This is a genomic window from Bradyrhizobium paxllaeri, assembly GCF_001693515.2.
Taxonomy (GTDB): domain Bacteria; phylum Pseudomonadota; class Alphaproteobacteria; order Rhizobiales; family Xanthobacteraceae; genus Bradyrhizobium; species Bradyrhizobium paxllaeri.
The window spans coordinates 8238986-8354328 of the sequence record NZ_CP042968.1 but is presented as its reverse complement, the minus strand read 5'-3'; the positions used below and the strand labels follow the sequence as shown (position 1 = coordinate 8354328).

Annotated in this window: 84 protein-coding genes, 2 tRNA genes, 1 pseudogene and 1 riboswitch (2 of these 88 running past the window's edge); of the genes and pseudogenes, 41 read left to right on the top strand and 46 right to left on the bottom strand. The window is 60.7% G+C overall.

Annotation, left to right across the window (positions count from 1 at the left end; genetic code table 11):
* Together LMTR21_RS39755 and LMTR21_RS39750 are read right to left on the bottom strand one after the other, a co-directional pair.
* A protein-coding gene (locus tag LMTR21_RS39755) for a DNA translocase FtsK (RefSeq protein WP_065754101.1) crosses the window boundary here: on the bottom strand, positions 1–1256 show its 5' portion. It extends 1192 nt beyond the left edge of the window; 1256 of the gene's 2448 nt are visible here — the first part of the coding sequence; it begins with the start codon at positions 1254–1256; the stop codon falls past the left edge of the window.
* A 12-nt stretch (positions 1257–1268) separates the two neighbouring features.
* Positions 1269–2495: an aminotransferase class I/II-fold pyridoxal phosphate-dependent enzyme gene (locus tag LMTR21_RS39750; RefSeq protein ID WP_065754100.1), complete on the bottom strand. Its 1227-nt coding sequence runs from the start codon at positions 2493–2495 to the stop codon at positions 1269–1271.
* Positions 2496–2668: 173 nt separating this feature from the next.
* Here LMTR21_RS39750 and LMTR21_RS39745 point away from each other — a divergent pair, with 173 nt between their 5' ends.
* A complete protein-coding gene (locus LMTR21_RS39745) occupies positions 2669–2905 on the top strand; it encodes an AbrB/MazE/SpoVT family DNA-binding domain-containing protein (protein WP_057844908.1) in 237 nt (78 codons plus the stop codon).
* Entirely contained in the window at positions 2902–3312 is a 411-nt protein-coding gene (locus LMTR21_RS39740; RefSeq protein ID WP_065754099.1) for a type II toxin-antitoxin system VapC family toxin, read from the top strand. The genes LMTR21_RS39745 and LMTR21_RS39740 overlap by 4 nt, the downstream gene beginning before the upstream one ends.
* A 10-nt stretch (positions 3313–3322) precedes the next feature.
* On the opposite strand, the gene LMTR21_RS39735 is transcribed toward LMTR21_RS39740, so the two are convergent.
* The 5 genes from LMTR21_RS39735 to LMTR21_RS39715 all read right to left on the bottom strand — a co-directional run bounded on the left by LMTR21_RS39735 (position 3323) and on the right by LMTR21_RS39715 (position 7794).
* Positions 3323–3727, bottom strand: coding sequence for a GFA family protein (locus LMTR21_RS39735; RefSeq protein WP_065754098.1), 405 nt, complete (start codon positions 3725–3727; stop codon positions 3323–3325).
* Between the two features lie 215 nt (positions 3728–3942).
* On the bottom strand, positions 3943–5385 hold the full coding sequence (locus LMTR21_RS39730) for an ammonium transporter (protein WP_065754097.1): 1443 nt from the start codon (positions 5383–5385) through the stop codon (positions 3943–3945).
* A 37-nt stretch (positions 5386–5422) separates the two neighbouring features.
* The gene (locus LMTR21_RS39725; RefSeq protein ID WP_008142813.1) at positions 5423–5761 is read right to left on the bottom strand and encodes a P-II family nitrogen regulator; all 339 of its coding nucleotides are present in this window, start codon (positions 5759–5761) and stop codon (positions 5423–5425) included.
* 307 nt (positions 5762–6068) lie between these two features.
* Entirely contained in the window at positions 6069–7376 is a 1308-nt protein-coding gene (locus LMTR21_RS39720) for an ammonium transporter (RefSeq protein WP_065754096.1), read from the bottom strand.
* Between the two features lie 79 nt (positions 7377–7455).
* Entirely contained in the window at positions 7456–7794 is a 339-nt protein-coding gene (locus LMTR21_RS39715; RefSeq protein ID WP_028348351.1) for a P-II family nitrogen regulator, read from the bottom strand.
* A 247-nt stretch (positions 7795–8041) separates the two neighbouring features.
* On the opposite strand from LMTR21_RS39715, the gene LMTR21_RS39710 reads away from it, so the two are divergent.
* On the top strand, positions 8042–8932 hold the full coding sequence (locus tag LMTR21_RS39710) for a DUF4339 domain-containing protein (protein WP_065754095.1): 891 nt from the start codon (positions 8042–8044) through the stop codon (positions 8930–8932).
* A 3-nt stretch (positions 8933–8935) separates the two neighbouring features.
* On the opposite strand, the gene tesB is transcribed toward LMTR21_RS39710, so the two are convergent.
* Positions 8936–9796: an acyl-CoA thioesterase II gene (gene tesB / locus LMTR21_RS39705; RefSeq protein WP_148636055.1), complete on the bottom strand. Its 861-nt coding sequence runs from the start codon at positions 9794–9796 to the stop codon at positions 8936–8938.
* A gap of 151 nt (positions 9797–9947) precedes the next feature.
* Between tesB and LMTR21_RS39700 the strand changes: the two genes are divergently transcribed.
* Positions 9948–11165 carry a ubiquinone biosynthesis hydroxylase gene (locus tag LMTR21_RS39700; protein WP_065754093.1) on the top strand — a complete coding sequence of 406 codons (1218 nt, stop codon included), beginning with the start codon at positions 9948–9950 and terminating at the stop codon, positions 11163–11165.
* A 107-nt stretch (positions 11166–11272) separates the two neighbouring features.
* Here the strand turns inward: LMTR21_RS39700 and LMTR21_RS39695 are convergent, their stop codons facing one another.
* Together LMTR21_RS39695 and LMTR21_RS39690 are read right to left on the bottom strand one after the other, a co-directional pair.
* Positions 11273–11470, bottom strand: coding sequence for a Trm112 family protein (locus tag LMTR21_RS39695; RefSeq protein WP_065754092.1), 198 nt, complete (start codon positions 11468–11470; stop codon positions 11273–11275).
* Positions 11471–11518: 48 nt separating this feature from the next.
* Positions 11519–12055 (bottom strand): TetR/AcrR family transcriptional regulator, encoded by a 537-nt coding sequence (locus LMTR21_RS39690; protein WP_065754108.1) that lies wholly within the window; start codon positions 12053–12055, stop codon positions 11519–11521.
* 81 nt (positions 12056–12136) lie between these two features.
* On the opposite strand from LMTR21_RS39690, the gene LMTR21_RS39685 reads away from it, so the two are divergent.
* Positions 12137–12487, top strand: a complete 351-nt coding sequence (locus tag LMTR21_RS39685) for a hypothetical protein (RefSeq protein ID WP_065754091.1) — start codon at positions 12137–12139, stop codon at positions 12485–12487.
* On the opposite strand, the gene LMTR21_RS41410 is transcribed toward LMTR21_RS39685, so the two are convergent.
* On the bottom strand, positions 12484–12894 hold the full coding sequence (locus LMTR21_RS41410; RefSeq protein WP_246174996.1) for a hypothetical protein: 411 nt from the start codon (positions 12892–12894) through the stop codon (positions 12484–12486). The two genes, LMTR21_RS39685 and LMTR21_RS41410, sit on opposite strands and share 4 nt — an antisense overlap.
* A 9-nt stretch (positions 12895–12903) precedes the next feature.
* Here LMTR21_RS41410 and LMTR21_RS39680 point away from each other — a divergent pair, with 9 nt between their 5' ends.
* Positions 12904–15222, top strand: a complete 2319-nt coding sequence (locus LMTR21_RS39680; protein WP_246174995.1) for a bifunctional diguanylate cyclase/phosphodiesterase — start codon at positions 12904–12906, stop codon at positions 15220–15222.
* Positions 15223–15310: 88 nt separating this feature from the next.
* Here LMTR21_RS39680 and LMTR21_RS39675 read toward each other — a convergent pair whose 3' ends face one another.
* Together LMTR21_RS39675 and trxA are read right to left on the bottom strand one after the other, a co-directional pair.
* Positions 15311–15985, bottom strand: coding sequence for an LON peptidase substrate-binding domain-containing protein (locus LMTR21_RS39675; RefSeq protein ID WP_065754089.1), 675 nt, complete (start codon positions 15983–15985; stop codon positions 15311–15313).
* 73 nt (positions 15986–16058) lie between these two features.
* Positions 16059–16982 (bottom strand): thioredoxin, encoded by a 924-nt coding sequence (gene trxA, locus LMTR21_RS39670; protein ID WP_065754107.1) that lies wholly within the window; start codon positions 16980–16982, stop codon positions 16059–16061.
* A gap of 500 nt (positions 16983–17482) precedes the next feature.
* Between trxA and LMTR21_RS39665 the strand changes: the two genes are divergently transcribed.
* Positions 17483–17557: transfer RNA gene (locus LMTR21_RS39665), tRNA-Gly, on the top strand.
* A 169-nt stretch (positions 17558–17726) separates the two neighbouring features.
* Here the strand turns inward: LMTR21_RS39665 and LMTR21_RS39660 are convergent.
* Positions 17727–18146 (bottom strand): very short patch repair endonuclease, encoded by a 420-nt coding sequence (locus LMTR21_RS39660; RefSeq protein WP_347339187.1) that lies wholly within the window; start codon positions 18144–18146, stop codon positions 17727–17729.
* A 109-nt stretch (positions 18147–18255) separates the two neighbouring features.
* Between LMTR21_RS39660 and LMTR21_RS39655 the strand changes: the two genes are divergently transcribed.
* The 7 genes from LMTR21_RS39655 to LMTR21_RS39625 all read left to right on the top strand — a co-directional run bounded on the left by LMTR21_RS39655 (position 18256) and on the right by LMTR21_RS39625 (position 31545).
* Entirely contained in the window at positions 18256–19899 is a 1644-nt protein-coding gene (locus LMTR21_RS39655; RefSeq protein ID WP_065754088.1) for a DNA cytosine methyltransferase, read from the top strand.
* A gap of 667 nt (positions 19900–20566) precedes the next feature.
* Positions 20567–22048 carry an ATP-binding protein gene (locus LMTR21_RS39650; protein ID WP_065754087.1) on the top strand — a complete coding sequence of 494 codons (1482 nt, stop codon included), beginning with the start codon at positions 20567–20569 and terminating at the stop codon, positions 22046–22048.
* Entirely contained in the window at positions 22035–24737 is a 2703-nt protein-coding gene (locus LMTR21_RS39645) for a Z1 domain-containing protein (RefSeq protein WP_084030708.1), read from the top strand. Before LMTR21_RS39650 ends, LMTR21_RS39645 begins: the two co-directional genes overlap by 14 nt.
* Positions 24730–25719 carry a PD-(D/E)XK motif protein gene (locus LMTR21_RS39640; RefSeq protein ID WP_065754086.1) on the top strand — a complete coding sequence of 330 codons (990 nt, stop codon included), beginning with the start codon at positions 24730–24732 and terminating at the stop codon, positions 25717–25719. Before LMTR21_RS39645 ends, LMTR21_RS39640 begins: the two co-directional genes overlap by 8 nt.
* Positions 25703–28018 carry an AIPR family protein gene (locus tag LMTR21_RS39635; protein WP_065754085.1) on the top strand — a complete coding sequence of 772 codons (2316 nt, stop codon included), beginning with the start codon at positions 25703–25705 and terminating at the stop codon, positions 28016–28018. The genes LMTR21_RS39640 and LMTR21_RS39635 overlap by 17 nt, the downstream gene beginning before the upstream one ends.
* 1041 nt (positions 28019–29059) lie before the next feature.
* Complete coding sequence (locus LMTR21_RS39630) at positions 29060–29317, top strand: helix-turn-helix transcriptional regulator (RefSeq protein WP_065754084.1); 258 nt, start codon at positions 29060–29062, stop codon at positions 29315–29317.
* Entirely contained in the window at positions 29314–31545 is a 2232-nt protein-coding gene (locus LMTR21_RS39625; protein ID WP_065754083.1) for a VapE domain-containing protein, read from the top strand. Before LMTR21_RS39630 ends, LMTR21_RS39625 begins: the two co-directional genes overlap by 4 nt.
* Positions 31546–32527: 982 nt before the next feature.
* Here the strand turns inward: LMTR21_RS39625 and LMTR21_RS39620 are convergent.
* From LMTR21_RS39620 to LMTR21_RS39605, 4 genes are all read right to left on the bottom strand, one after another.
* Positions 32528–34354 carry a membrane dipeptidase gene (locus LMTR21_RS39620; protein WP_084030706.1) on the bottom strand — a complete coding sequence of 609 codons (1827 nt, stop codon included), beginning with the start codon at positions 34352–34354 and terminating at the stop codon, positions 32528–32530.
* A 1127-nt stretch (positions 34355–35481) separates the two neighbouring features.
* Entirely contained in the window at positions 35482–39516 is a 4035-nt protein-coding gene (locus tag LMTR21_RS39615) for a Tc toxin subunit A-related protein (protein ID WP_065754078.1), read from the bottom strand.
* A 302-nt stretch (positions 39517–39818) separates the two neighbouring features.
* Positions 39819–40106: a DUF7710 domain-containing protein gene (locus LMTR21_RS42145; protein ID WP_065754077.1), complete on the bottom strand. Its 288-nt coding sequence runs from the start codon at positions 40104–40106 to the stop codon at positions 39819–39821.
* Between the two features lie 4 nt (positions 40107–40110).
* Entirely contained in the window at positions 40111–47463 is a 7353-nt protein-coding gene (locus LMTR21_RS39605; protein WP_084030705.1) for a SpvB/TcaC N-terminal domain-containing protein, read from the bottom strand.
* 2146 nt (positions 47464–49609) lie between these two features.
* On the opposite strand from LMTR21_RS39605, the gene LMTR21_RS39595 reads away from it, so the two are divergent.
* On the top strand, positions 49610–50344 hold the full coding sequence (locus LMTR21_RS39595; protein WP_065754075.1) for a DUF1353 domain-containing protein: 735 nt from the start codon (positions 49610–49612) through the stop codon (positions 50342–50344).
* 427 nt (positions 50345–50771) lie between these two features.
* Here the strand turns inward: LMTR21_RS39595 and LMTR21_RS39590 are convergent.
* The 3 genes and pseudogenes from LMTR21_RS39590 to LMTR21_RS39580 form a co-directional block, all read right to left on the bottom strand.
* A pseudogene (locus LMTR21_RS39590) lies at positions 50772–51715 on the bottom strand (IS630 family transposase).
* Positions 51716–51859: 144 nt separating this feature from the next.
* Positions 51860–54052 carry a tetratricopeptide repeat protein gene (locus tag LMTR21_RS39585; protein WP_065754074.1) on the bottom strand — a complete coding sequence of 731 codons (2193 nt, stop codon included), beginning with the start codon at positions 54050–54052 and terminating at the stop codon, positions 51860–51862.
* A gap of 1 nt (position 54053) precedes the next feature.
* Positions 54054–55208: a hypothetical protein gene (locus LMTR21_RS39580; RefSeq protein ID WP_141688384.1), complete on the bottom strand. Its 1155-nt coding sequence runs from the start codon at positions 55206–55208 to the stop codon at positions 54054–54056.
* 828 nt (positions 55209–56036) lie between these two features.
* Between LMTR21_RS39580 and LMTR21_RS39575 the strand changes: the two genes are divergently transcribed.
* From LMTR21_RS39575 to LMTR21_RS39530, 9 genes are all read left to right on the top strand, one after another.
* Positions 56037–56501 (top strand): hypothetical protein, encoded by a 465-nt coding sequence (locus LMTR21_RS39575; RefSeq protein ID WP_065754071.1) that lies wholly within the window; start codon positions 56037–56039, stop codon positions 56499–56501.
* 128 nt (positions 56502–56629) lie between these two features.
* Positions 56630–57409 carry a M57 family metalloprotease gene (locus tag LMTR21_RS39570; RefSeq protein WP_084030703.1) on the top strand — a complete coding sequence of 260 codons (780 nt, stop codon included), beginning with the start codon at positions 56630–56632 and terminating at the stop codon, positions 57407–57409.
* 10 nt (positions 57410–57419) lie between these two features.
* Positions 57420–58565 carry a S1 family peptidase gene (locus LMTR21_RS39565; protein WP_187399288.1) on the top strand — a complete coding sequence of 382 codons (1146 nt, stop codon included), beginning with the start codon at positions 57420–57422 and terminating at the stop codon, positions 58563–58565.
* Positions 58566–58906: 341 nt separating this feature from the next.
* The gene (locus tag LMTR21_RS39560) at positions 58907–59746 is read left to right on the top strand and encodes a hypothetical protein (protein WP_141688383.1); all 840 of its coding nucleotides are present in this window, start codon (positions 58907–58909) and stop codon (positions 59744–59746) included.
* 32 nt (positions 59747–59778) lie between these two features.
* Positions 59779–60102 carry a hypothetical protein gene (locus tag LMTR21_RS39555; RefSeq protein ID WP_141688382.1) on the top strand — a complete coding sequence of 108 codons (324 nt, stop codon included), beginning with the start codon at positions 59779–59781 and terminating at the stop codon, positions 60100–60102.
* Between the two features lie 272 nt (positions 60103–60374).
* On the top strand, positions 60375–60776 hold the full coding sequence (gene tnpA, locus LMTR21_RS42140; protein WP_148635932.1) for an IS66-like element accessory protein TnpA: 402 nt from the start codon (positions 60375–60377) through the stop codon (positions 60774–60776).
* Between the two features lie 23 nt (positions 60777–60799).
* Positions 60800–61120, top strand: coding sequence for an IS66 family insertion sequence element accessory protein TnpB (gene tnpB / locus LMTR21_RS39540; RefSeq protein WP_430642467.1), 321 nt, complete (start codon positions 60800–60802; stop codon positions 61118–61120).
* Between the two features lie 47 nt (positions 61121–61167).
* The gene (gene tnpC / locus LMTR21_RS39535; protein ID WP_148635933.1) at positions 61168–62832 is read left to right on the top strand and encodes an IS66 family transposase; all 1665 of its coding nucleotides are present in this window, start codon (positions 61168–61170) and stop codon (positions 62830–62832) included.
* A gap of 735 nt (positions 62833–63567) precedes the next feature.
* Positions 63568–64464, top strand: a complete 897-nt coding sequence (locus tag LMTR21_RS39530) for a 3'-5' exonuclease (protein ID WP_065756378.1) — start codon at positions 63568–63570, stop codon at positions 64462–64464.
* Between the two features lie 49 nt (positions 64465–64513).
* Here the strand turns inward: LMTR21_RS39530 and LMTR21_RS39525 are convergent, their stop codons facing one another.
* The 4 genes from LMTR21_RS39525 to LMTR21_RS39510 all read right to left on the bottom strand — a co-directional run bounded on the left by LMTR21_RS39525 (position 64514) and on the right by LMTR21_RS39510 (position 73484).
* Positions 64514–68200 carry an RNA-directed DNA polymerase gene (locus LMTR21_RS39525; protein ID WP_141688639.1) on the bottom strand — a complete coding sequence of 1229 codons (3687 nt, stop codon included), beginning with the start codon at positions 68198–68200 and terminating at the stop codon, positions 64514–64516.
* A gap of 385 nt (positions 68201–68585) precedes the next feature.
* Positions 68586–69326: a hypothetical protein gene (locus tag LMTR21_RS39520; RefSeq protein WP_141688638.1), complete on the bottom strand. Its 741-nt coding sequence runs from the start codon at positions 69324–69326 to the stop codon at positions 68586–68588.
* Positions 69323–70591, bottom strand: a complete 1269-nt coding sequence (locus tag LMTR21_RS39515; protein WP_065756376.1) for a tyrosine-type recombinase/integrase — start codon at positions 70589–70591, stop codon at positions 69323–69325. Before LMTR21_RS39515 ends, LMTR21_RS39520 begins: the two co-directional genes overlap by 4 nt.
* 277 nt (positions 70592–70868) lie before the next feature.
* Complete coding sequence (locus LMTR21_RS39510; protein WP_065756375.1) at positions 70869–73484, bottom strand: T6SS phospholipase effector Tle1-like catalytic domain-containing protein; 2616 nt, start codon at positions 73482–73484, stop codon at positions 70869–70871.
* A gap of 443 nt (positions 73485–73927) precedes the next feature.
* Between LMTR21_RS39510 and LMTR21_RS39505 the strand changes: the two genes are divergently transcribed.
* Together LMTR21_RS39505 and LMTR21_RS39500 are read left to right on the top strand one after the other, a co-directional pair.
* Positions 73928–75187, top strand: coding sequence for a PQQ-dependent sugar dehydrogenase (locus LMTR21_RS39505; RefSeq protein ID WP_065756374.1), 1260 nt, complete (start codon positions 73928–73930; stop codon positions 75185–75187).
* An 84-nt stretch (positions 75188–75271) separates the two neighbouring features.
* Positions 75272–75850: a c-type cytochrome gene (locus LMTR21_RS39500; RefSeq protein WP_065756373.1), complete on the top strand. Its 579-nt coding sequence runs from the start codon at positions 75272–75274 to the stop codon at positions 75848–75850.
* A gap of 46 nt (positions 75851–75896) precedes the next feature.
* Here the strand turns inward: LMTR21_RS39500 and panE are convergent, their stop codons facing one another.
* From panE to LMTR21_RS39485, 3 genes are all read right to left on the bottom strand, one after another.
* A complete protein-coding gene (panE, locus tag LMTR21_RS39495; protein WP_065756372.1) occupies positions 75897–76817 on the bottom strand; it encodes a 2-dehydropantoate 2-reductase in 921 nt (306 codons plus the stop codon).
* A gap of 160 nt (positions 76818–76977) precedes the next feature.
* Entirely contained in the window at positions 76978–77583 is a 606-nt protein-coding gene (locus LMTR21_RS39490; protein ID WP_065756371.1) for a 2-hydroxychromene-2-carboxylate isomerase, read from the bottom strand.
* Between the two features lie 146 nt (positions 77584–77729).
* Entirely contained in the window at positions 77730–78335 is a 606-nt protein-coding gene (locus LMTR21_RS39485; protein ID WP_065756370.1) for a DUF2239 family protein, read from the bottom strand.
* A gap of 153 nt (positions 78336–78488) precedes the next feature.
* On the opposite strand from LMTR21_RS39485, the gene LMTR21_RS39480 reads away from it, so the two are divergent.
* Positions 78489–79154: a glutathione S-transferase family protein gene (locus tag LMTR21_RS39480; protein WP_065756369.1), complete on the top strand. Its 666-nt coding sequence runs from the start codon at positions 78489–78491 to the stop codon at positions 79152–79154.
* 96 nt (positions 79155–79250) lie between these two features.
* Here the strand turns inward: LMTR21_RS39480 and LMTR21_RS39475 are convergent, their stop codons facing one another.
* The 3 genes from LMTR21_RS39475 to ggt are packed head-to-tail and all read right to left on the bottom strand — an operon-like array spanning position 79251 to position 83326.
* Complete coding sequence (locus LMTR21_RS39475; RefSeq protein ID WP_065756368.1) at positions 79251–80639, bottom strand: serine hydrolase domain-containing protein; 1389 nt, start codon at positions 80637–80639, stop codon at positions 79251–79253.
* Positions 80640–80653: 14 nt separating this feature from the next.
* Positions 80654–81550: an SDR family oxidoreductase gene (locus LMTR21_RS39470; RefSeq protein WP_065756367.1), complete on the bottom strand. Its 897-nt coding sequence runs from the start codon at positions 81548–81550 to the stop codon at positions 80654–80656.
* A gap of 33 nt (positions 81551–81583) precedes the next feature.
* Positions 81584–83326 (bottom strand): gamma-glutamyltransferase, encoded by a 1743-nt coding sequence (gene ggt / locus LMTR21_RS39465; RefSeq protein WP_065756366.1) that lies wholly within the window; start codon positions 83324–83326, stop codon positions 81584–81586.
* Between the two features lie 130 nt (positions 83327–83456).
* Here ggt and LMTR21_RS39460 point away from each other — a divergent pair, with 130 nt between their 5' ends.
* Positions 83457–84842: an MFS transporter gene (locus LMTR21_RS39460; RefSeq protein WP_065756365.1), complete on the top strand. Its 1386-nt coding sequence runs from the start codon at positions 83457–83459 to the stop codon at positions 84840–84842.
* Positions 84843–84942: 100 nt separating this feature from the next.
* Positions 84943–86103 carry an IS110 family RNA-guided transposase gene (locus LMTR21_RS39455; RefSeq protein WP_148636028.1) on the top strand — a complete coding sequence of 387 codons (1161 nt, stop codon included), beginning with the start codon at positions 84943–84945 and terminating at the stop codon, positions 86101–86103.
* Between the two features lie 449 nt (positions 86104–86552).
* On the opposite strand, the gene purH is transcribed toward LMTR21_RS39455, so the two are convergent.
* The 3 genes from purH to LMTR21_RS39440 form a co-directional block, all read right to left on the bottom strand.
* Positions 86553–88145 (bottom strand): bifunctional phosphoribosylaminoimidazolecarboxamide formyltransferase/IMP cyclohydrolase, encoded by a 1593-nt coding sequence (purH, locus tag LMTR21_RS39450; protein WP_065753932.1) that lies wholly within the window; start codon positions 88143–88145, stop codon positions 86553–86555.
* Positions 88146–88168: 23 nt separating this feature from the next.
* Positions 88169–88249: riboswitch (ZMP/ZTP riboswitch) on the bottom strand.
* A 62-nt stretch (positions 88250–88311) separates the two neighbouring features.
* Entirely contained in the window at positions 88312–90027 is a 1716-nt protein-coding gene (locus LMTR21_RS39445) for a heparinase II/III family protein (RefSeq protein ID WP_065753931.1), read from the bottom strand.
* 162 nt (positions 90028–90189) lie between these two features.
* Positions 90190–91539: an RsmB/NOP family class I SAM-dependent RNA methyltransferase gene (locus LMTR21_RS39440; RefSeq protein ID WP_065753938.1), complete on the bottom strand. Its 1350-nt coding sequence runs from the start codon at positions 91537–91539 to the stop codon at positions 90190–90192.
* 158 nt (positions 91540–91697) lie between these two features.
* Here LMTR21_RS39440 and LMTR21_RS39435 point away from each other — a divergent pair, with 158 nt between their 5' ends.
* Positions 91698–91907: a DUF1674 domain-containing protein gene (locus LMTR21_RS39435; protein WP_065753930.1), complete on the top strand. Its 210-nt coding sequence runs from the start codon at positions 91698–91700 to the stop codon at positions 91905–91907.
* A 48-nt stretch (positions 91908–91955) separates the two neighbouring features.
* Complete coding sequence (locus tag LMTR21_RS39430) at positions 91956–92543, top strand: thermonuclease family protein (protein WP_187399287.1); 588 nt, start codon at positions 91956–91958, stop codon at positions 92541–92543.
* 53 nt (positions 92544–92596) lie between these two features.
* On the opposite strand, the gene LMTR21_RS39425 is transcribed toward LMTR21_RS39430, so the two are convergent.
* Together LMTR21_RS39425 and acs are read right to left on the bottom strand one after the other, a co-directional pair.
* A complete protein-coding gene (locus tag LMTR21_RS39425; RefSeq protein ID WP_065753928.1) occupies positions 92597–93109 on the bottom strand; it encodes a L,D-transpeptidase in 513 nt (170 codons plus the stop codon).
* Positions 93110–93583: 474 nt separating this feature from the next.
* The gene (gene acs / locus LMTR21_RS39420; protein ID WP_065753927.1) at positions 93584–95536 is read right to left on the bottom strand and encodes an acetate--CoA ligase; all 1953 of its coding nucleotides are present in this window, start codon (positions 95534–95536) and stop codon (positions 93584–93586) included.
* A 373-nt stretch (positions 95537–95909) separates the two neighbouring features.
* Here acs and LMTR21_RS39415 point away from each other — a divergent pair, with 373 nt between their 5' ends.
* Positions 95910–97064 (top strand): DNA topoisomerase IB, encoded by a 1155-nt coding sequence (locus LMTR21_RS39415; RefSeq protein ID WP_065753926.1) that lies wholly within the window; start codon positions 95910–95912, stop codon positions 97062–97064.
* A gap of 127 nt (positions 97065–97191) precedes the next feature.
* Here LMTR21_RS39415 and LMTR21_RS39410 read toward each other — a convergent pair whose 3' ends face one another.
* From LMTR21_RS39410 to tsaD, 3 genes are read right to left on the bottom strand one after another with little or no spacing between them, the layout of a single operon-like run.
* Positions 97192–97605: an EVE domain-containing protein gene (locus LMTR21_RS39410; RefSeq protein ID WP_057862294.1), complete on the bottom strand. Its 414-nt coding sequence runs from the start codon at positions 97603–97605 to the stop codon at positions 97192–97194.
* A 2-nt stretch (positions 97606–97607) separates the two neighbouring features.
* A complete protein-coding gene (locus tag LMTR21_RS39405; protein WP_065753925.1) occupies positions 97608–98588 on the bottom strand; it encodes an NAD(P)H-dependent glycerol-3-phosphate dehydrogenase in 981 nt (326 codons plus the stop codon).
* Position 98589: 1 nt separating this feature from the next.
* Positions 98590–99663, bottom strand: a complete 1074-nt coding sequence (gene tsaD / locus LMTR21_RS39400) for a tRNA (adenosine(37)-N6)-threonylcarbamoyltransferase complex transferase subunit TsaD (protein WP_065753937.1) — start codon at positions 99661–99663, stop codon at positions 98590–98592.
* Between the two features lie 132 nt (positions 99664–99795).
* On the opposite strand from tsaD, the gene LMTR21_RS39395 reads away from it, so the two are divergent.
* From LMTR21_RS39395 to LMTR21_RS39370, 6 genes are all read left to right on the top strand, one after another.
* The gene (locus LMTR21_RS39395; RefSeq protein ID WP_065753924.1) at positions 99796–100545 is read left to right on the top strand and encodes a uroporphyrinogen-III synthase; all 750 of its coding nucleotides are present in this window, start codon (positions 99796–99798) and stop codon (positions 100543–100545) included.
* 131 nt (positions 100546–100676) lie between these two features.
* Positions 100677–101897: a hypothetical protein gene (locus LMTR21_RS39390; RefSeq protein ID WP_065753923.1), complete on the top strand. Its 1221-nt coding sequence runs from the start codon at positions 100677–100679 to the stop codon at positions 101895–101897.
* A gap of 8 nt (positions 101898–101905) precedes the next feature.
* Entirely contained in the window at positions 101906–103699 is a 1794-nt protein-coding gene (locus LMTR21_RS39385) for a heme biosynthesis protein HemY (RefSeq protein ID WP_065753922.1), read from the top strand.
* A 155-nt stretch (positions 103700–103854) separates the two neighbouring features.
* Positions 103855–103930: transfer RNA gene (locus LMTR21_RS39380), tRNA-Thr, on the top strand.
* A 152-nt stretch (positions 103931–104082) separates the two neighbouring features.
* Positions 104083–105603 (top strand): hypothetical protein, encoded by a 1521-nt coding sequence (locus LMTR21_RS39375; RefSeq protein ID WP_065753921.1) that lies wholly within the window; start codon positions 104083–104085, stop codon positions 105601–105603.
* 118 nt (positions 105604–105721) lie between these two features.
* Positions 105722–106171 carry a superantigen-like protein SSL4 gene (locus tag LMTR21_RS39370; protein ID WP_065753920.1) on the top strand — a complete coding sequence of 150 codons (450 nt, stop codon included), beginning with the start codon at positions 105722–105724 and terminating at the stop codon, positions 106169–106171.
* A 134-nt stretch (positions 106172–106305) separates the two neighbouring features.
* Here the strand turns inward: LMTR21_RS39370 and LMTR21_RS39365 are convergent, their stop codons facing one another.
* Positions 106306–107346, bottom strand: a complete 1041-nt coding sequence (locus LMTR21_RS39365) for a polysaccharide deacetylase family protein (protein ID WP_065753919.1) — start codon at positions 107344–107346, stop codon at positions 106306–106308.
* Positions 107347–107555: 209 nt separating this feature from the next.
* Here LMTR21_RS39365 and LMTR21_RS39360 point away from each other — a divergent pair, with 209 nt between their 5' ends.
* Together LMTR21_RS39360 and LMTR21_RS39355 are read left to right on the top strand one after the other, a co-directional pair.
* Positions 107556–107834 carry a hypothetical protein gene (locus tag LMTR21_RS39360; protein ID WP_065753918.1) on the top strand — a complete coding sequence of 93 codons (279 nt, stop codon included), beginning with the start codon at positions 107556–107558 and terminating at the stop codon, positions 107832–107834.
* 232 nt (positions 107835–108066) lie between these two features.
* Positions 108067–108294: a hypothetical protein gene (locus LMTR21_RS39355; protein ID WP_065753917.1), complete on the top strand. Its 228-nt coding sequence runs from the start codon at positions 108067–108069 to the stop codon at positions 108292–108294.
* A 24-nt stretch (positions 108295–108318) separates the two neighbouring features.
* Here LMTR21_RS39355 and LMTR21_RS40495 read toward each other — a convergent pair whose 3' ends face one another.
* From LMTR21_RS40495 to LMTR21_RS39330, 6 genes are all read right to left on the bottom strand, one after another.
* Entirely contained in the window at positions 108319–108492 is a 174-nt protein-coding gene (locus tag LMTR21_RS40495) for a hypothetical protein (protein WP_187399286.1), read from the bottom strand.
* On the bottom strand, positions 108489–109880 hold the full coding sequence (locus LMTR21_RS39350) for an amidase (RefSeq protein WP_065753916.1): 1392 nt from the start codon (positions 109878–109880) through the stop codon (positions 108489–108491). Before LMTR21_RS39350 ends, LMTR21_RS40495 begins: the two co-directional genes overlap by 4 nt.
* Before the next feature lie 31 nt (positions 109881–109911).
* Complete coding sequence (locus tag LMTR21_RS39345; protein ID WP_065753915.1) at positions 109912–111261, bottom strand: TRAP transporter large permease; 1350 nt, start codon at positions 111259–111261, stop codon at positions 109912–109914.
* Positions 111258–111863 carry a TRAP transporter small permease subunit gene (locus LMTR21_RS39340; protein WP_065753914.1) on the bottom strand — a complete coding sequence of 202 codons (606 nt, stop codon included), beginning with the start codon at positions 111861–111863 and terminating at the stop codon, positions 111258–111260. Before LMTR21_RS39340 ends, LMTR21_RS39345 begins: the two co-directional genes overlap by 4 nt.
* 116 nt (positions 111864–111979) lie before the next feature.
* Positions 111980–113101 (bottom strand): TRAP transporter substrate-binding protein, encoded by a 1122-nt coding sequence (locus LMTR21_RS39335; RefSeq protein WP_065753913.1) that lies wholly within the window; start codon positions 113099–113101, stop codon positions 111980–111982.
* A 333-nt stretch (positions 113102–113434) separates the two neighbouring features.
* Positions 113435–115114 (bottom strand): MFS transporter, encoded by a 1680-nt coding sequence (locus tag LMTR21_RS39330; RefSeq protein ID WP_065753912.1) that lies wholly within the window; start codon positions 115112–115114, stop codon positions 113435–113437.
* Between the two features lie 151 nt (positions 115115–115265).
* Here LMTR21_RS39330 and LMTR21_RS39325 point away from each other — a divergent pair, with 151 nt between their 5' ends.
* Positions 115266–115343: the 5' end (the start) of a hydrolase gene (locus LMTR21_RS39325; protein WP_065753911.1), read on the top strand. The gene runs 1308 nt beyond the window's last position; the window shows 78 of its 1386 coding nt (coding positions 1–78); it begins with the start codon at positions 115266–115268; its stop codon lies off the right edge, out of view.

The following is a 115343-nucleotide window of genomic DNA, read 5'->3' as shown; positions in this document are numbered from 1 at the left end:
TGCACGTTCGGCAGTTCGATGCCGATGGCGTTGCGGCCGGCGACCACGGCGACGCGGGCCGAGAGCGCGCTCATCGAGCGGGCGATATCGTCGGCGAGGCCGATGACGCGCGAGGACTTGATGCCGGGCGCCGGTTCGAGTTCGTAGAGCGTCACGACCGGGCCGGGGTTGGCCTTGACGATTTCGCCGCGAACGCCGAAATCGCCGAGCACGCCTTCCAGCGCGCGCGAATTGGCTTCCAGCTCGGCCTTGCTGAGCGGTTGCCGGTCCGACGCCTTGGGCGCCGTCAGCATCGAGACCGATGGCAGTTCGAACTTGTCGGATTTGCGCGCCGAGGCACGCGGCGCGGGTTTCTTGCGCGGGGCACGGGCGGCGGGAGCTTCTTCCTCCTCCTCGTCGTCTTCCTCTTCTTCCTCGTCGTCGAATTCCTCTTCCCGCGGGGCAAGTGTCGGCGCGGCGCGGCCGCTGAGGCTTGGTTCCTGACGTTCGAACGAGGCCCTGCGAGGCGGCGGCGAACTCGACACCAGTGATCGGTAGGCCGCGCTCATCAGCCAACCGAGCCGAGCCTTCAGGCTCATCAGCGCATGATACACCCATCCGAGCGAGACCGAACTGCGATCCCCTTCTTCCTCGAAGGGGGTGTCATCGTCCTCGATCGGCGTCAGCTCTTCATCGCGCGGTCGCGAGCCCCAGCCGCTGGCAAACAGAAAGGCTGTGCACATCGCCGCAAACAGGATGATGCCGAGCACGAGACGATAGGTGAAGCCGACCGGACCGAATACCACCGCGGGCGCGCGCACCAGCGCGTCGCCGACGACGCCGCCAAGACCGGTCGGCAGCGCCCAGCCTCCGCCGTGCGGCCAGCAGCTTGCAAAGCCGGCCGCGATCACCGTGCAGAGGATCCAGCACCCAAGTCGCAGCGCTTCGCGGTCGAAGGTGCGATGGGTCAGCATGCGCCAACCCCAAACCGCGACCGTGAGAATCAGCATGATCGCGCCGAGACCGAGAATCTGCATCAGGAGATCGGCGCCGATCGCGCCGGGATAGCCGAGGACATTGCGGATCGGGCGCGACGTCGCGTGGCTCAGGCTCGGGTCCTGCACCGACCACGTCATCAACGCGGCCGCGGCGACGCCGGACAGCGCGATCAGGCACAGGCCTGCGAGCTCGCGCAGGCGCCGCGCCAGCGCCTCGCGGATCGAGACCGGCAGATGGCCGACCAGGGGAATAACACGTTCGATCGCTGGCATGCTCATGGGGCCCTGCGATTAATCCAGAATTTCGACCAGCCGGTGCAGTGCCTCGGCGGTTGATTCACTATCGGAGACCAGTGCGAGGCGGATGTAGCCCGCGCCGGGATTGAAGCCGTCGTTTTGCAGCCGCGACAGATAACTTCCGGGTATCACGCGAACCCCTGCATCTCGGTAAAGCTTCACCGCCGTCGCCTCATCGCCGCCGCGATCGGAGACGTCGAGCCAGACGCAAAAGCCGCCGGCGGGCCGCGCATAGCCGTAGCGGCTGCCGAGAATCTGGTCGGCGAGATCGAACTTGATGCGGTAGAGCCTGCGGTTCTCTTCGACATGGGTTTCATCGCTATAGGCGGCGACTGCGACGTGCTGCAGCGGCACCGGTACCTGGGGGGCGGCGACATTGCGCAATTCGTGAAAGGCCGCAAGAAATTTCCGGTCGCCGGCGGCAAAGCCGACGCGCATGCCCGGCAGGTTCGAGCGTTTCGACAGCGACTGGAACGCAACGACGTTGGTGAAATCGGGCCCGGCGCATTCCAGCGCGCTGCCCGGCGCCTGCCTGGTGTAGATTTCCGAATAGCACTCGTCGCTCAGGATCATGAAGCCGTATCGGTCGGCGAGGTTTTTCAGCCGCGTGAAGTAGTTGCGCGAGGCGACCGCGCCTTGCGGATTGGCGGGCGAGGCGATGAACATCGCAACGGTCCGGGCCAGCGTCGCGTCATCGAGCGAATCGAGATCCGGCAAAAAGCCGTTGGCGAGCGTGGTCGGCAGGTAGATCAGTTCGCAACCGGCAGCGCGGGCACCCGCGCCATAGGCCGGATAAAACGGGTTGGGCATCAGGATCGCCGGCCTGCCCTTGCGCGGGCCGACATAGCGGGCGGCGGTGATGGCTGCGAAGAACAGCCCCTCGCGGCTGCCGCTCAGCACCAGGATTTCGCTCTCGGGATCGATCGGGCGGGGGAGCTGGAACCGGGTCGAAAGCCAGTTGGCGGCGGCGTGCCGGAACGGCTCGATGCCCTTGGCAAGCGGATAGCGGCCGAATTCGGCGATGTGTTTGGCCAGCACCGGCCCGACGAAATCGGGCACCGGGTGCTGCGGCTCGCCTAAGGACAGCGTGATCAATGGCTTGGCCGGCTGATAGGGCGCCAGCAGCTCGGTCGTGCGCAAGAACGGTGAGCGCTCGGCCTGACCGGCAGGGGTTGCACTGCCGGCGCCCTGCGCCACGCCGGAAGAGGCGGTCATTGCCATGTCTGAAACGCCAGTACTCTCAAAAGCGGTCAAAGGGCTGAAGCGAGCCCCGGAAACCCATCAAACCACCATAGATACGGCGAGGTTAAGACGCGATTAACCATCGGTCGTACTGGACAATTTGCGCGGTATTACCATATTTTATACTGGTATTACTTGTTGGAGCATCCGCGATGGCGACGACAGTTACGAGCAAGGGCCAGGTAACAATACCAAAGCGCGTCCGCGACTATTTGGGGATCCAGCCCGGCAGCCAGGTGGATTTCCGCCGTAGCGCCGACGGCGGCGTGGTGATCGAGAAAGCCGATGGGCCTCGGCCGCCGAGCAGGTTTGCCAAAGCGCGAGGGTCGGCTGGGCCGGGCATGACGACGGATGAACTGATGGCCCTCCTGCGCGGCGAACCGGAATGACACTGGTCGATTCGAACGTCCTTCTGGATATTGTCACCGACGGCGAGGTATGGGCGGACTGGTCGCAAGCACAGCTCGAACAGGCCGCTTCGTCCGGGCCGCTTATTATCAACGACGTCATCTATGCCGAGATATCGACACGCTACGCCACGGTCGAGGGCGTGGACGCGATGCTCCGCGATTTGGCCATCGACCTGGCCACGATCCCGCGCAGCGCGGTCTTTCTCGCGGGCAAGGCTTACCTGAGGTACCGCGGCGCCGGCGGCCTTCGCTCCGGTGTCCTGGCGGATTTCTTCATTGGTGCCCACGCCGCTGTCGAACAGTTACCGCTGTTGACGCGCGACGCTAGGCGCTATCGAACCTATTTCCCGACAGTCGAACTGATCTCGCCGGAACGCGAGCAATAGCGAGGGTGCCTTAACGCGCCGGCAGCTTCTCGAACGCGGGCATGCCGTCAGGCACATGGTGGAAGGCCTGCTTGTCGCAGGTGTAGATCGCCACCTGCGGATTGAAGAGCTTGGGGTCGTCGAAGGTTCCGACCTTGAGCACCACGGCGGGCAGGCCGGGCACTTTGGTCACCATATGGGTTCCGCATTCGGCGCAGAATTCGCGCGTCACGGCGCGCTCGAGGTCGCTGCGGGTGAACTGCTTGGGCTGGCTTGCGGTGTATTTGAAGCCGTTGACCGGCATTGCCACGAACATGTTCGGCCCGCCGCCGGAAATGTACTGACATTCGCGGCAGTGGCACTGCGCCGCCATCATCGGCTCACCCTCGGCCTGGTAACGCACCTTGCCGCAATAGCATCCGCCCTCGAGTTTCATGACGCGCTCCCTTTAATTGTTGCGACCATTTTCGACGGCTCGCATCGGATTTGGCAATCGCTTTCTCGGGCGGGAACAAAAAGAAAGGGGCCCCAGCTTGCGCTGGAGCCCCTCAACGGTCAGGGCATTGCCGGGTATGTGCCCGAACCGGAGTTGTGGATGCGATCCTCGGGACAACGACTACGTTGTCCCTGGGGGATCGCACCCGGGAGAACTTACATGTTGTAGGCGCGCTCGGTGTGCTCGGTGACGTCGAGGCCTTCACGCTCGGTCTCGACGTTGACGCGCAGACCGACGATCACGTCGACCACCTTGTAGATGATCGCCGAACCGATGCCCGACCACACCAGCGTGGTGCAGACGCCCCAGAGCTGCGAGGTCATCTGGGCGACGAAGTCGTACTCGCCGACCTTGCCGGCGACGTAGTCCATCACGCCGGTGCCGCCGAGGGCGGGATTGACCAGGATGCCGGTGCCGAGCGCGCCGACGATGCCGCCGATGCAGTGCACGCCGAACACGTCGAGCGAGTCGTCATAGCCGAGCGAGTTCTTCACCACGGTGCAGAAGAACAGACAGACGATGCCGACCACGAGACCGAGCACGATCGCCCCCATCGGACCGGCGAATCCGGCCGCGGGCGTGACCGCCACGAGACCGGCCACCGCGCCCGACAATGCGCCGAGCACCGAGGGGTGGCCCTTGACGATCCATTCCGCGAACATCCAGGCCATCGCCGCCGCTGCGGTTGCAACGAAGGAGTTGGTCATGGCGAGCGCAGCGCCGCCGGAAGCCTCGAGGTTCGATCCGGCGTTGAAGCCGAACCAGCCGACCCAGAGCAGCGAAGCGCCGATCATGGACATGGTCAGCGAGTGCGGAGCCATCAGCTCCTTGCCGTAGCCGACGCGCTTGCCGATCAGCAGCGCACCGACCAGACCGGCGATGCCGGCATTGATGTGCACCACGGTGCCACCGGCGAAGTCGAGCGCGCCCTTCTTGAAGATGAAGCCGGCGTCAGCGTTGATTTCATCCAGCTTGGCCTGCGCCGCAGTCTTCGCCGCACCGTCCGTCGCCGCAGCAAGCGCCTTGGCGGCATCCGTGATCAGGTCCGGGCCCGGCCAGTACCAGACCATATGCGCGATCGGGAGGTAGATCAGCGTGACCCAGAGCGGGATGAACAGGGCGACCGCCGCGAACTTCATGCGTTCGGCGAAAGCGCCGACGATGAGGGCGGGGGTGATCGCCGCGAAGGTCATCTGGAAGCAGATGTAGATGAGTTCCGAGATGTTGGCATCGACGCTGAAGGTCGCCGCTTTCGAATCGGTCGTCACGCCCATCAGGAAGGCCTTGGAGAAGCCGCCGATGAAGTCGGAGCCGCCGGTGAATGCGAGGCTGTAGCCGTAAATCGCATAAAGAATCACGACGATACAGACGCAATAGAACACCTGCATCAGGACCGAGAGCATGTTCTTCGAGCGGACGAGGCCACCATAGAACAGGGCGAGGCCCGGGATGGTCATCAACAGCACCAGCACTGTCGACGTCAGCATCCAGGCATTGTCGCCCTTGTTGACGGTTGGTTCGGCATAGGCCGCGGTCGTGGCGAACATGCCGACTGCGAGGGCCGCCAGTCCCGCGCTATAGGGACGTTTAAACGTCATTGATTTTACTCCTGAATGGTAAGGTTTGAGCGCGAAATCAGAGGGCCGCGGCATCCGCCTCGCCGGTGCGGATGCGAACCGCATGGTCGAGGTTGATGACGAAGATCTTGCCGTCGCCGATCTGTCCGGTTTTGGCGGCTGACGTGATGGCGTCGATGGTCTTGTCGACCTGGTCCGAGGCGACGGCGACCTCGATTTTGATCTTGGGCAGGAAGCTCACGGCATATTCGGCGCCGCGATAGATTTCAGTGTGGCCCTTCTGCCGGCCGTAGCCTTTGACTTCCGTCACCGTGAGGCCGTGAACGCCGATGGCGGTCAGGGCGTCGCGGACTTCTTCGAGCTTGAATGGCTTGATGATCGCCATAACAATTTTCATGGGTCTTGGTCCCCGCTTGGGCCCGGTGCAGCGGTCCGGGCGTTCTCGACTGAGGTTCACCACGCGGAGATGTTCACTACGCGGGCACAGCCGGGACCCTTAGAATCAAATGCCGTGCCAGATCGGGACCGCTCCCTAACGGATTATGAATCCGGCTCTTTTCGCATTCTGGGGGGATTGCACCTTCCTGCGCCATTCCGTCGCGCCCAAAGCGTAATCACGCATGCCCAAAACGTGGGCATGCGCTGACTGGTGACACAATCCTGCTTAGCGGCAGGGCAAGAAAACGGTAACGGGATGGGCAGGCCTATTGCAGCGCTTCGCCGTGCTGCGAGATGTCGAGGCCTTCCAGCTCCTGCTGCAGCGATACCCGCAGCGGTGCAAACACGCCCACCAGTTTCAGCAGCAAGAAGGTGATGCCGCCGGACCACACCAGGGTGGCGAGGACCCCGTAGAACTGGGTCAGGACCTGTTGCGGATTGCCCTCGATCAGGCCGGCGGTGCCGCCGATCGCATTCACCGCAAAGACGCCGGCGAGCAGCGTGCCGGTCAATCCGCCGATGCCGTGGACGCCGAACACGTCGAGCGAGTCGTCATATTTGAAGCGCTGCTTGAGCCAGGTGCAGGCCCAGAAGCAGAGCGTTCCCGCAACGACACCGATCAGGACGCCGTGCCACGGCGCAACGAAGCCGGAGGCCGGCGTGATGGTGCCGAGGCCCGCGATGGCGCCCGAAATCATGCCGAGCACCGACGGCTTGCGCCGCGTCGCCCATTCGATCGCGGCCCAGGTGAGCGCGCCGGCGCAGGCGGCCAGATGCGTTGCGGTGATCGCCATGACCGCGCGCGAATTCGCCGCCAGCGCCGATCCGCCATTGAAGCCGAACCAGCCGACCCACAGGAGCCCCGTGCCGATCACCGCGAGCGAGAGGTCGAACGGCGCGAGGTTCTCGCTGCCATAGCCGTGACGCCGGCCTAGCACGGTCGCGGCTACCAGCCCGCCGACGCCGGCGGAAAGATGCACGACGAGACCGCCGGCGAAATCCATCACGCCCCAGGTGGCAAGGAATCCGCCGCCCCATACCCAGTGTGCGAGCGGCACATAGACGAACATGAACCAACCGACGGAAAACAGGAGATAGGCCGAAAACCGCATCCGGTCCGCCACCGCGCCCGCCACCAGCGCCACCGTGATGATCGCAAACGTCATCTGGTACAGCATGAAAAGCGCTTCCGGAATCGTCTTGGCCGCCGGGTTGACGCTCTCCATCGTCATGCCGATGAGGAACCAGCGATCGAGCGTGCCGATCAAGGCGCCGTCACCGACAAAGGCCAACGAATAGCCGAACGCCACCCAGAGTATCGAGATCAGCGCCACGGCAGCGAGGCTCTGCGCCATGGTCGCCAGCACGTTCTTCTTGCGCACCATGCCGGAATAGAACAGCGCCAGGCCCGGGATCGTCATCATCAATACAAGCGCGGTAGCGACGATCATCCACGCCGTGTCGGCGGCATTGATGGTGGAGGTCTCGGCGAAGGCCGGCGTGGTGAGCGCAAAACTCGCTGCAAGCGTGATGAGCGCAGCACGGCCTGCTGCACGATACGATGGTGCCCCCATGGAATCCCCCGGCGTGTTGTCGTTTCTTGGCTTCGCGCGCCCGGCGTTGCTGCCGCCGCGCCTTGAATTCGGTGATGCTTCAGAGCGCGTCGCTGTCGGTCTCGCCGGTGCGGATTCTGAGCGCATGGTCGATCGGCGTGACGAAGATCTTGCCGTCGCCGATCTGCCCGGTGCGCGCGTTGGCGGTGATGACCTCGACCGCCTTGTCGGCAACGTCGGAGGCGACCGCGATTTCGATTCGAAGCTTGGGCAGGAAGTTCACGACATATTCGGCGCCGCGATAGATCTCGGTGTGGCCCTTCTGGCGGCCATAACCCTTGACCTCGGTCACCGTCATGCCGTGGACGCCGATGGCCGTCAGGGCCTGGCGCACCTCGTCAAGCTTGAAGGGTTTGATGATCGCGACGACAAGTTTCATGGTCAGGCCTTCATTTCCATGGATACTTTTTAAGCACGTGGCAGGCCGACCGTCCGGCGGCTCGCTGCCGACGCAAATCTGGCATCTTTCTGGGCAAATGGCATAAAAAAGTTGCAGGTAGAAGGGGAAAACATTTCGAGCTGGTGACGTCAATCACTGTACAGGCGGCCGTAACGTCCGCCAAAATGCACTCTCCCTCAGCCGCCCGCCGGCTAATTTTTCATTTTCCACGGCTCAAGGAAATAAAATGTCGAACCGATCGTGGTTTTATGCCGCCAATGGCCAGCAACAGGGCCCTTATCCGGAAGCCCAGCTTCGTGATCTCATTACCCGGGGGGCGGTTGGAGCGGATACGCTGGTCTGGACCGAGGGGATGTCGGGCTGGCAGCGGGCGGGGGAAATCCCTGGCCTGATACCCGGCGGCGGCTCCAGCCCGCCCGCTTTCGCGCAACCCGGTGGCGCGCCACAAATGGCCGGAAGCTACAGCGGCGGGCCGCTGTCGATCGATTTCGGAATCCTGGAGTTTGTCTGGCGCAGCCTCGTGCTGGCGATCGGTCTCATCTTCATCATTCCGGGACCGTGGGTCCTGGTGTGGTACGCCAAGTGGATCGTTCCGTGCGTCAAGGTGCCGGGACGGCCGAACCTCGGCTTCGAAGGCCAGCCGATGACGATCGTGCCCTGGTATTTCGGAGCTGCCGTCATCCTCATTGGGGTTGGCCTGACTGGCATCGAGTGGCTCGGCAATCTGGTGAACATCGCCCAGCTGGTTCTCTACTGGCTTTTCCTGAAGTGGTTTATCGCGAACCTTTCGTCCAACGGGCAGCCGCTCGGGCTCAGCTTCGTTGGTTCGGTGTGGGCCTACATTGGATGGTCCATTCTGGCTGTGATCTCCGTCATCACCATCGTCGGCTGGGCGTGGGTCTACGTCGCCTGGCTGCGATGGTTTTGCCGGAACATCGAGGGCACGCGGCGTGAAGTCCTTTTCATCGGCAGCGGGCTGGAGTTTCTATGGCGCGCGCTCGTGGCTGTGATCGGCTTCTTCTTCATCATCCCGATACCGTGGGTGTATCGATGGATGTCACAATGGCTGGCATCGCAGACTGTTTTGGCGGAGCGCGGCACGACCGTGAACGCTTAAGGTTCACCTGCGCTGGCGTACCGAGCCTTCCTGGGCCACGGACGCCACCAGCGTGCCGTCGGGCTTGAAGATCAGGCCGCGGGTCAGCCCGCGGCCGTCTTGCGCGCTCGGCGAGTCCTGCGCGTAGAGCAGCCATTCGTCGGCGCGGAACGGCCGGTGAAACCACATCGCGTGATCGAGGCTCGCCGGCATCATCCGCTTGTCGAACAGCGTGCGGCCATAGCGAGCCATCACCGCATCGAGCAGCGAAAAATCCGAGGCATAGGCCAGCGCGCACAAATGTAGCGCCGGATCGTCGGGCAATTTGGCCGCGGTGCGAATCCAGACATGGATACGGCCGTCGTCGATCTTCTGGCCGAAATAGCGGCCGAGCTCGACCGGACGCAGCTCGATCGGCCGGTCGGATTCGTAATAGCGACGGATGAATTCCGGCATCTCGCGAAACATCGGCTGCTTTGCCACTTCCTCCGCGGTGAGCTTTTCCGGCGGCGGCACGTCGGGCATCTTGTCCTGATGGTCGAAGGCGCCCTCTTCCTCGGCGTGAAACGACACCATGATGGAGAAGATGGCGTTGCCGTGCTGGATCGCGGTGACGCGCCTCGTCGAATAGCTCTTGCCGTCGCGCAAGCGTTCGACCTGATAGATGATCGGAATCTGGGGATCGCCCGGCAGGATGAAATAGCAATGGATCGAATGCGGCAGGCGGCCCTCGACGGTGCGGCACGCCGCCACCATGGCCTGCCCGATCACCTGTCCCCCGAACACCCGCTGCCAGCTCGTCTTCGGGCTGTTGCCGCGGAATAGATTCACCTCCAACGGCTCCAGATCGAGAATGGAAATCAGGTCAATCAGGCCTTTGGACATGGTCGTGCTTTCGGTTGGATTCTTGCGTCATTCCGGGTCCGATACTGCGTATCGTCCCGGAATGACGGCTCAGCCTTGTTTATGAGCCTGTTTCGCCCAGCTATTATCAGGTAGCAAGCGTAGTCTGACGCAGGAACCGGGTAAGGATCGCATGGCGGCACAGCGAAGCATTGTCATCTGTGGCGGCGCCTTTGCCGGACTGGCGCTGGCGCTGGCGTTTCGCCAAGGCCTTGGCGCCGACATTCCCGTTGTCGTTGCCGATCCGGCCCTTGCCGCGCGGCCGAGCCGGGATCCGCGCGCCACTGCCATCGTGGCGGCCTGCCGACGGCTGTTCGAGGCGCTCGGTGTCTGGGACCGGGTCTCGGATTCGCAAGCCATCCTCGACATGGTCGTCACTGATTCCAGTCTGGAAGACGCCACCCGTCCGGTATTCCTGACCTTTGCGGGGGAAGTCGAGCCCGGCGAGCCCTTTGCGCACATGGTCGAAAACCGGCGCCTGATCGACGCGCTGGTCGAGCGCGCCGAGGCCGAAGGCATCGATCTCCGCGCCACCGCGGTTTCGACCTACGACGCGCGCGCCGATGGCGTTACCGTGACGCTCGCCGACGGCAATGTCATCGAAGCAAGCCTGCTGGTCGCCGCCGATGGCGCGCGCTCAAAGCTGCGTGAGCGCGCCGGCATCGCCACCCATGGCTGGGACTACGATCAGTCCGGCATCGTCGTCACCGTCGGCCACGAGCGCGATCATCACGGCCGTGCCGAGGAGCATTTTCTTCCCGCAGGGCCGTTTGCGATCCTGCCGCTAACTGGAAAACGCTCGTCGCTGGTGTGGACCGAGACCCGCACCGAGGCCGCGCGCATCACCGCGCTTGGCGAAGCCGAATTCCATGACGAACTCGAGAAGCGCTTCGGGCTGCATCTCGGCGAGATCAAGGCGCTCGACAAGCCGCGCGCGTTTCCGCTCGGCTACTTCGTCGCGCGCTCGTTCGTCGCCGAGCGGCTGGCGCTGGTCGGCGACGCCGCGCATGTGATTCATCCGATTGCGGGGCAGGGCCTCAACATGGGCCTGAAGGATGTCGCGGCGCTGGCCGAGGTCGTGGTCGATGCCGCCCGGCTCGGCATCGATCCCGGGCAGGCCGACGTGCTCGACCGCTACCAGCGCTGGCGTCGCTTCGACACCATGGCGATGGGGCTCGCCACCAATTCGCTGAACTTCCTGTTCTCGAACGAATCGACGCTGCTGCGTACCGTGCGCGATATCGGGCTTGGCCTCGTCGATCGCGCGCCGCCGCTGAAAAGCATTTTCATCAAGCAGGCGGCAGGATTATCCGGTGAGGTGCCGCGGCTGCTGAAGGGTGAGGCGTTGTAGGTTTTCGCGTAGCCCGGATGGAGCGCAGCGTAATCCGGGGCAGGTCTATCCTCTGCACGATCGTTCCCGGATTGCGCTTCGCTCCATCCGGGCTACGGCGGCATGCATTAATCGATCTTCCGTGCCTCTTCCGGCAACATGATCGGAATGCCGTCGCGAATGGGATAGGCGAGTTTCGCCGAACGCGAGATCAGCTCCTGCCGGGCTGAATCGAATTCGAGCGGTCCCTTGGTCACCGGACAGACCAGGATCTCCAGCAATTTCGGATCGACGGTGCTGTCGAGGCGTTCAGGCGGGGCGTTCATGTATCGTCTCCGGATTGGCGTGTCCTTAGCATACAAGACCGCTTGATGTCATGACGCCGACATCCGCACCAGTTCATCGATCACGGCCTGCTGCCGCGCCTTCGGCAACGGCTGATCCGATAGCGCAAAGCCGAGAAACGCCCAATAGAGGATTTGTGCGCGGGTGCGGGCGGTTTCCGCCGACAGGCCCGACTGCGTCAGAAGGCCCTCCACATAGTTCAGCCGGCGGCGATCGATTGCCTGCACGGCAGCGCGGGCGGCGGGGTCGACGCTGGCCCAGCTGCGTACGGCTCTCTCCAGCATCAGTCGCTCGCCGAACACGCGGCGCAGCAGCCGCGCCAGCGGGTTCTCGTCCCTGGAGGCCGCTTCGACATTGGCGATGATCTGCTCGGCGGCGACCTCGTGCCAGCGTGTGAGGACCGCGGCGTGGAATGCGGCGATATCGGCAAAGTGCCAGTAGAAGCTGCCGCGCGAGACGCGCAGCGCTTTTGCCAGCGGATCCGCCTTCAGCGCGGTGAAGCCGCGGCTCGCCAGCGCTTTCAGGCCCTGATCGACCCAGTCCTTTGCCGAGAGTTGATCGCTCATATCCCCGCCACCATACACCACTGTATTGACAGGCGCCAGAATGCGGCGCATAACCATACAGTACTGTATGGAGGCGTTCCGATGCGCGATCTCATTCTGCAGTGTGCCGGCGTCGCCGGCATGATAGTGGCGATGATCCACGGGCTGTTGGGAGAAACCAAGGTGTTCGCCAAAGCGACCATCCAGCCGGAGAGCTTGCGGACCCTTATCCGACTGGTCTGGCAGGCGGGCACGGTGGCGTGGATCGGCGGCGGAGTGCTACTGCTTGCGGCGCCGTCGATGGGATCGGAGAGTGCACGGCACTGGATCGTGATGACGATCGTCGCGGTCTACGCCTTTGCGGCCGCCGCCAATGCCTGGTGGTCGCGCGGCCGTGGCTTCGGCTGGAAAGCGCTCGGCGTCGTCGTCGTGCTGGCGGCCGCGGGGTACTAGCTCACGAGGTCACCCGACCATCGTGAGCCAGTACCCGGAGAGCGCGGCGGGATTCCGGTCGCAAATTTTGCCGTAATTTCACGGTGCGTGCGCGGCATTCCGCAAATAAGTTTTACGTTGCAATAAGCATGCAACCGGTCATTGCCGCAAATTAACGTGAAGGAAGCCCGGTCAAATATCTCATCGGCGGCATTGCCGATGGGATCAACAACATGTTTCGCGTTTTTAGCTGCCTTACTGCCGAGCACGATTGGCGACTTGTTCTGCTTGCCGGCCTGGTTTGCTTCGTTGCCAGTATCGTTGCCGTCACGATCTTTCATCGCGCCATCGCGTCGCAAGCCAGGACGCGGCTGATCTGGATTGCGATTGCCGGCGCCGCGATCGGATACGGGATCTGGGCGACCCATTTCATCGCCATGCTCGCCTATGAGCCGGGCGTTTCAACTGGGTACGGCATCGCCTTGACGGCATTGTCGCTCGCAGCGGCGATGATACTGACTTCCTGCGGACTTGGTTTTGCCGCTAGCGATCCAGGCCGCTGGCACGCTCCCGTCGGTGGCGCGGTAATCGGCGCAGGCATTGCGAGCATGCACTATCTTGGCATGTGGGCGCTCGAGGTGCCCGGCCACGTGAGCTGGGCGCCGGATCTCGTGTTGGTATCGATTGCTCTCGGCATGTTCTTCGGCTGTGCCGCTCTGGCCATCGCTACGCGCCATAACGACAGGCGGGGAACGTTTGCTGCCGCGCTCCTGCTGACGCTGGCCATCGTCTCACATCATTTCACCGCGATGGGCGCGGCGCAGATCGTTCCTGATCCGACGCGGGCGACCGACACCTTGTCGCTTTCTTCGACCTTCCTCGCGCTGCTGATTGCCGGCGTCGCCTTGTCGGTGCTCGGGATGAGCCTAATCGGGGTGCTGGCGGATCGCCGTCTTGCCAGCCGCACCCGCAAATTCGAGGAAATCATCAGCCAGTTGTCGCTCGCCCGGCAAGAGGTCGAGGCATCGCAAAGAGAATTGCAGGAACAGAAACGCAGGTTGGACACGGCCATCAATCACATGGGCGAGGGCCTTTGCATGTTCGATGCGGAGAAGCGGCTTGTCGTATGCAATGATCGCTATGCCAAAATGTATCGGCTGCCGCCGGAACTGCTGGAGCCGGGAACGCCGCACCACGAGGTCATCGCGCATCGGATTGCAAACGGCATCCTCAAAGGCGAGACCAGCGATAGCGCCGCGAACCGGCTGCTCTCCGCGCTGAATGCGTTGCCGGCCGACGCCGTCACGAGCAGGGTCGACGAACTAGCGGATGGTCGATTGATTTGCGTTACCCGGCAGCCAATGGCAGACGGAGGATGGGTGGCAACTCACCTCGACGTCACCGAGCAGCGACAGTCCGAAGCCAAAATCATCCATATGGCCCAGCATGACGCGCTGACGGACCTGCCCAATCGCGTACGGCTGCGGGTGCGCATGGAGCACGCCCTCGCAATCACCCGAGAGGGAGGATCCGGCCTTGCCGTGTTCATGCTCGATCTCGATCGTTTCAAAGAAGTCAACGATACGCTCGGCCATCCGGCAGGCGACCGGCTGCTGCAAGCCGTCGCCGCGCGGTTGCTCGAATGCATCCGCGATACGGCCCTGATTGCACGGCTGGGCGGCGACGAGTTCGCCGTTATCGACTACGTGACCAATCCCGTCGTCGAAGCCACGGGCCTCGCCGAGAAAATCAGCCGCGCGCTTTGCAAACCGTTCGATCTTGGCGACCATCAGGTGACCATCGGCACCAGCATCGGCATTGCCATCGCGCCACGCGACGGCACCAACCCTGACGAGATCCTGAAGAGTGCGGATCTCGCGCTCTATTCGGCCAAGAGCGGCGGACGCGGTTCATTCCGCTTCTTCGAGCCCGAGCTGGACCAGCTCATGCATGCCCGGCGCAATATGGAGCGCGACATGCGTGATGCGCTTGCCAGGGGTGAATTCGAGCTTCATTATCAGGCGATCATCAATGCCGGAAGCGGTGAACCCTCGGGCTTTGAGGCACTCTTGCGCTGGCATCACCCGCAACGCGGTTTGATCATGCCGGCCGAATTCATCCCGCTAGCGGAAGAGACAGGCTTGATCCTGCCCATCGGAGATTGGGTATTAAGGGCCGCCTGTAGCGAGGCGGCCAAATGGCCCGATGACCTCAAGATCGCGGTAAATTTGTCACCTGCCCAATTCCGGAGCAAGGAGCTGGTTTCGACCATCGTCGCCGCGCTCGCGAATTCGGGCATAGCTGCCCAGAGGCTGGAGCTCGAGGTCACCGAGACGATCACCATGCATGACAGCGAGGCGGTGTTCGCTGCGTTGGACCAACTGCACAGACTGGGCGTGCGAATTGCCCTCGATGATTTCGGCACCGGCTATTCATCGCTGAGCCTGCTTCAGAAGTTCCCGCTCGACAAGATCAAGATCGATCGGAGCTTCGTCAACGCGCTGTCGGGTACGAACGAGGAGTCATGCCTGATCGCACGCGCGGTGGTTCGATTTGCAGTCAGTCTCGGCAAGACGACGACGGCCGAAGGAGTCGAAACCGAGGAGCAGCTGGCGATCCTCCGCGCAGAGGCATGCGCTGAAATGCAAGGCTATTACTTCAGTCGGCCAATATGTGCAGCCAAAGTTCTCGAAATGGTGCGCCGGCTGGTCCAGCCGGAGAGGCGGCGCAGTCGAGTCATGGCAGCGGCGCACTGAAGGTAGCCGTCAAGCTCTCCCGGCTGACATACGGGCTTGCGTTGCGAGACGTTGATGTTTGTTCGTCAGCCGCGGCGCGCCGTTGGCGCTACTGCAACCCGGTGTCGCCGCTGGTGCGCTTCTTGGCGAGGTCCATTTCGGTTACTGCGATCAGGATCTCGGCGCGGGTTTTCAGGTCAGGTGCTTCCAGCATCGCCTGCTTCTCCGCCGGGCCGTAGGGCGACATCATTGCGAGCGCGTTGACCAGCGCCTCGTTCGGCGCGCTCTCGATACCTTCCCAATCCACCTTCAGGTTGTTGGCGTTGAGAAAATCGGTCAGCACGTCGAGCAAGGCCGTACGGTCCACCGCTTCCTCACCCTTGCGCGCGACGAAATCGTCGATGTAGGGGAAGAAATCCACCTTGCATTGCCGGTAGGTGGTGAGGACCCTGACTTCCTCCACGACCTTGAAGCGGGCGACGCCGGTCAATTCGAGGATGTAGCGCCCGTCGCCGGATTCGGCGAGCTGGGTGATGCGTCCGACGCAGCCGACCCGGAACAGCTCCGGCCTTGCCTCGTCTCTGCTGTGGGAAATATCCGGCTGGATCATCCCGATCAGCCGGTGACCGTCACGCAGCGCGTCGTCCACCATCGCCAGATAGCGCGGCTCGAAAATATTGAGCGGCATCTGGCCGCGCGGCAGCAACAGCGCGCCCGGCAATGGAAACACCGGAACGATTTCGGGAAGCTCGCCGGGTCCGCGGTATTCGGCATTGATCGGCATCGGCAGTTCCGGTCAGTTTCTTGGTTTGGTGCGTATACTCTTCACAAACCAGTTTCCACGGATTTGGATCGACCTACGAAAAAAGAATCGTCGACAGCCGCTTTCGTCCCTCGACGGTCGCCTCGTCGGCGCCGCCCCACGCCTCGAAGAACTGCACGAGCTGCTTGCGCGCGCCGTCATCGTTCCATTTTCGATCCCGCTTGACGATCTCCAGCAACTGGTTGGTCGCCTCGCTGCGGTTGCCGAGCGCGTTGAGCGCGGTCGCGAGATCAAATCGCGCCTGATGGTCGAGCGGGTTTGCGGCGACCTTCTGTTCCAGCTCAGTCACCGGGCCGACCGACTGCGCCTGTTCGGCGAGGTCGATCGAGGCCTGCACCGCCTTCACCGCGGCGTCATTGCGCTTCGCTTCCGGCACCATCGCCAGGGTCTGCTTGGCCTGTTCGATCGCGCCCGTCGTCACGTAACACTTCGCCAGTCCCGCCAGCGCCGCGATATTGGTGGCGTCAAAGCCCAGCACCTCGGCATAGATCTGGGCTGCCGCGGCCGCGTCGCCCTCCGCCAGCACGGCCTCAGCCTCCTGCAGGATTTCCGCAATGTTCGGCTCACCCGGCGCGGTCATGCCCTTGGTCAGCTTGTCGATGAAGGCGTTGACCTGGCTCTCCGGCACCGCGCCCATGAATCCGTCCGCGGGCTGGCCGTTGACGAAAGCGATCACGGCCGGGATCGACTGAATGCCCATCTGGCCTGGAATGGCCGGATGATGGTCGATATTCATCTTGACCAGCTTGACCTTGCCCTTGGCGGCGCGGACCGCCTTTTCGAGCACGGGCGTGAGCTGACGGCAGGGGCCGCACCATTCCGCCCAGAAGTCGATCAGTACCGGCTGGCGCTTCGATTCCTCGATGACGTCCTTCACGAAGGCCTGGGTGGTCGTCTCCTTGATCAGATCGGGTACTGCCTGCGGTGCCGGGCCGCCGCCCTGCTCAACTATCGTCACGGTATCCTCGCCTGATGTGCTTTGCGAAATGCTGGTCGGAAACAGGGTGGGTTCTAGCACGTCCCGGAACCAAGTTCTCATCCGCTAGATGGCGGCTTGGCCACAAAATTCAATTGGTCGCAGGGGTACTCCGCCACCCGGTCCGAGCGGAGATTGGGGACAAAAGACCTTCGCGCCCCGTTATGTGGTCTGGTCATGGGGACTTGAGGCTTGCGCCGGCGTCGATTGCCCGTTTGGGACGCGGGCCGCACCTATCGGAACCCTCGTGTTGGCGCTTGGGTCCAGCATCGCATGCGGGCGGAAAGCGACCGGTCCGGGCTCCGAATCGCACCCCCTGACCCCGGTTGAGCCGACCGGGGTGGTTTCGAGTTGATTCGAGCCTGTTTGTTAATGAAATCGGCCAATCAAGTGTCATCAGATTGCGTTCGGACTGTTGCATTCCCAGTCCGCATTTGGCATAGGTCTGCCGCTGACGGCGAGCGATCGCCGCCATCTCGGATGCGGGTGTAGCTCAGTGGTAGAGCACGACCTTGCCAAGGTCGGGGTCGAGGGTTCGAGCCCCTTCGCCCGCTCCAGATTTTCTTGGCATTAGAACGACTTCACGGGGGCCGCCTATCGGCGGCCTTGTTGTTTTCCCGATGGGGGAGTGTCAGGGGGAGCGGTTAGCGTTGAAGCCTCGCGGCTCGCCTGATTATTGGCTGCCCGTATCCATCCCTGTGCCGAAGCGCGATCCCGTTCGCGAAGCTAAGGTTGGCGCGTCCGTGAGCCGATTTCATTGAATGAGCTGTCAGACACAAGCCAATCAACAATCTGTCTGGCGACAGCGTCTGCTCCTTCCTCCTTGAGCGCACACTCCCAAACTATTGCCAGCCTCCAACCTAAGCGCTGGAGCGCCGCAACTTTCCGCCGGTCGCGCTCAACGGTCTGGCTAAATTTCGTCTTCCAGAAGTCGGCATTCGACGAGGGAGTCGTAGTGAAAGTGCAACCCTCGTGCCGATGCCAAAAACAACCGTGAACTTGGATGGCGGCGCGATGCCGCGGGAGCACGATATCGGGGCGTCCAGGAAGTCCCGGCACATGGAGCCGGTACCGTAGGCCTAGGCGATGAAGGGCACGTCTCAAGCTTAATTCAGGCTTTGTGTCCTTTCCTCGGATTCCAGCCATCATCCGAGAGCGCGTTATTTTGTCGACGATGTCTCCCATTCGGGCTTTTTCCAGAGTCTGTGTCCAGGTATTCAACTAATGTTCGAGTCGGGCTCCCTGAGACAAGCAGATGACTGAATACGGCATTGTTGACCTATTTGCAGGCCCGGGCGGGCTGGCAGAAGGATTCGCCAGCATTCGCAACGAGGGCGGCTCAAGGCCCTTTCGGATAGTGCTTTCGGTAGAGAAGGATGAATCCGCGTTCGAGACGCTTCGGCTTCGAAGCTTTGTCCGCCAGTTTAATGGTAACCCACCTGCTGAATACTACAGTTTTCTCAGCGCGGAGATTCCCGAGCCGAACTGGAACCTGTTGTTTCCCGACGCATGGAGAGCTGCGTGCGAGGAGACCATGAGGCTTGAGCTGGGCTCGAGCCGTGGGATTGAACAAATTGACGAGCGTCTTGCTCATATTGTTCGGGCTCACAGAGGCAACGTGATCCTGATCGGTGGACCACCTTGCCAAGCCTATTCTCTCGTTGGAAGAGCCCGGAACAAAGGCACGAAGGGCTATGACCCGAGCAAGGATCACCGGCACTTCTTGTACAAGGAATACATCAGGATCTTGCGAAAGCTAATGCCAGCTGCCTTCGTCATGGAAAATGTGAAGGGCCTGCTCTCGTCGTCAGTTAATGGCGAGCGCGTCTTTGACCAAGTACTTGATGATCTTTCCAGAGTTGGCGACGGCTCATATAGACTTGTTCCGCTCGCGCCTCGGACTAGGCAAAATAACCTCACCAATCTAGGACACCCACCTGCAAACGATTTCGTGGTTCGTGCGGAAGATCACGGGATTCCGCAGTCCCGCCATCGCGTCATCATTGTTGGCATTCGTGCCGATATCGCCGGTGAGCTTGATGATAGCCAAATCGTCGCTGGGTTGCTCCCGAAGTCCAAATCACTAGTCAAGGTTCGGGACTTGCTGAGAGGGATGCCGAAGCTCAGGAGTGGACTAAGCGACAGGGACGACAGCGACGAAGCTTGGCAGACCGAAATCTCACGGATAGTCCGAAATTTTTCGAGAATGCAGACAGGCCTGCCCGAACAGGATCAAAGGAGCTTCCGCACGCTTGCTGGCAGCCTTGTTGCAAAGACCTCACGGATCAGTCGGCGCTCCAGCGGATCCTACGTCGAGGTACCTTCATCATGTCCGAACGATCTGAGATGTTGGCTGGTGGACGCGCGACTCAGGCTCTTTCCCAACAATGAAACACGCGGACACATGGCAGCGGACCTGCGTCGCTACTTGTTCGCCGCGCTTTACAGCCGAATCGCGGGCGTATCACCAAAAGCCGACAGCTTCCCGCGCGAGCTCGCACCAAATCACCGCAACTGGAGATCTGGCAAGTTCGCGGACCGCTTCAGGGTTCAGATCTGGAATGCTCCTGCCACGACAATTACGAGTCACATCTCAAAAGACGGGCACTATTTCATACATCCCGATGCCGCGCAGTGCCGCAGTCTCACCGTCAGAGAGGCCGCGCGTCTGCAGACATTCCCAGACAACTACTTCTTTAAGGGCAACCGGACACAGCAGTTCGTACAAGTCGGAAATGCCGTGCCACCATTCCTAGCTCACAAGATAGCGTTGCACCTTCATAGAATATTGTGTGCGACTTCCGAGAAACGAGCCAAGCAAAGAAAATTTCGCAACCGTCCCGTTGAGACGACGGAGACGATCGTAGTACGGAACGAGACGAAAGTCAGCTTCGGGTGACCGCTTCACCACGCGCACATTCCCTTGCGCCGGCGTGTTGGCTGGCAGCGTTTTTTCGTATCGACCCGAAGCGCAAGCCCCCGCTGGGCTTGTCAGCGCATGACTGTCATCCCCTTGGCTTCAAAACGCAAATCTTTGGCGTGAACCAACAAGACAGCAATGCAAGATTGGTCCTAATGCCTTGCGCTCAGCGGCCCGGTGGCGAGCGGTAACAGAAGCCGAACTGGTTTTGGTTGAGCGATCGTTGCGCGGCATGCTTGGACCCAAGTGAGGCGAAAGACCTCTCGAGCATCAACATCAAGGTCAGGGGTCATTGTGAAATTCATCTCGGCTGTGCGCCGCGTGCGCCAACAGCGATATTTCCGGCCGGATAATTGGCCTCGGCGTGCTGTGCATTCCCCGACTCGACGCCCGCGCTGCGGGCGACTGCTTCCTCAGGCACTATACACGGGTCTCGTGACTGGGATCATGCGAACAGACTCGGATATCAAGTCGGCGTGCTCGCTTCGCAGGTCCAGAGCAACACCCTTGCCGCGGGCCGTCCGAGACGCGATTACAGGCACCACAACCCGCTTGGTCCACGCCGGGGCCAAAGGCATAGACTCCCCGTCCGATTTGCGCTCAACTGCAACTTTGACGAGCACCTATTAGAGTTCGCGAAGGGGCCATGGAGTTTACTCGAAACGAGCCGGACGCGGTATCGCTGATGACGTCCGCGCGTAGCTTCGGCAACTATGATCTGCCGGGGGCTCTAGCCGATCTCATCGATAACAGCATCAAGGCTCAGGCGCGGAATATATGGATTACCTGCCTGTTCAACGTTGGAGATCCCAAAGTAACTGTTCTTGATGACGGCTACGGCATGACCCGGAAGGAACTCCATGCCGCAATGAAGCCGGCAAGTACCAATCCTCTCGCCGAGCGATCACCGGATGACCTGGGCCGATTTGGCTGGGGACTGAAATCCGCATCGTTCTCGCAATGCAAGCGGCTGACTGTCATCACCAACAAGGATGGGGTGCTGTCTGGAGCCGAGTGGGACCTCGACAACGTTCGCGACTGGTCGATGGGGGTCTTTTCAGCCCAAGAGTTAGCTGAGATCGCTACCCCTGAACTTCGTCAGCACGCGGGGACCGAAATACGCTGGTCAGATTGCGACAGGCTTTCGGATGACGGGGCAATCAAGGAAGAGGATTTCAACGATCGAATTGTGCATGCGAGGGACAAGATTGCGCTCATCTATCATCGATATCTAGCTGGCGATGTGCCCAAGCGCAAAACTTTAAAAATCTTCTTCAATGGCCAAGAAATCGAGGGCTTCGATCCATTCCACGCGAAGCACGATGCGACGCAGGAGCTTGAGCGCGAGGTGCTTAAGGTCGGCAGGGGCACGATCGTAATTCAGCCCTATGTGCTCCCCCACTACTCCAAGATCACGCTTTCCGCATACGAACGACTCGCGGGCATAGAAGGGTTCCTGCGAAACCAAGGCTTCTACGTCTACAGGAACTACAGGCTGATCATCAGCGGGGAATGGTTTCGGCTGGCAAAATTCGGAGAGCTATCCCAACTGATTCGTATCAAGGTGGATATCCCGAACTCGCTTGACGAAGTCTGGAAGATCACGATCGACAAGACCGATGCCCAGCTGCCAGCGATACTGAGGTATCGCCTGAAGCAGATTGTCGATGGCTTGAAGAAGCGGTCAGCGCGCGTTTACCGCTCGAAGGGCGGAAACATAGACGGTCCTAACGCCGAGGCTACGGTCTGGTCTCGTCACGCAAAGAGCGGTGAGATTCACTACTCCATTAACCGCGAACACCCTCTCATTGCCGCGCTTCTAGCGATTGACCACGAGAATACGAGAAGTGCAGCAGTCGCGGTGCTTGACGTGATCGAGCAGAGCTTCCCCGTGATCTCATTCGGCGACGACGCCTCCAAACGCATGCAGGAAATTCATCAGACAGTCACTGATCCTCACGAGTTCCGGAGACAGGTCGAGGCGGCCATTCCCCTGATGCTGCATGAGGCAGACGGCGATTTCTCTCGCTTGGCCAAGGTGATGAAGACGGCCGAGCCGTTCTCGAGAAATTGGAAAGCAGTGGCGGAAATACTGAAGCAGAAGGGTTGGACCGATGCGGAATCTTGACAGCGAGCTGGCGTACTTTCGCATCCAGATCGGGCGTTCGTTTTCCCAGGAAGTGAATGAATCGCTGCCCATACCAGATGGCGCAATCCGATCTGTAGTCGAGGATAGCCCATTCAAGCTTTCTCCCGAAGAACGCGAGGAAGCCATCCGAGAACTGGAAAGCCTCTTTACGCATACGCAGAAGAAGGGTTCGGCAGTCACCAGCGACTTCAAGCCTTGGCTCGAGAACCGTCGGTCGGCAATCGATTTCTATTACTGGAACCGTCTGCGACGCTTCTACCTTGAAGGGGGCTCTCTCCCTCCGCAAGTCGTCGCGACGCTCGATACCGTCACCGACGAAATCTTGGATTATCTCGGCGACCCCTCTGATGCGGGAAGCTGGTCGCGCCGAGGCATGGTAATCGGACACGTTCAGTCGGGAAAGACGACGAACTATTCAGCCTTGATCTGCAAGGGCGCCGATGCCGGGTACAAGGTCATCATCCTTCTTGCCGGCATCACAAACTCCCTGAGGTCGCAGACGCAGGAGCGGCTTGACGAAACGTTCATCGGCAGAAAGTCCATCTTTCATGCGACTGCGCAGGAAGCGCTTCCCATCATCAATTACGCAAGCACGAGGAGATTCCCGGCATATGGAACCTCGCGTGACCGCGATTTTACAAGGGATGCGGCCGGGGTCTTTTTCAATCTCGCTGCCCACAATGAACCGATCATATTCATAACGAAGAAAAACAAGGCGCCGCTTGAAAGCCTGCAGAACTGGCTCAAAGAGCAGAGCCACAGTCAAAAGATCGATTTTCCCCTGCTTCTCATCGATGACGAAGCAGACAATGCCTCCATCAACACACAGAAGAACCCGAAGGCGACGACATCCATCAATGGTGCCATCCGGGAAATTCTCAATCTTTTCTCGCGCTCGTCGTATGTCGGCTATACGGCGACGCCGTTTGCGAACATCTTCATTGATCCGGACAGCAATCAGGAAATGCTATCAGACGATTTGTTTCCAAGAAATTTCATCAAGGAGCTGGATCCTCCCTCAGCATATGTAGGCGCGGCAAGGGTATTTTCCGAGTCGGGTGACTTGAGGAGCCGCCATGTGGTTGTCGTTGAGGAGAAGGACTTCCGGGAGATCGTGCCGCTCAAGCATGACCGCGACATACCAATCACTGTGCTTCCGCCTACCCTGTATGTTGCCATTCGACTCTTCGTCCTGGCGAGGGCAATCAGGATTCTGAGGGGTGATGGCAAGAAACACTGCTCCATGATGATCAACATCAGCCGCTTCAACGACGTGCAGGAAAAGGTTCTGGGGCTTGTCTACGATTACCTGCAGAAACTCAAAAACTCGATCGCGGTGAATGGCGGTCTGAAGCCAAGTCAGATCGCCGATCAGAACATCAAGGACATGGAAGTCGACTTTCTCAGGGAGTATGCAGCGTGCGGGTTCGGCTTTGGAGAGGTCATTCGCGTTGCGACCGAGGCTGTTTCAACGATCAAGCCAATCACCGTCAACATGAAGGGTGGAAAGCTCGACTATCAACAGAACAAGGCAAGTGGCCTGCATGTCATTGCCATCGGTGGGCTGGCCCTGTCACGCGGCCTGACTCTTGAGGGGCTGGTTGTTTCCTACATACTACGTAACACGGCCGCATCGGATACCCTCATGCAGATGGCGCGATGGTTTGGCTATCGACCCAACTACGAGGACCTGTGCCGAGTCTTTCTTCCCAAGGAATCGCTTGATCACTATGTCGAGATACATGAGGCAATCGAAGAGTTGCGCTCGGAAGTTCGCCGGATGCAGATTGCCGGTATGACGCCAAGGGAGTTTGGTCTGCGCGTTCGCGAAAGTCCGACCGCCATTCGCATAACTGCTGCGAACAAGATGCGCAGCGCTTCCGCGCTGACCCTCGCGCAGGATTATTCGAGCAGGCATATCGAAGGTCATTCGTTAGTGAATGACGACGATGTGAATCTGAAGAATCTTGGCGCCGTTAAGGCGTTGGTTGCCAAGGTCGAGTCGGCGGGCTGCAAATCGAATCACCGTGACAGAGCGCTTTTCTGGTCCGGGGTTGATGGTAATGAGATCGTTGCCTTACTGAAGGCGTTTCGCTTTTCGGAAGCGCACCCCGACCTCGGTCGCATATCGCAGGATGCAAGCTTGGTGCAGGACTACATCTCTGATCGACTGACGGCCGACCTGAAGACATGGGATGTCTGCATTCCGCATCCAGCGGGTGATGGTGTGCAGCCAGTGATTGATGGCCACTCCTTTCAACTCCGGGAAAGAGAATCGGGCGACGTCAATGGCGGAGCCTATCGAATAACGGGTTCGAAGCATCGAGTTGCCGATCCGAACGATGCACAGCTAGGCCTGTCGGAGCAGCAAGTGGAGGCTGGACTGGCCGAAAAGAAGAAGGAGGACGGCCTAAGGGGTGATCGCGCATTCTGCGCACAGCGGACGCAGCCCATGCTTTTGGTACACATATTCAAGAACAACGGACAGCAGAAGCTCAAGATCAAGGATCCCATTGTTTCGCTCAGCTTGTGCTTTCCGCCTACCGCGGTTGCAGCCAAGAGCAGAATCTATCAGGTCAATAAAGTCTATCAGAAGCAGATGCTAGATCTCTTCGCTGACCAAGAGGACGATGACGAGCCAATTTTGGAGGCGGCGGGAGATGCCTGATCAGTGGAGTGAAATACCCGCGAGTTCGCATCCAGGCCTCAACAATGTTCGCCGTGTGGAAGTCCGCTATCCACTCGATTTCCGACGAGGCAAGGATTTCCACGGGCGCTATATCTTTGTTCTCGAGGGAGCCTGCGACACGGCGCAGCTACCAGCTCCGCCGAAGCTTGCTGGGATCGACGTAGCTGCGTTATTCGACGAGGCAGGAAACTGCCGGCTGACGCTGACCCTCCTCGATCCGAAGTCTCTCGAGATATTTCGTGCCCTTTGTCATGATCTTCTTTCTGCGACCGCGAAGCTGCCGCGCGGGGACAATGGGACCGGCTTGCTCGTTGTCCTCGCACGGCTTTACGAATGGCAGGGGCTTCTGAAGCGCAGGTATGAGAAGATTTTGTCGACTCCGGAAATGGTCGGCTTGTTCGGCGAGCTGCTGTTTCTGAGGGACTGCCTTGTGCCCGTATTAGGTCTCGATGCGCCGAGTTCTTGGAGGGGTTCATTCAGGGATGAGCAGGATTTTGTGGTCGGCAGCTGGATCATCGAGGTAAAGACGCAACTTAGCACTTCCGATCAGCGGATCTTCATCAGTTCCGAGGCGCAGCTCGACACCTCGTCGGGAAATATACTGCTTTGCCATCAGACGCTCGGGGCATCGACAGCGGGCAATTCAAGCTCCCGGAGCCTGAATCATATCGTGGATGAAATAGCTGCACTGCTGGGCCCTGTCGAGTCCCCGCCCGGGTTGGAGTTTCAGCTTGGACTGCTGAAAGCAGATTACACGAGACGCTCGGAGTATGATGAGACACACTGGGTGCTCGCATCTCGCAGGCTCTTCTCGGTGGAAGATGGATTTCCAAAGATCACGCCAGCAACTCTCGCGCAGGGAATTGAACGGGTTGCCTACCAGATAAGGGTGGAGGCATGCCTGCCCTTCGAGACAGATCTCGACAAGGCCATGGAGCAGATAGTTGGTAAACGAATCTGATATTGCGGTCGCACACAAGGAATTCTGGGAAGACCTCTTTCTGGAGGCAGACTCGTCAGCGTGTCCGCAGCCGGAGGCGTTCTTCAATCTATATGCGCGCGTTGCAACCCTTACAGGTGAATGCACCGACCTGACCTACTCGCCGGCAAAGAAGGAGGGTCGGGGCGGCTATCAAGTAGATGGTTATTCGCTCGAGACCGAGACCGGTGAACTCTATCTTGCAGTCTGCGATCTCAGAAGCAGCGCGGAAGTCGAGTCGCTAAATGCCGGCCAAATCGAGGCATTAATACAGCGGGCGAGGTCCTTTCTCGAGCGAGCAATCAAGGCGGAGTTCATTCAGGAACTTGAGGAGACCAGCCCCGCATTCGAGGCTGCCTATCCTGTCTACTCGAACTACCTCGCGATCAGGCGCATTCGTATCGTGATCTTCTCCAATGCGCGGCTGGCGACCCGGCGACCTCCCGAGGCGACGGGGGAGATCATCGGACATCCGGCCGTGTTCAGTGTACTTGATCTCGCTCGTTACGACGGCATCAAAAAGTCCAAGGGGCAGATCGAGCCAATCGAAATAGATCTAACCGAACTCAACGGTTCAGCGCTTCCGTGCCTCAAGGCGCATACCGACGCCGGTGACTATTCTGCGTTCTTGGTTGCCATGCCCGGGCCACTGCTGGCGAAGATATACAGCCTTTACGGTCCGCGTCTGCTTGAGCAGAATGTGCGAACGTTTCTCCAGGCAAAGACAAAGGTAAATCGCGGAATCATTGATACCATTGCCTCCAACCCCAAGAGATTCTTTGCGTACAACAACGGAATTACGGCTACCGCGTCCAGTCTTGAAACAGGCAGGCTGGACGATGGATCGCTCGCAATTCAATCAATAAAAAACCTGCAGATCGTCAACGGCGGGCAGACAACAGCGTCGATACTCTACGCGAAGGACAGGTCGGGCGCGGACCTCCAGCATATCTGGGTGCCGATGAAGCTTTCGGTCGTGGCGGCCGAATACCTGGAGGAAATGGTGCCAAAGATTTCGCGGTATGCGAACACGCAGAACAAGATCAACGAGGCTGATTTCTTCTCAAGTCATCCATTCCATCTAAAACTCGAGCAGATATCACGACGGCTCATGGCACCGCCGAAGCCAGGGTTCCTTTCTGGTTCGAAGTGGTTCTATGAACGTGCGCGCGGGCAGTACAATGACCAGCTCGCTTACGGAACGCTTGGTGCACGAACCAAGTTCGAGCACGAGTATCCAAAAGATCAGAGGATCGAAAAAACCGAACTTGGCAAGTTCGAGTTGACCTTCCAGTGTCAACCGAATGTGGTCAGCCTCGGCGAGCAGAAGTGCTTCATCGAGTTCGCCGAACATATCGGAAAGAAATGGCAGGAGAATGAGGCGTCATTCGATGACGAGTGGTTCAAGAGAGCCGCGGCACGGGCGCTCATTTTTCGTTGGACAGATCGGACGGTGGCGACCTCGGACTGGTACAGGTCAGACCGGGGTTTCAAGGCACAGATCGTTACATACTCGATAGCTTGGCTCGTTTCCTACCTCGCGCGCACTCGCAAGTCGGAGATTTCGCTTGAAATGATCTGGAGCACCCAGGCCATATCGGAAGAGCTCAGTCAGGGTCTGCTTGAGGTTGCTCGACAGGTGGCAAGAACGATCAAGGACACGCCCCCCAACGTTAAGAACATAGGCGAATATTGCAAGCAGGAGGCGTGCTGGAACGCCGTTCAGAGCGCGCACTTCATCGTTCCCCAGCAGCTTGGTCCAGAAGTCAGACGTGCTGGAGGATCGTCAGGTGCTGAGACGACCCCGGCCATCGAGACGCGCGCCTCGCGAATCTCCGCGGCTAATGGCGACCGTGATGATCTGATTCTGAGTCTTCGCCAGCTCATGGAGGGAGGCGCGAGAGATCGGGACAATTTGATATTAGACCTCGCTAGGCTGTCCGGATACGAGCGTACTGGCTCCCGAGTCAGGGAGGAGATGACCAACGTCATTCGTACCGGTGTTCGGCGTGGGATCCTGGAGAGCAATGGCGAACAGATCGCGATCGGTGCACGCACTATCGCCGACTACGACCGGGAGTTCTTGAAGGACCAGTTTCTGGCCTCAATGCAGGGAAGAAGCTGGACGGAAAGATCTGAAAGCATCCGCATGTTCGCTCGGTGGCTGGGCTTTCGCCGAACTGGGCCCTATATCGAGGACGCAGCCAAGTCACTGATCAATGGGCTGATCCGAGAGGATAGGCTGGAGAGCGACGGTTCGGAGATTCGGCGCCGGGGTTGATCGCAGGAAAATTGAGATCCTACGGCACCCCCTTCACGACGTTAGCTACGGCCTCTGCGCTAAGTTAGCTCATCCTGATGTGCTCGCGTATCGCGCGTTATAGTCCATCTGCGGTCGAGCCGCGTGGCTGGGGCGACTTCCCCTTAGGCTCCAAAGCAGACGAACGCGGAGCTGGCCATAATGTACGCTGTTCGAAGTGGAATCGACCGCGGCTGCATGCTGCGACTTCTCGGATAGGAGGTTGCCGTTATCCGCGCCACCCCGGCCTTGCCGGCTCCCCGTCCGCGTGCATGATCAGTTAATGCTAGCTGCTTAAAGGCGCTTGTCGCTTCGACTTTAACCTTAACACCGGTGTTCGCGCTCGCGAAGTCAAACAATTCTGCTTACCCCGCAGCTCCCCCATTGTAGCGAATCCGAAGCAACGGTGCCGTTCTGCAAGACATTTCGTCTCAGAGCGTCACCCTGCGCAGGTTAAGCTCCCTTCGCTTCAAAACAGCCACAATGCTTGATCCCAAATAGAAAGGATCACTCAAGCTATTCAAAATGAATAAGCCCCCGAGCAAGCAGTTTTTGCGTTTGATAGCAACGCTCCGACGCCTAGGACAACCCGTCCAGGCTAATCGGAGAATTGCACATGGTAGACCAGAAGCACGTCGAGATCACTTCATACATCCGCTCGTTTGACCGGCGCAGGATGGTCCAGATTAAGCCAGGCTCTTTCGTTCGTCTTAGGTGTGCTCGCCGACTGCGCCTGATCCCTATGCGGCGGCGCCGAGACTAAGAGCAGGTGCTTTTACAGGGAAATCGCCCGAACCGGTGGTCTCCCTATCCTTCCCACAAATCGAACGATCCGGCACCCTAGCAACGCTAGGGTGCGCGTCTTTGCTCGCAGGTCGTCCGGGTCTTGCAATTCAAAACCGAGTTGCGATTAAAAAATCTATGCGCTTGCTCAACCCGACTTCCAGCAAATAAGCCCCCGAGAACCTAAGCGGCGTCGGTGGCAATGACCTCCCTAGTAAAATCACTAGTGGAGTAGCGCGAATGACTGAGCGATTTATCAGCGTAAAGTCCGTTCTAGACCGGGTCTGTTTGTCCCGCACAGAACTTTACGAGCGAATAAAGCAGGGTGAGTTTCCACGTACCGTTGCACTCGGACCTCAAAAGGTGGTCTTCATCGAGTCTCAAGTCGAAGCCTGGATGAAATCGCAAATCGAGGCGGGTTCTCGCGGTGCTGAGTGGCGCAAGTGGCGTGCGCGGAATGCCGTTGCTGCACGCAGTGACATCAAGGTGGCACCATGACCGAGCTACCTTCACCGGACAACCTTGCTGCGCTCGATTTTCTCAGGAAATTGTATCCTGATGGACCATGGTTACTGACGGCCATAAGAGTAGATCCTCCAGGAATTCAGACTCGGACGTTCTCGCCCAAGAACGAGGGAGCATGCCTCGACTGGCTGAAATCCCGCAACGGAGAGCGAAATATCTACTTCAGTGTCAATCCGCCGCTACGCGAGCTCTCTAAGAAGGCTGAGCGGACGGACATTAGGGAGGTTGTCTACCTCCACGTTGATATTGATCCTCGTGCAAATGAGACCCTGGAAGTTGAGCGAGAGCGCATTGAAGCTTTACTGACAACCAACCTCCCTCCCGGGGTGCCGGCTCCTACCGCCATAGTGTTTTCCGGCGGAGGCTATCAGGCCTTCTGGAAATTAGACATGCCGATTCCCATAGGCGGCGATCTGGAGCTCGCAGAAGAAGCCAAACGATATAACCAACGGCTTGAATACGCGTTTGGCGCGGACAACTGCCACAACATCGACCGCATTATGCGGGTGGCCGGCACCATCAACGTGCCGGACGCGCGGAAGACGAAAAAAGGTCGCAAGCCTGAGCTCGCGCAGCTGTTTCGCTTCGAGCCGAAAAACGTATATCCTCTAGCTAGTTTTCAACAGGCACCTCTCAAGAGTGCTTTGTCGGCTGTGTCGCTTTCTTTGGAAGTGCAGCTTGAATCGCTAGCGAATATCGAAGATCTGACAAAATGGGCCGTTCCGGCGCGGCTCATACGCGTCATTCGTGAAGGGAAGGACTCTGACCAGCCAAAAAAGGGCGATAACAGCCGCTCTGGATGGTTGTTCTACTGTGTCCGTCAGCTTGTCAGACACCGCGTACCCACGGGGGTGATCGCATGGATATTGCTTAACGAAAGGTTCGGCATCGCCGAAAGTGTTCTGGAACAACCCGACCCAAAAAAATACGCCTTACGACAAATCAAAAGTGCTCACAAAGCCGTAGCAGCGGCTGAAGCGGAGTTCGAGTTGCACGAAGGTCAACCTGTCAAAAATCTAGCGAATATACGCATCGCTCTGGATAAGCTCGGTGTAAGTGTTCGCTACGACGTATTTCGAGGTGAGTGTTTGATTGAGGGGTTGCCCGGACACGGACCGCTGCTCGATGAGCAGGCACTAAACAGGCTTTGGCTTACGCTAGAAGAAAAATTTAACTTCCGGCCTGCAAAGACGTACTTCGACACGGTCCTTGACGATCTCGCGGTTCAATCAACCTTTCATCCCGTTAGAGATTACCTGGACTCCCTTGTATGGGATAGGAAAGAGCGGCTCGACGGATGGCTCACGACTTACGCTGGAGCGAAAAGCGACGACTTTACGCGCGCAGTCGGCTCTATCGTTCTTATTGCTGCGGTTCGGCGAGTACGAAACCCCGGGTGCAAGTTCGACGAGATGCTGGTGCTCGAAAGCGGCCAGGGCGCCGACAAGTCCTCTGCCTTGGAACTACTTGCCGTGAACAGCGATTGGTTCACGGATGACCTTCCCTTGGACGCAAACAGCAAGGTTGCGATTGAGCAGCTTGCAGGCCGGTGGATCGTCGAAGCGGGTGAGTTGCATGGCATGGGTAAAGGCGATTTGCAGCACCTCAAAGCCTTCTTGTCCAGACAAAACGATACAGCTCGGCTGGCGTATGCAAAACGCGCCACACGAGCACCCAGGCAGTGCGTAATCGTCGGAACAACTAACGAGGACAGCTATCTTACCGACGTCTCCAATCGCAGGTTCTGGCCAGTTAAGATTGATCGCTTTGACTTAGATTTACTGCGACGTGATCGAGATCAACTTTGGGCGGAAGCCGCGGCTCGAGAAGCTGAAGGAGCGCGTATCCGACTGGACCCAGCGCTATACGAAGCGGCGCAAGTCGAACAGGATTCACGCCGGATCGAAGACCCCTACCGAGAAATTATCAGCAGAGCGCTCGGCGACAGGCGGGGAGAGGTTCGATCGTACGACCTCTGGGACCTGATTGACGTTCCGGCAGGCCAGCGAAACGGAACGCATGCAAAACGGCTTGGCGCGGTGATGAAGCAGCTCGGCTGGAAGCGAGAGAAGGCGCGATATGGAACGGGTGTCGAATGGTGTTACGTTAAGGGCGGCGCTCCCCGGAAAAAGCTTGTTCTGACTCAAGGCGGCGACTTTCGGTCTTTTAGATACCCAGGGGAAGCCGAAGCGCCGTTTTAATCGCAGGGGGGTGATCACCAGGCGTGGCAGAGTGCCCCCCGTTCCTCCCATGCGTTGCTCTACGTTATCCGTTTGAGGTGCGAGAACGATTGATGTTGAGGTAGTTTGATAGTTCAGGGAGGAACGGGGAACGCCCCGCTTTTGGCGCTTTCTTACTCAGTCAACCTGACCAATTCGAGTGTGAGTTGCAGGGCTTAGAAAAAAGTAGACCGTTCGTACAACCATGCCCGTTAGCTTTTCCTTCGGCCATATACCCAAAGAACTGAGCGTAATTACTCTACTCGGGGGCTGGCTTTGCCCTGTAGCGCTTATCATTTTGAGTGCTACGTGCGCGCGTGGTGCAGCAGACCTAGCCGAAGTCCCTTCGCTCGTAATTCGCGATAGGCAAACGGGTGCACGGGCTGCCTCAGGAATAAGCCCCCAAGGAGGTTGATGCGCTTCAAGGTATGTAGCGGGACGCGCGCTGGAGATGCGAAGATGATGTATGAAAATCAACAGAATATCGAGAAGATGGAACATAAGTACGCCGGGATCTTGCGGACGAAGAGCCTCTTAAAGTGTCTAGGCGATCCGATCCTGATTAAGGACAAAGAGGTACTCACGAAGCTCGTCTGCGAAATCAACTACCATCTGGAAATGGCCATGTTGATATCTCGCCCACCTCGCTCCGAATGAGGACGAGATTTATTCGTACTCCTTCAGCCCCGAGAGCTCACTCCTCTCAAGGTTGGGCTCGACGCCAAAATAATTGAACTTTGAGGCAATAAGGTCGAAAGCATTCCGGCGGGGGAGCGCTAGGGGACGAGCGAAGATCGATTTCCTCCGCTTAACGAACCGGTGCGTGTCGATCCGAGCGTGATGTTCTCTAGCGATTCCCTCGTAAGCTCGATGAAGTTATCCTCGTCAATCGCGTAGCGTTTGACGATCTCAATATCGCGTTTAGCCTCTGTTTAACCCATAATAGCATCGGAACGAATTTAGACTACTCGTCCTCCATCAACAGGATCGTCGTACCGACAGGAGTTCTCTTCCGCCTGCGCCACTTCTCAGGATCCAGCGCCTGCTCCCAAAGACGGATATAGCCTTCGGCGGATTTGAAAAGCGGATCCAACTCGCGCGGGGTGACACCCAATACCTGAAAGTCAGCAATCATGTCCGGCAGCATGCCAATGTGAGCGAGTCCGGCAGTATTGAAATCGAGGGTCATGTTGCCAACCACCGAACGATTCATGGTGATCTCGACGCCTTTTGCTCGAATTGTGAAAGGATATCTGAGCCCTGTGCGGTTACGTAGTGCGGCCGCAATGCCTCCGGGACAGGCTTCGTCTCCCAGGCGAGGCCCGGGTAGGCCGGCAAAACCATTGAAGTCGCTCCCAATTCCTACGGGAGTGCCGGGCAAACTGTGCACGGCATAAAGGTAGGCTTGAACGACTGTCTCCGAGCTATTGCCGCAGGAATGCGGAATCTGCGCCCCATTTGGCCGGCCGAATGTGCTTATCTCGTTCAAATCACCCTGGTGAGGGATGATCGCTACCATGCCGCCGACCTTCCGGATTCGTTCAAGATCCCGAGGTGTCTTGTTCCCCTCGCTGTTCTTGTCCCCCAGAGATATTGCAGTAAAGCCGGTGTGCCCGGATACGACCGGGTAACGCATCGGCTCTAAGATATCCATTGTATCGTTGAATGACAGTTCCGACATGTGATCAACGTCAATGATCATGCCCCGGCGGGCCAACTCGCGAATAAAGAACTTTCCCAAATCCGTGAGTCCTGTCGCATTGCAGCGCCCATTATCGTAGCTATAGCCAAGAGACCGGCAGTCTCTTGTCTGGATCGGATTGCTCCACCGTTTCGTGATCAGGAGATTCGAGCTGGCGGACCCACCGAAGGCGTTGTCGTAGAAATGGATCGGGAAGACATGGCGTACGCCGCGATCATAGTACTGAGCGAGTTGTGCGGCGACAAAGCTTTCAGTGCATTGGCGGCGGTTCTTCTCGCAGCCGAAAAGGCTGTCGACTTCGACCCCTAGGACCACTGCAAGTTTACCGTCGGCAATGACTTGCCTAGCCTCTGCTGGACTACCGACGATTCGGTACCATCCTTTTCCGGGCCCGCCGGCCCGTTGATCGATATATGCCTCCATCTGCCGCGCCTCGTTGAGCTGACGATCGACCGCAGGCATATCGCGGCAGACATCCGGCGTGAACAGTGCGCCCTGCGCTACCTTGGCCGCCAGAAGATAAAATCCAGCTTTCGGGTTGGCGATGAGCTCGGCCTGATCTAGTGGTGTGATTGCCTCAAGCGTTGAGCACATCCACTCGTTGTTTACTGCCAGAACCACGATGAGGCGGAGCCCACCATCCATCGCGCGCCGGAGCCATTCCTCATGCATCGCCTGATGGGTCACGCTGTCCCAGCGGGGCCAGCCATCGAACTCGGGATAGCCTCCGACTTTATGCCCGGGGCCGGCCGCGCCACCATAGAGCGGCCGGAGAGCGAGCGTAGCGAGATCGAACACGCCGCCAGGACCATGATCGGCAGAGCACCAAGACAGCGCGGTATTAAGCGGCCCAAAAGCGCGTCCGACAAAATGGCGTCGACCGAAACCTTCGTTCGCGAACTGATGGGTGTGGAGATCGGCATAGCCAACGATTCGACTGGGCTGCGCGCATGCTCGCGGCACGTCGGCAGCAGATAGAAAGCAAAGCGCAGCGGACAGCATCACTAATGTGCTGGCGACGGACCATACGAACCTCCGCCTGACGCTCACCTTGCGGTTGATCGGTCGAGTCCCGTGCCGGCTGCTCATCGTTTGTCGCCATTGCGGTGCATGCCGTTCCTAGCGCTCCACGTTTCAACGCCGGCATTGCGGCAGATGCGGATTGCGGTCACATGGATCCTCTCGGGGGCAGTCCGGATCGCGCGGATGCCGCCTACAGAAGTCCGGACAAGTCCGGTCCTCAGCGTTCCGCGCACAATAATCTGGACAACCCCGATCGTCGGGATGCCGCGCGCAATACCCCGGACAACTCTGATCGTCGTGTCTGCTGCAATAGCCAGGGCAGCCGCGTCGGTCGTTATCAAACGTGCAGCGGCTTGGAGGCTCTAGCGGCGTTTCCGCCATCACCACCGCGAGCAACTGTCTGCAGTCCGCCGCCAAACAGCCAAACGTCGTGCCCGACTGGTCGGTCGGATCGAAAAGTATATGCACCAGCTTCTCGCCGACCTGCGCAGCTTCGATAACGCTAAGCGCCCGCGCGGCAACTCGCGGATCTTTTGTTGACGCGGCGAAGTACCAGAACCTGTCGTCGATCGGAGTTTCGCACTTTACATGTATGCGTTCCGGAAAGGCAGCGGCCTCCACCGGCTTACAGGACACCCATAGCTGCGCCGCTGGCGCTGCTCGGCTACCTCCAAGCAGTATTAAGCAAATGGTAGCGCCGAGAAACAATGCACTTGAAAGATTCCTCACAGCCGCTTCTCCCGCGGGCAGTAGAAATCGGGGCACTGGGTCCTACACCCACATTGGGGTCAGAATTTTGAGTGCGCAGCAGGTCGCTCTGAAAAAATGCGGCTATATAACTCGGCCAACATTCGGGTGGAACGCCTGACACGTGCAATAATAGCAGCCATAGGCCTCCGGGTAAAATGACTTTCCGGAGGCCGAACCTGCCCGATCCATTAGGCAGCTTTCTTGAGAGCTATGAAAGGTGAGTACTTGCAGGGCGTTGAGCGATGCATACTCTCCGCCGCCCCGGCCAACACGTGAGTGGTACACAGAGCGCCACAAACTATTTCGACAACGCGCTAGGCCCTGACCTTCCAAAACTTAGGTCCGGGCGAGGCAGCCTGGGCCTGCGCGTCCTCGACGTTGAACTGGTGGTGGCCTGGCGCGTTCCAAGTTGCTCCATGTCCGCGCGAAGCTTCGTGGGAGGATCAGGCCGGCGTGGTCTCGTACTCCAGAGTGAGGACGAGATCCTCAATCTCTGCGCCATCGAAAACCAAGCTTTCCGGCTTGCTCTCGGGCGCCGTGAAAGGACCCGGCGCCTGTTGGCCGTTCTCCGGCCGCGGGAACTCGAAAGCCCAAGTGTCGACAGGACCGAACACCGCGGTGGGCGGATCGCCGAAGAAATGCTTGGCGGCCGAATTGGGAGGGGGTGGCGTGCCCGCACCGTCGTAACGACGGTTGGTGGCGATGTTGAGTGCTGCCATATGCAGCGCCTGGTCTGGGCCCCGCCGGTAGCGCTGTCGTGAATAGAACAGGACGTCCTGGCTTCGCACGGCCCGAAAGGCGAGATGCAGCGGCCGATTGCTCTGCACGACCTTGAGCGGCAGATCGAAAATGGCCTCGTTTGGGTCCGAAGCGCTGCCCTCGTCCGGCACGCGGCGCGCCGAGGGTGCCTCGACGACATGCCATGTCGTCGCGGTCTGGCCATGTCGGCCTACCTCGCTTGGGAACGTTGCCCGGGCACGAATCGTGCGCTTGCCTGTCGGTGATTGTGGCTCGCTAGCTAGCGTGGGCAGCGCGACCAGCGGGAGCTCGAGCAGGACGCCACGCGTCACCGCGATTTCGCACAGGTATTCGTGCAGCCGCTCACCGCGCACGATGCGCAGCGTCACCTCATAGACGCCGGGCCTCGCATATTCATGCTCGAAAGAGCTTCCTTCCAGGATCGGTGTGCCGTCGCCGGGATCCCAGGTCGCGGTCGCACCGGCTTGGGCGATCAGCGCGGCGCCGATCCGCAGGGGGTTTGCGGGATCCGGATACTGAAACCGGAACGACGGCGGCAAGGTGTCCGGATCGATGATCGGCGTGCCGTTGTCACTCACCGTGAATTCCACGAGGCCGGTTGACGTATAGCGCCTGTATTCCTTGCGGCTTCGCGCGGGCACGACGAGGATACCGACATTGCGGACCTTGCCGGGCGTCCTGCTCAGGGTCAAAAGGTCGGCGGTCAGCGGCCAAACCATCTTTCCGGTGCGGTTGAAGTCGAAGAAATTGTCGGGGAACACCTCGCGGGCGGAGATGTAGCTCGTGGCCACGTCGGGGCCCGGCGTCACCGGCTCGGTGCGCACCTCGGCATCGAAGAAGCCGGCGAGGTTGAAGGTGATCAACATGTCGGCGAGCGAGCCGGGAACGACTTGGTTCTCCTCCATCGACATGTCGATCTCCCAGGCTCCGGCGGCGCCGCGACCTTCGAACCCGTTGCGCTGGTTGCTCGTCGTCACGGGAAAGATGCTGGCCGCGTCCTGTCGGGAGAGGCCCGAGTAGATCGCCGTCTCGGGGCCGTGGAGCCGTGGCTCGGCCGGCCAGGGCTCCACCGGATCGGCGCCGGGCGCGGGCCGGCGGCGCATGCGGCTGAAGCCCTGGTGCGTGAGGCGCAGGCTGAACCTCGTCTGGTCCAAAAGCGCGAGAGGAACCACGTCCACCGCGCCGAGACGGGCGAGAATGAGGCCGTGGAACCGCTGCTCGATTTGCTCGAGCACCATGCTGAAGGTCACGCGGCCGGTGTCGCGGAGCTCCTGCAGCGCTTCGGGAAACTCGCGTGCCATCGACAGCACATAGCGCACGTGCTGCTCGCGCTCGCGTTGGGTGACGACGAGGTCGTGCTCGAGCGTATCGAGGTCACGCAAGAGGAAGTCGCCCGCAAGAAAATCGCCGAGTTCGGAGAGGTCGTAATCGAAGCGGATCACGTTCAGCTGCTTGTCGGCCTCGAATTCATAGGCCTGCTCGGCCAAAAACGCGATCTCGACGGCATAGCGCAGATAGGTGTCGGCGATGGAGCGGATGGAATTGGCGAGCCGGAACCATTGCTCGGCGTTGAGCACGCGGTTGGCGAGGTAGGCGGCGGTCTCGACCGCGAACTCGTGGCGGAGGAGGGCGGTCTGGCGCTGGAGGGTGGCGACGGTGAAGGCGGCGTTGGCAACATTCAATTGCGCGTTAACGACGTCCAGCGCTTTTTGGGCCTCAATGTTGGCACGATCCAAATTGCTTTTTTCCAGTTCTCGCTGCTGCGATTCGATAAAAACTTGTGCTCGCCGGAACTGGTCTTCCGAGCGGGATGACAAGAATCCCACCGCGGCACCAACAAATGCCCCGACTGCTCCGCCAGCGGCTGTGCCCGGGCCCGGGATAATGCTGCCGACTGCAGCACCAATCCCGGCTCCGGTAGCCGCGCCCCCCAGAGTGCCAGAAAGCTGACTTTCCGTATTCGGGCCTCCCGACCATTTCTCCATTCTGAAGTCTGCATTCTCATCGAACGTTTTGTAATCTGTGAGCCGCAGGTCGGCATGCTCCTTGACCTTTTCTTGAAGAGCTTTGCTCGCCTTCGCAGCTTCAACCTCAGCGTCCGCTTGACCGACCCGCGCGTCCTCGATGGCGAAGTTGGCGCTTTCCAGCGCCACTGCCTGCTCGGCCTGTTTTTCCTGCAGCTCCTCGCGCTCGGCAGTCGAGAGGAAATTGAGATAGTCGCGCTGGGCCTGCTTGGCGTGCTCGGCGAAATACCGGCCGCGCTCGAGCAGGAAGTGGAAGCGCCACGGCGGCACATAGTCGTCGGTATAGCCGAGCCAGTTGAAGTCGGCCTGGAGCTGCACGAGACGAGCATTGGCCTGCAGCAGCAAGGCGAAGACCCTCGGGTTCGTGTCCGTCGATGTCGCCTCGCCGATCTCCAGGAGTGGGGCCGTTGCCGCGGTGTTCCTCACCGCCACCATCCGCTCCTGGCCCGCGGGCCGCTCCTCGCCCGGCTTCAGCACCGGCTTGATGGAGTCGATCAAAATCTCCCGTCCGAGCTTGGCCAAATCTGGGTCGGGAGCAGCAACGGCGGCGTCGAGCTTCGCGACGGCTTGCGTGACTTGCGCGCCATAGGTGCCGAGTGCTCCCAGCGTGGCGGTGGCGCGGTCGTAGCTCGTCCTGGCCTTCATCCAATCGTGGCGCACGAGCCTCGCCGGTGGTGGGGGTGCAGGAGGCAGGGGGGAGATTGGCGTTTCCGCCTTGTACTCGGAATCGCCTTGCCCGATCAGGCACTCCGCCAGCAGCAGACGGATAAACCGCAGCTCGATGGGCTCGTTCACGATGAACTGGTGAGGGGCGGCGTTCGAAGCGGCATTGGCGAGCACCCAATCGAGTTCATCGATGGCAGCCTCGTAGCGCTGACGGTCCCGTTCCAGCTCGGCTCGCGCGAGCGGAACGAAAACGGACATCAGGACTATCATGAAGTAGTCGAGCTTCTGATGAACGAGGTAGAAGTGCTCTTGAAGCTTGGCGTCGATCCCGGCGGCGGCGAGGTGTTGGAGAACCTCGATCGCGTTCGCATTGAGTCGGCTTGGAGGTGTGCCAATCGGCCGCTCCTTGACATTCGCTGCGGCCGTGACCGGCGCAGACCAATCAAAAAAATGGAGTAAGTCCCGGGTAGACGCCCGACGTCGACTCTCGAGCATCCTGCGTAGGGTGCGAGGACCCTGTCCAGACGCGGTCTCAGGCGGTTGAGGGTTAGGATCTAGGTCCGAGGCAATTTTCGACAGAACGTTGGACACTCGCGAACGAATGTCCGCACCCACGGCCGGAATGTTTCGCACGATGCCGAAATAGGCAATGGCGTGCTGCTGACATTGGTCGAATGCGAAGGCCGCGCTCTTCTGCCGGCGGCGCTGCAGCTCGTAGATGCCTTCTTGCCAGCGGCGCACGGCGTCCAGCCAGCGCTGTGCGCCCTCGGGCAAAGGAGTGTTCGGGGGAAAGTTGGTGGGTGGCGGATCCCAGATGACGATATCGGGACGCAGGGGCACATCTTCTATTTCCACAATGTCTCTGGCTCGAAAGCCGCCCCTGCGCGTTGCCCCTCCGCCCGACCAGACCGAGGGGCCTCCTGGCTGGTTCGGCTCCCGCTCGATACGCTTCGGCTGCAGGCCGAAGTCATCGTCCTTCAGGAGGTCGTTCTGATAAAAGTAGAAATTCTCGTTGTGGAGCTTTGGCATTGGTATGCTCCCTATCCGATGTGGTCGCCTGCACCGAGCGGGGTTTCGAAGATGGCTCGCAACACGCGAAGTTCCACAGGCTGGCCTCCAGCGTCCATTGTGGCTGCGGCTTCGCCAACCGCAGACCATACCGCCTTCGCCTGGCGATGGCGTCCCCGGCGTCCACCAGATCACCACCCATGGGCTTAGAGATGACTGCGCAGCTTGTAACTTACTGTTTCGCAGCGTCGGGGGTACAGCAGTGTCCTTCCTCAGCATTCAAATAGCTCCTGCCCCCAAGGGATTGCCATTCGATTTCGGCGCTACCGCGAGTCGCACACCCCATCCTCGTAGTGGTAGTGCTCCTGGCTTGCGATAGAGAACCGCGCAATGAATTCGGCATTCTGCTGCGTCTGATTTTTTGGTTTGAAGTAGCCATGTTCAACAGCCCAATCAAAAGTACCAGTGTCCACGGGATAAAGCGTCAAGCTCCCACTCAGTCTGTGTTTCCTAATCCAATCTTCGGCGGTCGCGCGAAGTTGAAACACGCCACTCGGAAATTTACCCCCAGCGCCGACAAACACCCATACAAATGGTTGGTAGTTTTGCATTACTTCAGTACCTGTTCTCGAATCTAAACCACCGCTGAATTTGATCGACAGCTTTTCTGATAGCCGCCTTGTTTGCTTCAATCACGGATCGCTGAGCTGCTGAGGGATCTGGATGGTGTCTAATGGCTTTTCCCTTTTGGCCGATTACCGTCGACGGGCCTTCTCCATAAACATGAAGATGCGCAGGCCCATGGTCTCCCTCTCTATAATAATGCCGAATTTGGACGCCCCCTGATTCTACAATTATTCCAGGAGCTAGGTCGGGCTCAGTGAACGCGCCGTACTGCTTGGTTCGCTTTGGTGGGCCTTTTCCCCATGCTGCAGACATTTCCGCTTCGCCTGCAAGGGTGTCGATTGCAGAAAAGCCCGGGTTTGCGGCTGGTTTTTTCCGCAATACATATTCGCCGACGAGGGCCCCAGAGGTAACTTCCCCAATAGCTACCCAATCACCTTCAATCGCTCTAATCCCCGTGCGGACAGGTTTTTCGACAAGGCCTATTGTGGCGTCGTAGACCAATTCGGACTGAGGCACCCCAGCTCTGTACGCCTTGCACGTCGAGCTAAAACACGTCCCCTCCCATTCGGTGCCCAACAGGTCGTGGCTTTTGACCGCCATGTGCCAAGTGAATAGATCGACCACTTTTGCCCCAGTATCAATTCCCGTGTTGATAATCCCAGTCCCTGTATTATAGACTCCCTGCGCATATTGCTCATACCAAGGTTTTGTCGGTGCCTTACCTTGCACTTGGATTGTTTGGTTTGATAGCCACTCGCCGGTCTCAGGATCCTCTATAAACGCGGGTGTACTACCCCCCTTGTAATAATAGGTCACCATCGACGCATCAAAGCTATCGACAATCTGTGTTGCGGTCCCTCCTGAAGAGTAGGACCAAGCATAAGCATCTTGCGAGCCACTGCTAGCGTGAGCATAGTAACGGGGTTCTTCTGACTGCGTTCCTTCAAGATCATAGTAGTTTAGCGGGTTGTTTCTTGCATAGTTATATAGATTGATCCCATCAACGCGCCCTAAAGGATCGACGCTCATCCATCTTCCCAGCCATGGGGCATAATATCTTGCACCATGATAGCTCAGCCGACTTTCCTCGTCCCGCTCCATCCCCGTGAAGCGGAACCGTTTCCTTGCAAAACTGCCGAAGCTTGTCTCCCCGAGTGGCGTGAATTCCTCGCGATTGGTTATTTGGCCATTCGCATCGACCACCACATTGGTGCTACCGAGGTGATCGCCCAAGTGAAACTGCACCGCAGGACCCCGATCATCCGGATGTGCGCTCCCGAGTCGCACGAGGGCCACCCGCTGCGCGTCGTCCGTCACATGCACATGATTGTTGGCGTCGAGCTGCGCCACGCTGGCCCAGCGATGATGCTCGAAGGCACCGTCGATGAAATGCGTGACCTCGAGCTGGCCACCCTGCCTGCGCACCAGCTTCTTCACCCGGTGCCCCGCGGCATCGTACAGATAATGCGCATGGACCGAGGGCTCCGCGCCTGCCGTCTGGATGCGGAACGCCTTCATCTGGTCGGAATAGTCCCGTTCGAAATGGCGTGATGTCGTCTCGGACCGCATATTGCCGTTAGCATCAAAGGAATACTCATAGCGATCGGCGCCGATCTCCACATGGCGCAATCGGTTGTTGTGGCTCTCCACCGTAAAATTGCGGGTAAATCGTTCCGTGCCTTTGCCGTGCGCGATGTGCAGGATGTTGCCAACGTCGTCGTAGCGATAGGTCTCCGAATAGGCGCGGGCCTTGGTGAGGTCGCTGCAGCGCGGATGATCCTGCCACGGCTCGCCCTCCGGCGGGCGGTCGCATTCACGCCCCGTCGCGGAGAGCAGCTGATAGATCGCATCGTAGGTGAAGCGACGTTCGAGCGCATCGCCGCTTGCCAGCAATTGCGCGAGCTCCGGGTCGCTTTCCGCTGCGGCTTGCGGATTATTCAAAAAGCCGCTTCCCGGCGTCCGGTCGCGAATGCCAATGATATTGCCGGCTAAATCATAATCATAGCCATAGTCCTGCAGGAGCTCGCCGGCCGGATCGTATGTGAGCTCGTCCGGCTTCGTATAGCGCTCGCTGCGTAGGCGCTTCAGCCGGAGCGTGCGCGGATCATAGGCATGGCGGGTCATCACGCCATTGCCATAGGCGACGAGAGCACGCTGCCCCTTGGCGTCATAGGCGATGCGCTCGACATAGAGTGTTTCGTCTAGGAAGACTTTTTCGAGCCCGCCCGCATTATTGTAAATCGGACGCAATTCCCGCCGCTTGCCCTCAACGTCCTGCGGGAATTGGAGCTGCTTGATGCGGTTCAGGGCATCGACGCTCACGGTGGTTCGATAGGCGCCGGCCTCCAGAAGGTCGCCTTCCCGGTCGGCAAGCGCCTGGCCGGGGCGAGGCTCCCAATCGACGCGGAAGGGCGTGACATTCCAGGCATTGGCTGGTGCTTGGGCGAAGACCGCGAGAATAGGCGCGTCGGCGATCACGCGGCGAGATTTGTCGAGCACATTGCTTTTGAAATCGACCTCCGCCACCTCGGTGAGCCCTGCCTCATCGTGATGCCGAAGAAGTTGGCCCAGGAGATTCCTGACGCGCATGGCGTCACGATCCGGCCCCGCCTGGTCCGGAACTCCCTCGTCGCCGTATTCCAACCGCTGCCGCAGAGTGACCGGGCCATTGGCATCGTCGCGCGCCCAAAGGCGGGCGGGCCGCTGGAGGCGGTCGTAGGTCTGGAGGACGAGCGAGCCCTTGCTGTCGCGCCTTTCGGTTTCGTTGCCCAGCGCGTTCAGCACCATCCGGCGCAGCCCGGCATCGATGCTGTCGTTCCGCCAAGGCCGGTCGGCGAGATCATAAGCATAGCGAAACGCATCGCGACCCAGCGCGTCCGTGACCAAGAGCACATTGCCGCGGATGTCGTAGGTGCTTCGCGTGGGAAGCTCGTGGATCGGCGGCAAGGGGTCGCCCGGATTTTCCGGCGCATCGCGGTTGCGCGCGACTGCCAGCACCTTGCGCCCCAGGGCATCGATCACGATGCTCGAGGGCGTGAAATGATGGCTGGCGGGCGAGGCATTAATGAGCGATGTGCCATCAGGGCCCGTGCTGAGTGGTGCGAGATCGTTCGCATCATAGGTGAAGATTTCCCAAGGCGTGGACGCGAACTGGTCCGGGTTGGCGAGGTTTCGCGGGACCCCGTAGATCACCCGTTGCTCTGAGCCGTCCGGATTGAGCGTGCGGATCACGCGACCGCGTGAGTCGTAGAACATCGTGGCCTTTTGGCCCATCTGGCCATCGCCGGGCGGCGAGTAGTTGAATCCCTCCCAGAAGAAAGGCTCGTACTTTTCGACCACGCGGCCCTTGTTGTCGTAGACCTGCCAACCACTGACGATCACGTTCGGCTTTTCTCCTCGCGCACGGCCGACGGCAGCGATGGACTGATCGGGTGATAGGACACCGCTGCCGAAAATTGGATCGCCGAACAATACGTCTTCGGCTTGAGTTCGGGTCTGCAACAATCGCCCGAACCCGTCGGAAAATTGGATCGTTGTGATTGTGTTGTCGCGCTCCGCTGGCGGCACGTCAGTCTCGGTGACATGATGTTCGCGGACAACGCTTTTGACGAAGACGGGCTGCGGTTGTGGGTCGTCGCGCGTATGCTCGTAGGCGAAGAAGTCGTAATCCATGCAGCTGCCGGGCGCCTCGAGCGTGTCGCCAACTGGCTCACCTTCCTTCCCCATTATGGCGGTAGAGGTGACGAATCCCACGGCACTGAAAGTGACGACGCTGCGATTGCCGTTGGCATCCGTGACGATGCGAGGTTGCAGGACACGAAAATCGTAGCCTGCGCTGACCGTGAGCCCCACGGCATCCGTCACCTGCACGGGAAGCAGATGGTAAGTATCGTCATAGGCTATCGTAGTATCGTGGCCGAGCGGGTCACGTACCGTTATCGGGAGACCGCGTTGTGGCAAGTCCGGAAGGTGCGGCAAGTCGCGACGATGAAAATCGAAGGCGACCCGCGAGGCCTGCACGAAGTAGCCGCGCGTCCGGTGGTCGGAGCCGTCGGCGAAGACGTATCCAGCCAGCGGGGGCATCTGGCCACGGAATTCCTGCGGATATTCCTCCGGCCAGCTCGTCACGCTTTGAGGTCGCAGATAGGGGGGCAGCTCTGGTGCGCCGGGATCGCCCGGCTCGCGAAGGGCCTCCTCCAGGATCTCCTCGGTGAGGACCAGCGATTCGGTTCGCACCAGCGCGCCGAAATCCCCGAGCTCGCCCAACGGTAGCCCTACAAACCGGTCACCGTCATAATAGTTGAAGCTCTGTGCGAACAGCTCGAGTTGCGCAGTGCCCATCTGAATCTCGCGGTATAGGGCGTACACACTTTGGCTGCCGTCGTTCGAGATTTCGAAGCTTGTGCTGCTTGAGACGCGATCGACGATATATCGCCCGGCATCGTCGCGCTGGGCATATTTGGTTTCGACGACTGTGCCGAGATAGGGAGTCCCGGCCGGTGTGGCGATCCGATAGTTTCGATGGCGCGGCACGGCCAGGCTTACCTGCCGCTGGGCTAGACCGTACTCGTCATAGTTGTCGCTGAAGGCGAACTGGGTCATCGGCTGGTCGCCGCGCTCCCATTGCGTTGTGCGCTGGGCCAAGGGGTGCGGGAAGAAAATCCGTTGGCGTTGCTTTTCTTCACCCTCGGGCTTCGCTTCTTCGCGCAGCCCATAGGCGTACTCGGTCACCGTATAAGGTCGATCTTCACGGTCCGCTCCATCGAGCGCGTAGAGCTCGGTTCGGAGCGCGCTCCCGCGCAACGTCCGCAAGGCGTCGCGCTTATAGCTTGGATCGAGGAGGGTTTGCAGAAAAGCATTGACGACTTTCGTATGAGCGAGAGCTTGTCGATCGCCGGACCAATAGTCCGCGGACCAATCCATCTCCTCCCAATCGCCGGTTTCCAGATCGACTGGCCCTTGGTGGAACCAGGTCTTGGTGAGGAGGGGCGGAGAGAAATGCTTGTCGGGCACTGCCTCGAAGTGTGTCTCCGAGCTATGCTCGCCTGAGGCATGATAATCGGCGAAGGTCTCGGTATCCAGTTGCTCGACGATGCCGAAACCGCGAAACTCCCGTTCCTTCCCATCCCAGTAACCGTGATGATAACGGTACTCGGTCGTGAGCTTGCCTTGGGAGATCTTGTCAATCACCTCGACGCGAGCGACGACCTCCACCGGGAACGGCAGTGGCGTCCGCCAGCGCGTCTCTGGTCGCGCGTCATCCTGCAAGTGGTATCGGGTCGATGGCGCATAAGACACTTTCGTGACTGCGCCCATGTGATTGTCCATATGATTGAGCACGTAGGGTTTTACCCCACCCGTCAGATCGAGGAACTTGTAGGTGCTGTCCGGAAATGCCCCGAAATCATAGGTCCACAGAATACCGTCGGTGCCGGTGCCGAGCATGTCGGCGAGGCGCACGTTCGTCGCGTCGGTGATCGGTGGGGTTCCGTGAATGACGATAGGATCGCTCCAGACGTTACCGTCCTGGTTGATCCAGACCATGACGTGGCCGGACGAGATATAGACGAGATCCGCCACTCCGTCGCCATCGAGGTCGCCGATCAACAGCCGTTTCGGATCGAATCCTGTGCCGGGGAAGAAGGCGGCATCTTCGAATCGGGGGCTGTTGCGCATAACGACACGGTGGCCCCAGCGGCCGTATCCCCGATAGGGCCAATACTCGAGGCGCCCGTTATGAATGAGGACGATGTCCTGAAGGCCATCGCCGGTCATGTCCCCGAGCTTTACGCGGGGGTCTTCGAAGGTGACGTTGGGGAAGGCGTCGCTCGCAATCCGCTCACGCGTTTCGATATTTGACCAGCCTTCCTCCGGATCATTGTAGCAGAACTCGAATCGGGGTCCGGTTCGGAGCGCGTCCGTCACGCCGTCGCCGTCGAGGTCCATGAGGCGCACGTCCGGGGCGTCGAGATCGACCGAAGGCGCGCTGCGGTAGCGCACAAACCCCTGTTTGTTCCATTGGCCGTCGAAGGTCAGCGGAAAAAAGCCTTTGCGCAGACCGTCGCTCACCATCAAGTCCGCTCGGCCGTTGCCATTGGCGTCGAGCAATTGGACGCCCGGCTCACTCAAGCGAACCCCAGCCGGCGCCATCTCCATGGTGCGCATGAGATCGAATCGGCCATCGCCCCGATTGCGCCAGTAGCGCACCTGCTCGTTGAACTCCAAAATGTTGGGCAAGCCGTTGCCGAAAAGATCGACCAGTTCGTATTCCGGGTAGCCGAGTGAGCGGGTTGGCCGTGCTCCGCTCGGACCCGAAAGCGGTTGGTAACGTCTCTTTGTCGGCTCGAATGTCGTATAGCCGAATTCGAGAGGAGGAAGCGGTTCTGAATTCGGTCGAGGTGCTTGAGCCTCCTCGTCGTGTCCTTCGACCACCACCTGACTGAGGAGCGATGCGCCGTTCAGGGGGAGTCGCTCGATGGGCGCGTTCCTTTGGTCGAGATAGATCAGGTGATAGACGCGAACCAGACGCTCGCGGTCGGCATGGGTGCGGACCTCGATGCGGGTGCAGCGTCGGGTGGTGCGAATTTCAAATCCCGGCCGGTATTCCGAGAATGGGTCGGGCCGCTCTTCATAATTGAATGTCACCGAGATCAGAAATTTTTCGTCGCCAGATTGAGGATCAGTGTAATCTGCATACCGAATCCGCCTGAGGTAGAGCTGATCCCATAAATGGTCGGGCGCGTCACCCAAGCCGCGCTCATAGTCATAGCGGATGACATTCCCGAAGGGGTCTTGGGTTTCGGTGAGCTTCCAATTGAAGATTTGACTTCGATACTCCGGATTGGCGACGACGGCCGGATCGTTCGGGATGCTGCGTTGTGTCCCGTACACGCTGACAAGGCCATCCTTGCTGCGAACCTCCCAGTGGTCAGTGGCAGTATCGCGGCGATGTTCGATGCGAGCGAAGAGCCCTTCGGTGCGCGGCCGGTAGCTGGTGGCTCCCGGCGCGTTCGCGACCGGCACCAGATCCTCGGCGCCGGACAGCAAGAAGGTATCGCGCTCATCGACATAACGGGGGATCCCTCTGGAGGTCTTGCGGGTGACCCCGGGCACGCTCAAGCTCCAGCCCAAGCCGAAGGGGCCGTTCCCGTTGCCGGTGCTGTAGATGAGATTTAGTTGTGGCTGGAAACTGTTCCGCCCTGGGGGCAGCGCAATCGGAACTGTGAAGTTTCCAGTCCCGGTGTGGAGGTCAGGCGCGAAGGTCTCGCCGATACCGTGCAGCGCTCCGCCGCCTTGTGGCAACGTGATAGTTTGGGTGCTGTTATTGGTCTTATTGGCCATGGGCGCGCACCTCAGGAACGATCTGCCCTAGGTGACTGGGTTAGGCGCAACTTAGGATAAAGCCAACCGTGCGAGGCTGTCTATGAGATAGCTTACAGTTCGGCCTCTGCGCCACTACAAATAATTGGCCGGAATGCCCATCCGTCGCCGGGTCGAAACGCACTTCCTAACGCAAAACGTCTTGCCCTTGCCAACTAACCGCGGAGATGTTGAACGGAACGAGGGCACCGACGTGACGCGGCTCGAATCTTACCGGACTAAAAATCTGGAGGGCATCGCCGACAACGGCCGACGCGGCCTCTCGCCATCGAGTCTCGTTTCGGGGTTGGGGATGACGTCGGCTCAGGCCCTTAACGAACTATCACCAAGGTCCGCTAGAGAACCGGAAGTCAAATGTACTGTGTCAACTTGGCAGTCATCAAGAGCTCAACCCTGTGAAGGTAGGGAACAGCAATGCTGACGCCGCCTCTAGATTCACCGCCGCGATACCCCCGGGCTCCCCCAGCCTACACGGAAGGGAGAATCGTTCAGAAATGCTTGAGTAGAGCTGGAGTGATCTCAACCCTGCATAGGTTGAGTTCTGATGGCAGCCCGGCACAAGGTCAATTGTTGGGCTGAAGCGGAATGCATTCCGTTCGCTTATCGACTCCTACTTCCCCGCACACGAACGCGAGGCTCATCGGAATGTCCGCGATCGGGAGTAAATCCGCCTACTTTGAATGTTGGGCTAGCGTTCCGCAGTAACCCTTAGAAGACGTCGTACCGGCGGCGGCGGCACCTCACCCGAAATTTGTAGTAAACTATTTACGCCGCGTTTCCTTTAGCTCGTAAGCTAGCGTCTCCGATTATGCCCCGGTTCTGTTCTCGTCCGAGCGGAGGAGTTCTTGAAAACATCTTGGCTAGAAGGCCCACAGCCCTCCTCTGGGCGCCAGTGTTGCGGTGACGCTCGACGACGAGCCGCATCTTCATTGCCTCGGTGGTAGTTCGCAGTGATAAATAGCCTAACAAAGTTCTGGAGTGCTTGTCAGCTTGAACCTCCGCTCTATGTCCATCCCGCTGACATGGAGGTTGTGGCACGACATCCCGAGCTCTTCGACACTAAGATCGTATCTTTCAAGTCTTTCCTCCGTGGCGATCGCTTTGGAAGGTTTGGAACCACACGTTTCATTTGTCGCTGCTTCCAAGTCCGTATGGCGGGAATCTCGATAAGGGCTGACATCTACATTTTGCTGCTAAACCCTGGTTTCTCGCCGTAGAATCTGGCGGCAAGTATTCGTCCCGGCGGCACCAGCGTTTTGCCTGCTCGCGGGAGCGCCGGCGTTCCTCTATCCAGCCGGAGACGATCCGGTGCGGGTGAGCAAGCCTGCCTGGGACCTTGAGCCCGGCGGTTAGCCGACGAGCGTCGGCAAGGGCCTGCTCAAGCTCGGGCGGCATGGGGCAGCGGGGAAAACGGCGGGCTCGGGGCGATCGTTTGTTGCGGTCGTACCCCTGGGCGAATTGCCGGCAGCACCGTCTGGGCGACTTGCCGGCCGCCTTGCGCGCCCAGTAGCCCCGCGGCGGATAGGGGACATCAAGGCGCCGGCAGATCTTGGCCAGGCAATTGTCGGACAGGCCGTACTGAGCCGCTAGACGGGCCATCGGCGTGGCCCAGACGAGCGCATAGAGTTCTTCCCGGCTGAGGGTGCGAACTTCCTTGCTTCGGCGTCGGGCATGTCATGGCTCGTGATGCTGGTTGGCGGAGGCCGCGGGCGTTGCCGGCCTGATGCAATGGTTCGCCAGTCGCGGGTCATCTTCGCGGTAGCGCCGGTACCTGAGCCACACGAGCCCGAGCAAGTGCCAGCACGCGAAATGAGCTGACGAGCAAATAAGTGAGCAAGAGGGGAGGGCAGGTCAGCGAACCTCTGGCTGGCGCCTAGCAAGTCAGCAAGATCGCATGCGATTTGCGAACGGCGCCGCGTCCATCAGAAGCACCGTAGCAGAGCCGCTACCTACGCACCGGTAGGATACCGTACGACACGTTTTCGGTGATCTCCCGAATTGTGCCAGTTGTGCTGACGACGGACCGATTGGTGCAACTTAGCCTTTCTCATAAGCTGAAAATACACTTATACTCGCCAAGATTGTAAATCTGCTATGGGGCGGACAAATGAGACGAACATTAGTTGCTGCCATTTTGTTGGTTCTTTTCTCTGCAGTGTCAGCGCGAGCGGAGTTTGTCGGAAAGCTCGAGTTTCAGCCCAGCGGCTGCAAAAGCGCAGGACAGTGCGTGTTGGTAAATGATTTCGGTTACATCGATCCTAAGGGCGTTGGCTGGCAGGCGAAGGCAGGTCTCAAGACGGACGGCGCGTCAATCCCGCCGTGGGCGCAATTAATCATCGGAGGGGCATGGGACAACGAATTCATACGGGCAGCTGTCATTCATGATCATTACTGCGAAAGAACGGTAAGGCCGCGAACGACTACGCATCGTATGTTCTATGATGCCCTGATCGAGAGCGGAGTGTCGCAAGCAAAGGCTCTCGTCATGTACTATGCCGTGACTGTTGGATCTCACATGTGGATCAGCTTGATGGAAGGACAGTCCTGTCCCAATATGAGCAACTGCGTACGCAGCAGGCCGCCCGGTCAAGCTGTCATTCCGGACGCATCCATTCGGCCAAACCAAATCGGCGAACTTCAAGCATATCGTCCACCCCGGTTTGATGATCCCGTAGTGATACAGGATATTCAGGCGGCGCAAAAAATCATTGAGGCTGGGTCGCTCAAAGCCCCAGAAGAGGTTGAGCAGCTCGCAAAGCGTCGCAATCCCTCGGACTTCTTCCTTACCCACGGTGATAGTGTGAGGTATGAAGGGCCCAGTAGTAAGCTGCCCAATCAGTAGAACAGAGATTGGCTTCAGCAGGTTACGACGTACGTTTCTCTGTGCCACCGATAAGCGGCGAGCGCTTGATCTGCCCAATATTTGTCTTTGTATCGGATTAGCACCAAACAGTCGGAAAAGCCTATTTTAGGCTCCGCTGCGTAGTCGTGGCGTCATCTCAAAAATCGCCTGTGGTGACGTTCAACAACCCCTTGGGCACCCCGCCACTGCGGGAGTCGTTGTGTACACTAGAACTGGCGCAACCGATCCAAGTGCGGCGACGAAAAGGAGCAACGCAACTAGTCGCTTCATCTCAAGTACTCCTCAAAATAGAAATTATCGTACCACTCGCTGTACAATAAGCAAGGTGATTCTCATCACGTTCCATTGCCTGCCGCGCATAGGGAATGCTGTCGTTTCCGGTACAGACAGCTAGAGCGGTTTCCGATCAGGTTGGCCCGTATCCTGCGGCTGCGAAGTGGTTAGCGCATTCGTGAGGGGTGAAACGGTCGAGGCAACGTCCGATGGCAGCCCACAGGCCTTCGACGGTACGTTCGGCGGCCGTACGCAGCAGCGCTTTCAGCTTTGAAAAGGCGTTCTCGATCGGATTGAAGTCGGGACCGTAGGGCGGAAGATAGAGGAGCTTTGCACCGGCAGCCTCGATCGCCGCGCGGATGCCGGCGCCTTTGTGGCTGCCTAGATTGTCAATGACGACAACGTCGCCTGGTCGCAATTCCGGGACGAGAACGTGATCGACATAGGCCTGGAACGCAGTTCCGCTGATCGGAGAACCATCGGCGCGACCATGCCCGAAAGGCGCAGCCCGGCGACAAAGGTTGTCGTCTTCCAATGGCCGTGCGGGATAGAAGCGCGTAGTCGTTCGCCACGAGGCGCGCGCCCGCGGGTACGCGCTGGTCGACGCCCATGTCTCGTCGATGAAGATGAGCTTGTCGGCGTTACAGGTTACAGGTGAGTTGACCGCCGACCCATTCCTCCCGCCTTTTCACAACGTCCGGCCGCTCCGGCTCAGCAGCGTGCGCGGTCTTTTTTTTTGAGCGTGATCTTCCGGCGCTGGAAGAAGCGCGACAAGGCGGAGATGCTGAAGGCATGTCCATCGGCAGCCAGCGCCGTCTTCAACTCCTCCAGTGTGCTGTCAGGCTTGGCGGCAATCAGCGCGAGAATGCGGTCGGCCTGCGCTTCGATTGCCCGCGAACGTCGATCCCCACCCTGCGGCTTCGCCGCTACCTCGCCCGTCTTTTACGCCTGCGCTACCCAGCGGATTGCGCTTGACGCGCCCGCGCGAAAGTGCGCTGCAGCCGCTCGACGCGACATACCGCCTTCGACAGGGGCAACGACGCGCTTACGAAGATCGGTCGAAATGGATGTCGCCATGCCCACCGGCCTCCTTCGCCGGCAGACAGCTTGAATCAGACCCAGCCTGATTTGGGAATCCCAACGATTCAATCTGGTCGAAACCTGCTCTAGCTAAACATAGGCGTTTCGATGAGTGTGCGTCCGAAAGCCGTAGCGGGCTCACTATTTCGCCGGCGTTGAGAAAAGCCTCTGAGCGAGTTCCTTTAGCTTGCGCAACTTTTCAGGGTTACCTGCCAACAATTTTTCGTAGTAGTTAGACAGGCGTTTATTGTCCCAGTCCATACGCAATTTTTGGGCTGGAACGCCCGCCAACGTTTGTTGGTAGATAGGGTCCTTTTCGAAGGTCGAAGCTTCCTGCCGTGGCTCCAGAAGGGCCCGGGCGACGGTCCTCAAGTAAAGAGCAAGAATCTGCGATTCTGAAACTTTAAGAAAGACGCTGTTCGTCGCCTGCTCGCCTTGTTGATCGGCCTCGGCGTAGTTGCCCGCTAATATATTGCACTCAAGAAGAGCGAGCCACGCTGCCTCGGTCCAGCGGAAGGGGGTTGGCTCCGTGGAATTTACGATTTTACGAAAGTCGTCGGCCGCTTTGTCCAGCCTGCCATCCTCGTAAGCGGCATATCCGGCTAGATATCTAAACTCAGCATTTTCTCTGTATTCTAGAGAGTTGCGAAAAGAAGATTCGGCAAGCTTTGGCTTTTTTTCATGGCTTGCACGCCGTCCTATCGTACCGTGGATATCCGCAGCTAACGCGCGCGCTTCCGGAGCATCACGCACCTTCAGGGCATCGTTCACCCACTGGAGCGCCCCGCCACGGCCGTCCAGTTCTCCAGCCCTAAGCGAGACCTGACCGAGCAGTAGCAAGGCATCGAAGTCGGCCGACAAATTAGGTACGCTCTGAAGATCGGCCTTAGCTCGCTTCAAGTCGCCGGTTTTTAGCCGAACGCCGGCGATCGCTTTTCTTACGGCGGCAACCTGTGGCGTGAGACCTAGGCCATCATAAGCGGCGGACGCATCTTCTAGGCGGGTAATTGCAGCGGGGTGCGCACCGAGCGCCGCATAGGTATTCCCGACCGTCTCGTTAAGCTGCGCCTTGGTGAGGGGTGGAAGGCCTTCTTGGAGTGCAAGCGCTTTTGTCAGTTGTGAGAGCGCAAGGACTGTTTCCGACCGTTTCAGCAAAGCACGGCCGATGGTAAAGCGGGAGATGGAAATCGCCTTTGAGAAATCGGGGTTGTCTGAGATGACCCGGTATGAAAGGCCGAAAGCCTCAGTGTACCGCGATCCGCCTAGCAGCGCATCGAATTCGGCTGAGAGCGCAACCAAGTCGTTCACAGGCCGAGGTCGCGATAGCGACTGTACAGCAGCATCTTCGAGTACCGGCCCGCCAAATATCACCGCAAATGTCCGGACCTCATTTGTATATTGGCGAATGAACTCGTCGAGCGTTCCTTGCTGAACAATCCGGTCCATAGTCACCGCTATTCGCGAACCTTGCGGCTCCGTCATTTCGAACCGGGGCCGCAAGGACACCAGCTTGCCGGCGAGTTCAATTTCTCCGGTAAAGAGGATGACTCTGCTCTGCGCATCAGGTGATACCGCAGCGTCTTTGCATACAGAGTCAAGCGGACGGACTGCGACCCCGGGAAAATGAGGGTCACCGGATATCTCACTGGACGCGAACCTGGTGATCGCACGCGAGATCGTGTCGAACTGCTGTTGATCGGCGGCGTTGGGTAAACGGAAACAGCCCACAAGAAAGTCGGTCCTGATTCCTCCTTTCGCGGAGTCCCTTTTTTCTAAGGTTTTGGTGAGGCGCTCCGCCAACACTTTCGCGTTGAACAAAATGTCCGTTCCCGCGACGGGCTCAAACGGAACCTCCAAAGTGCCAGCGCGGACATCGAAAAGATATGGAGTGATTATGTAGAGCTTTCCGGTGGCGGTGACCTCACCTCCGACAACATAGTCGCATCCCCGCGCCATCAACTCTGGACTTAATAAGGATCTAACCCTCTGCGCTGCCGCGTCGCCCCGGGGACCTTGGGAAAAAACGTCGTCAATCAGCGGTCCCAGCGTCTTGTCTGGAGAACTGGCTTGGCTCCAGGTAAATACGCTTACACGAGCCCCCCTCAAATTGGCCCTTAATTCAGCCTGCAACACCGGCTCGATGCTAGAGAATGTCTCGCTATTCCTCCCGGCAATCAGAAAGCGTCCCACCAAAATCCGAGTGCCGTCGAACGTCCCATTTCTGCACGTGACATCCGCGCCTTGGGCGCTGCTTGCCTGAGCGTGTGAAATAAAAAGAATGGCTGCAAGGAGAACGCAGCGGGCCGCTCGCCCGAAGGTGGCAGATCGAATCACACTACTTCTCCGGTTTACGGCATCGCCAGCTCGTATCAAGCAAGCTCTCAGACGGAGGATACACTTTTACGCGAATGTATCGAGCGATGCTCTGGGCGAACTGGGTGTTTCTTGTGAGAACACCAATGTCGTTCGCGCACATGTCGCCAACGTCCTGTTCCGCGGACTGCCTCGGAGAAAATTTGCGGGCATAAAAATCCTTGGACGAGTTAGGCGCGTTCTCCGGCGCGTTCGCTGTGATGAAACTGCTGGCCGACATCTGATCTTCGATGAACAACTTAATGGAAACGCTTTGGGTACGCCTTATTTCCGAATCAGCAATGTCTTGCGCGTCTTTCAATGATCCGCGAAGAACATAATGTGCACGCCCTCTTAACGTCGGGTCTTGGGAGCCACAGGTCACCGGTGTGGCAGCTGGGCTTGGTACGTCTGCAAGAACCGACCGCCAAGGCGGTTGCCAAACGCCCTCCAAATTCTGGGCAAGTTTGCGCAAGAAGATGGAAACTGTGCCATTCAGGTCAGACTCAGAGGAGAGTATATCTGCAACGGTCCAGGTTCTGTTGGCATCGGAGCACAGTAAGTAAAAAATATGCGGAGGCTGCAGTTCAGGGAGCGCCGCTTTTATCCACAGAACGATCTCAGATGCGACCTGGGAATTTGGCCGAAATTGCCAATTACCGCTGATTAATTTCCGGAGTTCAGCAGGCTTGCGCTCATCCGAAGAGGGTGGAGCAGCGATTATGTCCAGCCCTTCTTTGGGTATGCCGGCGAAGGTAAGCTTGCGTCCCGTTTCGGTGGTTTCCAGCCGGCCCACCTCAAAGATCACCATGGCGGTCGTACCCAAACCGCTCTCGTATTTCTCTTTCACGATCGCAACGACGTAACGGCTAAATTCCTTTGGCACCCTACTTATAGCTTCATCCGCGGTCCAGCTTGGGAGTTCGTCGATTTTTTCGGCGGCAACCGAGGTTTCCCGGACCGTTCGACGTACATCGTCGAGCAAACTCTTGATCAGGGTTTGTTGCCGAGGGTCTGGCGCGTTTCCGGCGACGGCGAAGTACACTTTGGGAAGCGTTAACAAATTCTGCGCCGATGCTGATACAGGCCAAAGTGGAAACAAAAATAGGAACAGCAATACAGGTGACCAGCTTGTCATCTCGGTCCTCCCCCGAGTCTCCGGTTGAAATATTTGCCTCCATGCCGAGGCCAACTAACAGCGCTTTTCTTCGACACCCGAAGGTAGCATATCACACAATCGGACTGGTCTGGTCAGGTTAGTTCCGGTGCCGCAGTTCAGGAGGACCCCTGAATCCCGAGAACGACCTCCGATGCGACTTGGGAATTTGGCCGAAATTGCCAATCGTCGCTACTGTACTTCATGCACCCAGCAGTTTTGTGCTCATCCAAAGGGGGCGGTGCAATGATTATATCCAGTCCGTCTTGAGATAGATCGGCGAAGGCTTGCGCCCCACATCGGTCGGGCCCAGCCGGCCTATCTCGAATGTCAGTGCAACGGCCAGACCCAAACCGCTCTCGTATTCCTCCTTCACGGTAGCTACGACATCACGGCCGAATTCTCTCCGTACCTTAGTAGTGGCGTCGTCCGCAGTCCAATTTGGAGCTCGTCGATTTTTTCGGCGATAATCGCGCACGTCCGTAACGTTCGACGTGTATCGTCGAGCAAACTCGTAGTCAGGATTTGTTGCCGAGGGTCTTGCGCGCTTCCGGAGACGACAAAGGACGCTTTCGGATGCGCTGTTACTCCCTGCGTCGATACCGGCGCGTGCCAGAGCGGTAACAACAACAAGACGAACAGCACGGGAGACCAGGGCGTCATCTCGGGCCTCCGGAATCTCGTCGCGACTAACCGATGCGAGAACTCCTTCTCATTTACACTGGAGGTAGTAGACTATAACATACAACGGGAGGTCGGCAAGCAGCCACCGGTAGCGAGCCTTGTAGAACAGTCAAGGAGACAGGGGCGATGAAGCATTGGGGATTGGCTGCGGTACTCGGTACCGCCCTTGCGACCAATTGGGTTGGGTCAGCATTCGGCCAGACGGGATGTCCAGCCACTTTTGAGGGGGCTACGGCTAAGGAATTGTTAGCCTGTATCACGAGCATTCAGAACAGTATTGCTGAGCTGAAAAATAAAGGCGCAGGCATTTCGGCCGTTGGATACGTCGACGCTACCGGTCCTGCCGCCGCGATTTCGCTGCTATCAGGCTCAATCAAAGCGACGGTCAAGAAAACAGGGAACGGCGCATATGATGTGACCTACTTTGCCGCACAGCCGAAGATACCGATTGTTTTGGTGGGACCCAGGTCCGAAGAGCTGATGAGCGTCGCGATCACAAGCTCGAGCGAACTGGCGTTTAGCGTCGTCATCCGTGGCAGCGACGGTGGACCGCGTAACGCAGGCTTCTGGTTCGTCGTCGTTAGTCCTTAATAATGTTTGACCGAGGACAGGCGGCTAGTGGGGAGCCACGTTTGCATCAGTATTGCCTCCGCTTCTGCACAATACACCCCCTATGAATAAATTTTGTCTGTTCGAGCGTTGAGATAGGAGTAAAGAGCATGCGTAGATATTCGGTCCTTTCATGTGCTTTGGTTCTTTCGGCTGTCCTGTGCCTCTCAAGTGTCGCGCACGCTCAGCAAAGCCTCAAGCATCCAATGCTCGACTCGCCGTCGCCTCCGCTCACGATCGGAGGAGCAAATGGCGATTTTCTTGTGCACGGCATTTCAAACAAATCGTTTTTCAACCTGAGGGTAAAATGGCCAACGGACGGCGATCTCTTCACGAGGGTGCCCGTATGCTGGGAAAATCCTAAGCCCGAACACGCGAGCCAGAGAGAAGCAGTCAAGAAGGCCGTCTTGAACACTTGGCAGTTATATTCCTCGCTGCGCTTCCTGAACTGGGGCTCATGCACTGCCGACGACAAGGGTGCGATTCATATTGCCGTCGGTGACTACTGGCCCCAGAGCGGTCTTGGCATACAGACCAAGGGCACTGCTGCAGGAATGAAGCTCAATTTTGATTTCAACGGACCTCCTGAGTGGACGAACTGCAAGGCAACGGCTGACGCATGCATCACCAAGCTGGCGGTGCATGAATTCGGCCACGCGCTCGGCTTCATGCATGAGCAAACGAGATCCGATACGCCCGACGAATGCATTGCCGCTCAGGCAGGCGAGCCTAGAATCTCAGCCAACAACCCGGGATATACCACAGCGGGAACACCGTGGGATCCGGATAGTGTAATGAACTACTGCAATCCGGTTTGGAACAATAACGGTCAACTCAGCTCTCTGGATTTGCTCGCCCTGCAGAAGGTTTATGGAGCTCCCAGACAGTAAGGGACGGGTTATGAATATCATGGGATATGCGCTTGGCGGCGCTGTTGTCGCCATATCGGCGTCACCGCTTCCACTATACGCAGCCTCGTCCTATGAAAAGCTCCGCGACAAGCTCGTCGCGATCGAGATCGTGGGACGTGACAACAATGGACGAGACGTTTCATCCTTTGGAACCGGCTTCCTAGTTCACGAAGGGGGTTACGTCCTCACCGCGGCGCATCTCTATGAGGATCTGATCAAGAACGGCGCGATAGAAGCGACGCTGAAGACGACGGCGCATGTGGCCGATTTTACTTCCGCGGCAATCGGAGCGGAACTGGTCGATCGCAACAAGCACGACATCGCGGTCTTGAAGCTCGCCAAGAAAGTAGGCGGCTATCCCGCGGCAAGACTGATGTGCAATGTGAACTTTGGCGTGAACTTTTCGCGCGTCGACAGCTCCGGATTTTACTATTTCTGCAGCGCCTATGATCCCGTCGCGAAAACGTGCCTGCAAGGCCGCCTGAAATACTCTCAAACTACGGGCGAAGTTGCGACTGTCGATGACAGCGCCCTGGCAGATACGTACGATGTGAACCTGAACTTCAGCTACGGAAACAGCGGATCGCCGGTTTATCTGCCCAACGGGTTGGTGGTTGCGATTGCAAAAGGCAACATTGAGTCGGCAAGCAACAAGGCGGTCATAGTGCCTATCACATGGGCCGAACCGCTGCTGCGCAGTATCCCCGGCATCCCACCGTGTGTCGACATAACGCCATGTATAAATGCCCGCGTGGCTTTGGCGAACTCGGAGAAATTCAGCCAGGCAGGCGGCGTTCGCGCGGGAGGGTCGGGGCCGAATCTCAAGGCTGTGTCAGAGGAGACAGACGTCTGCTATTCGACTCCGCCGGATTATGAGATCGAAGGACAGGTTGCTGTCAAGGACGATGGAAACAATGGTGGCCGAGGCTCGATTGGTCCAGTTGATTATCGCAAGGACGCGGACGGTCGGGCGGTCGGCGCTTGTGTCAAAGTTAAAGCCTGGGGAGATGACAAGCTTTTCGGCGCGGGTGGGTGGCAGTATGTGACCCTGACTGGGCTTATACGGAAGAAAGCGACCACCGCAAAACAACTCTCCTCGGCTAGAGACACTTGTTTGAATGAGAGCATTGAGTGATGGCCCGACATTGTAGGTGCGGACCGAACTTCGTTTTAGGGCAAATGAGTTGTTCTTACCCGATATGATGACGGAGGCGTCTCTGAACCGGAAGTGGGGCGATGCCCGTATGGGGCCAGCCGCAACTATCGGCCCAATGGACTTGAAGCGAGCATTTGTTAAACAGACAGGCGCGCCAGCTGGGTATCGATACCAACGTCGCATTAACCAGTTCCAATTGACGCGTAAAGATCCGGCTGACTGCAGTATCAATTGAAGCTCAACGATTAAGCCCTACAGGCTGAATGCCTGCATGGTGAATTCTTGCGAACAACGCTATCTCAGGTGGCAGGGGGCGGGAGATGCGACGAGCGTTGAAAAGCTGTTCTTTGTCGGCGGTCCTGGTTGTTAGCGGATGCAGCGCCATTATTCCAGAAGTGCCTCCTGATTTCGCACTTCCTGTCCAAGAAATCCTGACGCACACGGCCTGCGAACTGCAAGGCGCATTTCGATTGCTTGACAGGCCGGAGTATAGACGTTTCCACGCCAAGCGGTGGTTCGTCACGGTAACTTTGGCGCCAAAGGTTGATACCAACGTCAACGTCAGCGGCGGTTTGACGAGGAAGAATCCGTTCCTCAATAATCCGACAAGGTTTGTCACGTGGGCTGTAAGCGGACCGGGCGTTCAGTTTGACGCAAAAGGCGCAAGAAGCGGTGGGATAAACTTCACCTTTGTTTCGGCAAAGTTGATGGCTGACAAGCAGCTTCGATGCGACGTTCAAACTGCTTCAATGCATGCTTTGGCGCAGCATCTCGGTATCGGCGCATGGCTTGAGCGCTCAGCGGTGGCCATTCTTGCGGCCCCGTCGGCCGAGATTGATCGGCCGATCTACAACACGGACATCACAATCAGGATGTCTGGCAACGGAAGCTATACCTATACGTTTCCACCCGGCGCCGATTTGGCGACGTTCGGCGGCAGCTATTCGGTAGATGAACAGCTCAATATCTCGATGGCTCCAATCGAGGAGAAGGCGCCAATTTCCGCAGTCACACTTCCGAGCGGAACAAATTTTGTGGATGACACCAAAACATCGCGCCAGGTCAGTTCGAGCGCCCCGGTCGACGCCGCTAGGAGCAGGCTGGACACAATACAGATCGAGCAGGCCATAAGATCTCTCAGAGTAGTCCCATCCCAGTAAGCGGTCATACGATGAAATGGACATTATTCATTATGCTGTTCGTCACCCCTCCTTACACGCTACCAAAGGGCACGCCGAAGGATGAGGCGAAGCATCTTTGGACCCTTCAATCTTCCTCGGCAATCGACTTTGCAAGCCAACGCGGTTGCATGGAAAGCGGTCGTCGTATCTATCTGTCGGTAAAGCCGGTTGCGAACCTGGCGTTTCGTGGCCTCTGCCTCTGCGAAAGCACGCAGTCCGGCGAAATTTGTCCGGTCCCACCCGCTGACAATGCTGCGGCCGCGGCTCAAAGCCAATCCAGCGTTCCAAGAGATCCGGGAGTAAGTACCAGCGCTTTTTCCATTCCGCTGGACTAGCTCGGAGTGGAGGCATGACAGCGTAACGGCTTCCGGCGGGCCCACGTAGCTTAGCGTGGCAGAGTACTAGGATTCGAAATCGCTGATCGGCCGTTCGCATCATTCCAAGCGCCATTGGGCCCCTGAAGGCACCAGTCTCGCCTTGCCGACCGCCGACGCCGGGCAGAAGGGGCGCGGCAGCCTCGGTACGCATCCGACGGGGGCCGTCTTGCGTGACGGGTGGCAATTCGCGAAGCGTGTGGCCTTAAGTCTAGCTTTAAGGTCATCAGGCGATGCGGGTCGAGGTTTTGGGTGGGCTGGAGCGGCGGCGGCGCTGGTCGCAGGACGACAAGGCACGGATTGTCGAGGAGACATTGGCGCCGGGCGCGAAGGTGACTGAGGTTGCGCGTCGCAACGGAGTAGCGGCCAGCTTGGTGTTTACCTGGCGTCGACAAGCACGGACATCGGAACAAGTTGTACCATCTTTTACGCCGGTGCAGATCGCTGCCGTAGCGGCATCGGCTGAGGAAACTCCGAGGCTTTTGCCTACGGTTGATGGCCGAGTTCGCTCCGTGGCAGCCGCGCGTACTGGATTGATAGAGATCGATCTCGGCAACCGACGGTGCATCCGGGTGGATGCGCACGTCGATTCGGAGGCGTTGGCGCGGGTCCTCGATGTGCTTGGACGCCGATGATTGCGATACCGGGGAATGTGCGAGTGTGGCTCGCGACAGGCTACACGGATATGCGCAGAGGCTTTCCGTCGCTGGCACTCCAAGTGCAGGAGGTGCTGCACAAAGACCCGCTCAGCGGTCATCTGTTCGTCTTCCGCGGTCGCCGCAGCGATCTTGTGAAGGCGATCTGGCACGATGGCCAGGGAGCCTGCTTGTTCACAAAAAGACTCGAGAGAGGAAAGTTCATCTGGCCATCGGTTGCCGGAGAATCGGTAACGATCTCGCCGGCGCAGTTGAGCTATCTGCTGTCCGGGATCGATTGGCGTAACCCTCAAGAAACCCATCGGCCGACGCGGGTCGGATAGCCGCTTTTACGGTTTGAATCTGCTGCTTGATCTGATTCAATGGCTTCATGATATCGAAGCCGGACGATCTTCCATCGGACCTCGTCAGTGCCCTGGCGGCGCTGCAGGCCGAGCGTGAGGCACGGCTGCGAGCTGAGGCGGTGGCTGCCAACTGGCAGGCGCAAGCCGCGAATGCGCAGGCGCAACTGTCGGATACCGAGGCGCTGATCGCGCATCTCGAGCTGCGGATCGAGAAGCTGAAACGCGAACTGTACGGGCAACGCTCCGAACGCACGGCACGGCTGCTCGAGCAGCTGGAGCTGGAGCTGGAAGAGCTCGTCACCACGGCGAGCGAGGATGAGCTTGCCGCGCAGGCCGCCGCGGCGAAGACGCAGAACGTCCGCCCCTTCATGCGCAAGCGGCCGGTGCGCAAGCCATGGCCGGATGACATCGAACGCGAGCGCGTCGTCATTGAAGCTCCAACGACCTGTGCCTGCTGCGGTGGATCGCGGCTGGCGAAGATCGGTGAGGATGTGACCGGGACGCTGGAGGAGATCCCGCGGCGCTTCAAGCTGATCGAGACGGTACGGGAGAAATTTACCTGCCGCGATTGCGAGAAGATCAGCCAGCCGCCGGCGCCGTTTCATGCCACGCCGCGTGGCTTCATCGGCCCACAATTGCTGGCGACGATGCTGTTCGACAAGTTCGGCATGCATATCCCGCTCAACCGCCAGAGTGCGCGCTTCAAGGCCGAAGGGATCGACCTGCCGTTGTCGACGCTGGCCGATCAGGTCGGCCACGGGACCTTCGCCGTCATGCCGCTCTTCCACTTGATCGAACGCCATGTGCTCGCGGCCGAGCGCCTGCATGGCGATGACACCACCATCCGTATCCTGGCGAAGGGCAAGTGCACGACCGGGCGGATCTGGACTTATGTGCGGGATGACCGGCCCTTCGCCGGGCCTGCGCCGCCGGCGGCGGTCTATTACGCCTCGAGCGACCGACGAGGCGAGCACCCCCAGAAGCATCTGGCCGCCTTCACGGGTATCCTGCAGTGCGACTGTTACAGCGGCTTCGAGCCGCTGTTCGACCCGCAGCGGAAAGTGCTGCCGATGACGCCGGCGTTTTGCTTTGCCCATGCGCGGCGGGGCTTCTTCGAGCTGGCTGACATCGAGAAAAATGCTCGGGAAGGTAAGAAGGGCAAGCCGGTCTCTCCGATCGCGCTGGAGGCGGTCAAGCGCCTCGATGCGTTGTTCGAGATCGAGCGCGCCATCAACGGCCGTGGCGCCGACGAGCGGCGCGCCGTGCGCCAGGAAAACAGCAAGCCGCTTCTCGATGACATGCGCGCCTGGTTGCTGCGTGAGCGCGAAACCCTCTCGCGCTCCTCCGATGTCCTGAAGCCGATCAACTACATGCTCAGGCGCTGGGACGACTTCGCCAGCTTCCTCGACGATGGCAGGATCTGCTTGACCAACAATTGTGCTGAGCGCGCATTGAGAGGCATCGCATTGGGAAGGCGCAACTGGACCTTCGCCGGCAGCCAGCGTGGCGCCAACCGTGCCGCCATCATGCTGACGATGATCACGACCTGTCGCCTCAACGACGTCGATCCCAAGGCTTGGCTCGCCGACGTCCTCGCCCGTATCGCCGATCTTCCCGCTTCGCGTCTGCACGAACTGCTGCCCTGGGAATGGAAACTCCTGCGCCAAGCCGCCGGTCAGCAGGCCGCCTGACCTTCACGCAACGCCATCATAGAGCCCGCCGCGCCCGCGCGCATGCGTCAATCAGGCGGTCTTCGTCGTATGCGTACCAGCCTCGCGGCGTCCGCACGAATAAGAAAAGATTAAGCGCCGAACTTTGACCCGTATCGGCTTGAATTTTCCGCGGACGATTCAAGAGTTGGTACCGGCTGGGGTCAACCTTCGACGCCGATCGGGGGGCAAACAGCGCGCCGAATTACAGTCAGCAGTCGGATGCGGGCGATCTGCGCCGTCTTGAGCCGCCCATAACCTGCCGTCAAAATAAACGCTGGCTTATCTTTTAAGCCCGGGCGCAAGAATCTGAGTTCGGTTTAACCGTGTTTGGCGCGCCGGACCCTAACCCTGTGAAGGTTGGGGTCCCACACGCCAAACACCTTGAACGGCTTAGATGAAATGTACTTCCGAGTGGGTTGGGGAGCCCTAGGGGAGTGAAGTCCAGGATTTGGAGTTTGATCGCTCCGCCCAGGCTCCTCCCATCCAAGGGAGAATGAGGATATAATCAGACAACGAGCATTAAGGTAGCCCACCTAAATTCCGGATTGATCTTGGATGGGCTTGATCTGAGCCTCGCATTGCGCCGCCGTGCGTTTACTGCAAGGAGTTACCTAGGACCTTTGTAGCGATCAGAACGATTTTTGTGATCGAGCTGGTTTAGAAACGCATTGGTTGTTCCTCTCTAGCTAACGCTTCCAATTGATGGTCACTACCATGTCGTCGGAAAACATCAATCTCGCAGAAATGGCTGAGATATTAGCTCGATCGTCTGATTATCGAGTGTTGCGCAAGCTTGTCCCACGAAGCGAATTTGCCCCTTGCAACGGCCAGATTGTTAGAACAGGCATACTCATAGACGTCGAAACAACCGGGTTGAACACCGTACTGGACGAGGTCCTCGAACTTGCAATGGTCAAGTTCACCTATCTGCCCGACGATAAAATTGCGGCTATTACTGGCGTCTTTTCATCTCTTAACGAACCGTCAATTCCTATCCCCGAGGAAATTTCGGAACTCACCGGTATCACTGATGACATGGTATCCGGTCGTCGTATCGATGCCGATGCCGTTGCTTCATTCGCCTCCGACGCGGTGCTGATCGTTGCCCACAATGCAAACTTCGATCGGAAATTTGCGGAACGCTACTGGCCGGAATTCGAGAGCAAGCCTTGGGCATGCTCAGCTACGGAAATTGAGTGGCGCAAACACGGCTTCGATGGTTCTCGTCTCGGTTATCTTTTGGCCGGAGCTGGTCTATTCCACCACGCACACCGCGCCATCGACGATTGTAGGGCGTTGATGGAGATCTTGGCGTTCGACATCCCAAAACTGAATCGGTCAGCCTTCGCCCTGCTGCTGGAACGGGCGCGTCGCAAATCTGTTCGCATCTGGGCGGAGAACTCCCCATTTGAACTGAAGGAAACCTTGAAGAAACGGGGCTATCGCTGGAGCGATGGTTCCGATGGGCGACCGCGGTCCTGGTATATAGACGTAGACGAAGCGAGCCAGGCTGAAGAGATCAAATTTCTGCAGACAGCCGTTTATCTTAGAAGTGTCGAGCCGCGTATGCAGCTCATGAGCGCCATGAACCGATTCTCAAATCGGATGTAACGCCCAGAAGGCCCGCCTGATTTCTTCTCGCTCGCGTTCAGACGTGAGATTAGTAACCGGCTGGCGGATATTTCCATTGCCCTTTCCCATCTAAGCCATGCTGCCGTCGCTCTTTCATCTCGGCGATGTCATCTATCTCGAAGAATGAGATGCTTGCCTGAGGTTGTCCGTGAGTGTGAAACACTTGCCGCTGGTAAGGTCCACCCTTCGGAAGATGCGCATTACTGCCGCCGAACGTTCCGTTGTTTGCTACAATTACGAGTTGGTACATGTGATAATGCAATGCTTGCGCCATCTGGTCGAAGGTTCCCACATCTCGATTTAGAGCAGGAATTGCGAAAACATCGGATCGACTACGGAGATCAGAAGCAAGTTCTAAGTCCGTCGCATCATAACAAATTGCCCCTGTTAGCCAGAGTGGGGATGCGTCGGAGTTGGATGACCATTCGTAACCGACGAGCCACTGACACGGACGAAAACCCATAATAGTGGACACCGGATTGTTGAATGGGGCCTCCATTGGCGAAAGATTCTGCTTTCCCTGGCGTCGCACGATCGTTTGCAAACCCTGCCCAGGGACCATCCGAGGAATGATCCAGACAGCCGAGTTTACGAGGAGCCCTCCCGAAAAGACCTGCTCATAGGTGAGGCCGGCCAAGATTGTAGTTTTGAACGCGCGCGCAAACGGAACCAGGTGCGTCCGAACGTCACGCGGATGAACAGAAAGCTCCGGTAAGATTAGCCAGTCCAACCGCTTATTTTGATTTTTGTGCGTGTCTCGCAGGTCCAGCATTTTTTCAACAGCTGCCAATGCTGACGACAGGTGATTGCGATGCTCTTTACGAATTGCTGGATCCGACATCTCCGGTCCAAATTTTGAAAAGTCAGCATCGTCTGGTGTCACAGATTGAACGACGCAGCCCCGCAGGGGCCGTCCGCCTGCACGCACACCAGGAATGGGAGCCGCAACAGGAAGCATCAAAATTCCGGTCGCTTTGCCAATTTGCTCCCTCGCTCTGTCAAGCTCTCCAGCGACTTTTGATTCGACGGCATCTATCGGGAGAGTGTCGCCATCTACTCCGCCAGCGCGGCAACCTGGCCACCGCAACAACGAGAATAAAAAATCCTGAGTAAACTGAGAGATCGGAAGCCAGTCATCACCAAAGGCTTCATGACCATTGAAGAAACCATACTGTCGCTGGTACCAGTGCCCCTGGGTTGGTCGATAGATTGATGCTTCCTCCTTCCATGAAGCCGAATTCGCTGGAAGCGTGAAATCAATACGCGCGGTAAGAATGTAGCGAAGCAGATAGCCAAGCTGGAAGCGCCATTCTTGGCCTTCGGTAGCCCATTCTGGAGGTGTGTAAATTGATCGGTAAGTGCTGGAGACTTCGATTGGTCGAAAAGCTAATCTGCTCACGAAAGCATACTTGCCGTCTTCCTCAAGGCTCACTTGAACTGTAGACGGCGTTGCAATCGCTGGAACTTGTCCCCGTCGTACTTCGCGAATGAACGCCAAGGCAAAACTTAAGACACCTATCTCGTTTCGCAACAGATTGAGTGGATCGCCCGCTACTATCTCTCTAAGAGGCGTCATGCCTTGGGCGGATGAAAACTGTGCTACCCCCAAATCTTCCGCAATGCCGCTATCAGGCGAAACAAATATGTTTCTAGCTCGATAGATATCTCTGGCTAGCTCAATATCGCGAGCCGCGATTTCAGCGAAACGTCGGTCATTGATGGACGGCAAGATAAGTTCTAAAGCCTTGCCAAGCGATAGAAATGATCTGCGACTTACAATTGCAAGGATTGCGTAATCCGCATTTTTAAATTGATCATGTTGCCCGGCTAGAAAGCGCAACATCCTGCGGTATCTATTTTCTGCCGTACGCCGTCGAGGCAATCGAGCGCGCCTGGGATTATGAGCAGCAAGATATAGTAGCGCCTGCTGCCTCAGGAACCATGGGATCGTGCCTAAAGGAGCGATATCAATTCTGGCTGCGACCTCGAGGAGCAAAGAGCGGTACTCTGCAAGATCGACCCCGTTTGGAAAGGATTCGTCGTCTTCAACGAAGCCCGTCTCAGTTGCTCCCGCTCGGAGGACCTCTGCTAGGCAGTAGAGGGCTATTTCACGAGATGAGCCCTGCCCTTGTCTCCGCTGCAGATATGGCACGAGCAGACCAAGTATCTCCTTTAGAATATTCGGTGATGGCCATAAATCTAGCGCGACCCGGAGAAGTCTTACATTAGATGGGTCCGCGACCCATCTATCAATCAACGTTAGCGAGAACATTTTCGCCTCGTCGTCAAGCTCCCCTTGAGTGAGGCGCTGGAGGCGGAACGTTTCCTCGCCGAGGTCACTACTCTCAGCAAGTGATCGGTCATCAAGCAAGGGACGCAGGGAGCGATAAGTTGTGCGGAAACGCACAGCCGCGAAGCGCCCAATTGTCTCGTCTCTAACATCAGACAGGGCCTTCAGTGCGTTTGGTCTTCCTGCGTCGCTAGAATGATTTAGGGCAACCTGCGATCGCACAAGTGCTTCGATCGCCTGGATAACCTCTTCACCTCCCGCTGCATCGAAGCCGCCAGATATCGCGGCTTGTATCCGCTCCATTTTTCGCGATTGGCGGACGAGTCGATTGTCTTCTCCACCAAACTCGGCGATCTTCGTCTTATCCGGCTCGAGCAACAGGCCGGGAGCTTCTTCGTTCAGCAACCTGCCTACCCAGTTAAATAAACTGAGCTGCACGTCGGCTGGATCAACCCCCGGAGATAGAGTAATGGTGAGTCGAAGATCATCTACATAGCGGCAGGCATCGTTTAGCCAAATACCAGAGATGACTTCGCTGCCAAAATTGTCCCTTAATTTGGCGTCGAAATCGACGAGAACAATATTGGAGAAGAAACCGGCGGACACCAAGCCCTGCGGGAGCGCAACTTCGGTGTAGTCGGACAAACCCACTGCGGAAGCGTACTCCTCCGCTCTCTGATCTGACCCGGATCTCCACTGCCATTTAAAGAAGTCGCTGACCAGCTTACGAAAGCCAGGGTCATCGTCTGCAAGCAAAATATCATCGAACTTGTTTTGGAGAAGAGCGGGTCGCACTCTATCGTAGAATTGCTTGAGATCCGTCTGAAAGACAAACGCCCTCATACTTCCGGCACTTTCGGCAGCAACGATCTCAGATCTGGTAAGGAAGGTCCGGTAGTCTTGGAAGTAGGCGCGATATAGTTTGGTTGACCCCCAACGATGCACAAGCGATTTTCGATTAGGATCAAAATCGCAAAACAAGCGGTTGCCGTATGAGCTCACTACAGTACGCTGGGAAGGCTCCCTTACGTCCACCACCGGATTACCCTGCGTGGTCTCCACACGCTCGCTGAGACAAAGAAGTATTGCGGTTGCAACAACTTGGTCGGCCAGAGGGACTTGGGCTAATGGACGAATCTTCACTTGGCGGCGGTTTAGTGGCCTCCATTTGCCATCTTTGCTTATGGACCACGGATGGCTTTTTGGTGCTGGCACAATAGAAAGCTCGCCAAGCTCATAACGTCCTGTGCGCAATCGCCGCGCGAGACGTCTAATAAACCTTGGCAGATCTGCAGCCGTCCGATCCAGCTCCAGCGTATCAGCGAACCAGTTGTGATAACGAATGTAGGCTGAAGTCTTCTTCCACGCTTGAACAAGAACGTACTCTTGTGAGAGTAAGTTTAGTTTCGGCTCCAGGTGTTGCATCGCTTCCCCCAAACAGTCGGCTATCAATAGCAAGGACGATTGTGGTAGAATAGTCAAACAATTTCCCGTATTGATTGATGGGCGCTACTGATCCGCTCGCAGCAATGAAACGCCGTCCGTTGCTCTTTGGGCCTGGTTGCGGAAGCATTGCCATCGGCGCGCGTAATCGGTGAATGGTCGGTGTCAATTGCAGCACGTATCGGACGGCCCAGGTCCGTCGCCTACGCCCGACGTGGCGGTGGTGCGACACCGGCGCTTGCCAGTTCAGTCGGCCGGAAACTTACAAGCCCAACCTGCGCAGGGTTGAGGGCGGGCAGCCAGCTAGAGATCAATACAGTCTAAGCAAGCGCCTCATTGCCAAAATTTATCCAGACTTCGAGGTGTGTTATTGCTGCCCCTTTGCCCGGGACTTCGCTGCTGCGCGTCGTCTGCGCTCTGCGAGATTGGCTCTGCCCTCCGGCGAACGTCGCAGGTTTTTGGCCCGATCATCCACCGACCTGCAGTTTTTAGGAGAATAGTTGCGGTCGAATATCTTTGCGACTGCGAGCAATAATTTTGCCGAAGGATTATGAGCAATGAGCTCTTTGCTGAGCGGTATTTCCGTTGACCGATTAGCTGATTTAGGCGCCGATTTCTTCTCGACCCAATCCCATTCGAACCGGGGCGCCCATCGTGCACTCCTCTTTCCGCGTTCAGCAGCTTTCCTCGCGGTGCCTCGCTCGATTCTCTTCTCTCGCAAACCGCCCCGAGAATCTGCCGGAAGTTGTTCCCAAAACTTACGAAGAAGATCGTAAATCATAAGGAGTGTGTCATGGCCTTGTTGACCACGACGTCGGGGAAATAGTTCATCCCAGATACCCTCACGCCAGCCTCCATCACCATTTTCGTAATAGGGACGCCATTCTTCGCTCGGGCTTACGTGCTCATAGGTCTCTCGCAGAGCGCGCGCCTCTTCATATAGCCTGCTCTGTATGTAATTATGTTCGAATCCTTGCAGGAGGCTCGTAAGCAGGGCTGCATATTCCTCGACCTCGCCGTCACGAGCAGCCGCAGCAATTGCTTCGGAAGTCAAGTTCATCCGCTCTCGCAGCTGCTCCTCTAAAGGGATTGGCTCACGTGCCTTCATTTAGTGATCTCCGCGAGGTGGGATGCGTATGCCGCGAGAGCCAACCGTTTCTCGTCATGATAGTCATACTTATTGTAAGTCCGCTGAAGTCCCTGCTTTGCGTGTCCCAGTACGGCGTCCCGAACGTCCTGATTGAAGCCAAGGGTGGCTAGTCTTGTTTCGCAAGTGACCCGGAAATCGTGGATACGGTAATTCTTAATGAATTGCGTTGAATCCTCGAGTTTCATAAGAGCGCCGGCCTTGTTGTCCAGAGCTGTTTTGGCTCGCGAGAATCCAGAAACCGGGACTTGGCCTTCCCGGGAAGAAAAGACGAAACCACTGGGAGAAATGTTAGTGGGGAGCTCAGCCACGAGCTTGAGAGCCTGAGGCGAGAGGGGCACGATGTGATCTCGTCGACTCTTGTACCGACTCTTAGGAATTTCGAGCCAACCTTTCCGCAAGTCCAATTCAGAGTGACGCGCATGCGCCCAATCGTTGCGCCGTTGCCCCGTGAGCATTAACAACCGGAAGAGGGCTCCAAACGGATATCCTAAGCTGCAGGCTGAATTCCATACTACCTTAAGCTCTAAGTCGGTCAGCGCGCGTCCCGCGTCCTCAGGGTTTCGAAGATCGTTTCGCTTGAGACCGACTACGGGATTCTCAGCCATAAGTTCGCGATCGACGGCCCAATTGAAGAACCTGGATAGATGCTTTCGAACCTCAGAGCCGGCTCCTGGAAGATTCCGCGCAACCAGAGCATCTAGAATCTCGTGAATGTCGGATCGCCGGATTTCATGCATACCTCTTTCAGCCCAGTGGGGTAGGACGTGGAGGCTTAAGGCGCGCTCGACGTTCCTCCAGGAACTGACGTTCGGCTTGATTTCCTGCTCGATGAAACGGGTAAATGCTCTTTGAAAGGTATTTTGATGCCGCTGTTGATGAGCCGCTATCCTTTCGCGCCTGATATCGCGTCCCTGACTTGCGGCGAGCAAAATCTCTCTTGCCCGTTCCCTCGCCGATTTTAGGTCCAGAGGCGGTGTTGCCCCGAGAGTGATGCGATGTTGTTTTCCGGCGAGCAGACGCCCCGCTGGACTCACGCCGCCTTCGCCGGGGACTTTGTAAATCACGCTGAAGGTCTTCACTCCTCGCGGAGTGACCCGCAGGATCAGCCCGGGACACAGCGCATCCTTAATCTCCATTCGGCCGCTGCTAGGCGCCTGCGCGGGGTCATACTGGAGCCGCTCGAGCCCCTGATCGGTGAACTTTTTTCGTTTACTATCAGCCATTTTCGAACCCTCGGGGAGCGCCGGGGGAGCGAAAACTGTCTGTTACCGCCCGAACTCCACCGAACTAGCTCTTCGCCAATGCGATAGCGTCGACAACAGTTGGAATCTCAGGGGCTTACTCGTAGTTACTAGTTCGGAAAGATGCCTCCGCTCTTGCCAAGGTCGGGGTCGAGGGTTCGAGCCCCTTCGCCCGCTCCAGATTTCTTTAGATCGGCAACGCCATGATCCAACGACAGGCCGCCCTTTGGCGGCCTTTCGTTTGCGGCCGCTGCGGCGCCTACCTCGGAATGCGATAGACCCAGATCCGGGCCTTCCCTGAGTTCACGTTGCGAACCAGGCCGGGGAAGACACCGGTGACCGGCTTGTTCAGATAGATGAATAATTGCCCGTCGCGGGTGGCCCTGAATTTCTCGTCGAGCCGCCCGTTCGTCGGCTCGCCGTCAATGAAGTTCTCTTCATTGCCGGTCTCGCCGTAGCGAAGGATAACGCGTCCAATGGGCCGGTCGAGCGTCCGTTTGAGCGGATAGGCTGCTGCCAGCAAACCGAACCGTCCGAGCGCAACGGCTGAATCGAGCGCGCTGTCATTCTTCCAATCGGGCAGGAAGGCGCGAAGCGGCATGCCGCCCGGCCCCGACGGCGTGCCGAGGAATTGCCAGTCGCCGTCCTTCTCCAGGACGAACTGATATTGTCCGCGTCTCTCAAGCGTGACGCCGACCGGCGTGCAAAGGTTGGCGGTGTCGAATTCGGCAAGATCGACGCCGCGGCACGCTGTCGAAGCGCAGGTGCTGGGGAAGCTGCCGTCGGGGCCCCGCTTGCACAGCTTCATGTCATCCGGATCGCAGACTTCGAGCGCGACCGGCTTCTGCGCCGGTTTGCAGAAGTTGCCGAGGCTGTCGCGGATATTGAAGAGATAGTGGCTGGCAAGAGAAAAGCCGCCGACCAGGAAGGTGACTGCAAAAAATGCAGGGGCAACCTTCAGCTTGATGTCGGTGATGAATTGCCGGTAGACGTCCTTTAGCCTGAAGCCCGCTATGAAACTATCGCTGAGCAACATCGTGATCAGGATGACGACGGCGAAAAACTGGAAATAGGGATGCGTGATGCGGTTGATGAAGGTCTGCAGCGAGGTGGACGCCTGTGGCAATTCGTAGCCGAACCACCCTGGCACCGGATAGAGCGCGATCAGCAGCAAAACGGAGAGGACCGCAATCGGCAGCGCGATCGCGCCGCCTGGGGTTTTGGATTTGCCGTGATGCAAGTCGACCTTTGCAAGGCTCACCCGCCATGCACGGCGCATCTGATCGGTGATCCGGCCTCGAAGGCGGGCGCTCAACCATAACAGCAGCGCGACAAGGCCTGCACAAAGCACAAACCAGAGCGGCTCTCTTGCATAGGCATTGATCCAGCGTGAGGCCGCCCCGGGAAGGGCGAGACCTACCATGCGAATGACGTCGGAAAGCGGACGCAGCGGCGAGGCGAACTCGGCTTGAGCCGGCACCGTCGATGTCAACGGATAGGTCAGCAGATAGATCGACGCTATGACGGTCAGGAAGTAGATGATGCGGCGGCGCCAGATCGAACTTCCGACAACGTGCTCCTGGACGAATTCACGCTGGTGGGCGTTGGCCAGGCTCTCATATTTCGGTCTGCCCGGCGGGACGGTCAGCCTGTCCGGGGCGACGATCTTCTCGTCATAGGTCAGAATTTCATAGGCCGGTGGCAATCCCACCGGTGCATAGAGATGCGCATCGACGGCGATCCGGTCGAACACGCTCTCGTGGATTTTCGGTACTGCGATCTTCACGCAGTCGCGCTTGTCATCGGAAAATCTCGTATCCGAAAGCGCGGCTACGCTTCGCGGGCCGTACCGGTAATAGCCGCCCAGCCCATTTCGTGAATCATAGATGCGGCCGTCCTTGTCCTGGATCGACCGTAGCCGGATGAAAGCGTCAGGATCGGCGTTTGGTGCCGCCTTCAAGGCCAGCCCGCGGCGGCGCGCTTGCGACAATATCCAGGTGAGCGAGACGTGGGCGAGCGAGTCGTCCGGATATCCGCCACCCACATTGGAGTGCACGCCGGCGAACCAGACCTGGGTGATCCGGTTCGGATCGGTTTCCGGACTCTCGTCCCACAGCAGCGGATGGAATGTGGTGCGCTCATCGTCCAGCGACAGGGCGTGGCACGCCTTGCGGACCAGCGGGTGAAGCTGCCGGTCAGGGAGTTCGAGCGGCCATAGATAACGGCTGACCCCACGCGTCATCTCGTCGATGGGCAGGCCGTAAGCGGCTACCGTATCCCAAAGGCCCAGGAAGGCGACATGGTCGACCGGGCGTTCGTTCTTGTCGTGCTTGGCGGAAACGAACAGGTTGCGCAGCTTTCGAAACACCCATTCGACCTGAAACTGTGACTTGAACGTTTCGGCCCGGTGCGCCCGGTAGGCCGCGGCGACCTTTCGATCGAGCTCCTCCTCGGTCCGGTAACTCACCAGTCCCTGTGCGCAGATCAGTCCGTTCACGACGCGGATGGTGAAGGCGCCCCGGCTGAAGCCGAACGCAAAGATGTCGTCGCTTTGCCAGGGGCCGTATCGTTCCGCCCGATTTTCGGTCTTCGCCGCCACGGCTTCGAGCGCCAGGTAGTCGAGATGCGAGCAATAGTTGCGGCAGACGAATTTGTAGATATCGAGCGCGTTTCGCTTCAGCCCGAAGCCGAACGCGCCGCCCAGGATTGCAAACGGCTTGAAGGAGGAGGTGCCGACCCCGTCGTCGTAAAACGCGATCTGTTGCGAGCTGGTCAGATCCAGCGATTCAAAGACCCGCCAGACATTCGTCCGCCAGACCTTGCCGGCGGAATTGCCGGTGCCGTCCGAGAGCAGGATGATCCGCTTGTTGGCCATACGGACGCTCGCTCAACTCGGTCGACGGAGACCGACATTTGTCAGTGGTATGCGAAAGTTTCTCAGGGATTCATTCTCTGCCGTATGAAATGGGCCACAATTGCGTTGTTCGTTTGCCCACAGGAAACGACAACGCGTGCGATCCGCTTGATATGGAATGCCGCCCACTCGTGCACCTTGCGGAGAGACGGCCGCGTTTCGCTCGATACGAATATTGCGGTGCAGCGGGCACAACTGCGAACGTTGTTCGCGGCCGCCATGAGTTATCAATCCGTCTCACAATTTGCTTTCGTCGGACAGAGGCGCGGCGCCCGCGCTTCTCTCCCCGATCGGATGTGCTACCATTTCGTGGTCTGTTCTCACTTCATCAGACCAAGTTCGTCTCTCGAACGTTCCCAAATAAATAACACGCGCAGCCGCCAGGCTGCATAGGGAGTGACGCGATGAAATCGGCTTTCAATCGATCTATTCTTGCGCTCGCAGCCATTCTCGTTGTCGCGGGGGCCAGCCAGGCCAGCGCGCAGCAGAAGCCTCTGAAAAAATACGAGTCGGGCACCAAGGAGTTCTGGACCAATCCGCCGCCGGACTGGTTCCTCGGCGACGAGACCGAAGCCCAGAAGGGGCAGGCGCCGCCTTCCGGTCCGCCGACCGGCGCCTCGGAGGCCGAACTCGCGGCGATGATGAAGAAGATCAAGCTGCCGGCTGGTTTCAATATCGAAGTCTATGCCTCCAACGTGTTGGAAGCGCGGCAGATGGCCTGGGGCGACAAGGGCACGCTGTTTGTCGGCTCCTTCAGCCTCGGCAATGTCTATGCGATCAAGGACAATGGCGGAAAGAGGGAGGTAAAGACCGTCCTCAAGGGTCTCAACATGCCCACTGGTCTGGCGTTCCTTGACGGCGCGCTCTACGTCGTCGCGATCAACAAGCTGATCAAATACGAAAACGCCGAAGCCAATCTCGACAAACTCGGCGAGGGCAAGGTGGTGTATGACGACATGCCGACCTACGTCGCGCATGGCTGGAAATATATCGCCGTCGACAAGGATGGCTGGTTCTACCTGCCGTTCGGCCCGCCCTTCAACATCGGTCTTCCGCCGACCAGCCTCTCGCAGATCCGCCGCGTCGATCCCAAGACCGGCAATGCCGAGATCTGGGCGCTCGGTGTCCGCAACAGCGTCGGCGGCGACGTCGATCCGCGTTCCGGACGCTACTGGTTCACCGAGAACGCGCGCGACTGGATCAGCGACGACATGCCGAGCGACAAGCTCAACATGATCTCGAAGATCGGCGAGCACTTTGGCTATCCCTATTGCCACCAGGGCGATTTCCCGGATCCGAAATTCGCGATGGGGCACAAGTGCGAAGAGTTCACCCCGCCCGTCGTCAAGCTCGGGGCGCATGTCGCGCCGCTCGGGATGAAGTTCTATACCGGCGACCAATTTCCGCCTGAGTACAAGAACAACATCCTGATCGCCGAGCACGGCTCCTGGAACCGCTACAAGTACCAGGGCGCCCGGATCAAGCGCGTGATCGTCGATGCCGAAGGCAAGAATCCCAAGTCGGAGATCTTTGCCTCCGGCTGGCTCGAGGGTGATACGGGTTATCTCGGTCGACCCAACGACATCATCCTCGCCAAGGATGGTTCGATACTGGTGTCCGACGACTGGGCCGGCGCCATCTATCGCATCAGCTACAAGAAGTAGGACGTGAATTATCGGAGGCTGCGGTTACTCGGGAACGGGTGGCCGCAGCCTCTGTTGTTTAAGGCGTATGGCGGAGAGCAGTTGATGCGAAGGGCTTTCGTTGGAGCGCTGGCGGTTTTGATGTCTTGCGGCTCGTTTGCCCGCGCCGCCGATATTGCTGCCGGCAAGGAAAAGGCCGAACTCTGCGTCGGCTGTCACGGCGAGAACGGGATTTCGCAGATGGAAAACATGCCCTCGCTGGCGGCCCAGCCGGACCTGTTCATTCAGTGGCAGCTCGTGTTCTTCCGCGCCGGCACCCGCAAGAACGAGCAGATGCAGCCGATCGTCGAACAGCTCAACAATGAGGATATCCGCAACCTCGGCGCCTACTTTGCTTCGCTGCCGCCGCCGAAGCCCAAGGAGGACGATAACCCGGATCTTTCGAAGAAGGGTGCGCAGGCGTCCGCTGGACGGCGTTGCGCCTCCTGCCATCTGGATACCTATGCCGGCACCAAGGCCGTCGCCCGCGTCGCCGGCCAGCGCGAGGAATACCTCGTCAAGGCGCTGCGCGATTACAAAACCGGCGTGCGCGCCGGCGGCGCGATGGCGGCGATGGCCGATGTCGCTTTTCCGCTGAGCGAAGAAGAGATCGAGGCGCTAGCACATTATCTCGCGCATCTGTAGATGCGGACGTCCTTACCCGCCCCCCCCTCAAGGGGCGGGTGAACGATCACCCCCGCTGCTTCTCATACGCCTTGAGATGGGTGTAGGCGATGCGCAGCTTCGGCACCGGAATCTTCGCCGCGTCGGCGCGGGCGACGAGATCGCCGATCACGTGATCGGCCTCAACAGGCAGGCCCGCCTTGATGTCGCGGAACATCGAGGCGGTCATCGGTGAGCCCTCGGTTGTCAACAGGCCTGCGGTGCGCTGGAAGAATGGGCCGGCCGGGTCAAAGCCCGACGCCTTTGCAATCGCGCCGCATTCATCGAGCATGCCGAGCAGAAAATCCTTGCCGCCGGCAACAGCCAGGATGTTGCCGACCGAGGTGCGCATCAGGCAGGTCGAGGCCGCTAGCGAAGCCAGGAAAACCCATTTCTCCCACATGTCCTGCATGATGTGTTCGCTGGCGACTGCGCCGACCTTGCCGCTGTCGAAGACTTTCGCGATCGCGCGCACCCGCTCCGACATCGCGCCATCGCGTTCGCCGAAATTGAGCGACTGCATCGGCGCGAGCTGCACCACCTCACGGGCTTCGTTGAGCGTCACCGCGATCGCGCAGAGGCCGCCCAGCACGCGGTCGGCTCCGAATTTCTTGTCAAGCGCGTTGAGGTGCAGCAGGCCGTTGAGTAACGGGATGATCGCGGTGTTCGGGCCAACCGCCGGAGCAAACGACTTGATCGCGTCTTCGAGGTCGAACGCCTTGCAGCTCAACAGCACGACGTCGAATGTCTCGGCGAGCTTGTCGGCCTGCACCGTCGGCGGGTTCTTGAGCGTTACATCGCCGGCTGGACTCTTGATGACGAGGCCCGCGCTCGCGAGTTCGGAAGCGCGCTTCGGCCGGACCAGGAAGGTCACATCGTTCCCGGCCTGCAGCAGCCTTCCGCCGAAATAGCCGCCGATGGCGCCGGCGCCGACCACGAGAATACGCATGCGATAGCTTCCTTTTGTTATTGGTCTTGGAGGCAGGCGAATAGCCAGTAGCGAATGGCGAGTAGAAAGTATCGGCTTCTTCTACCCCCAACTATTCGCTATTCGCCACTCACCATTCGCTTTCTTTACCACTTCCCGCCGAACAGTCGAATCGGCGCGGCTATTTCCCCGAGATCATTTCCTCGACTTCGCGAAGCTGTTCCTTGCCGAAAAACATTTCCTTGCCGACGAAGAAGGTCGGCGAGCCGAACGCGCCGCGCTCGACCGCGTTCTGCGTATTCTCGATCAGCCTCGCTTTGACGTCGGCATCCTGCGAGCGCGCCAATAGCCTGGCGGCATCGAGGCCGGACGAGGCCAAGGCTTTGGCGGCAACTTCGGGATCATCCATTTTCTTCGGCTCGACCCACATGTGATGGAAGGCAGCCTCGACATACTTCTCGAATATGCCCTCGAATTGGGCTGCGATCGCTGCGCGCATCAAATGCAGCGTGTTGACCGGGAAGAACGGGTTCCAGACATAGGGCTTGACCCCAAACCGCTTCAGGAAGCGTTCGGTCTCCAGCGCGTGGAATTCGCGCTTGTTCTTGATGCCGGCGAAGGCTTCGGCGGGCGATCTGTTGTTGGTGGCCTTGAAGATGCCGCCGAGCAGGATCGGCACATATTCGAACTTGGTGCCGGTGCGCTGTTCGATCGCCGGGATCGCCTCGTGGCTGAGGAAGGCGTTGGGGCTGCCGAAGTCGAACAGGAATTGCGGATTTGAGCTCACGGCAGTCTCCCTGGATGTTTTGGCGCATTCTGGCGCATGGCGGTCGACGCGTCCACAGTATTATGACGAGCGTAATATAGTGAGAACGCGCGAGCTGTTCCGAGCTAAGCCAGCCGTTGAAGCGGACGGCTAGAGAGCGATCGCGCTTATGGCTCGGCGCGATCGCTGAAGGCGAGCTTGACGACGTGGTCGCGGATATCGTCGGGCCAGCCGGCGACGAGACCGACGAATCGCCGCCGGTCATCGGCGAACAATGCCCGCGAGGCTTCCTCGAAGCCCGCGAGATTGCCGGCCATCACGGACATGAAGCGATAGGCGGCATCGCGCGCTACGCGTGCGCGATCGAGATCGCCATTGGCGCGGCGAGCTTCTTCCACGAGCTTGCGCAGCGCGACCGACGCCCCGCCGGGCTGCGCGCCCAGCCACTCCCAATGGCGCGGCAGCAGCGTCACCTCGCGCGCGACGACGCCGAGCTTGGGCCGCCCGCGCCCGCGCGGCGTCTCCGCCGACTCGTCAGTTACGGCTTCCGGATCGGGGGCCGGTTGCGGCAGACGCGCAATGACGTCGCGTTCGGTGCCGCGCAGGTCGAGATCGATCGGCTGGCCGGTGGCGTCGCTGAATATGATGATCGGCGGCGCGGCGGGCTTTCGGGCGGCCTGCATCACCGCCAGCGCGACCTCGGCCAGCGGGCCCGCGGCCAGGCGCTGCGGCCCGATGAAGGCGGTGAATTGGGGACGAGCAATGTCAGCCATTGGAAGGACTTTCGGATTTTCGCTGGCCTATATTTACCCGGATAAATTATGATGTAAATATCACCCGGGTAAATATATTGCTCCACCTAAGGCCGTCTCGACTTTCCGTTCCCCGGCTGGCACCAACGCGACGCCAACTTCAGGGGAGCGCCAATGCTGACGGTTCATCATCTCAACAATTCACGCTCCCAGCGGGTGCTCTGGCTGCTCGAAGAGCTTGGCGTCGGGTACGAGATCGTGCGCTACCAGCGCCAGCCGGACATGCGCGCCCCAAAGGAGCTGCGCGCCATTCACCCGCTCGGCAAATCGCCTGTTATCACCGACAACGGCAATACCATCGCCGAGTCCGGTGCGATCTGCGAATACATCATCGGCAGCTATGGCAACGGTCGCCTGATCCCGCCGCCGAACACGCCGGAGTGGCTGCGCTACACCTATTGGCTGCACTATGCGGAGGGATCCGCGATGTCGCCGCTGCTCCTGAAACTGCTGTTCACGCTGATGCCCAAGCGCGCGCCGGCGTTGCTGCGGCCGCTGGTGCGCAAGGTCTCCAACACGGCGCTGACCACGCTGGTCAATCCGCAGCTCAAGCAGCACATGGACTACTGGGAGAGCGAACTGGGAAAAAGCGAATGGTTCGCCGGCAATGAATTCTCCGGCGCCGACATCCAGATGAGCTTTCCGCTCGAAGCCGCCGCCGCGCGCGGCGGGCTGGAGCAGGGCCATCCCAAGGCGATGGCGTTCCTCGAACGCATCCATGCCCGCCGGGCCTATGCGCGCGCGCTGGAAAAGGGCGGGCCGTATGTGATCGGGCGGTGATAGCTGCTCCGTCATTGCGAGCGCAGCGAAGCAATCCATCTTTCTGTGCTGAGACATGGATTGCTTCGTCGCTGCGCTCCTCGCAATGACGGTCTGTCACGGCTGCATCGCCGCGATCACTTCCTTCACCAGCCTCGCAGCGCCTCTGATATCGCCGGTCGGATCGACGCTGTCGCCGAGACGCACCACGACGAGGCGCTGAGACGGGATGATGAAGATGCGCTGGCCGAGGTCGCCGGATGCAAAGAAGGCGTCGCGGGGTATGCCGAGCCGCACCCGGCCCTTGGCGTTGGGGTGCTCGCTGCGATTGGTCCAGAAGCCGGCGGCGTAATCGGTATGAAGCGTCGCGGCTGCGCAAAAGTCGACCCAGTCCGGATGCAGGATGCGTTTGCCGCCGACCACGCCGTCATTGAGATAGAGCAGGCCGAACTTAGCCCAGTCCCGCGCGCTGGCCAGCATGTAGGTCGAGCCCTGCAGCGTGCCTGATCCGTCGAACTCCAGCGTGACGCTGCGCATGCCGAGCGGGTTGAACAGTTCGCGCCACGCAAACGCCAGCGTCTGTTCCGGTCCGCCGACGGCGTCGCGGATGATGCGCGCCAGGATTTGCGTGGTCGGGCTCGAGTAAGCCCATCGCGTGCCGATCGGCGCGATCATCTTCGTGTTCACCGCATAGGCGGCCGTATCGTCCTGCAGGAACATCCGGCTGGACGGATCGAAGCCGGAATTGGTTTCGTCGAGATCGAGACCGCTGGTCATGCGCATGAGATGCTCGACCTCGATTTCGCGCCGTGGATCGCCGGCGCCGCGCCATTCCGGGATCGGTGCGGGCATCGAGGGCGTGACGAGGCCCTGTTGGGTCAGGATGCCGATCAGCGCGTTGACCACCGACTTGGTCATGGAGAAGCCGAGCAGCGGCGTGTCGACGCCGATGCCGGAGGCGTAGCGTTCGGCGATCACCTTGCCGTCGTGCACCACGACCACCGCCTTGGTCCTGCGGAACGGCGGCACCGTCGGCTCTTCGAAAGCATGATCGAGCGCCGCCTTCAGCGACGGGTCCGACGGTTCGACGACGGCGGGGCCGGCAATCTCGGGAAGCGCCGGCAGCGTCTTCCCCTTCAGCGCTTCGACGTCGCTCTTCAGTAGATAAGGCTGTTGTGCTCCATGCTGATCGACACAGCCGAACCCGTCGTGAAAGGCCGCGCGGCTGCGGAACAGCCCGAGCGTCGAGGCATCGACGGTGTGCGCGCTTTGATCGAGGGTGAAGCGGAGCACATGGCGCAGTCGCCGAATCCCGGCGCGGTCCGAAACCTCGGCGAACACCGTTTGCGGATCGAAGCCCGAGACGAAGGTCTTCGAACAGATGTTATGCGCGACATAGCCGGTCGCGACGCGGATCGAGCGGTCGGGTCGGAAGTGGACGCCCGCGCCTGCCAGCGCGGCGATCAAGATGGCGAGGGCGATGGCAATCCACTTTCGCAATTTCACATGCCCCGCAGCCGCTAGCGCGACGTCTGCGCCGCGCCTACCGAGGGCAGCGCCTGCACGGTGACACCGGGCGGCGGCACGTCGTCGTCGGGGACGAAGAAGTCCGACATCAGCGGCACGGAGCGGTCGACGCGGTAGGGCTCGAAATCCCTGACGCCGGCGGCATAGAGCACCTTGTCGTCGATACAGAACTGCCCGGTGAACTCGCGCGACGGTTTGGTCAGGATAGCGTGCGCGGCGTCGCCCATGATCTCCGGCGTCCGGCTCGCGCGCATCATGGCCTCGCCGCCGAGCAGGTTGCCGACGGCGGCGGTGGCGATGGTGGTGCGCGGCCACAGCGCATTGACCGCAACGCCGGCGGATTTCAGTTCGCCCGACAATCCCAGCACGCACATGCTCATGCCGAACTTCGCCATCGTGTAGGCGGTGGAGTGCTCGAACCATTTGGTCTTCATGTCGAGCGGCGGCGACAGCATCAGGATGTGCGGGTTGGCCGCCCTCTTCAGATGCGGGATGCAATATTTCGACACCATGAAGGTGCCGCGGGTATTGATGCCCATCATCAGGTCGAACCGCTTCATGTCGGTTCCCTGCGAGTTGGTGAGGCTGATGGCGCTGGCGTTGTTGACGCAGATATCGATGCCGCCAAATTCGGCGACGGTCTGCTCGATCGCCGCCATCACCTGCGCCTCGTCGCGGATGTCGCACAGCACCGGCAACGCTTTGCCGCCGGCGGCGCGAATTTCTTCCGCCGCGGTGTAGATGGTGCCCTTGAGTTTTGGATGCGGCTCGGCGGTCTTCGCCGCAATCGCGACATTGGCGCCGTCACGCGCGGCGCGGAGCGCAATCGCCAGACCGATGCCGCGGCTGGCGCCCGAGATGAACAGCGTCTTGCCTTTGAGAGATGTCATCTGAAACTCTCCTCTGAGGGATGCGATGCTACGTTACTGTCCCACGGCCGCCGCGCCTCGCGTGCGCGGGTCGGGTGCGCCGAGCAGGCCGCTGGGCGTAACCGCAATCGAATTGGCCGAGGTCTGGCCGAGCGGCTCGATCACATGGTGACCCTTCTCCCTCAGGGCATCCAGCGTTTCCTGCGGAAAGCCCTGCTCCACGCGCACCACGTCCGGCATCCATTGATGGTGCAGGCGGGGAGCCGCCACAGCGGCGGCGACGTCCATCTTGTAGTCGAGCACGTCGACCACGACCTGCAGCACCGCCGAAATGATGCGGCTGCCGCCCGGCGAGCCCGTCACCAGCACCGGCTTGCCGTCCTTCAGCACGATGGTCGGCGACATCGACGACAGCGGCCGTTTTCCGGGGCCGGGCAGGTTGGCTTCGAATCCCACGAGCCCGAACGCATTCGATGCGCCGGGCGTCGCGGTGAAATCATCGAGCTCGTTGTTGAGCAGCACGCCGGTGCCGTCGGCGACGAGGCCCACGCCATAGGAAAAGTTCAGCGTATAGGTGTTGCTGACCGCGTTGCCGCTGGAATCGACCACCGAATAATGCGTGGTGTTGCTGCCCTCGCGCGGCGGCTTCGCCGACAGCGCTTCGGCCGGCGTTGCGCGCGCAAGGTCGATGCCGCCGCGCAGTTTCGCGGCATAGTCCTTGCTGATCAGAAGATCCGCCGGCGCGTTGACGAAGGCGGGATCGCCGAGATAGCGCGCGCGGTCGGCATAGGCGCGCTTCATGGCCTCGATCATGACATGCAGCGAAGGCGCGGAGCCCTGCTTCAAATCGGGCATCGGAAACCCTTCGAGGATGTTCAGGGTCTCCAGGAGCACGGTGCCGCCCGAGGAGGGGAGCGGCATCGACACAATGTCGTAGCCGCGATAGCTGCCACGTACGGGCTTGCGGACCACCGCCTCGTAGGATTTGAGATCATCCACCGTCATGATGCCGCCGGCATCGCGGATGGCTTTCGCCAGTTTTTCGGCGACCGGCCCCTGATAGAAGCCGCGCGGTCCGCGTTCTGCGATTGCCGACAGCGTTGTTGCCAACTCGGCCTGGATCAGCCGGTCGCCCTCCCGCAGCGCCGTGCCGTCGTTGCGGGAGAATGTCCTGGCCGAATCCTGCCAGCGCGCCATCCGGCGATACATGTCCGGCAGCGTGTCGGCCGTGTCGTCGGTGACCACGAAACCGTCTCGCGCCAGTTCGATGGCGGGTTTGAGGATCTGCGCGAGCGTGAAACGGCCCGAGCCGTATTTCTCCAGCGCGAGCGCCAATCCGGCGACCGTGCCGGGCACGCCGATGCCGAGCGCCGAATTGCGTGATTTATCGGTATCCGGCTTGCCGTCCGGTCCGAGGAACATATCGCGTGTGGCCGCACCCGGTGCGGTCTCGCGGTAATCGATGGCTGCGTCTTCATTCCGTGCCGCCGAATGAATCACCATGAAGCCGCCGCCGCCGATGTTTCCGGCGCGCGGATAGGTGACGGCAAGCACAAAGCCGGTGGCGACCGCGGCGTCGATCGCGTTGCCGCCCTGCTTCAGGACGTCGGCGCCGACTTGCGCGGCAAGCCGCTCCTGCGCCACCACCATGCCGTGCTCGGCGGTAACGGCGCGAACGGACGTGAGATCGGGCGGCGCGTACGCGCGGCGTTCCTGCGCAAACGCCGTCGCGGCGCAGGCAAACGCGAAAATGAATGTGGCAGCTATTCGGCGCCACCGGATTGAAAAGACCGTCATCGAAAATCCGCCGCAGTTGGAAAGCCCCGTGTGACGCCCGGCAACACCCAAAGCGTCGGTGACGCATGCTATATGGGTTCGGATTCGACGGGCAGAACGCATCACGCGACTTTGAAGGAAAATATCCGGCATGACGGTGATCGCTTCCGAGGCAACGGGCGGCAAGATTCAAAAGGAATATCCGGGTCGCGCCGCCGTCGTGAGCTGGATTTTCTTCGATTGGGCAGCCCAGCCGTACTTCACGCTGATCACGACCTTTGTATTTGCGCCCTATTTCGCGAACTTCGTGGCGCCGGATCCGGCGAACGGGCAGGCCCTGTGGGGATTTGCCACCGCGGCTGCCGGCCTGATGATTGCGCTGCTGTCGCCAGTACTGGGGGCGATTGCCGATGCCAGCGGTCGCCGCAAGCCATGGATCGCCGGATTCGGCGCGCTGCTGGTGATCGGCTCGTTCCTGATGTGGTTCGGAAAGCCGGGCGATGCGAGCGTCATCCCACAGCTCTTGCTGGCCTATGCGATCGCAACCGTGGGCGTTGAATTCGCCACTGTCTTCGACAACGCGATGATGCCGACGCTGGTGCCACCTGACAGGATCGGACGGCTGTCCGGCACCGGCTGGGCGACCGGTTATATCGGCGGCATTCTCAGCCTCATCCTGGTGCTCGGCTTCCTCGCCGCTAGCCCCGAAACCGGGCGCACCCTGTTCGGACTGACGCCGCTGTTCGGTCTCGATCACATATCCCATCAGGGTGATCGCATCACGGGCCCGCTGACCGGCATCTGGTTCATCGTCTTCGTGACCCCGATGTTTCTGCTCACGCCGGATTATCCGGCCAGGCGTCCAATTCGCGAAGCGGCGCGCGAAGGATTGAGCGGGCTGAAGCGGACGCTCGCCGAATTGCCGAAGCAGCGATCGTTGGCGATATTCCTGCTCGCCAACATGATCTACAGCGACGGGCTGGTGTCGCTGTTCGCCTTCGGCGGCATTTATGCAGCCGGTACCTTCGGCTGGCACACGATCCAGATCGGCACGTTTGGAATTCTGCTCGCCATTGCCGGCACCTTCGGCGCGTGGCTCGGCGGCAAGCTCGACGACAGACTGGGACCCAAGCGCGTCATTGCCGGCAGCCTGCTGATCCTGCTGTTCGCGCTGACCGCGATCCTGCTGGTCGACAAGGATTCGATTCTGTTCGTGAAAGTCGCGCCGCCGGTTCCGGGCGGACCGCTGTTCTCCGGCGCCGCCGAGCGCGCCTATCTCGTGCTCGGATGTCTCATTGGCGCGGCCGGCGGCCCGCTGCAGGCGGCGTCGCGCACGCTGCTGATCCGGCTTGCACCAAAGGACCGCATCGCGCAGTACTTTGGACTGTTCGCGCTGACCGGCAAGGTGACCTCGTTCATCGGTCCGCTCCTGATCGGCATGGTCACCGCAGTCACCGTCAGCCAGAAGGCCGGCATGGCGCTGCTGGTGGTGTTCTTCGTCGCGGGGCTGGCGCTCTTGATGCGCGTGAGGGAGTGACGGCGTATATCAGACGAGAATCCGTAGATTCCATGAGGCGGTGAGCGTGGCCTTTCCGATAAGGTTTGGGTTTCCACACTCGAACCCCTCGGAGAGTCAGATGCAAGCATCCACCGTAGCCACGCCCACCGCCGGCCATATTGGCACAATTTTCGTTGCAATCGAACTGAGCCAGCGGAGCTGGCGGGTCGCGCTGCACAGCCCGGACAAGGACAAGATATCGCACCACAAGCTGGAGGGTGGCGATCATGCCGAGCTGTTGGCGTTGGTGGGTCGGGTTCGGGAGCGGGCGGCTCGAACGCTGGGAGGCGTTCCGGCGGTGGCGAGCTGCTACGAGGCGGGCTACGACGGGTTCTGGCTGCACCGGCTGCTGCTGGCGGCCGGCATCACGAACTACGTGTTTGATCCCGCCAGCATTGCGGTGGACCAGCGGGCGCGGCGGGTGAAGACCGACCGGATCGATGGCGAGCGGATGCTGCGCACGCTGATGGCGTATCTGCGCGGCGAGCCGCGGGTGGTGCGGATCGTCCGGGTGCCTGCAGCCGAACAGGAGGACGCCCGCCGCGGCAGCCGCGAACGCGACCGGCTGATCAAGGAGCAAACCGCTCACACCAACCGGATCAAGGCACTGCTGCGGCTGCGGGGCATGGCGGTCGGGAACCCGCGGCGGCGCGACTGGCTGAGCTGGCTGGCAACGCAGCGGGATTGGCAAGGCCAGGCGGTGCCGCCGCGGATGCTGAGCGAGATCCGACACGAGCACGCGCGGCTGATGCTGGTGCGCGATCGGCTCGACGTGCTCGCGCAGGAGGCGGCCGCAGCGGAGCCAATGCCTGCGGAAGCCGAGATGACCCGGCGCAGCGAACTGCTGCGCCGGCTCAAATGTCTCGGCCCGGCGTTCGCGACGACGCTGACCAGCGAGGTGTTCTACAAGGACTTCCGCAATCGCCGCGAGGTCGGGAGTTATTTCGGGCTGACGCCCAGTCCATGGCGGAGCGGCGGCATCGACCGCGACCAGGGCATCAGCAAGGCGGGCAACCCGCGCGCCCGCTGTGCCGCGATCGAACTGGCCTGGCTGTGGCTGCGGCATCAGCCGGACAGCAAGCTGACCTTGGAGTACCGCAAGCGCACGCTCGATGCCGGCAAGCGCATCAAGCGCGTCGCCATCGTCGCCCTGGCGCGCAAGCTGATGGTGGCGCTGTGGCGCTACCTCACGACCGGTCTCGTGCCGGAAGGCGCGGTGCTCAAGGCCGTAAAGATCTAACCACTTTCAACGAACGCGTCAGCGTCGCGGCATCTGCCGCGGTCAGCGCGGGATGGATGGTGACCGTGCCACCCTTGGGCCAGCAAACAGGCTGTTTCGTAGATGGGTCTCATCCTCGTGGCTTCCTCGCCGCATGCATGCGGAATGTGGGTGCGGATCACAGCGGTCCGACCGGATATGAGGTGATGCAGTGAGCAACTGCATAAATCGCCGGAAGCCAGTCCCTGAGCGCACCGACCGCGGCGGCACGCTGCGCTACGCATGGCTCCGCGCGCCGCCGCTCCACCGAACGTAAAAATCACATCCAAGCCCTGTCGGGATGCTTGACTCAAAACGCCTCATATGAGGGTGGGCAAAGCGCAGCGTGCCCACCATCAGGCAGCGTAATCGGCGATGGATGGTGGGCACGTCGCTAGCGCTCCTTTGCCCACCCTACGATTCGACGGGGGTCAATGCCTGAAATGCCTGGTGCCCGTGAACACCATGGCGATGCCGTGGTCGTCGGCGGCCTTGATCACTTCCTCGTCGCGCATCGAGCCGCCGGGCTGGATCACCGCCGTTGCGCCGGCCTCGATGCAGGCCAGCATGCCGTCGGCGAAGGGGAAGAAGGCGTCGGATGCGACGACGGAGCCCTTGGTCAGCGGCTCGGCGAGGTTGAGTTCGGTTGCGGCATCCAGCGCCTTGCGGGCGGCGATACGCGCGGAGTCGACCCGGCTCATCTGGCCGGCGCCGATGCCGACGGTGGCGAGATCCTTGGCATAGATGATCGTGTTCGACTTGACGTGCTTGGCGACGCGGAAGGCGAATTTGAGATCGCGCATCTCGGCGTCGGTCGGCGCGCGCTTGGTCGCGACCTTGATGTCCATGTCTTCGACCACGGCATTGTCGCGGCTCTGCACCAGAAGGCCGCCGGCGACCGTCTTGGCGGTCAGGCCTATCGTGCGCGGGTCGGGCAGGCCGCCCGCGAGCAGCAACCGCAAATTCTTCTTGCCGCCGATGATCGCGATCGCCTCCTCGGTGGCGTCGGGCGCGATGATCACTTCGGTGAAGATGCCGATGATGGCGCGCGCGGCTTCCGCATCGAGCGTACGGTTGACCGCGATGATGCCGCCAAAGGCCGAAGTCGAGTCGCAGGCGAGCGCGCGGCGATAGGCCGTGACGAGATCGGGTCCCTCCGCAACGCCGCACGGATTGGCGTGTTTGACGATCACGCAGGCCGCCGTGCGCTTCGGATCGAACTCGCCGATGCATTCATAGGCCGCATCGGTGTCGTTGATGTTGTTGTAGGACAGTTCCTTGCCCTGCAATTGCCGCGCGGTGGAAACGCCGGGCCGCTTGTCGGGCGTTGCATAGAAGGCCGCGGTCTGGTGCGGATTCTCGCCGTAGCGCAGCGACTGGATCAGCCTGCCGCCGACGGCGCGGAAATCGGGCGCGTTGTCCTTGAGCTGGGCAGCGAACCAGTTGGAGATCGCGGCGTCATAGGCGGCGGTACGGGCATAGGCCTTGGCGGCGAGGCGGCGGCGCAGCGATAGCGTCGTTGCGCCCTTGTTGGCGGCAAGCTCGTCGAGCACGGCCTGATAATCCTGCGCCTCGACGATTACGGCGACATCGTCGTGGTTCTTGGCCGCCGCGCGGATCATCGCGGGGCCGCCAATGTCGATGTTCTCGATGCAGTCCTCGTATCCTGCGCCTTTGTCGACGGTGGCCTCGAACGGGTAAAGGTTGACGACGAGCAGATCGATCGGCGCGATGCCGTGCGACGTCATCGCCTCGGCATGTTCCTTGTTGTCGCGGATCGCGAGCAGGCCGCCATGCACCTTCGGATGAAGCGTCTTGACCCGGCCGTCCATCATTTCAGGGAAGCCGGTGAGCTCCGAGACGTCCTTGACCTTCAACCCCGCCGCGGCAATCGCCTTGGCGGTGCCGCCGGTAGAGACGAGCTCGACGCCATGGCCTGCGAGCGCCTTGGCGAATTCGATCAGGCCGGTCTTGTCGGAAACGGATAACAGAGCGCGGGTTACGCGGCGGGTCGTATCGGTCATGGGCAAGGTCCTTTGTTAGGGGATGCTTATGCCCAGGCGCGCGGCGATCAGTCTCGCGCTTCCCGATGGTGCTCCATCCAAAGTCGCCAGTCGCGCGAGAGCGGGCTGGTTAGCAGCTTTTGCCGGGGTTCACAATGGGCGCAGATTGCCGTCTCTGCACGGCACTTTAGAGCGGCAGTTCCGGCTCGCGCCGCGCATTGCGGCGGGCGTTGGTGGTGGCCGCCGACGTCGACGAGCGGGAAAAACTCCAGCGGATCGAGGAGGCGTGGCGGGAATCCTGGCGGATCACGATCTGGGCGGTGCGGCGGGGGCCGTCATTGCCGGCCAGGAATACGCTGTCCTCGAGATCGACCTTGTCGTCGAGCGCCTCGAAGGTCCAGACGTCGCGGTTGGGCAATACCAGCATCACGCCGCGCGCATCGCTGAGGCGGCTGGCCTTCACAGCCGGATGCAGGTGAAACCGCAGGGCAAAATCGTTCTCGGCGCCCTTGATGCGTCCCCCCGGCGCTGGTGTTACGGTGTCCTCGCCGTCGAGCCTTGCGCCGTCATGGGAAATCATCAGCACCCGGCGATGCAGGGCGCCGAATCGGCCGAGATAGCCGTCATGCGAAGTGGTCAGGAGATCGCCGTCGGCCACCGCCTCGCGGTAGCTTTCCACATTGGCCGGGCCGCTGACGACGGGCGCGCCCTGCAGCAGCTTCTTCATCGCCGACAGCTCGACGAACTGGCACGAGGACGTATCGTGATAGGTCAGGGTCGAATGCGCCGCGGTGCTGCGCGCAAAGGTGCGCCAATTGTCCCGACCGGTCGATGGCATCCCGCAATTGACGACGATCCGGCTCGGTCCGGACGACAATTCGAACGAGAGACAGCCGGCATGCGCTTCCTGGCTGACGTTCGGCGGCGGCGGCGGACCGGTGTCGATGATGACGGTCGTGGTGCCGGCGTCGAGGCGCTGGAAGCCGGTATACGGCATTTTCGACATCGGCACGCCATGGGTATCGTCATAGGCGAGCAGCGTCGCCACCAGATCGGACGGCGCATTGCTCATGCCGTTGAACAGCGCGAAGCTGCCGTCGCCGTGGCGGAAGAAACGCAGCATCGGCATCATGCGGTCGATCGCATTCAAGAGCGCCGGCGGCGGCGCGATGTTGCGGGCGGCAAAGGTCTGCCGCAGCGGCAAGAGATCGCTGAGCAGTTCGACCAGCGCGCCGGGGTTGCGCGAGATATGTCCGCCGTCGGGCAGGATCTGCCGTTGCAATTCGTCGGACAACCGGCGCGTCGCGGCGCGGATGTTCCGTGCCTGGTTGGCCAGACACAGCGAGGCGTAGCATAGCGCGATCAAGACCTGCAGCCGCGGCACGCCGTCGGCGATGTCGAGCGTCGTGTAGCGCAGATAGCGGATCTCGCGGGTCAGCCCGCGCAGATATTTGCGATAGAATTTTCCGTCGGTGTCGCCGAGCACCAGCGGCGCCTGCGACAACAGCGAGATCACGCGTCGCGCCAGCACGTCGGGGCGGCGTTCGAGCGGCCGCCGGCGCCCCGGATTCGAGATCCAGTCATCGACCAGCGAGCGGGCGTTGGCGCGGGTCAACGCGGTGTCGGCGGCGCGCAGGTGGCGCAGCCAGCCGAAGCCGAGCAGGGCGACTTCCCAATCTTCCGACGGCGGCTCGAGATCGAAGATCGAGCGGCCGTGGCAGGTCACGATCTTGCCGGCGAACACGAAACGGCCGGCATAGATTTCGGCGGCGCGGGTGGCGTCGGCAGTGCGCAGATCGTGCGGGGCGATGATCAGCCGGTCGGCACGGCCGGGCCACAGCCGCGATACTGCCACCGTGGCGCCGGTCGCGCGCGCGATCACGGTCCGCGCCGAGCGGCTCATGATAAGCGTCGAGATGCGTCTGCGTTGAGCGACCGACACGCCGTGCCTTGGGCTTGGGGAGGGAGGGGTATTCTGGCGAATCCTTTTAATCCGGAAACGCCGTTGTTACACCATCTTGAACAGGCGCGAATCACCCGAAGGCCGGGAGATTCGCGTTTAAAATCAGTACTTGACCAGACGCGCCGCGTAAAATCCATCCAACCCGCCGAGCCGGGGGTCGGCATGGGGCAAATGGCAGGGCAGGGTGCGCAAATCGCCGTTTGCGGTGACGATTTCGCTCAGGCCCGCGACCTCGCCCGTCTCGATCGGGACCCGGCGCACGCCCGGTTCGGCCGCCAGCAGGGACGCGACCGCCTGCTCGCCTTCCTCGGGCTCCAGCGAACAGGTGCAGTAGACCAACGTTCCGCCCGGCTTGAGCAGCGTGACCGCCCGTTGCAGCAGCCGCTTCTGCAGTGCCGACAGCGTCGCAATATCAGTTTCCTGACGCAGCCAGGCGACGTCAGGGTGACGGCGGATGGTGCCGGTGGAGGTGCAGGGCGCATCGACCAGCACGCCGTCGAAGCCGCCATTGCCGTGGCCCTGCCACTCGGCGGCATCGGTCACGACGTCATCGGCCTGCAGCGAAAGTCGCGCCAGATTGTCGCGCAGCCGCGCCATGCGCGCCGGCGAACGATCGACCGCGGTGACACGGGCGCCGGCCTGCGCCAATTGCGCGGTCTTGCCGCCGGGCGCGGCACAGAGGTCGACGATGGTCTTGCCGCCGACGTCGCCGAACAACCGCGCCGGCAGCGCAGCGGCGGCATCCTGCACCCACCACTGTCCCTCGGAGAAACCGGGCAGCATGGTCACCGCACCCTGCAGCAGCGTGCGCACGGTTCCGGTCGGCAGGGTTTCGCCATGCAGGCGGTTCGCCCATTGCGGCGCGTCGGCCTTCACGGTGATGTCGAGCGAGGGCTCGTGGCCGATGGCGCGTGCCATCTCGCGCGCGGTGTTCTCGCCATAGGCGCCGATCCAGCGCGCGAGCAGCCACGGCGGAATGTCGAGCGTCTGCGATTTGACTTCCTCGATCAGTGGTTGTCCTTCGCGGGCGCAACGCCGCAGCACGGCGTTGACGAGGCCGGCATATTTCGCGGCGCGCCGGTCCGATTGCACCAGCCGCACCGAAAGATCGACGGCGGCATGATCAGGCACGTCCATCCAGAGGATCTGCGCGGCACCGATCAGGAGCGCACTCTGCGCACGCGGTGCGTCGGTCGGGATGCCGCGATCGAGCAGGCGCGACAGCAAATGGCCGAGCGTGCCGAGCCGGCGCAGGATCGTCGCCACCAGCCGCCGCATCAGCGCGCGGTCGCGATCGGCAAGTGCCTTCAGGCCGGGATGCGCGCCGGCGCCGTCGAGCTGGTCGTCGAGGGTGCGATGCTTGTGCAGCACGCCGTCGAGAATATCAGCCGCGATGCGCCGCGCTGCGAGGCCGGGCACTTCTGAAGGTACTGCGAATCTTGACGGGGGCATGAAGCAGCAATGTCCCGGAAGGCGGAAAGGTTTCGGCTCATGCCAATGAATGAGCGGTTCCTTTGGCATGCGAATATGCCAAATGTAAGAATCGCCACAGACAATTTTGCGAATGTGATGTCACCTGTGCGCCCATCCCATGCTATGGGAGAGTTGCGATGACCGACAATTCTTCATCCCCCGCGCTTGTCGCGGAGCGCAAGAAGCTGACGCCCGCGGCCGAGCGCGCGCTCGCCGAGGCCGAAGCGCGCCGCAAGGCCGCCGAGGCCCATGCAACGACGCTGCAGAAGGAATTCCAGGGCCCGAAGGGACTGGAACCGACCCGCTACGGCGATTGGGAGCGCAAGGGGATCGCGTCGGATTTTTGATCGCCTGAGGGTCTTGCCGGACGCGGCGACTCAGCCCTTAGTCGGAACATGTCCCCCTACGAGAGAATAAATGCATACCGGGCCCTGCGCCGGGGTCCCTCGCGGCGCTGGCTGCCATGGGTGTTCGTGCTTTGCGTAGCGGCGGTGTCGACGCTGCCGGTGCGGGACTGGGTGCGGCGGTCGCTGCCTGGCTTCACCGACAGCCAGGCGGCGCGCGATGCCGAGATGGTCTGGAAGCGGGCTGGAAGTCCCGACGTTCGTCACCCCGTCGATGTCATCCGCACCATCGATGGCGACACGTTTGAGGCGCGGGTGCATTTGTCGCCCGGCGTCGAACCCACCACGCGCGTACGGCTGCGCGGCATCGATGCGCCCGAGTTGAAGGCGTCGTGTCCGCAGGAACTGCAGATGGCGGAAGCTGCGACCGATGCCCTGCGCGCGCTGCTGCGCGAGGGCGATGTCACGATCTTCAATATCGGGCCGGACAAATATAGTGGCCGCGTCGTGGCCGACGCCGCGACGAGGCGCACCGGGAATGTTTCGACGGCGATGATCGCTGCGGGGCACGTGCGCAGCTATGGCGGCGGCCACCGCAACGGCTGGTGCGCGAGCGCAAGCCAGCCATTGTCCAAATGAAATGAAGGAGCCGCGCAATCGCGCGGCTCCTTGTACTGGAATCGTTCAGCCGATCAGCGCGTAACAGTCACGGTCGTTCCGACCGAGACGCGCTGATAGAGGTCGGAGATGTCGTCGTTGAGCATGCGGATGCAGCCATAGGACACGAAGCCGCCGATCGAATTCGGTACGTTGGTGCCGTGGATGGCGTACTCGCCGCCGGCCAGCGTCATCGCTGCAACGCCCATCGGGTTGCGCGGCGAGCCGCCGGGAATGACGTCGGGCATGTTCGGCTTGTCGCGCCTGACTTCGTTCGGCGGCGACCAGGCCGGGTTGAGATACTTGCCGTCGATCTTCGTGGTCCCCGCCCACTGCTTGCCGGCCTTGCCGACACCGACGGGATAGCGCATCGCGCGGCCGGATTCGAGAACGAGGTAGAGACGCCGCTCATGGGTCTTCACGATGATCGTGCCCGGCGCGTAATCGCCGCTGATGCCAACCAGTTCCGGCCGCGCTTGTGCCGCCGGCGACATCGCAATGCCCGCAGCCATGGTGGCGGCCAACGCCACCGCAATTTTCTTAAACATTTCCCAGCTCCGCTCTGCCCGCCCTCTCGGGTATCCCTCAACTATCCTTTCAAGCCGTAACGGCCCGCTGTCTCGCGTCCGCGGCGTTTAGGTTAGTCGCACGAATTGACCGGCTGGTTTCAACGCCGGCCCTCGAGACTGTTTTCGGCGGGGGGAACAAAGGAAATGTTGGAAATAAAGTAAATGACCGGAAAACAACACAGGTAGCGAAAAGCCCACCGAAGCGGGCTGGCCACTGACACGCGCGTGAGCGATGGGAATTTCCGACAGTTTGTGCTGCTTCGGCGTAGCGGGATCAGTCCCACAAACCTGTCATGCCCGGGCTTGTCCCGGGCATCCACGTCTTCCTTTGCAGAGCCAAGACGTGTGCAGGGCCAAGACGTGGATGGCCGGGACGAGCCCGGCCATGACGATGCGGATAGTGGGTGCTCGGGCGCGTAGAGGGGCCCCCCGAAGCGCCCGCTGGCCGCGACCCTATGCCGGCGCGCCCTTCTTGTTCTGCCGGTTCTTGACGAGATCGTCGACCACGGCCGGATCGGCCAGCGTCGAGGTGTCGCCGAGGCTGGAGGGCTCGTCCTCGGCGATCTTGCGCAGGATGCGGCGCATGATCTTGCCGGAGCGGGTTTTCGGCAGGCCGGGCGCGAACTGGATCTGGTCGGGGGAGGCGATCGGGCCGATGTCCTTGCGCACCCAGGCGACCAGCTCTTTCCGCAACTCCTCGGTCGGCTCGGTGCCGGCCATCAGGGTCACATAGGCGTAGATGCCCTGGCCCTTGATGTCGTGCGGATAGCCGACCACGGCGGCTTCCGACACCTTGGCATGCGCGACCAACGAGCTTTCGACCTCGGCCGTTCCCATGCGGTGGCCGGAGACGTTGATGACGTCATCGACGCGGCCGGTGATCCAGTAATAGCCGTCGGCATCACGGCGGCAGCCGTCGCCGGTGAAATACTTGCCCTTGTAGGTCGAGAAATAGGTCTGCTCGAACCGGGCGTGATCGCCATAGACCGTGCGCATCATCCCCGGCCAGGACTTGGTGAGGCAGAGATTGCCGCTTGTTTCGCCTTCCAGCGTCTTGCCGTCGGCGTCGACGATCTCGGGCACCACGCCGAAGAAGGGCCGCGTCGCCGAACCCGGCTTGAGCTTGGTCGCGCCCGGCAGCGGCGTGATCAGGATGCCGCCGGTCTCGGTCTGCCACCAGGTATCGACGATCGGACAACGATTCTCGCCGACGACGCGATAGTACCATTCCCAGGCTTCCGGATTGATCGGCTCGCCGACCGTACCTAGCAGCTTGAGGCTCTTGCGCGAGGTTTTCTTCACCGGCTCGTCGCCAGCCTGCATCAGCGCGCGGATCGCGGTCGGCGCGGTGTAGAAGATATTGACGTTGTGCTTGTCGATGACGTTCCAGAAGCGCGAATGATCCGGATAATTCGGCACGCCCTCGAACATCAGCGTGGTGGCGCCGTTGGCCAGCGGTCCATAGAGAATATAGCTGTGGCCGGTGACCCAGCCGACGTCGGCGGTGCACCAGTAGACGTCGCCGTCGTGATAGTCGAAGACGTATTGATGCGTCATCGCGGCATAGACCAGATAGCCGCCGGTGGTGTGCAGCACGCCCTTGGGCTGGCCGGTGGAGCCCGATGTGTAGAGAATGAACAGCGGGTCTTCCGCGTGCATGTGCTCGGCCGGACATTCCGTGGTGACCATTTTCGCGACTTCGTGGTACCAGAAATCGCGCGTCGGATTCATGTCGACGGCGGCACCGGTGCGCTTGACCACGACGACCCAATCGACGCCGCCGGCCTTCTCGATCGCGGCATCGACATTGGCCTTCAGCGGCACCTTCTTGCCGCCGCGCAATCCCTCGTCGGCGGTGATGATGATCTTGGACTGGCAATCGGTGATGCGCTGGGCGAGGCTGTCGGGCGAGAAGCCCGCGAACACCACCGAATGAATGGCGCCGATCCGCGCGCAGGCCAGCATCGCGTAGGCCGCTTCCGGAATCATCGGCAGATAGATGGTGACGCGGTCACCCTTCTTGACATTCCGGTTGCGCAGGATGTTGGCCATCTTGCAGACTTCGTCGTGCAGCTGGCGGTAGGTGATGTGCTTGGACTGCGAGGGATCATCGCCTTCCCAGATGATCGCGGTCTGGTTGCCGCGCTTGTCGAGATGGCGGTCGATGCAGTTCCAGGCCGCGTTCAGGACGCCGTCCTCGAACCATTTGATCGAGATGTTGCCGGGGGCGAAGGAGACGTTCTCGATCTTGTGAGGGGCCTTCATCCAGTCGATGCGCTTGGCCTGTTCGGCCCAGAAGCCATTGGGGTCCGAGACCGAGCGGGCATACATTTCGCGGTACTTGGCGTCGTTGACATAGGCGCGTTTGGCCCAATCGGCGGATACGTCGTAAATCTTCTCGGACATGCTTCCCTCCCACTCATTGCGGCCCCATGCCGAGGCAGCCGCAAATCGTCCTGAATTGTTGCAGCGATTATGCGTCGCGGGGCGATACCCGGACAAGGCGGAACGTCTGCGACCTTGGTCGGTCTGCCGGTTCCCCGCCTTGCCCGGCATCAAAGTCGCTAAATTTTTCACTTCTCTGCGCAGGGCGAAATCAACGTTATCGCCGGAATGGCTCCCATGAAAGGTATCTAATAACCTCAAATAACGGAATCGGGACTCGCAAAGTGGTTCGTTACCCCCTAAATGGCCACCCCGGGGCCGGACGACTCCCCGGAACCAAGCCACAACAAAAGGCATTACCGGGCGAAACAGGCGGAGCAAGGCGACAACGGACATGATGGATCAGCAGAGTTTCGAGGCTACGCGGCCCGTTTCCGCCGATCCCGCCGTCGCACTGGCGCAAGCGCTTGGGCAACTGCCGAAGGAACCGGTCAGGGAAACTGCCAAGTCCGCGATCGTCGCCAAGACTTCCGTCGAAGAGCTTGCCCAGGAGCTCGGCCTCAAGCTCGGCGACCAGAACGGGCTGACCATCCGCCGCGTCAAGCGCGGCAAGGGCTATTCATTTCATCGCGCCAACGGCACGCAGATCCGTCACCCCGGCACCATCCGCCGTCTGCATTCGATGGCGGTGCCGCCGGCCTATCGCGATGTCCGTTATTCGGCCGATCCGTCGTCGCATTTGCAGGCCGTCGGCATCGATGCGGCAGGACGGCTGCAGTATCGCTATCACGCCGATTGGGAAAAGGTCCGCGAGCAGCGCAAGGCCCATCGCCTGGCGCGGCTGGTGGCGGCGTTGCCGAAGATCCGTCGCAAGGTTTCGGCGTATCTGTCCGGTGACGAGCCGACGCGCGAATTCGCCCTCTCGGCGGTGATCGAGCTGATCGCGCGCACCGCGATCCGGCCGGGCAATGAATCCTACGCCCGTCTCAACGGCACCCGTGGCGCCACCACGATGCTGAAATCCAACGTCACGCTGGAAGACGACTGCTTCGTCCTGACCTTCAAGGCTAAGGGCGGCAAGGCTGTGCGCAAGGAATGCGACGCCGCGAAACTCGTGCGCGCCATCGGCATTTTGCGCACGGTGCCGGGCAAGCGCATGTTCCAGTACCGCGACAATTCCGGCACCGTCCGCACGGTGTCGACCACGACGGTGAACGCGTTCCTGCGCGAGATCGCCGGCATCAAGATTTCGCTGAAGGATTTCCGCACGCTGATGGCCTCGGCCGTGGTGCTGGAGTCGCTGTCGCGGATTACGCCCGCAGCGAGTGAGCGCGGTCGCAAGAAGCAGGTGCTGGAAGCGGTGCGCGCCGCGGCGGATGAACTATCGAACACACCCGCGATCTGCCGCAAGAGCTACGTCCACGACACCATCGTCACCGCGTTCGAGGACGGCATTTTGGAGCGCTTCGCCGCGACGATGAAGGGCTACCGCACGCAAGCCAAGCGCGAGGCGCTGCTGGCACAGGTGGTGACGGCGGCTGCGGCGTAAGATTTAGTAGCTGCCGTAGGGTGGGCAAAGCGCAGCGTGCCCACCATTCAGGACATCGCAAGTGGATAGATGGTGGGCACGGCGCCAGCGCGCCTTTGCCCACCCTACGGCCACCGCAGTCCCGTCGCTACATCCCGCCCATCTTGCAGACCATCTTCCACTCGTCCGCCGTCACCGGCTGCACTGACAGGCGCGAATATTTCACCAGCGCCATGTCGGCGAGTTTCTTGTCGGCCTTGATCGCGGCCATCGTCACCGGCGTCTTCAAGGGCTTGTCCGCCTTGATGTCGACGCAGACGAATTTGCCGGTCTTGTCGGACGGATCGGGATAGGCTTCCTTGATGATCTCCGCGATGCCGACGATCTCCTTGCCCTCGTTGGAATGATAGAAGAAGGCCTTGTCGCCCTTCTTCATGTTCACGAGGTTCTGGCGGGCGGTGAAATTGCGTACGCCGGTCCAGGCTTCGCCCTTTGCGCCTTTCGCAACCTGCTGGTCCCACGACCAGACCGAAGGTTCGGATTTCACCAGCCAGTACGCCATCGTCATTCCTCCGCCTTGAACGGCCGCGTCAGCAGGCCTTCGATCGCTGCGTCGATCGTCACCTTGCCGCCGAGGATCGCCGCCACCGCCTTTGATACCGGCATATCGACGTTCTGCGAAGCCGCCAGTTCGATCATAACCGGCGCGGTGAACTCACCCTCGGCAAGCTTGGCGCGGTCCGGCTGCTCGCCGCGTCCGAGCGCGATGCCGAAGGCGAAATTGCGCGACTGCGGACTGGCGCAGCTCAGGATCAGGTCGCCGAGACCCGACAGGCCCGCCAGCGTTTCGCTGCGCGCGCCGCAGGCGCGGCCGAGGCGCGCGAGTTCGCTGAACCCGCGCGTGGTGAGAGCAGCCAGCGCCGAGGCGCCGAGCTGCCTGCCGACGACGATACCGGCGGCGATCGCCAGCACGTTCTTGGCCGCGCCGCCGATCTCGACGCCACGAACATCCGTGGTGTGATAGGGCCGGAAGGTGGACGAGCCCAGCGCCCGCACAAGACGGCTCGCCAAACCTTCATCCGCTGCGGCAAGCGTCACGGCGGTCGGAAGGCCTCGCGCGACATCGTCGGCGAAGTTCGGTCCCGACAGGATGGCAGGGATTGCAACGGGAATCGCTTCGGCGATGACCTCGGTCATGAACCGATGCGTGCCCCGTTCGATGCCCTTGGCGCAGGCGACAACGGGAGTCGAAGGTTTGAGGAGCGGCGCAAGCGCCATCGCGGCCTGGCGCAAGCTTTGCGCCGGTGTTGCGATCAGAACGATATCGGCGCGCGCTACCGCGGCCATGTCGGCGGTGATGTCGATGCTGCCGTCGAGGCTGATGCCGGGCAGCCTTGGATTTTGCCGTGTCGCCTTCATCTGCGCGGCGCCGTCGGCGCTCCGCACATAGAGCGTGACGTCGCGGCCGGCGCGTCTGGCAGCGCTGGCGAGCGCCGTGCCATAGGCGCCGGCACCAATCACCGCGACGGAGTTAAGGGACGACATGTCAAAATCCTGCGCGGGTGTTGGTGAAGCCGGCGGGCGCTCTGGCGTTGGCATCGAGCAGCCAGCGCGCGCGGGGCGGTGCATCCATCGTATCGGTCAATCCGAGCGCCATCCGTTCCGCGCCGGCCCAGGCGATCATCGCGCCGTTATCGGTGCAGAGTTCGGGCGGCGGAATGATCAGCGTGGTCTGCGCCCGTGCGGCAACGTTTTGCAACGCGCCGCGAATCGCATGATTGGCGGCGACGCCGCCGGCAGCGACCAGCGCGCGCGGCGGGCCGAACCGTTCGTGAAACAATCGTAAGCCCACGCTCAGCCGGTCCGCGGTCGATTCCAGCACCGCGGCCTGGAAACCGGCGCAGAGATCGTCGACGTCCTCTGGCTCCAGCGGCATCATGCGGTTGGCCTCGTTGCGAACCGCGGTCTTCAGTCCCGACAGCGAGAAATTCGCATCGGGACGTCCGAGCATCGGCCGCGGAAAGGCGAAACGTTTGGCATCGCCGCGCGCCGCTGCGCGCTCGACCTCCGGTCCGCCCGGATAGGGCAGCGACATCATCTTGGCGACCTTGTCGAAGGCTTCGCCCATCGCGTCGTCGACGGTGGTGCCGAGCCGCACGTATTGGCCGACGCCGACGACAGCCACGATCTGGGTGTGGCCGCCGGAGGCGAGGAACAGGCAATAGGGAAAGGCGAGCGCGCAGGTGAGCCGCGGCGTCAGCGCATGGGCCTCGAGATGATTGACTGCAATCAGCGGCGTATCGTGAACCATCGCGATCGCCTTGGCGGTGGTCAGGCCGACGATTACCCCGCCGATCAGGCCGGGACCGGCCGCAGCCGCCACCGCCGACAATTGCGGAAAGCCGACATCGGCTTCCTTCATGGCCTGGCCGACGATGCCGTCGAGCAGGTCGACATGGGCGCGCGCCGCGATCTCCGGCACCACGCCGCCGAAACGGGCGTGTTCCGATGTCTGCGAGCGTACGACATTGGACAGAATCCTGGCGCTGCCGTCGCGCTGGCGCTCGACCACGGCGGCTGCGGTTTCATCGCAGGTGGTCTCGATACCCAGCACCAGCATCGGCTTGTCGTTGTCCAATTTGAATCCTTGCGCTATCGCCAAAAACAACGCTTCGGTAACCGCGTAGCATTACGAGGTCGCAAGGTGCAATCGCCCGGGGATGCCGAAATCGTGTTGGCGGAGATCTGAAATATGGCCGTTCTCGTCACGCGTCCAAGTCCTGACGATGAGACAACGGCGGAGGCGCTTCGCGCGCGGGGGTTCGACGTGCTGCGCGCGCCGATGCTGCGGTTCGAGCCGGTGCCGTTCCAGGACGATGCGGACGCGACCTACGGCGCCGTCATCGTCACCAGCGCCAACGCCCTGCGCGCCATCGCGTCGCATCTGGCCGGCAGCCGGCTGCTCAGGCTGCCGCTGTTTGCGGTCGGAGAAAATACCGCGGCCACAGCGCGCGAGGCCGGCTTTGCCGAGGTGATCGCCTCGAAAGGCGACGCCGGCGCGTTGCGTGACCTGGTGCTGGCAAGCGCGAAATCGAAGCAGCTGAAGAAGAGTAGCCCGATCCTCTACCTTGCCGGCGCCGATCTCGCCCGCGATCTTGCCGGCGAACTCGGCGAGAAGGGGTTTACGGTGGTGACGCATACCACCTACCGGATGGTGCCCGTGCCCAGCCTGGCTCGCGAAATATGTGACGCTTTCGTGGCGGATGAGGTCGAGGCCGTGCTGCATTACTCGCGGCGCAGTGCGCGTGCCTTCCTGGAGGCGGCACGCTCAGGCGGCGTCGAAATCTCGGCGTTGGCGCTGCCGCAGTGCTGCATTTCGGCGGCGGTAGCCGCGGTGTTGCGGGACGCCGGCGCAAGCCAGGTGACGGCGGCGGCTTCGCCGGACGAAAATGCCCTGTTCGAGGCGCTTGCCCGCGCGTTGCAATCGCGGGCGAAATCCTGATTTTGAGGCCTAATCTTTAAGTCTGATCATGCTCTTATCGGAAAACCGGTGCCGCCACCGCCGGATCATGCTCTAAGACGTCCCGATTCTGCTAAGTTCCGGTCACCTACCATTCAAAGGGAACCGCCGCGATGGTCGACAACAGGCCCGAAGACACTGGATCGCTGCCCGATTCGGGTCGGCCGAAGCGAGAGCCGCCGACCATCGATCTCGAGGCCACATCGAGCGAAACCAGGAGCGCCGCCGAGGCGCCGCCCGAGCCGGTGACTGAGCCCGCGCCAGAGATCGCCCAGGCGGCGGTGCAGGAATCTCCGGTTGCCGCCGAGCCGCCATCGCGGCCTGTCTCGCCGTCCGTCTCTCCTTGGGTCGTCGCGCCGGTTTCCGGCGCGGTCGCGGCCGCGCTGGTAATCGGCGTCGGCTGGATGCTGGGCTGGCCCGCGATACAGCCCGCTTCGGTATCGCAGACCGCGCAACTCAACGCCTCCGCCATCGACGGTCTGACCTCGCGCGTTGCCGGTCTCGAAGCCAAGGCGGGCAAGCCGGTGGCCGATCCCGCTGCCGCGGCCCGCACCGACGCGTTGGAAAAATCAGTCGCGACGTTGCGCGGCGAACTCGCCACTGCGCGCGCGCAAGGCGAAAAGCTGGCATCCGCCATCAACGACGTGAAGTCGGCGCCACGCGCCGACGGCGCGGTGTCGCCCGATCTCACTGCTTTTGCTGAACGCATCGCCAGGGTCGAGAACCAGATGCGGGCGCAGGGCGCCGAGATCGCGCAGCAAGGCAGCAAGATCGCCGATACCAGATCGGCCGACGCCAAGGCGGCCAACGATATGCCCTGGCGCCGGGTGCTGGCCGCCGCGCTGCTCGATGTTCTCGTCCGGGTCGGCGATCCCTATCCCGTGGCGCTCTCGACGGCGAAATCCCTGACGCCTGATCCCAATGCGCTGAAGCCGCTCGACCAGTTTGCGGAGAAAGGCGTGCCGAACGCCGGCAAGCTGAGCAAGGAATTGCTGGAGCTGGTGCCGAAGCTGACGCCCGCCTCGCAGCAGAACACCGCCACGACCGGCACCGGCATCGTCGATCGCCTGCAGGCGGGCGCCGCCAAGCTGGTCAAGATCGAACGCACCGATACCGCAGGCACGGATCGCGGCGCCGTGGTGGCGCGGATCACGGCAGCGGCGCTGCGCAATGATTTCAACGAGGCTCGGCGCGAGTTGAAGACGCTGGAGCCGGCTGATCGCGCCGCGGCGCAATCCTGGATCGAGCGGGCCGACGCGCGCGACGCCGCGCTGGCCGCATCCCGTCAATTTGCGGCCGAGGCCATGGCTGTGCTGGCCAAACCGTCGGAATAAGGATTTCAATGATCCGGATCATTCTGTTTCTGTTGTTGATCGCGCTCGGTGCGGCGGGCGCAGCCTGGATTGCCGAGCAGACCGGCGATGTCGCGCTGTCCTGGGGCGGCTATCGCGCCCAGATGACGCTGCCGGTGTTCGTGCTGGCGCTTGGCGTCGTCATCGTCGCGGCGATGATGATTTGGGCGATCCTGCGCGGCCTGTGGCGTACGCCGCAACGTCTCCGCCGCAACCGGCGCGAACGCCGTCAGGCCCGCGGCCGGCATGCGATCACGCAAGGCCTGCTGGCGATCGGCCATGGTGACTCCTCCGCCGCCCGCATCCATGCGGATGCCGCGCGGAAGCATGCGGCGCACGATCCGCTGGCGCTGCTGCTGCATGCGCAATCGGCGCAGCTGGACGGCGACCGCGAGGGCGCGCAGCGTGCCTTCCGCGCCATGGCCGAGCGTGAAGACACGCGGCTATTGGGCCTGCGCGGTCTCTTTATCGAGGCGCAGCGTGCCGACGATCCCGTCGCCGCCGTCATGCTCGCCGAGGAGGCGCTGAAACTGTCGCCGTCGTCGTCATGGGCCTCGCACGCCGTGCTCGGCTTCTGTTGCGCCAAGGGCGACTGGGCTGGTGCGCTGAAGATCCTCGACAACAATCAATCGGCCGGGCTGATCGACAAGGCGACCTATCGAAGGCAGCGCGGCGTGCTGCTGACGGCGCGCGCGCTCGAGCTCGAAAAGGTCGATCGCGATCTGGCGCGCGAGAGCGTGATGGAAGCGGTCAAGCTGGCGCCGACGCTGGTGCCGGCCGCAGTGCTGGCGAGCAAGTTCGAGAGCGAAGCGCACCAGGTGCGGCGCTCGATGCGCCTCGTCGAGGCGGCGTGGCTGGCGCAGCCGCATCCCGATCTCGCCGACGCCTATGCCCATGTGAAGTTAGGTGATTCCGCACGGCAACGGCTGGTGCGCGTCGAGACGCTCGCGGCGAAGGCGCCGGGCCACATCGAGGGCGCGTTGGCGATCGCGCGCGCCGCGATCGACGCCTCGGAATTTGCCAAGGCGCGCGAGGCGCTGGCGCCCTTCGTCGATCAGCCGACGCAGCGTGTCGCACTGCTCATGGCGGAACTCGAGCGCACCGAGCACGGCGATAGTGGCCGTTCGCGGGCGTGGACCTTGCGCGCGGTGCGCGCGCTGCACGATCCGGCCTGGACGGCGGACGGCTATGTCAGCGATCGCTGGCGGCCGGTCTCGCCGGTCACCGGACGGCTCGATGCCTTCCAGTGGCATACACCGGTCGCGGCGCTGCCGTCCGACAAGGGGCCTGCGATCGAGTCCTCGCCGTTCGAGGAAGCCATGCTGGCGACCCCGCGCCGCGCGGTGGTGATTGCGCCGCCGGAGCCCATGAACGAGCCGGTGGCTGAGCCCATCGTTCCCAACAAGCCGGAGCCGGCAGCCGCCCCGGTCGCACCGGAACCATCGGCCGCGCAGGACAATACGCCGCCTGCGCCTGCCGCCGTCGAGCCCGCCCCAGCCGAGGCAAGCCGCCCGGAACCGGCCGCAGAACCAACCCCGGCCCTGGCCCCGCAAAAGCCGGCCGAATCAACCCCGCCGCAGCCGGCCCCCCTGTTCCGCTCGCGCAAGGACATCCCAAAGACCGTCCCGGCGCCGATTCCGGCCGTAATCCCGCTGGTCCGGGCGCCTGACGACCCCGGGGTAGACGAGGAAGGCCCGCCGGACGAATTCGCGGAACAAATCGGAACGCCCAAGGCCCAGGCCGGCGGCTGGCGGGGATTTTTGTCACGCTGGGGCGGCAACTAGGCTCTTAGTTTCTTGTTTTGACGCGTTTTCTTGACGCGAGCCGGTAGCCTCCTCGCTTGAAAACGCTTTGGCCCAGCCTTTTTCTTGCCAACCGGGGCCGTGCCCGATATCAGGTGCGGGCGTTCGCCGCTCACGCGGGAGCGCCGCTTCGGTTCGCCGCAATAGCTCAGTTGGTAGAGCACGTCATTCGTAATGACGGGGTCACAGGTTCGAGTCCTGTTTGCGGCACCACACTTTTTCTAACATCGCATTTGCGCATCACTCAGATGCCGCCTGTCAGCGCTTTCCGGGCCTGCCCGGGCAACGCGAGCGCGCTCGCGCCTGCAATCTCTTATTAACTCGCCCCTTCTAGCTTGCCTGGAACCTCTACCACAGGATTTAGCATGTCGCTCGATGTCGGCCTGAGCCTTGCCGGGGGCAGGGCCGCCCGCCAGGGAAGCTGGACCGTGACTCCCCTACACGCCGTGGTCGCCGTCTTCCTCATGGCGATCATGCTGCGAGGGGTGCTGCCCTTCAACGTCGATGTCAGCTGGTGGCTGATCGTCTGCGAGCGCATGCTCGACGGCCAGCGTCTGTATGTCGACATCCTCGAGACCAATCCGCCCATGGCGGGATCGGTCTACATGCTCGGCGTCGTCCTGGCGCGTGCGATTCACATGCGGCCGGAGGTGGTGACCAACGGCCTGATCTTTCTGTTGATCGCGGCATCGCTGGCGCTGACATGGCGCGCCCTGCGTTTCTCCTCGTTGCGCGAACGGGCAGGCGGCGCGGCTGCCGTGTGGGCGGCTGCACTGCTGACCATCCTGCCGATGTATGATTTCGGACAGCGCGAACACCTGGCGCTGGTGGTGATGCTGCCGGCGCTTGCCGTGTATATCCTGCGCGCCAATCGCGAACCGGTTGCGCCGTCGGCGATCCTGATCGCCGGCCTGTGTGCCGCGACAACCATGAACTTCAAGCCGTATTTTGTCTTCGGGGTCGGCTTTTGCATTCTGACGGCAGCCGCACAAGCGCGAGACTGGCGGGTGCTGTTCGCGCCGGAGAACTGGATCGCCGCAGCTTTGGTCGTGATCCACGCGCTCTGTATCGTCGCGTTCTACCCGGAGTATTTTACGCTCATCTATCCGCTGGTGCGTGACGTCTATCTGCTGCTGAAAGCACCGCTCCTTGCCATCTTGCTGACGTCTGCGACCGTGTTGTGGCTCGTGGCAATCATGGTCGTGCTGGCGATGCAAAGCCGGCGGCGAAAGGTGGACGCGGCAGCTCTCGTGGTGATGGCCGGATCGCTCGGGTTTGCGGTCTCGTTTTTCGTGCAGGGTAAGGGATGGGGCTATCACGCCTATCCCATGGTCGCGCTCGGATTGCTGGCCGCAGGTTGGGCAGTCGCGGCCGGCGGCGATGAACAGGCGGGGTTGCGGCGGCTTCGCGCCGGCGCGATCCTTATCGTCGCGCTCAGCTTCGCGAATGCATGCCTCTGGTTCAACGCGAGCGTCGATATGCGGCGCGTCCAGGAGGAGGTCAGACTGATTGGGCCGCGGCCGAAGATCCTGATGCTGAGTGCGGCAGCTGTGATCGGTCATCCGATGGTGCGCGAGCTCCAGGGGACATGGGTCTCGCGTCAGGAGGCGCTTTGGACGCGGGAAATCGTTCGCCGGGCGCTCAAGGACGGGTCCATCGACCAGGCGACGGCGGACCGTCTCGCGCCCTATGTGGCGCGGGAGCGTGCCGGCCTGATTGAGGATTTCAGGAAGCAGCCGCCGGACGTGGTTGTGATCGACAATCAGGATAGCGACTGGGGCAACTGGGCGGCTGCCGATCCGGAGCTCTCCGCGCTGCTGAAAGCCTATGTCTCCGTAAAGAATATCAACGGAATAGAGATTCTGCGGCGCGCCGATCTGTCCTAATTCAGGCCGCCAGCAGAGCCGCGCTATCCGCGTTTGAGGGCGTTGGCGTGACCTGCCTCACATAACAATCCGGTTGCCACCCGTAGTCTCCCGGTCAACCTCAAGGGGAGATACAAATATGCGTAAATTCATTCTCATTGCAGGATTCGTTTTGACATCCGCCGCCGCGCTGGCTGGCGATCGGAGCTTGTCATTGGGCGGCATCGAGTCGCCGCGCGCTCCGGCGCCTGCGAAGGCCGTCGTCGATGCACCGAAGACCGCTGAAGCCCCGCCGGAGCCGCCGAAATATGTCGAGCGGCCGGCGATCGAGACACCCAGGGCTGAGACACCCAAGGCTGAGACACCGAAGGCTGACGCGAGCAGGGTTGAGACGAGCAGGACCGAGACGGCCAGGCCCAGGGCGGCCAGAGCGTATCGGCCCGCCGCTGCCTCCGCGCATGCCGCGCTCGGCAGGCCCGCATTCCGGAGAACGGCGTCCATGCACAGAAGCGTGAGGCCGCATCGCATACGCTACTCGATCCAGGCGCGCATCGTTCGCGCGCTGCATCAGCACGGCATCTACTGGTAGGCTTATCTGTACATCTGTTCGTCATGCCCGGCCTTGTGCCGGGCATCCACGTCTTGAACGAAGGAAGACGTGGATGGCCGGGACAAGCCCGGCCATGACGGTGTGTGTGGCGCACTTGCAGGCGTCACCAATCCTTACTGCGAAACCGTCTGAACCACGCTGCTGATCGGGCGGCTGGCAACCGCCGGCGTCTTCTGATCCTTCACCAGCATCGCGTCATATTCGGGCAGAGTTTCGAGCTGCTCCTTGGCGCGCATCTGCACAACCTTGTAGCCGCCGGCCTTGAGGCGGCGCAGCAGCGCCGGCAAAGCCTGCGCCGTGCTCTTCTGCAGATCGTGCATCAGGATCACGCCCTTGCCCTGCTTGTCGAGCTTGGTCATGACGTTCTGGATGACCTGGTCGGGACCCGACGATTTGAAGTCGTTGGAATCGACATCGACTGAAAACATCGAGATGTTGCGGGAGGCGAGATAGCCGAGGGCTACTTGCGTGTGCGCGAGCCCAGGGAAGCGGAAGAACGGCGCGGGCGCGGTTCCCAGCGCCATCTTCACGGCGCTAAAGCCTTTCTCGATCTCTTCCCGCATCTGCGCCTCGGTCAGCTTCTTGCTGTCGAGATGGGCGTGCGACCAGGTGTGTGAGCCGATGGTGTGGCCGGCGACCGCGACCTGCTTGAGAATCTCCGGATGATAAGTCGTGTGCTTGCCTACGGGGAAGAACACGGCCTTGGTGCATTCATCCGCGAGCGCCTTCAGCACCGCCGGCGTGGTCGGCCACGGGCCGTCGTCGAAGGTCAGCACCACTTCCTTGTCGGTCAGGAAGTCGAACTGCTTGTATTGCAGGAAGCCGAAACCGGGACCGCCTGTGGTGTCGATCACGACGGTGCGGCTGACGCCGAGCGCGTCGGGGTTGGCGCAGCTCGAGCGCATCGGCTGCGGTGCAGGAAAGGGCGCGGGAGCAGGGGGCGGCATCGGCTTCGAGAGCCCGGCGGTAATCTCGACGTCGTCCCTCGGTGCGGGTCTCGCTGCGGCCGGCGCCAGCAGCGGCTCGGCCATGCGGGCGGCGACGGTTTGAGGGGGAGCCGCGTCGGCGCGCGGCGAGGAGGTCCAGAACCAAACGCCGGTGATCAATACCGCCGTCACTAAACTGGCCAGCATCAGGCCCAACGCATTACGCATCGCTACTCTTTCCAGATACTCGGGATACACACGCAACGGGCCATTAATGCCAACAATGTCTTAACGTCTCGCGAACAGACGCCGGTTAGGCGAAGCAAATGAGGGGTTTATACGCGAGTGACGTCAGTCACAGTCGTAAGCACGGTTCCGGGCGCATGGTGCTGCCATCAACAACGGGGTCCGCCTTGCCGGGCCAACAGGAGCCGACAATGACCGCAGTGTTCTTCAATACCGTTCGCAAGGTCAGTCTAGCGCTGGCTTTGACCGCCTCTTTCGCCACCGCCTCGTCGACCGCGAGCTTCGCCTTCAGCTCCGAAGCGCGGCAGATGTGCACCGGCGACGCGTTCCGCCTCTGCAGCTCGGAAATCCCGAACATTCCGAAGATCACCGCGTGCATGATCAAGCACCGCTCCGAGCTGAGCGCAGGCTGCCGCACCGTGATGGATCGCGATCTCGCCGCCCAGAAGGGTAAGCTCGCCGCGAAGTAATCGGCTCTCTGTCCGGCCCCGGAAACGCTTGCGGCGATGCGACGCAGGCGTTTTTCCCTTTCAGAAACGCGCAGGGTTTGCGCGATTTCGTTCATCACAAATGCGTTGCTGCCCGGATTTCGGCGCTCGATTCCCGTTTTGAGGCGTTTTCCTGACGCTAAACGGTGTTCCCTCCGCTCGAAAACAAGATAGAACGCGCTGATTGCGTTTTACCGGTGCAAAGGCATAGCAAATGATCAAGATTCTTTTCGTCATTCCCCTGGTTCTGATCACGTCAGCCGCTGCGGCCCAGTCCCAGCAGGACCGGCAGAAGGGGCATGACGCCTGCTCGCGCGACGTCTCGCGCTACTGCCGGGCGCACATGCAGTCTGGCGACCAGATCGTGCTGGCCTGCCTGAAGCAGAACCGCGCCAAGATCAGCAAGGGCTGCCAGCAGATGCTGGCGAGCCACGGGCAGTAGGCCGCGGCGGCGGGCAGGGGCGACCTATCCCGCTCCGTTTCCATTGGCGTACAGCGATTGATAGAAATCGTAGATCAGCAGCGCCATCACCACGACGCAGATGATGATCAAGGGTACGGCCTTGATCCACCAGAGCAGGATGCCGAGAAAGGCGCAGACGCCGGCAACGCCGATCAGGCCGGTGATCAAATTCGTCATCTGCCGCTCCGTGTTTTCGCGCGACGCGCATGGGTCTTCGCAGGCGCGGCGCTGCCGCGACCGCGTATTCCGAAAGTTTTGACCAGCCAATTCGCCGTTCGCAAGAGCCGCGCATCGTTGCCGCGGCGCCCGACCAGTTGCACACCGATCGGCAGGCCGTCTTCCGATTGCAGCAGCGGCAATGTCACCGCTGGCGTGCCGAGATAGGTCCACGTCGAGCAGAACACGGGGTTGCCGGTACTGCCGAGGCCGCGCGGCGCCGGGCCCGGCGCGGCCGGGGTCAGAATAGCGTCGTATTCGTCGAACACGCCGTCGAGCGCCGCATTGAGTGTCGCGCTGCCGGCCAGCGCACGCGCGTAGTCGACGGCCAAAATCTTGCGGCCACGCTCGATCAATGCGCGCAGCATCTCGCTCAAGGACGCGCCGCCCTGCTCGAAATCGCGATGCAGGTTGTGCGCCATCTCCACTTCCATGACGGTTCGGTGCATATCGACGGCGCGGTCGAAGCTCTGACCGATCTCGACCTCGGAAACGTGCTCACCCAGAGTTTCGACCAGCTCGGCGAACGCCTCTCTGGTCACTTCCTCGGCATGCTTCCAGGCAGGCGAGCGGACGAATGCGAAGCGCGGCGGCAGTGGCGGTTCGCTTGCCGCTACATCGACAAAAGGAGGACGGGCGAGGGCGCGCGTATCCGGATCCTCTTCGTCGAAGCCCACAAGCGTCTGTGCGAGCAGCGCCGCATCGTCGACCGAGCGCGCAAACACGCCGACATGATCGAGCGCCCGCGATAGCAGCAGCGCGCCGCTTCGCGGAATGAGGCCATGTGTCGGCTTGAAGCCGACCACACCGCAGAAGGCGGCGGGGCGGATCACCGAGCCGTTGGTCTGCGAGCCGATGGCGCCCGGCACCATCGAGGCCGCAACGGCGGCCGCAGAGCCCGAGGATGATCCGCCCGGTGTGTGATCCGGGTTGTGCGGATTTCGAGTCTTGCCCGGGTTGAAGTAGGCGTACTCGGTGGTCACCGTCTTGCCGAGGATCACGGCTCCCGCCGCCCGCAGCCGCGCCACAGCCGCCGCATCGCGGCGCGGCGTGCGTCCGGCCCACAGGCTTGATCCGAACTCGGTCGGCATATCGCCGGTGTCGAAGATGTCCTTGATGCCTACCGGCACGCCATGCAGGGGACCTGTCGGCTCACCCTGCTTGCGCCGGTCGTCGGCGGCCTCGGCCTGCCGCATCGCATGGTCGCGATCGAGGAAGGCCCATGCCTCGATGTCGCGGTCGACGTCGTCGATGCGCTTCAGGCAATCACTGACCAGCTCGACCGAACTGAGCCGGCCGTCGCGAATGCCGGCCGCAGCTTCCGTGAGGCTGAGCGCATTGAGACTCATGCGCATCCTTTCAGCGCTTTGCCGGGCCGGCTCACCGCGATCCGTAGAGATAGCTGGGCAACCACAACGCAAGTTCCGGGAAGATGTAGACCAGTGCCATGGTGAAGAAGACCAGGCCGACGAAAGGAAGCGCACCGGAGAAGATGTCGGTGAGCTTCACCTGCGGCGGCGCCACGCCCTTCAGATAGAAGGCGGCCATCGCGACGGGCGGCGTATTGAACGCGGTTTGCGTGTTCAATGCGACCAGGATGCCGAAGAAGATTGGATCGATGCCGTACTGCGGAAGCAGCGGCAGGAAGATCGGCACGAAGATGATGATGATCTCGGTCCATTCCAGCGGCCAGCCGAGCAGGAAGATGATCACCTGGGTCAACAGCAGGAACTGGATCGGCGAGAGGTTCATCGAGGTGAAGAACTGCTCGACCACCGACTGTCCGCCAAGGACGGCAAACACCGCGGAGAACGTCCACGATCCAATGAAGAGGTAGCAGACCATCGCGGTGGCGCGCACGGTCAGATACACCGATTCGCGCATCATCGTGAAGTTGAGCGAACGATAGGCGGCCGCCAGAACGATGCTCATGAGCGCCCCTACCGCGGCCGCCTCGGACGGCGTAGCCAGCCCGAACAGGATCGCGCCGAGCACCGAAACGATCAGCAGCGCCAACGGCAGGAATGACGTGGCGAGGGCCCAGATGACCGTGGAGAGCGGAACATTGGTCTGCTCGGGCGGCAGCTTTGGCGCGAGCGACGGATTGATGATCGCGCGCGCCATGGCATAGAGGACGTAGAACAGAGCCAGCAGGAATCCCGGAAAAAAGGCGGCCGCATAAAGCTTGACCGCCGAAACGCCGGCGGTGGCCGCATAGACGATCAGCAGAATGCTCGGCGGAATGAGGATGCCGAGGCAGCCGCCGGCGCAAACCACGCCCGCCGACAGCTTGGTGTCGTAACCGGCCCGCAGCATCGCCGGCAAGGCCAGCAGGCCCATCAACGTGACAACCGCGCCGACGATGCCGGTGGCGGTCGCGAACATCGCGCAGGTGATCAGCGTGGCCACCGCCAGCGCGCCCGGCACGTTCTTCATCGACAGTTGCAGCGAGTAAAACAGGCGGTCGAGAATGTTTGCGCGCTCGACCAGATAGCCCATGAACAGGAACAGCGGCACCGCGACCAGCACGTCGCTGGACGTGACCTCGAATGTCTTCTGCACCAGCAGCGTGAAGATACGGTTCTGGAAGAACTCCTGACCGGGAGTGTAGTAGGCATAGAAGCCAAACGACACGCCCATCGCCATAAGTGTAAAGGCGATCGGGAAGCCGAGCATGATGATGAAGATGAACAGGCCCAGCATCAGCATGCCGAGTTGAGGGTCGGTCATGCGCCTGCTCCCTTCTCGGTCGATTCCACCGCAGCCTGCTGCTGTTGGTGTTCACGAATGATAAGGCTCTCGGTTTCCTCCACGTCGTGCAGACGTTGCGGCCATCGCCCGGTTCGGATGCACAGCACGCAGCGAATCACTTCAGCGAGCCCCTGCAGAAACAGAAGAAAGCCTGTGATCGGAATCAGCGCCTTCAGCGGAAACACCGGCACGCCGGCCGGACTGAAGATGCTGACCTCGCGGAAGCGTACCGACATATCGGCATAGTTCCAGCCCGAGTACATCAGTGCCGCGATCGCCGGCAGGAAGAACAAGATGTAGAGGATGAGATCCATCGTCGCCTGGGTACGTGGCGACCAGAGGCGGTAGACCACGTCGGCACGCACATGGCCGTTGCGCGACAGCGTATAGGCACCCGCCATCAGGAACATCGCGCCATAGGTGATGTAGCTGATGTCGAAGGCCCAGGTAGTCGGCGCACGCAGCACGTAGCGTACGAACACCTCGTAGCTGACGCCAAGGGTGAGTACGAGGATCAGCCAGGCGAACGCCTTGCCGACCCAGGTGCTGAGTTCATCGATGAAAAACAGAAATTTCCTCATGCGAGCTTAACTCGCAGCAAGTCGCACATCCGGATGTCCCCCACCAGTTCCTGGCCAGGCGGCGCGTCAACCGCGCCGCCATTTACTCATATCGTGCCGATAAGGCGCCGCGGTCGTCAGACCTTGAGCACACCCGGGAAGTGATGCTCGAAGGCACCACGATAGTCCGTCGCATTGTTCATGTTGTAATAAACCACGCGGCGCACCCATGCCTTCTGCGAGTCCATCACCTTCTTCATGAACGGATCAGACCCGAGCTGGGCGATCAGACCGTCCCACGCCTTGATCTGCGCATCGAACACGGACTTCGGCGTTCGCTGAACGTTGACCTTGTCCTTGTTGATCAGCTCCTGCAGATCCTTGGAGTAATAGTCCATCGCCTTCCACTCGTTGGCGGAGGAAACGGCCTCTGCGGCGTACTGCAGGATCGCCTTCTGCTCGGCCGGCAACGCATTATATTTCGTACGGTTGAACATGATTTCGAAGTATTCCGTCGCCTGATGGTGGCTGCCCATCATGTAGTTCTTGGCGACGTCCTGCGCGCCAAAGCGCCGGTCCGAGGTCGGGTTGTTGAACTCGAATCCGTCGATCACGCCGCGCTCCATGGCCGGTACGATTTCGCCGCCCGGAAGCTGTGCGACAGAGGCGCCCATCGCCTGGAACAGGTCGGCGGCCAGACCCACCGTGCGGTACTTGAGCCCCTTCAGGTCGGCATCGCTGTTGATCGGCTTCTTGAACCAGCCAAGCGGCTGGGTCGGCATCGGCATCGCAAAGAAGCTCTTGATGTTGACCTTCATGATCTGGGTCTGGAGCTCCTCGAACAGCTCCTTGCCGCCGCCGTTGTGAATCCAGCCGAGACCCTCATTGGCGTTGAAGCCGAACACCGGTCCGGTGCCGAACAGCGAGGCCGCCTTGTGCTTGCCGTACCAGTAGACCGTGACCGTGTGGGCCGCGTCGATCTGGCCGCCATGCACGCCGTCAAACACCTGGAATGGATGCACGACAGCGCCCCCGACCAGAAAGTCGATGCGCAGCCGGCCGCCGGCCATGTCGTTGACGCGCTTCACATAGTCTTCGGCCATTTCGTTGAAGACGTCGGCCTTGCCCCACGAACCCTGCATCTTCAGGGTTACCGTCTGGGCCCGGCTGACTTGCGGCATCGCAATCACCGCACCGCCGGCGGCCGCAGCCGTCAGGAAGCGGCGGCGCGTCGTTTTTGTATCGCTACGCTTGCTCATGAGTTCCTCCCGGTTGAAATATTGCCCGCTGTTTGGCGCAGGCTTGTTTGTCTTGACGACAAGTCAAAGGCTTGCGCAGCACTTTGGCAAGTGGGAAGTGTCCTGCGATCCCTGTAATCGCGCAGCGTGGTAAGCAGCGGCGTCGTTTCGCAGACGCGAAACGACCGTCGCTTCGCGCTACGCTGAGCGAAAGCGCATAGAATTCTTACACTTTAGTCGAAAGGAGTAAGTCGTAAAGAAGTCACCGGAGGGGTGTGGCGGGCGTTTCAACGCGGCTGGTTGATTTATTCCCGCGCCACTCTGCGCCCAAAAGCCGCGTCCGCTATCGAGGTGTCAGGTGCTGCTGCCTGCGGCCGTCGCGACCACCGGCAAGACCTCGTTGGCGGCCCGGTCGGGGGTGTCCTCCTTCCAGCGCACCGAGCCGAACGGCCGCTCCAGCATGCGGCGGACGCGGATCGGTTCGGGCCCGAGATGGAAGTCGATCGCGCGCTGGTGCAAGGCGCGCTCGGATTGCGTCGGCCGGTTACGCTGGCGCAGGTAATCGAGCCAGGTCGGGCAGTGGTAGCGCTCGGTCCATAATTCGGGATCGGCGATGTCGCGCGCGATCGACCAGCCATAGGCGCCGTTGCGCTGCCGGCTGAGCTGCACCTCCTGCATCACATTGTGGAAGGCGCGGGCGTTGTCCTGCGCGACACGATATTCGATCTCGACGACCAAGGGCCCGCTGCGCCCCGTCAGCAACAGCCGCACCTCGGGATCGGCCAGCGCCTCGGCGGGCGGCTCATGGCGGGCGCCGACCGGCGGCATGCGCAGCCAGATGCCGAGCAGCGGAGAAAGCAGCATCAATCCGGCGGAGACCAGCAACGCGATCTCGACACCGTAAATATCGGTGAGATGACCCCAGCCCCAGCTTCCGATCGCGATGCCACCGGCAATCGCGGCCTGGAAAGCCGCCAGCGAGCGCCCCGCCACCCAGCGCGGCGCCGAGAGCTGCACGCCGATATTGAACAGCGCAACCGCCAGCATCCACACCGCGCCCGCCAGCACCAGAGCGATCGCCGTCAGGATGGCGCTGCTGCTGAGCGCGACGGCTGCGATCGCGCCGGCCAGCGAGATTGTGCAGGCGCGCACTGCAGCTTCGCCGCTCAATTGCCTCCGGACCGTGCCGATGTTCAGTGCACCGAACACGGCGCCCATTCCGAAGGCGCCGAGCATGACGCCATAGGTCTGTGCGCCGCCATGCAAGAGGTCGCGCGCGATCAGCGGCATCAGCGCCGAGACGGAGCCGCCGATCAGGCCGGTGACGAGCGTGCGGGTCAGCACGATCCTGATCGCCGGCGAGTTGGTGATGTAGCGCACGCCGGAGACCATCGCGCGATTGAGCCGCTCACGCGGTAGCCGTGACGGTTCGTTGACCCGTTTCCAGAGAAACAGCACGATCAATAGCGGCAGATACAGCGCCGCATTGATGGCGAATGCGGCAACCGCGCCCGCGGTTGCGACGATGATGCCGCCGACCGCAGGGCCGAAGCTGCGCGCGATGTTGTAGCTGATACCGTTGAGCGCCACCGCCGCCGGCAAGGTCTCGGGCGGCACCTGCTCGCTGACCGACGACTGCCAGGCCGGTCCCATCAACGCCATGCCGGTGCCGACGACGAAGCAGAACAGCAACAGTATATTCGGCGTGACCATATTGAACCACGCCAGCAAGGTCAGCGCGGTCGCGCCGGTCAGCGCGATCAATAGCGACACCATCGCCACCACGCGGCGGTCGTGCATGTCGGCGATGGCGCCTGCCGGCATCGAGATCAGCATGATCGGCAGCATCAGCGCGGTCTGCACCAGCGCCACCTTGTCGGCGGACGACGTCATCTGCGTCATCGCCCAGGCGGCACCCACGCCCTGGATCAGGATGCCGAGGTTCGACAACAGGCTCGCCAGCCAGATGCGCCGGAACACCGAATGCCGCAGCGGTGCGGTGATGCTGTCGGAGCGCTTTGGCGGTTCGGTCATATCCGGTTCCGGTTGGGCTGCTAAAGGAGGGGCGACGATTCCTGCAGTCCTCACAGATGCCTGCGAAAGCCTTGTCGTGTCCAGTAGTTAGGTCGCTATGAGGATGGCTAGAGCACAGCTAAGGTACCGAAAAATGACGAGAGGAGCCCAAATGAGCCTGACGCGGCGAGCGATGCTCAGGGGCGCCGGCGCGCTACCTTTGCTGGCGGGCAATCTTGCCGGCAATCTC

Coding starts and splice junctions, on each gene's coding strand:
- LMTR21_RS39620 (WP_084030706.1), bottom strand. CDS start 34,354: ATGAGCAGCCGGCACGGGACTCGACCGATCAACCGCAAGGTGAGCGTC.
- LMTR21_RS39525 (WP_141688639.1), bottom strand. CDS start 68,200: ATGCAACACCTGGAGCCGAAACTAAACTTACTCTCACAAGAGTACGTT.
- LMTR21_RS39715 (WP_028348351.1), bottom strand. CDS start 7,794: ATGAAACTTGTCGTCGCGATCATCAAACCCTTCAAGCTTGACGAGGTG.
- LMTR21_RS39750 (WP_065754100.1), bottom strand. CDS start 2,495: ATGGCAATGACCGCCTCTTCCGGCGTGGCGCAGGGCGCCGGCAGTGCA.
- panE (WP_065756372.1), bottom strand. CDS start 76,817: ATGCGTATTCTCGTGGTCGGCGCCGGCGCCATCGGCGGCTATTTCGGC.
- LMTR21_RS39745 (WP_057844908.1), top strand. CDS start 2,669: ATGGCGACGACAGTTACGAGCAAGGGCCAGGTAACAATACCAAAGCGC.
- LMTR21_RS39395 (WP_065753924.1), top strand. CDS start 99,796: ATGGCCGTTCTCGTCACGCGTCCAAGTCCTGACGATGAGACAACGGCG.
- LMTR21_RS39735 (WP_065754098.1), bottom strand. CDS start 3,727: ATGAAACTCGAGGGCGGATGCTATTGCGGCAAGGTGCGTTACCAGGCC.
- LMTR21_RS39530 (WP_065756378.1), top strand. CDS start 63,568: ATGTCGTCGGAAAACATCAATCTCGCAGAAATGGCTGAGATATTAGCT.
- LMTR21_RS39560 (WP_141688383.1), top strand. CDS start 58,907: ATGCGACGAGCGTTGAAAAGCTGTTCTTTGTCGGCGGTCCTGGTTGTT.
- LMTR21_RS39390 (WP_065753923.1), top strand. CDS start 100,677: ATGGTCGACAACAGGCCCGAAGACACTGGATCGCTGCCCGATTCGGGT.
- tnpA (WP_148635932.1), top strand. CDS start 60,375: ATGCGGGTCGAGGTTTTGGGTGGGCTGGAGCGGCGGCGGCGCTGGTCG.
- LMTR21_RS42145 (WP_065754077.1), bottom strand. CDS start 40,106: ATGCAAAACTACCAACCATTTGTATGGGTGTTTGTCGGCGCTGGGGGT.
- LMTR21_RS39575 (WP_065754071.1), top strand. CDS start 56,037: ATGAAGCATTGGGGATTGGCTGCGGTACTCGGTACCGCCCTTGCGACC.
- LMTR21_RS39660 (WP_347339187.1), bottom strand. CDS start 18,146: ATGGCTGGAATCCGAGGAAAGGACACAAAGCCTGAATTAAGCTTGAGA.
- LMTR21_RS39555 (WP_141688382.1), top strand. CDS start 59,779: ATGCTGTTCGTCACCCCTCCTTACACGCTACCAAAGGGCACGCCGAAG.
- LMTR21_RS39405 (WP_065753925.1), bottom strand. CDS start 98,588: ATGTCGTCCCTTAACTCCGTCGCGGTGATTGGTGCCGGCGCCTATGGC.
- LMTR21_RS39640 (WP_065754086.1), top strand. CDS start 24,730: ATGCCTGATCAGTGGAGTGAAATACCCGCGAGTTCGCATCCAGGCCTC.
- LMTR21_RS39360 (WP_065753918.1), top strand. CDS start 107,556: ATGACCGCAGTGTTCTTCAATACCGTTCGCAAGGTCAGTCTAGCGCTG.
- acs (WP_065753927.1), bottom strand. CDS start 95,536: ATGTCCGAGAAGATTTACGACGTATCCGCCGATTGGGCCAAACGCGCC.
- LMTR21_RS39645 (WP_084030708.1), top strand. CDS start 22,035: ATGCGGAATCTTGACAGCGAGCTGGCGTACTTTCGCATCCAGATCGGG.
- LMTR21_RS39415 (WP_065753926.1), top strand. CDS start 95,910: ATGATGGATCAGCAGAGTTTCGAGGCTACGCGGCCCGTTTCCGCCGAT.
- LMTR21_RS39680 (WP_246174995.1), top strand. CDS start 12,904: ATGCTCGCCTATGAGCCGGGCGTTTCAACTGGGTACGGCATCGCCTTG.
- LMTR21_RS39365 (WP_065753919.1), bottom strand. CDS start 107,346: ATGCGTAATGCGTTGGGCCTGATGCTGGCCAGTTTAGTGACGGCGGTA.
- LMTR21_RS39410 (WP_057862294.1), bottom strand. CDS start 97,605: ATGGCGTACTGGCTGGTGAAATCCGAACCTTCGGTCTGGTCGTGGGAC.
- LMTR21_RS39330 (WP_065753912.1), bottom strand. CDS start 115,114: ATGACCGAACCGCCAAAGCGCTCCGACAGCATCACCGCACCGCTGCGG.
- LMTR21_RS39720 (WP_065754096.1), bottom strand. CDS start 7,376: ATGGGGGCACCATCGTATCGTGCAGCAGGCCGTGCTGCGCTCATCACG.
- LMTR21_RS39570 (WP_084030703.1), top strand. CDS start 56,630: ATGCGTAGATATTCGGTCCTTTCATGTGCTTTGGTTCTTTCGGCTGTC.
- LMTR21_RS41410 (WP_246174996.1), bottom strand. CDS start 12,894: ATGGGTCGCCCAGATCCCGTATCCGATCGCGGCGCCGGCAATCGCAAT.
- LMTR21_RS39385 (WP_065753922.1), top strand. CDS start 101,906: ATGATCCGGATCATTCTGTTTCTGTTGTTGATCGCGCTCGGTGCGGCG.
- LMTR21_RS39440 (WP_065753938.1), bottom strand. CDS start 91,539: ATGCCCCCGTCAAGATTCGCAGTACCTTCAGAAGTGCCCGGCCTCGCA.
- LMTR21_RS39335 (WP_065753913.1), bottom strand. CDS start 113,101: ATGAGCAAGCGTAGCGATACAAAAACGACGCGCCGCCGCTTCCTGACG.
- LMTR21_RS39565 (WP_187399288.1), top strand. CDS start 57,420: ATGAATATCATGGGATATGCGCTTGGCGGCGCTGTTGTCGCCATATCG.
- LMTR21_RS39510 (WP_065756375.1), bottom strand. CDS start 73,484: ATGGCCAACAAGCGGATCATCCTGCTCTCGGACGGCACCGGCAATTCC.
- LMTR21_RS39460 (WP_065756365.1), top strand. CDS start 83,457: ATGACGGTGATCGCTTCCGAGGCAACGGGCGGCAAGATTCAAAAGGAA.
- LMTR21_RS39625 (WP_065754083.1), top strand. CDS start 29,314: ATGACCGAGCTACCTTCACCGGACAACCTTGCTGCGCTCGATTTTCTC.
- LMTR21_RS39515 (WP_065756376.1), bottom strand. CDS start 70,591: ATGGCTGATAGTAAACGAAAAAAGTTCACCGATCAGGGGCTCGAGCGG.
- tnpC (WP_148635933.1), top strand. CDS start 61,168: ATGATATCGAAGCCGGACGATCTTCCATCGGACCTCGTCAGTGCCCTG.
- LMTR21_RS39375 (WP_065753921.1), top strand. CDS start 104,083: ATGTCGCTCGATGTCGGCCTGAGCCTTGCCGGGGGCAGGGCCGCCCGC.
- LMTR21_RS39340 (WP_065753914.1), bottom strand. CDS start 111,863: ATGAGGAAATTTCTGTTTTTCATCGATGAACTCAGCACCTGGGTCGGC.
- LMTR21_RS39500 (WP_065756373.1), top strand. CDS start 75,272: ATGCGAAGGGCTTTCGTTGGAGCGCTGGCGGTTTTGATGTCTTGCGGC.
- purH (WP_065753932.1), bottom strand. CDS start 88,145: ATGACCGATACGACCCGCCGCGTAACCCGCGCTCTGTTATCCGTTTCC.
- LMTR21_RS39685 (WP_065754091.1), top strand. CDS start 12,137: ATGCGCGATCTCATTCTGCAGTGTGCCGGCGTCGCCGGCATGATAGTG.
- LMTR21_RS39700 (WP_065754093.1), top strand. CDS start 9,948: ATGGCGGCACAGCGAAGCATTGTCATCTGTGGCGGCGCCTTTGCCGGA.
- LMTR21_RS39730 (WP_065754097.1), bottom strand. CDS start 5,385: ATGACGTTTAAACGTCCCTATAGCGCGGGACTGGCGGCCCTCGCAGTC.
- LMTR21_RS39470 (WP_065756367.1), bottom strand. CDS start 81,550: ATGACATCTCTCAAAGGCAAGACGCTGTTCATCTCGGGCGCCAGCCGC.
- LMTR21_RS39425 (WP_065753928.1), bottom strand. CDS start 93,109: ATGTTTAAGAAAATTGCGGTGGCGTTGGCCGCCACCATGGCTGCGGGC.
- LMTR21_RS39370 (WP_065753920.1), top strand. CDS start 105,722: ATGCGTAAATTCATTCTCATTGCAGGATTCGTTTTGACATCCGCCGCC.
- LMTR21_RS39675 (WP_065754089.1), bottom strand. CDS start 15,985: ATGCCGATCAATGCCGAATACCGCGGACCCGGCGAGCTTCCCGAAATC.
- LMTR21_RS39520 (WP_141688638.1), bottom strand. CDS start 69,326: ATGAAGGCACGTGAGCCAATCCCTTTAGAGGAGCAGCTGCGAGAGCGG.
- LMTR21_RS39655 (WP_065754088.1), top strand. CDS start 18,256: ATGACTGAATACGGCATTGTTGACCTATTTGCAGGCCCGGGCGGGCTG.
- LMTR21_RS39725 (WP_008142813.1), bottom strand. CDS start 5,761: ATGAAAATTGTTATGGCGATCATCAAGCCATTCAAGCTCGAAGAAGTC.
- LMTR21_RS39445 (WP_065753931.1), bottom strand. CDS start 90,027: ATGAGCCGCTCGGCGCGGACCGTGATCGCGCGCGCGACCGGCGCCACG.
- tsaD (WP_065753937.1), bottom strand. CDS start 99,663: ATGCTGGTGCTGGGTATCGAGACCACCTGCGATGAAACCGCAGCCGCC.
- LMTR21_RS39355 (WP_065753917.1), top strand. CDS start 108,067: ATGATCAAGATTCTTTTCGTCATTCCCCTGGTTCTGATCACGTCAGCC.
- tesB (WP_148636055.1), bottom strand. CDS start 9,796: ATGTCCAAAGGCCTGATTGACCTGATTTCCATTCTCGATCTGGAGCCG.
- LMTR21_RS39580 (WP_141688384.1), bottom strand. CDS start 55,208: ATGACAAGCTGGTCACCTGTATTGCTGTTCCTATTTTTGTTTCCACTT.
- LMTR21_RS39695 (WP_065754092.1), bottom strand. CDS start 11,470: ATGAACGCCCCGCCTGAACGCCTCGACAGCACCGTCGATCCGAAATTG.
- ggt (WP_065756366.1), bottom strand. CDS start 83,326: ATGACGGTCTTTTCAATCCGGTGGCGCCGAATAGCTGCCACATTCATT.
- LMTR21_RS39595 (WP_065754075.1), top strand. CDS start 49,610: ATGAGACGAACATTAGTTGCTGCCATTTTGTTGGTTCTTTTCTCTGCA.
- LMTR21_RS39430 (WP_187399287.1), top strand. CDS start 91,956: ATGTCCCCCTACGAGAGAATAAATGCATACCGGGCCCTGCGCCGGGGT.
- LMTR21_RS39615 (WP_065754078.1), bottom strand. CDS start 39,516: ATGCCAAAGCTCCACAACGAGAATTTCTACTTTTATCAGAACGACCTC.
- LMTR21_RS39630 (WP_065754084.1), top strand. CDS start 29,060: ATGACTGAGCGATTTATCAGCGTAAAGTCCGTTCTAGACCGGGTCTGT.
- LMTR21_RS40495 (WP_187399286.1), bottom strand. CDS start 108,492: ATGACGAATTTGATCACCGGCCTGATCGGCGTTGCCGGCGTCTGCGCC.
- LMTR21_RS39605 (WP_084030705.1), bottom strand. CDS start 47,463: ATGGCCAATAAGACCAATAACAGCACCCAAACTATCACGTTGCCACAA.
- LMTR21_RS39710 (WP_065754095.1), top strand. CDS start 8,042: ATGTCGAACCGATCGTGGTTTTATGCCGCCAATGGCCAGCAACAGGGC.
- LMTR21_RS39485 (WP_065756370.1), bottom strand. CDS start 78,335: ATGGCTGACATTGCTCGTCCCCAATTCACCGCCTTCATCGGGCCGCAG.
- LMTR21_RS39740 (WP_065754099.1), top strand. CDS start 2,902: ATGACACTGGTCGATTCGAACGTCCTTCTGGATATTGTCACCGACGGC.
- LMTR21_RS39350 (WP_065753916.1), bottom strand. CDS start 109,880: ATGAGTCTCAATGCGCTCAGCCTCACGGAAGCTGCGGCCGGCATTCGC.
- LMTR21_RS39505 (WP_065756374.1), top strand. CDS start 73,928: ATGAAATCGGCTTTCAATCGATCTATTCTTGCGCTCGCAGCCATTCTC.
- LMTR21_RS39690 (WP_065754108.1), bottom strand. CDS start 12,055: ATGAGCGATCAACTCTCGGCAAAGGACTGGGTCGATCAGGGCCTGAAA.
- LMTR21_RS39435 (WP_065753930.1), top strand. CDS start 91,698: ATGACCGACAATTCTTCATCCCCCGCGCTTGTCGCGGAGCGCAAGAAG.
- LMTR21_RS39650 (WP_065754087.1), top strand. CDS start 20,567: ATGGAGTTTACTCGAAACGAGCCGGACGCGGTATCGCTGATGACGTCC.
- LMTR21_RS39345 (WP_065753915.1), bottom strand. CDS start 111,261: ATGACCGACCCTCAACTCGGCATGCTGATGCTGGGCCTGTTCATCTTC.
- LMTR21_RS39480 (WP_065756369.1), top strand. CDS start 78,489: ATGCTGACGGTTCATCATCTCAACAATTCACGCTCCCAGCGGGTGCTC.
- LMTR21_RS39455 (WP_148636028.1), top strand. CDS start 84,943: ATGCAAGCATCCACCGTAGCCACGCCCACCGCCGGCCATATTGGCACA.